The following is a 115,343-nucleotide window of genomic DNA, read 5'->3' on the forward strand; positions in this document are numbered from 1 at the left end:
ATTGACGAACTCGCGGGCCACCGCCAGCAGGTCGTCGGTGGGCAGCAGCAGCGTGGTGCGCAACTCCACGACGATCAATTCCCGCGCAGGCGTGAGCGTGGTGTGCATGGTCCGTGGCCGGTGCGAAATATCCTCGGCGCTGTCGCGGTTCTGCCACTTGCGGATCGTCAGACGACTGACGTTGTAGCGTTCAGCCAGTTCCCGTTGAGAGAGCGTCGATTTGCGGATTTCGTCACGAATCAGATGAGTGGTGCGGGCTTGGCTGTGAAGGGCTTGGCTCATGGCGCTGGTAGTTGGGTGACAGGATTCAACAGTGTACTCAAAAGCAACCTGGCCCTGAAAAATGGCAGGCTGCGAGTTGGAATATGATCACCCATATCTAAACAGCTACGAGTCATGGCCGTTCCGCAGCCTTGAGCCAATCGGATATGCCATTTAGTCCCATAGAAAGCAGCGTATCTTGGGCCATTACTACACGACTCAACATAACGCCGTTGTCAGATTCCTCTCGTTCTTCCGCTTCAGAAAACAGGCGGGTTAGAAGCTGCGCAAGGCTATTATCATAGTCATATAGATATGGCTTATTGCGACTGAGATAGTTCAGATAGATTTCGGTCGCAGCCAATGCTTGTTCTGGTTGAGTCTGTGATGTCCCATTTAGCCAATCGTGGAATCCGAAAAGCCGATTATTTTTATTGTCCGAATCGTTTTCATATATAGAGAAGCAACGCTGAATTAGCTCAATAGGGACGGGAATCAACACGTTCGTTTCTCGGAAAATGGTGTCCATTCGCGCCGCAACCTTATCGGCATGACGAGAATCTAATCTTAACCCGGACTCAATACCAGCTATGCACTGCTCTTGATATAGTTGGATGTTCGTGGTGTTTGTCCAAACACTTGTTGCGCCAATCCATGCTTCACTACTATCCAAAGCAGTTAGATTGTGAATGAGCTGAGCAAAGTCGATATTTCTAGCCAATGCAGCTAACGCAGAAATTCGTCCCCACGTTTTCAAATCCTTCCCCTTCCCCTCAATTTGAAGACGTGCCAGTAGTGGTTCTACAACTTCAAAGTGATCATGATAGGCGTAGTATAAACAAGGCTCTGAAATTCTCCAAAGTCCATCTGCATCCTGCATGACGACGTGGAACAAATCCCAGCCCAGATCAAACATCTTACTTTGCAAATACGGTAAACGGCGAAGAATTAAGGCACTAAGTGCTGGAGATTTTATTCTGGAAAAACGGTGTAGAGTAGCGACCAGTATTTCGGGAAGATATTTTTCGTTCTCAGCAAAGTTGGTTGCGAGAATCATCAACGCTTCAACAACCTTTCCTCTGGACATATTGATGCCTTGAGAAAGAAGATCAACTCGATCCCCCGTCAATGGGTCAGCCTCAAGCTGAGTTCCGAAACCGATGGCTAAGAATGCCAGTCGTTCAGCATCTTGTGGTTCATCGATTACATTAGCGCATGCCTCCAGCGCATGTGCCGCTGTCCGGTTGTGATACCAAAAAATCGGATGCGTTTCGAGTTCATCGAGTATCTGCCTAGCTAATAAGATAGCATTAGGCTCTTCAACAGGCTGCCATTGTCCACTTACCTGCAAATTCCCATGTTTATATGCCAAATATATGGATATCCCGTACAACATATCTTCCCGAAATTTATCCGGTATGTCCTTCCAGTGACTTGACAGCAATCTGAGAAATCGGGAAGGCTGGCGCGAGCAGGCTTCTTGTAATTGAGTGCCGACTTGACGTTCCCCGCCAATCAAAAAATCGGCACCGATTCCATGCCAATCTGTGTACCTATGATAATGTCCAAGTAAGGCTAGTATTCCGGAATCGCTCGTGCCAAGAAATAACTCAAATGAAAATGGTGCGCCTACCATCCCACCATGCGAATGGATAGCCGGCTCACGGATCAATGCTCCAGCCTTTTCTTCGTAATCATCTACTACGGCCTGCGCGTTTGGTGATCGTAAATAACATGGAATAGCAGCTATCAATTCAGCACGTGCCTTGATTACCCAGTAAGAACTGTCTCGAAATCTATCACTCCATATATTGAAAATTGTTTTTATGGAATCGTCCTGTGCTGCCGGACTGAGGTACCTAAATGCCGATGCTATTAATCCACCTAATTCGTAGTCGAGTTCAGATTCCATTAATCTTAGGTTGCTCAGCATCCTGCCAATTAGCTCCATGTTGGCCTCAGGTGATGCAGTGCAGGCGAGAACTGCGAAGTATTGCAATGCACCTTCTTGATTGAAGCATAGCCGCTCACGATTACTCAACCACCAGTCTGAGTGCGTTTCTGCATGGTGAAGAATGGCAGCTTCGACAGCATTAAGCAGAACATTTAAACTCTCTATTTGATGTATTCCCCTTTTGCTGTGCACTGCATCGAATGAGGTATCGCTCAAGAAACCGTGCCGAAATTCTCTGTGGGCTTCATCATAGCGCGATGCGCGGACGTCGCTCCATTGCTCAATTGACGCCAATACTAAATCCAATAGAGCCGAGGACTGCAGCATTCGTTGACACAGAAAATCTTCATTTCTATCACCGAATTCATGAGGCTGACAACGTAGCTTGCTATCGAAACTATACTGAATTAAATCTTCGGCGGCGAGATTTCCGGTTATGTAGCGCCAGAGTATTGCGTCGTCCACAATGCCTAAATTTACGCAACTCGCAATAACGCGTCCTAGATAACTATGGCTGGTAAGCGATAAATCAAGCAGATATTCAAGTAGTGGGGCGATCTGCGTTAAATTTTCTGGTTTGATTTCAGATAAATGAATTCCCAGGCGGTCTGCGATTCGATGCTCCTTTAGATAGTCAAGGTTAAGAATTTCTGCCCAAAATAACAGAACGCCTGCGCTATCATCGTTACTCCATTGAGCAATACGATGGGCGTGTGTTGCCAATCCTTCGGCGTCCCTAGTCAATTTCAAGATGGGAACCAAGTGTTTCAGCCAGAAATGGTGCCACTCGGTAGTGCTTGCTGAGATGTAGATTACGAGAAAAACGTCACGGTGTTTTTCTCGCAAGTCTCGTAGCAATGGCCAATCTTCATCTAGAGGTAGCTGCTCCGCAAATGATTCGGCGACCAAGCGACGAATGTGGAAGGCGACATTACCAGTGAGTATCGTTCTGATCTGCTTTCGGAATTCTCGGCGCTCGCCCAATGCCAACTGTGCCAAGAAGCTACGGATACTTGGACGCACGAAAGGTACAGCAGGTAAGGTCTGTATAAATTCGTTTAAGGTGACGCCGTTGCGCAGAACTCCACTTATAACTAGTACGTCCAAGAGGGTTTGATGCCCAAAGGTAAGGCCTCCATTTTGAGTTTCTTGTAATACATTTAAACTAAAAAGCTCTCTCAGAATGTTCTGCGAAGAATTGAATCGTTGTTTCGGCAAAACCAATGTTCGCAATTTGAGCATTTCTGCTGCGAGAGCTTCAATCATTTTTACAGCTTCATCGCCTAATGCACTGTTCGCACGAACAATAACATCAAGATAGCGTTGCGCTAAGGCTTGGCTGGTCACCACGTTGAAACTTTCATCTTGCATGGCTAAATCAACAAACAAAGCAAGCTCACGAGGATTGGTAATTATATTACGGGTGATATCATCAATATTGACAATTGATATTCCCGACTGCATCAGCAGTGGCGCTATCTCGGAATCCCAATTCAAGAGTTGACATTTAAATTCGCGATCCCATCGGCGATCGCTAATTCGCCGGTCGTAATGTCTATCGAAATCTCGGCAAGCAGTAACCACAGTGATGTTAGGAATCAATAGAAGTCGGTCTATTTGTGCCAAAAAGTATGATAGAACTCGATGATCGCGTGCGATGGATAGTACGTCTAACGAATCTACAATCACAACCACAGTGGCTCCATCAGCCATGCGAGCGGCTTTCTCAACCCACTGTCTGGACAGGCCTTGAGCTTGTCGATCATCCACTGTAGCTAAATCGGCGAATTCGCGCGACTGAATAAAGAGCGGAACGACATTTGAATCTGTTCTAGCGCGTTCCTCTAACGCCTCTTGTAAATCAAGCATCGCACAGGTCTTCCCTGAGCCGGGAACACCTGTAAGTAAGATGGACCTATTCGCAGAATCGATAGCTGCAAGCATTTCGTTGACGATTGATGTAGAAATACGTTGGTTCGCGATATCCCGCCGCCACGATCTTCCGATAGCAGAAGTACTCGAAAAAGATGCTCGTATTTCTGTCAAATTCATGGGAGGAACCAACAGCGCTCCAGCCTGACGAATTATTGATTCCAAATCAGTCCGGGTTAAACGATGCTGTACGGCGGTAGATATGCCGTTTCCAGTTATGCGTGCACCCAAGTGATCAAGACGTGTCCACAGTACGCTAAATACAAGATCAGGATTACTCACCATACTACGTAACCGCTCACGCAGAACTGTATGCATGCGATCCAATTCATCCGTGGTAACAAAAGTTGTCCGGCGCAAGAAATCAAAAACAGAAATACTGGGAGTGGATCTGCTCAACACGGACGCTAACGCCAAATCTACCACTTCAAGCCTGGTGCTTAGACTCGCTTGGTAGCTAGATCCATCGGGTTGAGTCGAACAATGTTCCTTCAGCTTTGCGAGATCACCAAAATTACTGCGAGAATAGAAGCGAACTTCAGTGTTCGGGTCACTGATCAGTAGACAGGCCGCTTTGTCCAACTCGTCACCGAGTTCGGCGGTTGTCCATGCTTTGAAATCGACTTGGTTTTTTTTGCATTGAGAAGCAATTTTTTTACCATTAGTCTTGCAAACCACCACGTCGTCGACCGAATAATTTATTGAATCGATTTCAAGCCACTCATAGTCTTGATCCGACAAGATCGTCAGCGCCCAATCAAATGCCACCAAAGTTTGGTAAGCATCGCCGCGATTCGAACGGATGCCTGCGACGCTCATTTTCCACTCCTATAGATGTAGGGATGTACGATTATATAGTAGTGACATCGACTGGTCTTGCCTTCATATAATAAGGCACGGGCTATTTTTTTTATGGTTATATCGCATTAGCAACCCGTCGGATATCGATCAGGTAGACTGCAACGTCCGCACATTAGACCCACTTTGCTCGACCTCAAAGGGACGCGCTTTTCGATCGATGTGATCTTGGTTTGCATCCGCTGGTATGCGGCCTATTCGTTGAGCTACCGGCACATCGAGGAAATGATGGAAGAGCGTGGCGTGTCGGTTGAATCGCCACAAGTCTGCTAGACACTCGCCAGTCGCTTGAAATGCGGCTTTTTGTAGATTAGGGGCAGCTTGTTGTTGAAGCTGTGGCGTACGCGCCGTTACCGCCCCTCCTATCCCCTCGTCCAGGCACGCCTGGCTGGTGTGGTACGGTGGCGTGGCCAGCAACGTACCACCGTCCCATTCCATCATGTAGGAGAGTTGCCGCCTGAATTAGCCCCAACCATGGTCGAGAATGGCACGGTGCAGCCCCGACTTCTGCCAGGCCTACTTACCCGGCTGCCGGCATCAACCAACTGACGAACCAGGTCGCCTAAATCGGGACCATTTGCGCCGTTGCTAGTCGACCTTGCGGCGACGCCGGCAAATGGTCGATCAGGTCCACTGCGCTGGCGTGGCCGGCTGTTGGCTATTCCCCTGAGACTGCTTCGGTGACTGTCGGCAACGCTGCACGGCATTGCCGGGCAAGGCTTGATCAACAACTATGTCCAGCGTCATAGCTGGACCGACCACCTCAGCCTGCAGCCATACGAATCGTTTGCTATCGCTTATATGTGTGAGGCGGGGCGCGGGTAAAGCGTTGTTGTGCAATCACATCGAGTCGCGCGAACGCCTGAGTAAATGGCGCAGGGTGGTCGAACGCACGCTGGGCTCGCTGCACCGCCTCCGCCGATTACGCATCTGCTAAGAACGCCGAGCCGATATACACCAGGCATTCCTCTCGCTTGCCTGCATACTCATCTGCTGGAGATACGCTCAGCGGTTTTGCTAGGCGTGCTTAAATATCTTATCGATTCTCGGTGTTGTACTCCTATTACGACGCTTTTGCAGGGGCAAAGCATTGACGACTATTTCTTGCCTCCTAGGATAACCTCGCCGTTTTTATCCAATATGATGAATAATTCGTGACGTAAACGTCCGAAGCGTTGCCCGGCAGCCGGATCAATGCGACGGCCGCGCAATTTGAGATAGTCGAGCTCTCCCAGATTTTCTGCATCATGTGGAATTCGTAGCAAGCCTTGCCGCCTCGCCTCAGCCACGGCATCCCCCCACCCACTGCGGTCTATACGAATACTCGCAATCACCATGCGTAACGCACCACGTCCGCTCACTCCTACCAAAAGTCCGGGACTGAAGGTGGGGGCTTTTACCCATTCGCGGATAGCAAATCCTTTAAGTTGCCAGTAGCGGTCGACGCGATTGGCAATTTCAATGTCGCTGCGAATATTCGCAAGCAAGTCGCCGGCGCGTCCATCCTTCAGGTCACAGTCGTTGATGTTGACAACTATAATGCCGCCAGCGCGCTTAGCAAGTTTTACCCACTCCTCCCGATTCAATGGCAAGGAGTCGACGCGGTGCACGAAGGCGTTAGGTACGCCCAGAGAACGAAAACGCCAAGCGTCATGACCCTTGTTGATGTTACATAGAGTGGATTCCAACTGATACGCAGAAATCAAGGCGGTTTCAACCGCCCTGGCGCGTTGTTCATCACCGAACGGACCGGCAATCTCAAGGGTATAGTTGCCATCTAAAAGGGCGTCGGTCAACTTTTTGTTGTGAGCCCTGTCGGTCAGATGTGCTGCTGAGCGTACAGCGCGGAGACCATAACCGATATAAAGCGGCTTGCCCGCCTTGGTGCGATAGAAGTAGACGTAGTGTTGATTGGTGTTATCCATTAGCCTGCTCAGGATTTTCAATGTGAATTAGACAGCAGAAAGAGGGGTAAATATTTAAATTGCCATCCGTAGCCTAGACTCTCCTGATCCATAATTCTTGAAGGATGAAAAACCGATGGATCATGCTGCGGCATGGGTGTCTTGCCGGGCACCTGGTGTGCGAACTCGTAGCCGCCCGATCCACCGACGAGATCGGGTCTGGCCTGTCTATTTCCCCTGCCCTGCAGAGCCTTCTGCCGCGATTAAGCAAAAGCTGCTTGACCTTCGGCTACCGGCACTACCGGGACTACCGGCCGCCCAAGCCATCTGTACGCAGGCGGCGACAGTGGCGGCGAGCGCGCCGGCGTGATCTACTCGTTGTTCGGGACGGCCAAGTTCAATGGCGTCAATCCTGAGGCCTGGCTACGCCATGTGCTCATGCGCAGCGCTGACCACCGGGCCAGCCGGGTCGAAGAATTCCTGCCGTGGAACTACCTCCAGCAGATCAACCCTGCCTAAACAACACGCCGCTTCCCAGCGGTGTGACGCTATCATCGGTCCGATTGAATACCCGTTCAAGACGGTAGTGGCCGGACGCTTACTAATGGCGCACTGTTGCGGAAAGCGCTATCGGAGTATGCCGGACTAGACATCATAGGAGACGGCAGACATGAGTTTGAAATGCTTAACCTTTCAAGGCGGGCTAGCCTGGTACTGGCGGTATGGTGGCTCATGGAGAAATGGCCAACGAGGTTCGTTCGCGCATGCTCGGCGAGCGGTTTCACGCGCTCTAGACTTTGCGAATCCTCCTCTGCGCTTCCGTTTTGGCTTGCATCAGTTGCTGACGAATTTTTGGATCGAAGGACCTTCCTGCCCTGTGATCAGGAGATCCTTGCTGCGTGTGAAGTCTTAAAGCGGCGCCCCGGGCGTGTTACCGCCCGTAGGCTTGCAGCATTCATGGGTATTTCCATCGGATACGCGTCATACGCACGACAGCTATGGGAAAAGCAGAGCCAAGCCTGCAACATCGCCGTCACAGGCCATGCGGGGGCCGAGACTGATTAAGTGCGGCGAATTAGCGTTGTTGACTCAGTTTGTACACTAAGCGAAACAGCTCGGCCTGGTAGCGTGCGTCATGAAGGGCGTCATGGTCGCCCTTCAGCGTTGGGTGGACACGCTTGTCAATGGAACTGGACTTGGTATCGTGCCAGCTGCAGCCCGTTGCACCCATGAACAGTGCCTTGATATCCAAGGCGGTGAACCCGAAAGGATTCTCACCCAGGTACTTCAGGAAATAATAGTTTACGAACGCCCAATCGAAGGGCGCATTCAGGCCCACGAAGACGGGGATGCTATCTTCGGGCAGGTTCTTGGCTACCCAGGCGGCAAAAGCAGCCATTGCCTCCGTCGGCTCCAGGCCGTCCTTCCTGGCCTGCTCCAGTGAAAGGCCGCTCACTTCCAGCGCTTCCTTCACCGCCTGGTCAGTAGTGGGCTTGAGCATTACAGAGAACTCCACCTCTGGGGTGTACGCCAGGCAGGCACCTATTGTCAGCAAACTGTGTTCGCCGACAATAGGGCCTGCGGTTTCGATGTCTATCGAGATAAAGACTTCCTGCTTTTTGCTCATTGGATTTCTCCGATTAGATTATTTAATAAATCAGCCGTGCATGACCGGCGACGGGGCCATCTCGTTCGCAGCTTCCAGGAAATGCTCGAACTTCAGCGGCGAGTCCGGAAATGCCTTAGCAACTGCGGCGGGATACAGACGCGTGCGAATGTCAGAGTAGGTCCATGAAGGTTTTGCACCCACAGCAGCCGTCGCCTTCACCAATTTATCAAGGTCCAGCGACGGCAGGCTCAAATCAGCCAGGTCCTTTTTGAAGAGGTCGAGCCGTTCTGCTTCAGATGGGCGTTTGAATTCCTCCACAATCGAGGCGCGACGGATCACTGCTGCATCCAGCGCATCAAGACGATTCGTGCAAAGGATCGCGAAAATGCGGCCACCCTGCTTGCGCAGTCCATCGATGGCTTGAATGAGCGTGTTTACGCCTACCTTGTCTTCATGGTGGCTGTGCTCCTGGCTACGAGAGGCACCCAGCGAGTCACCCTCATCGATTATAAGGAAGGCGCGGCCCTTGCCGCGCCCAATAGCACGGCCAATGTCCTCGAACGCTTGGGCAATCAGGGTGCCCATTTCGCCTACCTTGCCAGTGCCGCGAACCTTGTTGCTGAGCTTAAAGAGAATCGCGTCTTCAATCCTCGCTTCGCGCGCTAGCCGGTTAGCGATAGCTTCAGCATTTGCCGTCTTTCCTGTGCCGACGTCGCCGTAGAAGATGGCCAGCGGATACTGGTCGTTCAGCAGGCCAATCACGGCCAACTGCTTTCTATGGTGGGTCTGGCTCCAGCGTTCGAGTTCGCTCGTCTGCATCATGAGCTGAAGACGCTTTTGCACACGCGTGTAGCGCTCATCGAAGCCCAGCAGCTTTTGCTCCTGTATCTGGAGTTCTTGTGTCGGCAAGCTGGTTTTCAGTTCGAAGACGTTTGGATTTGCCAAATTGCTCATGTAAAGTCCTTACGGTTGGTGCCGAAACCGTTGCTGCTGTACCCGCGACCGGTCGTTGACGAAAGCTGTTGATGGCTGATGTTGTCGGTCGACGGGACCCAGCCTATCTTCAACGACAACTTCGCACGCGCATCCGCCGTACCCTCTTTGGTATAGCGCAAAGTAATACGGATGTGACCACCTTCAGATTTCGGAGCGTGAGGCCACAGAACGCCGCCCGGGCGGGACGTGCCGGACGCCCCGTCGGTCAGGAAGTCATAGCGGACTGCCTTCAGCTCGTCGCCGTTTTTCATCAGGGTCACATCAACGAATTGGAGATAACCCTTCTTGGCCAGCAACTCGATATCGTGTGCGTAGCTGGCTGCATCCTCCTCCGTCATGGCACTGGTAGAGCCTGCAATCATAATCATGTCGGCCTTCACGCTGCGCATGACGCTCTCGATATCCGCCACCGTATAGGTGCTGGTGCTGGTGCTGGTGCTTGTGTTGGTGCTCATTCTTTTTCCTTGGTCTTGAAACGAATGCCAAAAATTTCTTGCCATACGGCCTCGCTGTTCTCGACCGATGCAAAATTTGCTGCTTCCCATGCTTCCAACGCGTACTCTGCGATCGTGTCCTTCTCCTCGGGCGTGATACGGGATGCGACGTTGTTTTCGGGGCTAACCGGGTCAATAATCACCACTGGGTCGGAAAAGACCTTCTTGACCTTGCCGTCGTTTTCCGGGAAGTCGATGCGTTCGCCCAGCTTGCTTTGTGCGAGGTAAAGAAGGAAATCCCTGAAGCGTTTTTCGATAGTCTCAGCTGGGCCACGCGTATCAACCAGATACGCCAGGATGAGTTCGATGTGAAACGACTTCAGACCAGGTACATCATGGTGATGCTTCCAGCGCTTCGCGAGTCGCACCAAGGTACGGAAGTGCTTGTCCTTGTCTTTTCGATCCTTGATGAACTTGATGTGGCAAGGGGCGCAAGTCAAGTTCTTAAGGCCGGTCTGGATGTCGAATTGCCAGCCGTGGTCGGGGGCATTCGGGAGCTGGAGAACAGGAACGACATCTACGGTCAGGCCGCTACCAACAAAGGTCACGGTAGCAGCGCGACGACCAATTTCGAAATCCTCAACCTTTTTGGTCGGGTAGATTTCAATTAGGAGTTCGTAAATCTTATTGCAAAGTTCCTCATAGGACTTGCTGTCAAAGTCGGCGCCAGTGATGTAAAAGACAACGTCAATATCGGTCGGATAATCATCAATCTTGCGCAGGATGGTGAATTTCGCAAAAGACCCCGCCTTGACTACCTTGGCGACCTTCAGCTGGGACTGCTCGGTGATCCCCTTTTTTAGTTCAGATACGAGATTGTCAACTTGAGCGTGATACTGCTTACGCTTTTCCGCTGGAAGACGCAATACGTTATGGTCGAAATACTCAAGTGCGGCGTTGGAGAGTGGCATAGTTTCTCTATTTTCTATACAGCTATGAAGGAAATGGCTTAGTTCTGCAACGTCATGCCATACGCGATGTAATCGGCAGTCACTGCCGCTGCAGCCTTCGCTGCCAGAAGATGGAACCTGTTGTCTTTCTTCGAATCGCCGAAGTCACTGATGCCGCGCACCATGAGGACGGGCTTACCGTAGCTGTTGCATGCAGCGAACAGGCCTGCAGCTTCCATCTCGGCGACTTCGACCTTGCCGTGCAGCTCACGCATACCCTTAAAGACCTCCGGGTTACGCAGGAGCTTCTCGCCGCTGGCAACGGTAGACTGCTTGGGCATAACAGACTTGGCAACTGGGCCAGCTTCGACATCCTTTGGGAACTTAATGCCGAGGGTATTGTATCGGCTCGTCAGGCGCGTCTCGAGCGATGCGCGGTTCGACAAGTAATCTCCGACGTCTTGGCGCACGCGGAAGTTTAAGCGGGTAATCTCGGGGCGTGCCTCAACCTTGCCGCCCTCGAGGACTGCTTCACCTTCATAGCTCACTATGCGCTCAGCCAGCACCACTTCACCCAAGGCGCATTTGTCGCGCATACCGGCAGCGATCCCCAGCATCATTACGTTGGCGGGGTTCAGTTCACTCAGCAACATCGAAGTGACCACTGCAGCATCGACGTTGCCGGCCGCAGCGAAGCACGCAACCACACAGCTGGCGGTCTTGCCGTTACGCTGGGTAACTGGCGCCTTATAAATGTGGAGCCCGTTTTGGGTAGTCGTATGCTCTGCATCTTCCGCAATACCGAAGGCGTGTTTTGCCGCTGCCAGCTCAACATCCAGGGCGGTCAACACCAAAACGTCGGGCGGGAGCGCTTCAATGCGGGCCTGCTCTTCCTGGTAGAAGATTTTGGCGATGCGCGTGCTGATTTCGGCCATCGTCAAGACTGGCTCTTGAAGCGAAAGCGCGGGCAACTGCTTGACCACCTTGTTTCCACTGTTTGGCATATAGGTAAGCGGAAACGCTTTGAAGTTTTTCAAGACAGACAGAGCGCCCGTTCCATCCTCACTATTCGCACCAATTTGCAGGTCAAGTGGCAGCACCGGCAGCTGGCGCTTAGTCATCTTACGCGCGCGGTCCGACACACCCTTTCCGCCACCTAGTGCGACCATGACCGTGGCGTGCTCTACCTGTTCGTCGCCCACGTTGCCACCGGTAAGCACCTCCTCCTCGACGTATTCCAGTTCAGCTACACCGCGCGCGGTCAGCATAGCGATCAGACGGCGCTGTTCCACATTGCAATTAGTAGTCAGGCGCTCTTCGGAAGCCACAATCTTGAGGCGCGGCTTATCAACGTGCCCAGTGATGAGCCTGTCTACGGCCTTGGTGACAGTCCAGTCGAACACCAGTGGCTTGCCAGCGTCATTGATCGGTTCCGATGACAAGTAGACGACGAAGCCAGCACCTTCTTTGAGAGATTCGTCAACGAAGGCGTTGACGAATTCGTGCGCCCGGTCAACCAACGCATTTTCAGTGGAAGTGGAAATACTACCAGCAAGCAAAATGTGGCTTGAAGCCAGCAAGGAAGGATTGGTCATCTACAGGCCTCTTATTGGATCGGTTACCTCGTGCGCCATCACTACCGCACTTTATTAAGTTTCTTATTTGTTATTCGCGGCTGGTTGTTGCAAAACGGCACCGTATCCTAACTTGTCGTTAGATGGGAATAAACATTTGCATTTCAAGTAGCTTTGTTGAAAAGAATCATGCCGTCAACGGTTTGGCTTGTGAGGGCAACTTTCAGCCTGACCGCAGGCAGCTCAAGCGACCAGCCGTGATGGGAGGCCTTTGCCGTGGGCACGCGGTGCTTCCGCGTCGGTCTAGTGTTTACCCTGGCTGACCGTTAAAGCGAGCGTAACGAGCGTGCGTCGGAGGCGATTGTCCAAGTAGGAGAAACAATGTCCGCATGAGAACGCAACATGGTGTCCGGTTTGATGAGAATACTCAAGATATTTCTAGGCGCCAAATATTGTCTGCCATGGTGGAGCCGATACATTTCAGTAACCTAAGGAAGCGCTGATTAATTCAGTTTCTAAAAATCCGCCACCTTACAAATCAAGAACTTACATACATGGTTTGGACGAAAAGTCGAATTAATCAGCGGCTCCCTAAGTAGGAATTCGAGGGAGAACCTCATGCTCTAGGGCCGCCATTAGTTCCTTTGCCCAGCCAGAGGCTTTCACGGGAATCTTCATCTTCGTTTTTTTATCGACCGTCTCGGCAGGGTGGTGTATCCGTGTAATCCCGTGGTCGATGAAGAAGCGTTCCTGTCGGTCGAAGTCAGCTTTCTTTTCCCATGTCTTTCCCGCTTCTGGCCAGCGATTTCTTAGAGCAGTAAGAATCAAAAGCTCACGAAACTCGTCGTCTTCTACAATCGAGAAATCCTGTCTAAACAAGACGATAGTGCATTGTGCTTCTTTATTTTTCAACTCCATCTCACAAATATAGAAACGTGCTTTGTCAAGCTTTATTTCTATGAGCATGACTTGGCGTGGCCGAGTGTCTCCAGACGGTAGTTCGACAATATGCCAACTACGTACACGTTTGATGTGCTCTGGGAAGTAGGCCAAACGCTCGCCTTTCAACGTCAAATTTTGCTGGCCCGTGAGATTGTGTGATTGAATTTGCCATCCCGAAGCTCCCGGAAGTTTTCGAAGGTGATTAATTGCTTCGATAAATTGCGTCAAGGCTGTTTCAGTCTCGTATGCAAAGCTGTCAAATCCACTTACCCCAACGTTATTGGATGCGTCAGCGGAGTATTCACCGTCGTTTATCGTTAAATTTCTGACGGGTACTTCACCAGGGATAGGTGGACGCCCGTAGCTCGGATCTGCAATTGGTCGTTTGTGCTCGAATTTCATTCGAGCGAATGCTGGAAATTGATTGGTGAATGTTTTTGATACGACTCGCTTAATCTTCGCATCAGCTGGTACGTCATCAAATTCATATTTTTCCTCATCTTCAATCTGCGGCTCTAGCTGAGGGCGACCGCTGCTTGATCTGTCACCCGGTGCACTGACATCGCGAGGAATATCACTTTCTTGAATTACTCTAGAAAAGCCGAGGGAGTGATTACATTGATCTATGAACATCGCGAAGATTGCCCACTCTTTCGAGTCACCGGGTTTTGAGATGACAATACGCTTTCCTGAAACCCGTAAGCGTGTTCGACCTAAAAAGGGGAACTCAGTGCGAAGTACGAAAGGCAATGGAGCATGCTCCTGATCAAGTCGAGTTTTATTCTTTATACTTATCCCGGCCAAATACTGTTGTACCCCTGTCAGCGCTCGAAATGCTTGTTTGTTTTCAAGTGCTCTACCTAAGACAAATGCTTCCAGACGGGACAGATTTTTTTCGACGTGTAAAACTGGTTCGTAGTTATCAATGCGGGATCTTTCCCAATCCACGAACTTGCTCAAACTTCCGTTGATGATTGAATGTAGAAGCCGCTCAGAAGTTCCAAAATAGAACCTCAGTACTTCTGATGCTGGAACAATCATCCATTTAAAGGGGGCGCCAGGCTGGACCGGAACAACAAAATATCCAGTGGGGAGTAGGCCTTGGTAACTTTCACGCGCCATCTTAAAGTAGGCTGGCGGCAAAAAGTCCTTTAAGTGAATCTCATTGATTTCAACTCCTTCTCGCAGCCTTCTGTAACTGGCAAGGTTTGTATCGATAAAAAAATCGGACTTTTCTTGAGGGGGGAGGTAAATGCGGGAACCATCTCGCCATAAAGAGCCGACCAAAAAATGTCGAGCACTGGCTGGGTGAATAGAGAGTGCAAGGTACTGGCCGTTCAGTGCCTCCTTCACATAGGGTGACTCTCTAAATTCTTCTTGGATACCTGACAGGTGGAGCATCAGTCGGCTACTGCCACGTTGACTGTAACTGACTACCCCGATGCCGTCCACGCGCCAGATTCCATGCTTCTTTGCTAATCGTTTGTAAACAAATCTTTTCGCCATTTCCACACGTCAACATATATATAATTGTGGATATTCGCATTTAATGATGGCCATTTGCAAGTATTTTAAGATGTTACATAGCCAGCCGATCGCGCGACTCGATGCCATAGCCGGCTATGTGTGGAGCGATGCCATGCCTACGCAACCAGGTCCTATCGGCAAGCGAAGCATAGACCTCGTCGGCATGCCGTTTGGCAGGACGTTTGCGGTGCCGGCCCGCAAGGCCTGCTACTGAGGGGATGGCCTCAAGCAGGGGAATGAGCATGCGGAATCATGTAACTGAGCCCCTGATATGCTCGCCACCAGAGGCAGTCCGCGTTGATCGACGAGCAGATGGTGCTTGCATCCGGGCTTGCTGCGGTCGGTGGGATTGGGGCCGGTATGCTGTCCGCCAAGAGGGGGATGGCACGCTGGCCGAGTCGACACTGGCGCGTTCCCACTGAATCTGCTCGTATTCTTGCAAGTGCTGCAGCATGGCGTCATGGATGAGTTGCCATACACCGGTCTGTTGCCAGGCATGTAGACGCCGCGAGCAACTCATGCCGCGGTCACAACCCAGTTCATTAGGAAGGTATTCCCAGAGCAAGCCGGTCTTGACGTCGAACAAGATGCCGGTCAACGCGGCGCGGTCGTCAATGCGAGGGCGCCCGCCTTTGGGAGATGGACGATGTGCTGGTAGCAATGGCTGAATAAGCACTCACAGGTCGTCAGGAAGAAGTGCTTTGGCCATGGCACGGCCCCGAAAATGATGTCAGATGAGCTCGCGCACACAACATTCAGCAAACGATTCAACTAGTTATCGAAAAAGGACCTAGGTAATGCAAATGAGCAACTTGTACATTTTGGTGTTCCGCGACGGAGATTACATCAAGATTGGTAAAGCAGACGATATTCACGCCAGAATCGCTGTTCTTCAGCGTATATGGGGGCCAGTTGATTACGGTGCTTCGTATTACTTACAAGCTCCTTTGCCCGTGGTACGTCAGGTGGAAGGGGCTTTGTTGTCGTTGCTGGCGCAGTTTGCTGTATCTGTCATGGAGGGCGATGGCAAAACTGAGCTTCGCGCAAAGCCTGCACTCCCGATTGCTTTGCAGTACTTAGAAATCTATTGTGCGAACAAGCCAGAGCTGGGTGGCCTAAAAATGGGAGTGGTACTGCCCCCGTCACCGCAGGGCAATGTACGGCGGAGGGGCCGACGAGACAGACTGCTGCGAAAATCTATTTGCATGACTCGTAGCATCAGTGATATGGCCAAGAAGTTTGGCATGATCAACCGCTTGCTAACAGTATTGCACCGCCGTCAGACGCGGATACCGTTCGAATACGAACGAAGTGGCGACCAGATTTGTTTTCGGGTGCGGCGACCGATTAGCGTTTCGTCTTTGGATTCTGAATCGAGTGCCGTCATGGCCTATTTCCGGTTCCAAATCGAAGATCAATATGGTTGGGGCGGATTCAATTTCTGCTCTGTGGCCGGATCTGCGGACGTTGTGCAATTCAACGTGAATTTTTCGAGCAGTGGGGTAAAAGAATGGGAAGCAGTGATTAGTTATTTCGTTGCTCAAAGTATGACCTTCTTAGATAGGCTGCCCACACGATCGGCTGCAACGAAGGAACCGATTCCCCCTTTGAATTGGTAGCGAAAGCTATCCGCACGGGACCGCTAGCAGACAAGAGTGAAGGAAGGATCTCCGCTCCTCCACTCTTAGGGTTATTCGAGGTGTGACACCTTTGCATTGTGAATCGATGTCAACAGTGACGCAAGAACTTACAACTCGGCTGAATTGTAAACACAGACCAGCTCCACCCTTTCATTTGTGACCTTTGCTGCCTTAGAGGGTGTAGACAAAATCAACAACGAAATTGTGGCATGCTATCTCGATGTGGAGGGAGCATGTCATGGCAACCAAACATTCACTCGGCAGCACTGCGCCGTCAAGTAGTGCCGGTGGCAGACCACCAGCGTTGAAGCCTGAGCATATCGCAGTTTTGCACGAAATATTGGTGGTGCGCGCCCAAGCCAGGTTGCAGAAGATCGCCGACGAGTTGCATATCCGCCATCACGACCGCAAACTCACTGTTTCGGAAGCCTGGGTGTGGTTGGTTGATGCACGTATGCTACTCAACAGACTCGCTTTCAGGAGTTTTGTTTTTGCACCCCTCTTAATCTGTCGGACTGACGCTGTTTTGGTTTTCTTTTTCGTGATCCCAGCGCCCTAGCATAAATCCATCAATGCAAGATGCGCGCCCGCGCCATAGCGACGGGCCTGTAGTATTTGATATTCTATTTTCTGGGTGGAACTTAGCATCTCGAATATGTAGAACTGTAAAAATATTGGATGTTGATTTATTTTCTTGAGAGTAATACACAATAGATTTTCTTATATAATCATCTACTGAGCAGGAAGTGATCGTGTCTTTTTTTGAGTTGTGCAATTGCTTCATTATCTCTTTGTAGTATTCATGTCCTCCAATTAGAGTTCCTGAGATCATGAGGCTTCCAACTTGAAACGTAATCTCAAATGTTTCACCTTGAACTGTATTGACTGCTTTATTTAATTCCAAAATAAATTGATCTTGCAATTCCGAAGTTTGTTCATTTTTAATGAATGTTTGACTAAGATTGACGTAGTTTGACATATATGCCTATAAAATGAGGTAGTCTGGGCAATGTTGAATTTCATGTCATGTTACTACTTTTTTACGTTGATACCAGTAGCTTCAGTGTTTAGTGGTTTTGAATCGCCACAGGTAGATCAGCCTCTCCTGATCCATGGTTCTTGAAAGATGAAGAACCGATAGATCGTGTTGGAGGCTCGGTGTCCTGCTAGGTGCTTGGCGTGCGATCTCGTAGCTGCCTGGTCCAACGCCGAGACCGGGGCTGGCCTGTCTATCTCCCCTGCCCTGTAGAGTCTCCTACAGCGCGCTAGCAAAAGCAGGCCTCCCTTAGCCATAATCGCCGGCAAAGGATGGCTTATCCGATCGAGGTAGCACCAGAGCGCCTGCTTCTGCGCGCGATAGCGGCACAGTTGCCTACGATAAACTAGCCCGTCAACTGCTTCGTGCGCTCGGCCACGCTCCGGTGGTGGACTGGTCATCATGTGCCTCCCAGCCCGCCCAATTGCGAAAAGCAGTATTTGGAGCGTCTGAAGAGCGTCTAGCGAACTCGTGACGATTCAATGTAATCGATGACAATCGGCCACTTTTACCAATCGCTTACCTAAAGTCATCTTTATCTCCTTGGCAATTCTAGTAAAATCTTTTTTAGTAAAAGCTTCTCGCGCTGACTTTTTCCACTCCTGGGAGACTACCACTTGCTGCTCACTGAAAATTTACTCGATGACTGGGTCCGAGGCAATGCCCGGGACGCACAAGGTGTCATCGTGGAACTGGTTTGGCGTCTAGTTGCTGCATCTGTGCCAAAACCACGGGAGCGCCGTTTCCCGCTGGGCGACAGTATCGGGCAGCACGGCCCCGATGGAAAACTACGTGTTGATCTGGGTTTCGATCCCTTCGTGCCAGACGGTGATTCTTACTGGGAAATCGGTACCAATCTTGATGCTGGAGCGAAGGCTACGTCAGATTACAAAAGCCTGAAAGAAGCGACGCCTGAAGATGTTCGCAAGGCGGCGACCTTTGTATTTGTCACGCCATTTTCTGGACGACGAGGATGGGAGGTTTCGTGGAAACCTGAAGCTCAGCTTGATTGGCTGTCTAAGCGTCGAAATCAAGAGGAGTGGCGCGAGGTACGCGTGATCGATGGAACCGTGCTGCTGGACTGGATTCGCAAGTTTCCAGCGGTAGAAAAATGGTTGCTTCAAACGATGCGCGGCATGCCAATGCACGACATTGAAACTGCGGAAGAGCGCTGGGATCTAACGCGCTCAATTGGCGAGCCTCCGGCCCTGGTCGGCGAGCTATTTCTCGCCAACAGGGGAGATGCCTGCGTTAAATTGCAAGAAGTAATCGATGATAAGCTGACGCAGCTGAAGCTGGAGACCCATTATCCCGATCAAGTTGTCGACTTCATCTCGGCATATATCTCGACATTTGATGCAGAAACCAAGGCCGATGCAATGGGGCGGTGCTTGATCTTATCAAGCCCTGCAGCATGGGAAGCGCTTGTTCTTTACGACGAAAAGCACATTCTGATTGCTGACGCGCAACTCGACCTGAATAATGACATGGGGTTGCGTTTAATCCAGAAGGCACGACGCAAAGGGCATGCTGTGATATTCGGCGGCCCCCGAGGCGGCATTCCAGACCCGGCCAGTATTCCCTTGTCCATGCCCAAAATGCAGCATATCCAAGATGGGCTGGAGAAAGGCGGCTACAACGACGAGCGCGCCCGATCGCTTGCCCAGAAAAGTGGAGGGAATCTGGGATCGCTTTTACGCTGTATTCAAAACCTTTCTTTGATGCCCCAATGGGCGGAGAACTCGGCTTCGGCAGAACTGGCCATCGCGATGCTTTTGGGATCTTGGAACGAGCGCTCCGACGCGGATACTCAGGCAGTAGGAATCGCCGCGGGAAAGACCTACGGGGAGTGGATCGCGGCAATCCGTCAGGCAGCGTTGCGCCCGGGCACTCCCCTTAAACAATGGGAAAGCGAATGGCGCTTCGCCGCACGCTACGAGGGCTGGTTCGCACTTGGCCCAATGCTATTCAATGATCAGGTTGAGCGCGTCGGCCAAGTTGCCGTCACAGTTCTCCGTGAGGTGCATCCTGAACTTGATTTGCCGCCCGACCAGCGCCATTTTGCCAATTTTAGAGGAAAGTCAAATCGGCATTCGTCGACGCTGCGGCTAGGGGTGTCTGAATTCCTTGCATTGCTTGGCAGCGAACCGACTGCCTTAACATCCTGTTCAACTGGAAAAGCACCCTATATTGCCACTCGTGCGGTGCGCGACATCCTGGATGATGCCACTTGGCAGCACTGGGCAACACTCAACGATGTCGTGCCATTGCTGGCTGAGGCGTCGCCTAGTGCTTTTCTAGCGGCGGTAGAGGACTCGCTCCAGGCCACTGATTGCCCATTTGATGAACTGTTTAAACAAGAAGGCGACGACGCGCTCACTGGGGGAACATACATCAGCGGGTTATTGTGGGCACTGGAAACCCTTGCGTGGGCCCCAGATCTGTTCATTCGGTCAATTCATTGCTTGGCCCAGTTGGCCGACCGGGATCCTGGCGGGAAGTGGTCGAACCGCCCAATAAATTCGCTTCGCACTATTTTGCTGCCGTGGCTTCCTTTAACGTGCGCTGATGTGCCCAAGCGAATTTCTGCGGTCGAAATATTGATCAAGGACCTACCCAGGGTTGCATGGTCACTGCTGTTGAAGCTTTTTCCCGAGTCTCATTCCACATCAAATGGGACGCGGCGTCCTGCATGGCGCTCTTGGATACCAGAGGACTGGAAGAAGGGAGTGTCCGAGGAGGAATACTGGCATCAGACTGGGGCATATGCGCGACTAGCGACTGAAATGGCGCGTTCCGACACTGATCGCCTGATCGAGCTTACTGGCCGAATCGGCGTGTTGCCACCAGATGTGCAAGAATTGCTGTTTCAAAGTATTGAAGAGGGTGTGTCGAAGGACACTTCCGGCGAAACTGGCTTTGCCATTTGGTCCGCATTGGACCACGTTGTACGGAAGCACCGACGTTTCGCCGACGCGGCATGGGCCATGCCGGAGAAACAAGTGGAGCGGATTGCCCGGTTGGCGGATAAGCTCACGCCGACGGATCCGCTTATCTTTTTCCGTCAGCTATTTAATAGTAACGATTTTGATCTCTATAGTTCGGAGAACGACTGGGAGACCGCCAGTCAGGCTTTGGAGCAAAGCCGCCGGAATGCGGTGGCAGAGATCCACTCATCTGGTGGCTTTGAATCGGTTGTCCGGCTTGCGAAATCTACAAGGTCGCCTCGGCAGGTCGGCCTAGCTTATGGAGCTGAGGCGGGCGAGCATCTGGACGCGCGCGTATTTCCTGCTTTCTTGAGCAACAGACATAGCGCCGAATACCAGTTTGCGGTTGGCTATGCCTGGTCACGCTTCACACTGGCTAAATGGGAATGGATCGACAAACAGGGATTTGCGCAATGGCCGAAACCAGATGCGGCCGAATTCCTTTCCCTTTTCCCATTCACTCTGCCAACTTGGCAAAGGGCCGACGTGGTCTTGGGGGAAGACCAAGAACTGTATTGGCGCATCGCTGATGCCAACATGTACGAAGCGGACGAAGGAAGCCATGATGCGATTGATAAATTAATCCAATATGACAGGCCCCGCACGGCTATCAGCTGCCTGTATCAGCTTCATCACCAGCACAAGAAGATCGACCATGCCCAAGTGGCCAAGGCTCTTCTCGCGGCGGTGAATTCGTCAGAGCCACAACATCAGTTGGAGGAGCATTCGTCCATTAAGTTGATAGCACTTCTTCAAGAAACCAAGGGCACTGACCAAAGCGAACTGGCGCGCATTGAATGGGTGTATCTACCGCTCCTTGAGCATCATCTAGGTGTTTCGCCGAAAACAATCGAATCGGAGATGGCAGAGAACTCCAATACATTCTGTGACATGATTCGCCTGGTTTTCGGGCCGGAGGAGGAAGAAAAACCCGTTGAGGAGACTTCCCCTTCACAGCAAAATATTGCCACCAACGCATATCGTTTGCTGAGTAACTGGAAGGTGGTCCCAGGATCACGTGATGGAAGATTTAGCGGTGCAGCGTTAATCGAATGGTCACGGGCCATGCGGGAGAATGCCACTAGAACGGGACATCTCGGCATTTCATTGGATATGTTCGGCCGTGTCTTGACCCATGCACCAGAGGATCCATCTGGGCTGTGGATTCATAAGGTTGTGGCTGCTATCCTGGATGCACCTGACGCAGAGACTTTGCGTGACGGTTTTCGGATTCAGTTGTATAACTCGCGTGGTGCCCACTGGGTTGACCCCACCGGTGCCCCTGAGCGTAGATTAGCCGAAAAATACCGGACACGTGCGGAAGCTGTGGAGAACGCTGGCTTTATGCGGTTCGCGTCCACTCTAAGAGATCTCGCCGCTGAGTATGACCATGAAGCCGAGCGCGTTATTGCACGCAGCAAACGGGACGAATAGTTGTGGACAGTCACAATGTTCTAGACAATCGTAATAACTATTTAAGGCCGGTCCTGGCCCTCCCTCCCGATGACATACGTCGAAGGGCGGCATATCTGAGCGAGTCAGCAACTTAGCTCCAGCTTCTAAGAGCTATAACGGCATAGTTGCATACGACGCCTGGCCCTTCATCTGCTTGAGGTGCTCGATGATATCCGGGATCTTGCGCACTGGCGGTGGCGTCGCCATCATGATCGGCCCTGCATGATGTTCAAGAGCACCTTGCCAAAGTAGGGGCTTGCCTGGGACGCTTATGAATCACCACCAGTAGCTTGACCTCCTTGCCTGATAATACGGATTATCAGGCAAGGTGGTTCCCACAAAAAAACGGCCAAAGGCCGTTTTTCCATGCGCTCGGAGCTTCTATCATTGGATCACACGTTGATGCCCAGCCGGCGCATCGATTCAAACACCGCGGGCCCCGCTTGGGATTGCTCCAGGCGACGTCGCATTATCTCAACATTGTGCATGGCTTTGGCCGCCGCTTGATTGCTAAGTTCCGCTACCGCAGCCTGAACAGCCGCCATCTTTGGTTCATCTTGCACGCCGGTCAAACTGGAAATCGCCGCACGTGCCATGTCCACGGCCTGAGGATGAACTGGCGCCGCTGCCGCAACCCTACCCATGCGTCTAAACATGGCTGCACCAGGTGGCTTACCGTATTTCTTGGCAACCACTTGCGCCGCGTGATGTGCCGTCGCAACAACCGGCGCTTCCTCGGTAAACGGCTTCCGGCTGCCGGAATGCACAATGAGGCGGAGGTCAAGAGGTTGACCCTTTGGCGCGGCTGGTTGCGGAGCAACAGCTTTCGCTGCCGCTCTGGCCCGACGCGTTCTGCTAATTTTTTTGTTTTGAGTGTTGGCCATAATAAGTCCAGTCTATAACCAATTAGGTACATCAGCAAGAAAAAGTGGCACGACCGTGCGCAACGTCAGCTGTCGTGACAAGGAATTATCGGACCGGTTATCTAGCGTATTTTGGTGCTTCTTCTTCGACTGCAAGGTCAGTACCACGCCAAGACTCCCAGCGGCTAAACCAATCTCCTGTGTCCGGCCTGCGCCATCCCGCCACAAACCCACGGCCCTCGCCGGCTTTGCTTCAAGCCAGTTAGAACGATCCACCATCGCGGCGCAGGTAAAGGATAAGACTGCTGAACCGGGGTCTTCGGCGAGCACGGTCGCGTAGCGGCCAGGCCAGCGCACTGCCAACTGTGGCCCATCCATGAGCAATGCTACCACTAAGTTGGGGCCGACCGCACGGATGGCCGTCATGGCGGGATCGGTGCGCGCGAGATCTTCACAAATGAGGGTCGCCAGCGACATGTCCTTGCGTAGCGCCAAAAAAGGTAATTTGCGCTGACTCACGTCGATGTCTTCCCACCACTTATCGTTGTTCGGGTCAGGGTCGAAGTGCAAGGCGTACCGCTCGGTTTGCCCGCGATCGAGGCGCCAGCGATGATGTTTGTTCTGCTCGGCAACGGTGGCCTCCTTACCTTCCTGGAAGGCGAACGTCAGCGCGCGGTTATAGTGCGTTCCGTCCTCAATGGTATCAAGCACGCCAGTGATGAGAAAGTCGATACCGCTGTCTTTGAGCGCATCCACAAGCTCTCCAGCCAGTGCTGTCGTTAACGCACATTCTGGGAGAATGATTCCATTGGGGGCGGCGCCCGTTTCCGCAATCGCCTGTTGAATGAGTGGGATGATCAGTTCGCGGGCTAAGAGCTCGCCCGTCAGCTGATTGCCATTCCGTTTGAGCCAACTCGCCGCCAGTTCGAAATAGGCAGGGACATGGTTGTCGCCCAGGGTCATGCGGGGGGAACTGAGTTTGAAGCTGTCTGCATGAATCGTAAAAGGAAACGGGATCAGCAACAAGCGCATGTCATAGGGCGCTGTGGGATCAGCCGCTGCGGCAGCCGGCGACTTCTTACTCGTGAGTATCCAGGAAGCATTTAGGACCGAGCTTGGAGGCAGCAAGGCCAAATAATGCGAGAGACTGCGGATCGTGCAACCCACGGCCGAATTAATCGACTTGGGCAGGACCACTGCACTATCAGGCGATACCATCACGCAAAGTGAATGCGGGAGGTGGGGTAATGCCAGCGCCTGATCCGCTTTGGTGAGCGCAGCAAAAGTGATCGAGGAAAACTGGTGTTGGGGCGCGTTAGCGGGATCCACGTCCCAGCCCATACCAATACATGCTTCGTCGGCAATGGCGAAAAGACCCAAAAGGAGTTTGACCAAATCAGGCACGACGGCTATCTGGTGCATGTGTACATTACCGAAGATCGCCGTGAGCATCCACCACATATTTTCTACCGTCTCCGGCACTTCACTACTAGTGGCATTCCACCGTAGTGCCTCACCAGCGATCTCGTCAAGGTAGTCTTCGTGTTCATCAAGCTTATCGCGGTTTGGACTTGCCAATGTATAGCAGCCAGACCTCTCGATGATGGAGCCGACGACCGCGAACAGATCGATGGGCCAGGTTGGGCATTTTGTCCAGTCGGTTGCCGGCAGCTCTGCGAGCTCTTTCTGCATCGAATCAAAAGCGTCGGTACCTTCAGGCAAGAGGTGTGTAATTAATTCAATGATCGTCATTCAGTCCCCTGGGTCGGAAAAGGAGGGGCGCCCTCCTCTTCCGCATTTTCGTTGATGCATGACTATAGACGAATTACTAGCAATAATGGCATTGTTGAACAATTCTGTTAACGGTAGATCAATGAATGTGCCTTGGCGGAACTAGAAACGCGCAAAGAAAGCTCGGCGCGGTACCTGGTCCGTATAGTAGGGAAGAATTCAATGACAACCGTTTACCTAAAGGCTCGACTGAAACAAAGGCTGCACCTACTATATCCGCGCGGGGAATCGAACGAGCCGATCCTAGAACTTCACCGTGAGCTTGCGCGGAAGGCAACCATCGCCGGAATTAAATTGGCTTTGAATCGCCGCGATCTCACAAGACACTCGCCAGTCGTTTGAAAGTGCGGCTTTTTGTAGGATTGCTAGCAGCTTGTTGTTGAAGCGGCGACGTACGCGCCGTTCCCGTCCCGCCGCCCCCAAAGCCGGACACGTCTGGCTGGTGTGGTACGGTGGCGCGGCCAGCAACACGCCGCCGTTCCATTCCATCTTGTAGGCGAGTTGCTGCCTGAACTCGTCCCAGCCCTGGTCTAGAATGGCACGGTTCAGCCCCGAATTCTGGCGCACCTTCTTGCCTGGCTGTGAAACCGATCCCTTTGGCGATTTGGACATATTCCGTACCTGCAAATCCTCAATGCAAACAAGCGCGTGATGTTGGCTATTGACATCCTCCCCGCCTAAAGGACGGGGATTTCTACGGCGCGGCGCGATGAGTTGCGAAGCGCTTCGATGGGTTCCTGCTTCTGCGAGCGCCCTGACTGCGCCATCGCTCCACAGGCGAACAAGCGGTGCCCACGCTCTAAAACATTTACGGCTCCAACTACATCGGCGTGATTTGCGTAGCCGCAATTGACGCATAGGAATTTCGCCTGGGTCTGCCGATTGTCTTTTGATACGTGCCTGCAAGTCGGGCACGTCAGGCTAGTGTGGTGCGGCGGCACGGCAAGCAGCATGCCGCCACTCCATTGCATCTTGTAGTTCAGCTGCCGTCTAAACTGGCCCCATCCCTGGTCGAGAATGGCGCGGTTCAGCCCCGACTTTTGACTGACCTTCTTGCCCGGCTGTTCGACAGTGCCTTTGGCGGACCTGGACATATTCCCTACCTGCAAATCCTCCATGCAGACGAACGCATTATTTTGGCTTATCGCTGTGGTTGTCTTGTGCAGGAAATCGTTTCGGGCATTGGCGATGCGTGTGTGAATCCGTTGAACTTTGGCGACTACCTTTTTCCAGTTGCTACTGAATTTGACCTTTCGGTTCATGCGGCGTTGGTAGCGCGCCAGACACTGCTGGTGTTTCTTGAAGCTGTTCAGCGGCGCTATGAAGCGACCATCGCTCAGGGTGGCAAAGCGAGCGATGCCGACATCTATTCCAACTGCACTAGTAGCGATAGGAGCCACCGGATCTACCTCGCGCCGGGTCTGTATTGAAATGAACCACTTACCAGCAGCCTGGCTTATGGTTGCACTCACAGGTTCACCAACAAAGTCCCGGCTCTTGCGGTACCGTAGCCATCCTAATTTGGGAAAACGCAGGCGGCTGTTGGTTTGTTCGAATCTAATTGCCCCTTTTGCTGCCACGCGGAAGGAGTTTCTGTCGCCCTTGCGCTTAAATTTTGGAAATTTTGCACGACCAGCAAAGAAATTCGCGTAAGCTTTCTCTAAATCCTTCAGCGCATATTGATGTGCTGAACAAGGTGCGGCAGCAAGCCAAGGGGTTTCGCAACCGTTGCGCCATACTGTCAGATGTTTCGCCATAGCCACATAGCCGATGAATTTGTTGCCGGCTGCGTGATTTTCTTTTTGCAGAGCTAAGGCTTTGTTGTACACGAACCGGCACGAGCCGGCGAAGCGGCGCATGGCGCGCTCCTGTTCGCCGGTTGGTCTCAACTCGAACCTGTAGGCTTGATATCTTTCCATGATTCTTCAAGCTTACTCGTGTGAAGGCAGTATCGGCCACAAGAAAGCTAGCCAATTTGCGCCGTATTTTGGCTTGACATGGGTCGCATACCGTACGAAATTGCAGCTCCGCTCTCCCTCCTCTACCTGAGCTGAAACCTCTGCCTCGCGATGATGTCGTCGAGCGAAGAAATGAGCGATGTTGAGATCAGGGCACCCATTTGGCCAAATCCACCAGGGTGTGGTCCAAAGTTGAATGCAGCCCCCTCCTTTTGAGCATCCACGAAGTCATCCACCGTGCCGATGGCATCGATCAGGCCAATTTCCTTTGCCTCTAACCCGCTCCAGATTTCCCCGCTGGCGTAGTTGACGTCGTGCCTCAGGGCGCGACCGCGCCGTTCCTCTAGCTCGCGCAAAAATGTCCGCCCTACCCTGTCCACCAAATCCTGCGCCTTGGCTTGCGCGTCCTGGCTAGGCGGTGTGAACGGATTCAAGAATGCTTTCAGGTGACCGGATGCATATACCTGCTGCGAGATTTCCATCCGATCCAGCGCACGCGACAGCTGCCATGGCGCGATAATGGCGCCGATCGATCCCACCAGACTGTATTTCCCGGCGATGATCTTGTCGGCGTGCAAGGCAATCATGTAGGCAGCCGATGCGCCGACGTTGCTGATCGCCGCCACTACCGGTTTCGGGTGCTTTTTCCTGAAAGAGTGAATCGCGTTTCCGATACGCTCGGCCTCGACCGGCGCGCCGCCGGGACTGTCTATCGCCAGAACTATCTGCGTAACGTTGCCGGACTCAAACGCCCGCTTCAGGGCCGGCACAACCTTGTCTGCGGACGCAAGTGAGGTTGCAGCGATCTCGCCTTCGATGTGCACTATGCCTATGACCGGGCCGAAGGGACCTATTTTAAACTGCAACATTTGCATGAAAAAGTACAGGCCGAACAGGAGTGGCATGAGAACGAGCAACGACTTCAGCGTCAAGGTGAGGCGGCGAGCAAATTTTCGATCCCGTTCAAGCGCCAGGCGTTCTTCCCTGAATCCCGCGCGTTGTTCGCGTATCTCAGCCAACATTAGTAGTGCGAGATTAGTGGCCTGCAGTTCAGCTTGACTCTTATCGTCTTTGTTTTCCATGGCGTTTCCTTGGGGGCTAGGCGCGATAAGTTAGCGACAACTGCCCCCCCAACCCAGTACGACAGTTTCCCAGGTCATCTTGTCACCGCACGTTTTTTTTTCTTCTTCTCTCCGGTTTGGCTGTGCACTTCGCATCGGCGCGCCTTCGGCAATCATGGCTTCCGTCGGTTTTGCTTTTTCCATTTCGGCTAATGCGGCGGTGGCTTCTTTGAGCTTTGAGATTGGGCAGCGAACCATAAAACCTTGAGGATAATCTTCGGTTCCAGCAGGTTGTCGCTGAACTTCTACAGGTTTGCACACTTGGTAACTTACCTTACGGAAATAGCCATCATCGAATGACGTTCCCATCTCCGAATGCAAAAGCAGAGTCTGGTTATTAGTGCATTTTTCCGTGATGAACTTCATTGCTATACGAAAATAGATTTCCGACTCGTCGCGGGTTCCGGCAGGCACAAAGGGTTTCAGCCCTAGTCGGTATGTAGTTAGCGGTGAAAGATCGCAGACACTATCATCTGTCTCACGGTTCGCCAAAGATACCGAGTACGCTACCTCTTGGTGAAGCCCTGAAGCGAGAAAAATAATAAAGATAACTTTTTTCATTTCGAAACCCTCAGTAGTCGATATTAACAGTCATGAATATTTGACAATATTCAACAATTAAGTTGATGAAAATAAATTATTGCAACAACCTTGAAAAATTTAAAATATTTTGTATTATTATTTAACTATCCACATCTATTTCGAGGTTGGCGATGAAAACACTGAAGCAATTTTTGGCATGTGGTTTTGCTGGTGCAATTTTCGGATGTATTTTTTTAAGATTTGAAGATTCTTTATTAGGTATAGCAATTGGCTCTTCTATGGGCATTATATTTATATGGATACTTTATATCATAGCTTTTTTGTTGGTTTTCGTTGGAAAAAGAATTTTTAATGATTGGGTATTTGTTTTTCCTGTTGGATTTAGTGGATGGCATGGTTTTTTGTTCCTTCGCGATAGCAATTCTAAAACAAGAATTTTTAAGATCGATATGGACGAGAATTGTGGCATCGAGGTAACGAAAAATGTTGCAGACGGAAAGTGAAATTATTTTTTTAAAATATCCTTTACTTTTTCTTTTGCTTGATCGCTTAACTCTTTTAGACGTTCCGCTATAAGGTCAGGATCTTCTCTCACTTGTTCATTTGCCTTAAGAAAAAGAGACTTTTTGGATGAAATATGTCCGGAAGGATTCTCTGTAACCCCTGTATCATTTTTTTCGCTTTGTCGCGCCTGCTCTATTTCCTTATCGGCTTTCTCCCATTTTTGGTTTAGTTCCGAATGCAGGTTAGAAGACGATGTTTCAACGCTATTTATTACTGCCCCATTCCTCGTCCCCCTGTGTGTTGGCTTTAGCGATGCGCCATGATCTGTTGTCCCTTTTTCAGAATCTCTTGAATTTTCTTGACGTACATGTGTCATATTATTCTGGTGTTGTTTGTCAATGTCCGGATGAAGTGACGGATCACCCTTTATTTCTTCGTACTTTTCCTTGATGGATTGGAAGGAGTAAGGAAAATTACTTGTCGCAGTTGGTAATATCGGCGTTTTTGCGATACTACCTAGATACGAATCAATTATTGTTCTGGCTGCAGCACTTGTTTTGTTATTCGATAAGAGGGATTCAAAAAATTGACTATTTTGAGGGTCTTTGGATAGATCGAAATGAAACGACTCGCCGCGCGAGTATGCGGCCGACAGGCTGGCTGCATATTCCGTTTGTTCACGCAACGTCGCCTCCGCCCGGATTGATTTGGCGGTCGATTTGGTGATGCGTGCCGCATTTTCTGTTGCGCTCCTCCTATCTGTCGTAACGGTGGTTAGTAAGCTGGTATTGTTTGTCACCGCATCTGCCCACTCCTTGAACTTTGAAACGTCATCAGTTTTCAAATGGCTGTTAATGTCTGAAATCTTTTTATCTATTCCGGCGGAATAGTTCTTGCTACCTTCGGCAGAGATGCCAAGTTTTGTGCCTGGAATAATACCGAGCGCCGGAGTGCCAACACTCAAAGCGGCTTCTGCACCAAAAGCGACATTTGCGACCTGTTGTTCGGTGGCGCCTATGGCCTTGGCAATTGAACTTGCAATTTGTCGAAGCTCATTAGTGCGTGTACCAAAACTTTCAGTGTTTGCGTGGGTTGTACCATTTGACTTAATGTCCGCCGCGGTAGTTCCGACCGATTGCACCAGGGCAGTGGATAAAGCTGTGGCTCTCTCTCTGGAGGCAACGACGGCGTCTGATTTTGCTGCTGCCAGTAACCGTGTCGCCACGGCGACATGGTTTTCCGTAACCTTGCCCTCGACCGACCGAGAGACTGGTCCTTCATTAGACAATGCCTTAACCGCAGTCAGCCCAGACAACACATTGGTGGTGAAGCTATTTCCTGAAAGATCGTTTTGCCGATTTCTGAAGAACGGTGACGAGCGGACAGGCGTCAAGGTCTTCTGATCCATGGCGATATTGCCCATGGATACATTGCCTGTTGCGGCCGAATTGGTGGCGGTGGTCACATTTCCTTGCAGCAGGCGCGTGCCATCAATGAGCGCGGTGCCAAAGTTCTCCATGCGCTTGAGAGCGGCCCAGGCAATGAAAGGAATACTCAGCGTCATGTAACCGACCACTGCTTCGCCGGAAATCGCTGTGGAAAAAATGTCTGATGACGTTGTCAGCGACAGGGCGTTGACGCCGTTGCCAACATTAGCGGCTGCGGCGAGGTCGCGCATTGCATACATGGTCGCGGCGTAGTTAAGGATGGCATACAACGGCGGCCAAAGCTGGATCCATATAAGCACAGACGCATAGTTCTTGAAACCGGCCACGGTATCTTTGCCGTTAGCCAACATAAGGAGCAGGATCATCAGCGGGAACATTGCGTACGCCACCACTTCGACCACGTTGCGGATGACGGGCAGTGCTTGTTCTGCTACTTTTCCAGCGTTGATCCATGCCGCATTGGTCTGTGCCACCGCCTGCGCGCGGCCGATAGCCAGCATCATGGTGGCCGGATCGTTGACCTTTTGGCTCGCCAGAAGGCTGGTGTCGTTCACCGCATTGATGAGTGCGTTTTGGCGGATGATGTCGGCTGCTGTGGCCGAGGCGTCCGCGATTCTTGCTTTGATATAAGCCTGCTGAACCTGGTCTGCGATCAGCGCCGCTGCGACCGGTCCGGGTAGCGTCGGGTTCATTCGGAATGCCAGTGTGCCCTGGATACGCTGTACTTCGGCAGGCATCTTTGCCGATAGCTTGGTATAAGCTTGCGGACAGGGAAGCAACTCCGCCGTGCCGGCCGCATTCGTGACGCCGGTAAACCTGGCAGGATTGGGATCCCCCATGAGCGCCCAAACGTCACCAGAGGTCGCAAATGCTTCCGGTGAAATGTAGCCAGAGGCCAGATCGTACATCGTGCACTGGTGCAGAAAATTAATCAAATCGTTCCTGAAGTACGGACTTTGGAACACGACCTTGGACGTTTCGCGCACCAGCCGGCTGCCGAACATGAGTCCATTGTTTTGATAGCTCAGCTTATCCGGCATGCCGGCCGGCCCCGGGATCACCTGCATGGCCGCCTCTTCGAGTTCTGTCAGGCTGTTGCCGACCGTACTGGTCAGCGAAGCGAACACCGCCAGACCGAACGGTACGTTGTTAATGAAGACTTCGGCCGAACCTCCTGTCTTGTCGACGATGCCGACGGTCACCTTCGGCACCACGAGTACTGAAAATACCAGGACGACCGAGGCGAGCCACTTCCAGCCCACCATCTTTTCCGGAGCGAAAGCATAGCCGACAAGGGCAGCCACGAAGCCACACACGACCGTGATGCCAAGCGCATTGCGGTAGGTATTGGCGCCGACCATGGCAGCAACCGCGTTCATGAGTCCGTACAAACTATCCGAGTTTTGATAAGCAAAAATTTCCCACATGACATTTCTCCTCGTTTTCCGGTCATCAGTGCATGTAGGCTGCCCGGCGACCTAACATATCAAGCACATGCTGCGGAATATTGGCGCGAATATGCCGTTCCAGGTGTTCCAGGTCGTTGGACACCTCCGTGAGGGAATTCACCTTCTGGTAGACGAGGGTCTTTTCGCGGGACAGCTGGGCCAGCATGTCACTGGTTCGCCGGCGGATGACCTTGGAGCGCTCGATTTGATCTTTGTTCAAATTAAAATCTTTCTCCAGAGCTTGCATTCCCAACCGCAGGTTCTTCTCCAGAAACATGTAGGCGTAATCTGCGGCAATCACATCCCGATACGTGGCAATCAGCTGCTCATTGGCTGTGGCAGAGGGAAACGATGCCCCGATCGACAGCATGCGGTAGACAGGCTCACTGGTCTGGTTCACAAAACCGACCTCCGGCGACATGTTGGGAATCGGTGTGCGCGTCTCGATTTTGTAGGCGATCGAGCGCATCAGCTTTTCGACCTTGACTGTAAACGGGGTATGGACGTACTCGGGGTCGATGGTGACCTGGTCGCAGTTGGTGTAGTTGTTGCAGCGTAGGACCGTTTGGTGGACGTTGCCGCTCCCGGCATCCGACTGGCCATAGAGCAGCTGGGAGATCGATGTGAAAGTCGGTGCGATTGGATTCGGGTCTCGTCCTTCCGGATAGAAAATAACGGTGCCGACCATGCTCATGATCATTTCCCGCTCCTTGTCGTCCAGGTAGTTGCCGGCGAGCTTGAGCGATTCCCAGGTGAGGTTGCCGACGAACGGGGCCTTGTTTTTGACCAGGGGATCGGAAGATTTGCGCGCCGTATCGAGAATGGAACCTTTGTCGGATTTGCAGCGGACGGCTGCGGCGGCATAGTCCGATTCGAGGCCCAGCGAGACGGCGATGTCCTCGCAGGCCTTGCTGGAGCTGAACCCCGTGGCCTCGGCGGCCGACGAGACCAGGGATTTGGCGGTGTTGCAGGAATTGATTTGCGCATTCGTCATCATGGACTCGAGGTTTTTGGTCCACTTGGTGATACCGCCGAGCATCGGGGACACCGATTCGAGCGCGAGCTGAAACGCCACGCCTGGCAGCGCGGAGGTGACGTTTTTGAGCATGTTCTTGAATTCGGCCGCCGAAATGTAGGAGAACGAGCCGCCGAAAAGATCGATGCCGCCGCAGCCAGCTTTGGCCGTCGGGTAATTAATTGCCATTAATTGATACGTCTTGTTCGGCGCGCGCAGCATCAGGCTGCCGCCGCTATAGGTGTTGTAGACCTGGCCACGAAAGGCGCCCGGCGCCGAGTAGTTGCCGATCGCGCCGAGGTCGTTGAACATCTTGTTGACTTCGGCATTCAGGTCGCCGGCGAAGGCCAGATGGCTATAAAGGGTACTGGTGGACAGGGAAAGTGCGATGATGAGTTTGCGCATAGGCATGATGAGCTCCTTAACGAGATGAGTAATTGGTTGTCAGCGGCGCTTCGACGGCTTCTGCGGCGCGCGGCCGCAGGGCGTCGATCCGTTCCACCAGTTGGCCTTCCGACAGCACACCAAAACCGACCGGCATGATCTTGCCGGTGATGGGCTGTGCCAAAAACAGCGCCGGAACCTGCTTGACGTTGAGCGTGGCGGCGGTACCGTTGTCGGTGCGCGCATTGGTAAAGCCCGGCACCGCGCCGCCATCCAGGCTGACTGGCAGCACCTGGATACGGTACTTCGTGGAAAATGCCCGCAATACCGGCCCGTAGGCATGGCAGTACGGACAATCGCCACGGAAGAAGAACATCAGGATGTGGTCGCTCCCGATGTTGGCGAGGGCGGAAGATCTCTCCTGCATTTGTACCTGTTCAAATACCTCCAGCGCCTGGGCATTCACGGGGCGGCCCTGCGTGGTGGGGTCCAGGTCCGGATTGGCCCACGCCACTTTCTGCGACAGGTCGGCGAACAGCGAGGCATTCCTGAGGACCTTCGATTCGAGTTCCATGTAGCGGCGCACATTGGAGATAGTTGGATGCATGACGGCGACGGCCTTGAGCTGTTCCAGCTGCACCTGCAACTCACGCAGCGCCTTGACTTCAGCCGGTGGCTGCGGCATGGCGGGCTTTGGCGGGGCGACTGGCGCAGGCGGTACTGAGTCCTTCTGCGGTTCGTGTATTGCCGGGTCGTCATAGAAATGCCAGCCGCGCCGCACATCGGCCTGCGCGCCAGCAGCGTGGCCGATTGCAGGGACACTGGCGGGAACCTGGGCGTGTACTGCTCCGCAGGCGAGCAGCGCTGCCAGACAATAGGGATACTTTCTCATGGCGCTTTCTCCAGGCGCAGATTGGCGGGCGGCTGGCCATTGCGGCAGTAATTGATGCCGATATCGATCGTTTGCTTGTTTGGTACCTGCCCTGCCGCGAGCCTGACGCCTTCCTGCCAAAATCGGACGTTGAGCCGGCGGCAGCCGTCCTGGGCGTAGCGGGCCAGTGTCGTGACCTCCATGAAGAGCGCAGAGGTGGCAGAGAAGCGCCGGGTGATCGCGTCCGCCAGTTCTCCCGTCAACACGCCGGCTGCACGGCCGTCGGGTGCATCGATGGCCGCCAACATCAGTACTTTCGGATCGTTCACCGCCACGCGTGGCGCGGCTTCCGGGGCCGCGCTGGCTGCGGCGCCGAGCATGGCGGAGCAAAGGGCAAGAGAAACTTTGTACGTCGTGGTTCGATTCAGCATTTCCCTCTCCCCAGATAACAGCTTGGCGCGCGCTGGCCGGCAGCGTCCTTGATTGCCGCCACGTTGGGCAGCGTCGGCACGATCGAGGCATAGAACTCGGTCAGATCCAGTTTTGCGAAGTCGATGCTTTGCAATTGATCCACGCTAAAACCGGAACAGGCAGGATTTTTTGGCGCGCCCCAGCCCATGCCGAGCTGCGCCCTCCCCTGTTCGTTGATCATCCTGGCCAGGCGCGAGTTAAAACAGCATTTAGAGGTCGTGTGCTCGATGCACGCCACGCATTTACCTAATACCCGGATGCAGGAGCTGCACCAGGTGCCGATGGTGTGACATAGCTGGGCGCCCTCCTTCATCGCCAGCTTGCCCTCGCCGGCGTTGCAGGACATCATCGACACCGCGATGTACATCACCGCAGTCATCGCCAGGCTCCAGGGATTGAACGCGATCGCCAGGTGTTCGGTAGTCGCCAGCGTGACCGATCCCGCCGGCAGCGCCGTGCCATTGACGGCCACCGTGACGCCGAACGTCGTATAACTGCCGCTGAAACCGCCACTGGTCAGCAGTGCTTTGGCGCCTTGCGTGATGAACTCGCGGTTGCCGCTGTTCATCAGGATGTCGAATACCAGGCGCGAGCCGATGCCAAACAGGGACTGGTTAGTAAAGTGGGCCCCGGCGCCATCGGTATAGCAGCAGTTTTTGAGGAGCCGGTTGCGGCAGGTATTACCCTCGCCATTGAACAACGTCATGGTCTTCGGATCAAGATAGACGCCGGCCTCGCGCACGGCCTCCATGTAGGTCATGACCTGCGCAAAATCGACGTCATTCGTATAACTCGTCCTGAAACATTGCGTACCGAGACAGAACGTTTTTGGCGCACATGTAGCGCCAGCGGGGCAGCCGGTGGTGTACGCGGCCAGCGTCGTCTCGGCGCTCAGGGGATCGCGGACGATGGCTTGCGCGGCGGCGATAGTCGGATCGGTGGCCAGCACGGGCGGGCGCGGCGTGTTGGCCGAGTTCAGGGCACCTACTTGCGCCGCGCACGCCGGGTCGCCGGGTGTCAAGGCGCAGGCCGCCAGGTGGGTACTGGCATCGCTTTTGAGGTTACTCTTGCCGTGGTAGACGGTTTCGGGTGGCGTGAGCGTATAGCCGGGCACGTGGGCAGTGGCGCTCTGGGTGGTGACGCTGGCCCGGGCCGCCTGGTTGGCAGCCGTGGCGCCGGCCAGATCCTCGTTGACTTGCGCCAAGACAATGGCAGGCTGCATGCTGCTCAGGCAGCAGGCGGTCGTCAGGGCGATCAGGCGGCGCATGGCTATTTCCCCATCTTGTCCAGGAAGCGGCCGGCGCTGTCAGTAAAGCGCGGTGCGCGTTGCTGGATGGTTTTAAGCGCGTATTCAAGCGAGACGTCGCCGGCGACGCGGACATAAGCATCCGGTGCGAAACAACTCCCTGCCCCGCAGGCCTGGGCGGGCGCGCCGGCACTGAGTAAAACGAAGGTCGGTGCCTGGCGTACGGCAAAGCGGTCAAATGCCTGCGGATCGATTTGCCATGCCACCTTGCGCTCGCCCATGATTTTTTGGACATGCACCACGGTCTTGACCAGTGATCCGTCGTCCAGGCCCCGTAGTAACAGGGTCGCCTGCAGCTGCGCGGCTTGCATTGCCAGCTTGTGCAGCGCAGCTTGCGGCATGGCGAAGGTCACAAAGACCAGCAGCCGGTCGCCATTCAACGCGGCAAGCGCGATTGGGTTAGATGCCGCTTCGTAGCCTTTGGCAATGGCGCCCAGATCGACGGGTGGCGTTGGGCGAGGCTGGGGCAAGGCGTCGATCCGCATCCGTGGGGTAGTGGAAATAGGCCCTGGCGGCGGGTCTTGCGGCATGGGATGGGTGTGCATGGCGCGCGCGATATCCTGCTCGGTGATGACCGGCTGCAGCTTTTTGGCGCGTTCGATGTCCGCGTCGGTGATCGTTGGTATCGCCTGCGCCGCCACGGCCTGGGCCAGGAACAGAGCAACGAGCCCTGCCATGGCACGCAGTGCAGCAGGCCCGGGCCTGGCGCCCGCAAGGCGCACTTGAATTGGATTAGTAGCCAACACAGCAGTTCCTTTTTCGAAATAACATAAACGCAAAATCTTCGCCTTTCACGGGGTATTCCTTGCCCGCTCCCCAGGCGATGGTGGTGCGGCCAAAAGGCTGGCAGCATTTGCCCAGTTCCTTGTCGGTGGCCGGAATGGGATACGTCAGCTGGGATTTATAGGCCGTCTTGTCCATTTCCGGCAGGAAGTACGGCCCGCACAGCCCTTTATGGCCATGCATGCCCCACGTCAGCAACTCGCGGTGCATCTTGGCGGTAAGGCGCTGCATCATCAATTCGGCGGTGCGCACACCGCCCACGTGGTAGGCGGCGTGGCCATCGAGCGGGAAAAGACCTCCCTGGCAGCCGGCGCACCAGAATAATTCCGGGCGGCCAAATCCCGCCGTGGCGGCAACGCAGTCGGCAGCGCAGGCGGCGACGGCGCCCGGATTGGCGAAGAGCACCGTTTCCGGATTGATAATGAGTGTCAGCTCGTCGTCGGCCCAGAGAGGGTCGACCTCGGTCATGTAGGCGATATCGAAGGAACCGGCCTCCAGGCAAGGAAAATCGGCGACCGCCTTGAGCCAGTACATGACCGGATTGACATAAAAATGCGCCTGGTAGAAGGCGTCCTGGGCGCCGCCTGCGTCCGTGGCCCGGGCGGCTTCCGGCGCAGGGATGGCCGGATTGAGATCGATGCCACCGAGGGAAACCAGGCAGAACGGTTTGCGCACCACTTCCACGTGGCGCACGGGTTCCCAAAAGCCGATGGACAGGCCGATCACCGGATTGACTTTGCACGAACAAATCGGACTGGACGGATTGGCGGTGTCTTCCTGGCCGCCCAGGTTGCCCAAAGTGAAACTGCCCAGCGAGATCGGCAGGATGCATGACCAGCAGATATCCGTGATCGGGTTCGGAAAGGCGCCAGTGCAGGTACCGACCGGCGCCGCCTGGGCATGGCCTACCCCGATGAGGAGCAGGATTACTGCGACGGTATGTTTGAATGGGCTCATCTGGCCACCACGATTTCGTCGATGCGCAGGCGCATGCCTTCCTGGTAGACCAAGGCCGGGACATGCCGGATGCCAAAGCGCCCTACTAATCTGCCCTGCTGATCGAAGTAAATGCGCGTTTTCCACTGTTTCATCAGCTCCAGATACGAACCGCCGACAAGTACCGGCTTGATCCGCGCACCATCGCGCTGGAGCAGGCTGCGCGCCATCCTTGTCTGTGCCGGATCGCGCGCGTCAAAAAACAGCAGCTTTTTCGACATGGACGTGATCGAGAGCGGGTTGGTACGGGTTCCTGCGGGGAACAGGACGTGACCTTGTGCGTCGAGGATGTTCTTGTCGAGCACGTAGGTGGGGTCAACATAGACGGTTCGTGGAGCCTTCGCCGGCGTCAAACCCGCCACCGGTGCCGGGTTGGCCACGGCCGCCGTACCTTTGGCGATCGCCTGCTCCTGCAGTGCGTGAAGCTGACCGCTCTTTTCCAGCGCGCGCAGGCGCTGGGCAATCATCTCGAGCAGATTTTGCTCGGCAATCGGATACGTCGGCCCGATCGCGGCCAGTTCCTCGGCCTTTGCCAATGCTCCCATGAGGCCACTGGCCAGCACCAGGATCGACAAGGCGCGCATGGCCAGCTCACCGCATGGCAGGCTGTGAAAGCCCCGTGTCGTGGGTGTCGGCTCAAGCAATGCCATCATTTTCTCCTCGCGTCAAAAGATCGGAATGACGACGCCCAGGACCGCGTCGGCGCGTACCAGGCCATTGATGCTGTAGCGTGAATCGAAGCTGTCCGGGCTGGTGCCTTGCACATAAAAATACGATGGCGGAATCACCATCTCGGCGATGGGATCGAGCCGGAGATGTTTGACATTGGTATGGGTCTTGGCAAAACCGACTTCCTCACCATTGACGAACACGTGGCGATCCCGGACGGTCACTTTGTCGCCGGCCACGCCGCGCACGATCTTGAAGAACGGCTGGTGGTGCAGGCCGGGGAAGATGCGGTACGCCGCCCCTTCGAATGCATAGACGACATAATCACCGCGATGGATGCCCTTCGCCCGGTAGTCGACCACTGCGACCGTGTAGGGCAAGCTGGGGGTCACATTAAACAGAATCGGCAAGCGCGGGGTGGTATCGATAAACAGACGCACATAGGCGAGCGTCCAGATCACGACCAGCACCAGGTACAGATACCAGCGTCTGCGCGCATGCTGAAAAAAATCGCGGGTCACAGTTTCACCTTTTTTCTGAGCAATGGAGTGAGATCGATCAGCGTCGCGCGGCTGCCGATCACCGCCGTTTTGTCGACCACCAGGCATGCGCACTCTTGCGGCAATTGCGCCAACGCAGCAGCAAAGCGGGGGACGAATCGTTCAGCGTCAGATATCGCCTGCCGCCGTTCTATGTCGGTACGGCTGCTCGCCATGGCTTTAAAGACCTGTTCCTGCTTTGCATTGAAGACGTTCGCCACGTCGACGACCCCGATGACCAGCATCGGCCGCAGCACCAGCCGGTCATATGCCGCAATGCCGATCGCCACGAAGCAGGCCGATACGAAGATGTTGATCAGCATGATTCTCATTGGATTCCCCTGTCGGCCAGTACCCGGGCGATGGCCTCGTCGATGGAGTAGCCCTGGGCACGCAAGGCATCAATCGGCTTGTTATCGGCGAGTTTGTTCGAGAAAAGCAGCTGTGTGGCGGGATCAATGACCAGGCGTACGACGCCTTCACCGATCGGCGACGAGACATACATTTCCGCAAAGGCGCCGGCCTCGGTGCGTAGCGATTTAAGTAGCCGCTTTTTGGCCGCATCCATGACGATGCGCTTGTTGCTTTCCAGGATTTCAATCGACTCCGGCTTTTGCCGCAGCAAGAAAACCCAGTCGGAGCAGTTGAAAGCGGCTGTCATTTGCACCGAACCGTAATAGTCATCGGCGCCCTGCGTCGCGGTGCCCAGTGCACCACCGTATTTGCGCGCACGCCGGGCTGCTTCTTCCACCACGGCGGCCTTGACCGGGTCGTCTGCACCGATCTCTCCAAGCTGTTGCTTGAGTTCATCGATGATCAGGAGCTTCTTGCGATCGCGGTTCAGGTACATCTCGCCGGTGATCTGGTACATCAACAGGATATTGACGACGGCATGCAGATCTGGCTTGCGTTTGAGTTCTTCGTTTTCGATCACGACGAAGTCATTCGAAAAATCGACGTTATTCTTGCCCTCGAAGAATCGTTCGTATTGCCCGTCTTTCGAATACGGATTGAGCATGATGGCAAGATCGCGGATGCGGTCATCGCCTTTGATTTCGAGTTCAGCAATACTGCCGGTCTTGAATTCGTCGCGCAACGCGGTGATCGTCAGATCATTGCCGTAGGATTTCCATAGCTTCAGGAGGACCGTTGAAATGGCCTTATATTGCACTTCTTGCAATTGCTGACTCATGGAACACATCTTCGCCAGGGCGGGCAACAGCATATCGATGTCTTCGTGAATGTCATTGACCGCCGTAAACGGGTTCAAAATGATCTTCGAGCGGGGGCTGAACTCGACATGCGTGCCATTGGCTTTCTTGCACAGCTTCTCGAATGAGCGCCCGAGATCCAGCAGGCGCACTTGCGCACCGCCGGAACGGTATGACCAGGCTATCTCGTTGAGGGTGACGGACTTGCCGGATCCTGGGGCGCCGACGACGGCAAAATTGTAGTTGCCCAGGTCGTTGTCATACAGGTCCAGCGTCACGAGCTGGCCGCGGCGGCCGGCGAAGATGAGCGTTGGCGTGTCAGTTCCTCGCCATTCCGCCAGCAGGGGCGCGAGATGGATGGCGTTCGCCATGGATTTGCGCGTCACCCGCTTCATCTTCTTCATATCATTGTGGAATGCGGGCGTCAGGGTCATGGGCAAGCTCGCCAGCAGCGCCTGGCGGTGCATGTACACATCGGCGTTGAGTTCAAAGCCGCTGGCACGCCAGATGGCCTTGGCCGCTTCTGCCGCCGCCGTCGCCTCGGCGGGCGGCGAGAAAATGGCCAGCTGGTGGTACATCGAGACGAGGTTGCCGCCGACATCCATGGCATTGGCGACTGCACTCCAGTCTTCCTGCTTCTTCTGCACGTCCGGCATGATGGCCGCCATCTTGCTGCTGGCGTTCTGTGTCGCGCGGATATGGTTCGCCGTAATCAATGTCCGCGTCGTGTTCGTATCGAGGATGTGCACGCCCATGGTGAGCAGGAACGGCGCACGGTACTGCAGTGCCGGTTGCATGGCGTGGCCGATGAGCGCACCCATCTGCCAGAGGGGGAAACGTCCAGGAAACGATTTAATGGAGAAGAAGCGTGCTTCCACCTGCTGCGGCTTGCCTGCCTTCGAAAACCGGATGCCTTCGTTGGTCGGCTCCTGGACGGTATCGAAGTCCACAATCTGATCCCGCAATTCCCTACCCTCATCGTAGTTTATCCGTGGGATGAAACCATCTGTGAGCCGGTGTGGATTGGTGAACAGTGCGCACCAGTTGATTAAGTCGGCCGCTTCGCATACTTTGCTGGGTAAAGAGGCGGCGTCAAGGGTGCTTGCCATTGAGTCACGCAAACTGATGGCCGCTTCGCGCTGGCCGATATCATCGGGGCGTCCATCCGTCGTGACGCTCATCATCAGTCGAAAGTCGCGCAGCGTAAAATGAAATCCCTTCGTCAGGGATTTCTGGCTTCCGGCCAGCAGATGTTGCACGCGCTGGCGCGCCAACTGGCGATATAGATTGCTGTTCCGGGCCGGTCGGCCCCACTGCTGCGAGTTTTCATATTGATCCTCGTCTTCCATGCGCATGTTGGCATATTGGATCAGCGGGGCGCGGATGTCCGGCGAGCCAAACAGGTGAAATTGCACACCCGTGTTGGCGGGACAGTTGGTATACAGGCTTTGCAGCACTTCCACCATGCGCTCATCAGCGCCACCCTGGGGCATGAGTTCGAGCATGAAACCAAGCTGGTGATGGCGATTGATGAACAGCTGCTCGCTGTCGACATAGGGACCGTATGGTAGCCAGCTGGCAAACTGATCCTTGGCAAACTCCTCGCCTCGGCTTAAGCCAAACAGATCCCAGATGCCAGCGCCGATCCCTTCGCCAGCTTTTTCGGGCGTAAAAAATTTGAACATATTTGTCCTCTCTGCATCCAACACCGCTATGGGTTTGTTGCCGGCGCTTGAGACGGCGCGCCTTCTGGAACCGTCGTGACGGCCCCGATGGGAGGATCGGTCAGCGCTCCCGCTGGCGGCGAGGTTGGCCGTGTTTCGGCGCCGGAATTTGCCTGTGCTGAGGGAGACGCCGTCCCCGGAGATGACGCCTGCTGAGGTGTGGGCGGTTTCAGGGGCGCATAGGCATCACGGATCTGCCGCTGGGCATGGGCGATCTGCCACCGGCCTGGGTCTGTCTGTAGGTAGACAAAGGACTGATCGTGGAGATCATGGTCGCTGTCCTCCCACGGCTTGATCCACAGCCGCATGACGCGCGGCGGCGAGCGCAGTGCGGCGGGTTCGAACGCAGGCGGTCCCTGCATGGAACTGGCGCTGGAGGCCGCTTTGGCGATCGTGTACATGCTGCGCGGGGCTGCGCGTGGTGTTCCTTTTGTGGAAACCCCTTTGGCCGCCACGCCGCCGCCCGATGTCAACGAGTTGTAGTAATTGCCGGATACGGAATTGCACTGCACGCCTTCGGGCGCCTTGCAGGCATACTCGGACTTACCGCCCAGACCCGTCATGTCACCGCACCCGGCAAGAAGCGTCAGGCAAACCGCTGCGGCGGACAGGTTGTTGACGCGGAACGAATTCGATGGAATCAGCTGCATGATTACTCCTTGGGGTTCTTGCTGGCTTGGCGGCTGGAGGCGGCCTGCGCCAGACGGGCCTCGATCTCGCTGGCATTGATAAAGCCGGTTTCCCGTGCGCCGTCAGTGAAAAAAATGGTTGGCGTACCCTGCACGCCCAATTTGCTGGCCAGGGCCAGGTTGCGGTCGAGCGGATGGGCGCATTGGGCTGGTGCGCCCTGCCCGTCTAGCGCGCCGCTGACGGCGCTGCGCCAGGCAGCCAGGCGGTCGGCAGCACACCAGATGCGCAGAGGTAAAGCCTGGTCCTGGAATGGCACCATGAAGTTGTAGATGCGCAGGTTGGGGATATTCACCAGTTCAGGTTCGAGCTGGCGGCAATACGGGCAATGTGGATCGGTGAAGAGATACAGGACGCGTTCGCCCTTGCCCTGCGTGGAGACGATCGCATCGACCAACGGCAGCTGGCGTACATTGATCGCCGCTGCCGTCGGTGCTGCCGGGCTGGCGGCGTTGCTTCGCTGCTGCAGTTTCGGTTCGGTCAGGTCGCGCATGGCGCGCAGATCGACCAGGCGTCCAAAAATCATGTAGTCAGGGCGGGTATCGGCGACAAAGCCGACGTTCTCTCCCATCCACACCTCGAAGACGTGGGGGATCGGCGTCGCCGTGACCGTATCAAAGGCCGTGCCGGGATAGGTTCGCTTCAGCGCGGCGAGCAGTGTGTCCTCGGCCGTACTGGCGTGGGAGACAAAAGTGGCCGCGCAGGCAAGTGCGGCGAGGCCCAGTCTAGTCAGCTTCGTCATTGGGAACCTCCATCGTGCGCTCGGCAAGTCCGAGCTGATCCTGCCGGTCCGCGTCGCTGCGTGACATGGGCCGCGCGGGAATACGCACGCCACGGGTCAGCACCACGTCCACTTTGCGGCCCGCATGCACCTCGATGACGGGAAACGTCTGTTCGGCCAGCCGGATGTAATAGTTGGCCAGGTTGTTGAGCGCGCTTCCCATGCCGCTGCCAATGCCACGGCGGAACTGGTCGCCGGTGCCGCCGGTCGTCGTCGACAGGGTGCCAAACGGCGAAGTCGTAAATGAGCTGTTACCTTGTGCAAAACCCTGGCCGATGCCGCTGACGATCCCTGCGCGCAGTCCATTGGCCAGCAGCTGCCCCTGTTTGGAAACAAGCGTGCCGCGCAGCCCCAGGTTGCCATCCTCCCCAAAGATGTTGCCCTCGATCTTGACCTCGACCACCGAGCGATCGTAGCGGATGCAGGAGAGCACGTCGGTGCGCAGGTACGCACGTTCGGAACTGATGTCTCCATAGCCGGAGGCAACCACAAAGCATTCCTTGACGTCCGCACGGAACTGATTCGGCAGGATAGCGGCGGCTGAAATCTTGATGAGTGCCGGCAGCGGATTGCTTTGGGCCTGGCCGCCCGTCGGGGCATCGATCCCGCCGAGCAGTTCTCCCGGCAGGATGCCGACTGGGAGGAAGTCGTCCAGCGTGTTTACTGGTTTCACCACATTGCCCCCGGCCTCCTTGGCGGCCCCGGTGTTCCCGCTGGAGTCTGTCGCGGCGCCCAGAGACACGCGGATCATGGGGGCGGGCGTCTCCGGTGGCTCGTTTGGCCGCAGTACGCCGGTGTTGCCACTGGCTGCGTCGATGGCGGGTGGGCCTGGCGGCGCGTTGCCACCTAGTGGCGTGCCGGGAGGGTACTGCAACGGAGCGGCCACAGGTGGCTGTGGTGTTGGCGGCGTAACTGGCGCAGGCGGCGCTGGCGGGGGCCCTTGTTCTGCCGTGGCGGCGGTTTTTGCTTCCAGATCCGCCAGGCGCTTGAGCAAGGCTGCTTCGACGGCCTTGCGATCGCTGTTAATTTTGTCTTGCGCTTCCTTGTCACTATCATATTGGGCCAGCTTCTTGCCGGCATTGCCAACCCATTGATCTTCTGGCGAGATCTGGCCCGGCACCATCATGCTGGCATCATCCACATTGACGGTGGCGCGTTTGTCGGTCGACTTGGGAAGCTGCCGGGCGGGGCTGCCGGACTCGGAATAGGCCAGTACCGCCCACAAGACGCCAATGCAGGCTGTCACGATACCGGCGGCGGCCAGGTACTGCTGCTGCCTGGGCGTCAACCGTGCCGTGCAGGATTTCAATGTTTGCATGATGCGCATGGCGATTCACTCCCCTGCCCTGATGACATAAACCCGCGTGCTCTCGTTCGGACGCAAGTTAAGGTTGTCGATGGCGACGGCCAGGACATCGCCATCGTCGCGGTCAAATTCCTGTTCTGCGAGCACCAGCGGCGCGCCGCTGACATTGCTGAGTACATAGGTCTCGCCGATGAGGCCACGGCCTTCAAACTGGCGGATGAGCTTCATTTCCGCTTCCGCCCACAGCAGGCGCGCTTCGTCGCGCTCTTCCATCCGAACGTCGTCGGGCACCTGCTCGGAAGCCATGAACATCAGCATCGATTTCAGGGAGCGGATGAATGTGGCGGACCTCGCCGGCGCCGCGCCGACGGCATTGGCTGCCCTGGCCTGGCGCCTGGCCGACTTGTCCGAGATCACGATGGTGTCTGCGGGAACCTCCGCGCGGTTCAGGCGCAAGGTGTAGGTGGCCGTAGCGGAAGAGATAAACAGGTTGATCGGCTTGGCAGCAGTGCCCACCGGCTGAATATAGATCTCGCCTTTTGCCAGATCGCAGGCAAGCGACAGCTGGCCGCCGGGATTGACGGCCGTGCCGGCGCCTGGCGCTACGGGCAGGCTGGCATCGGCAGGTTTGGACGCACAGTTGCTGCTTGAATAAATGTTGCCGACGACGTCGATGATCTTGCTGCCCTCGATGCGGATGCGCGTCGGTTCATGTGCGGCGATGACCGCCTCGATGGTGGCGCCGTCCCTCACCTCTCTGGTCTGGTCGGCCCAAGCGGGAAGCTCAACGAGCCCCAGCAGCAGCCACGCCAATGGCAGTATCCGGTTTTCCATCTTTCAACTCCTTAAAATCTTTCAAATGCACGCGTGCGCCACGGAAGACGAAGTCCGCACGGTAGGTCTTGAGGTTGTCAGAGGTATTGGCCCCGTTCACCTGGGTTTTGAGGTAGCCGGTCATCGTGACCGATTGCGTTTCTTCGTCCGGCACCAGTTGCTGCATCTGGAAGTAGGTGCTGGCATTGAGCTTCTTCAGTCTTGCCGCCTCCAGATCCTGGCGGGTCTTGATGCTGCCGGCGTTCTCCGGCAGGCACCAGCTGAGCAGCATGTCCTTCTTCCATTCGATCGACTTCGGCGTGACGTCCAGCATCAGGTAGGCGATATAGCCGGACATCTGCACCAGATAGTCGTTGCTGGCCTTGCCGTCCTCGATCCAGAATGTTTTATTGATGGCCGGCGGCACAATGACAGTGCGCTCCGTGCCCACGATGCGGACAATGATGGTCAATGCCAGCATCAGGCAAACAGACAGGATGCCAATGGCCAGGCGCTGGTCAAATACGCGGCGCCGCAGGGCGGCCAGGTCATCCTGATAGGTTTCCAGTTTCACGGTGCTCTCCTTGGTCCTACCCGACCATCTTGCGGATATGCGAAGGCGGGGTCGAGCGCATGGACGTCAGCGGACTGACAGGCAGGTACCAGTACGCCCAGTGCAGGACAAAGGCCGGATGCTTGTCCGCTTTTTTGCGGCTGAGCCAGCGCGACACGGCGACGCCGGCGCAGACCGCGAGGAAAAATCCGAGTTTGCTGCTGGCCAGATAGCCGACAAAGATCGAAAGGAGGACGGGAAAGGCGACATCAAAGTCCCATAGGCCAATCTTCCATTGGTCGTCCAGCCGCCGGGGAATATAGGTATCGGCTTCCATGGCGTCCTCCTTTGCTCAATGTGCGGTGTCTGCGCCAGCCTGGTTCAGATCGTGGCGCCCATGATGGAGCCGCCGATGACCAGCCCGACCGCGCCGAAAATCGCCAAGCCGATGTAGAACAGCACCGGACTGAAGTTGCGCAGGGCGGACAGCGAGATCAGGGCCACCACGAAGCCGATGAAGCCGACCAGTGCTTTAACACCCGGGGCCAGTGCGGCCAGTTGCGTCAGTGCTGCCGTCAGCGGGCCGGTGATGCCGGTGAACGTGACGAGGTCGATGGCGGTAGCGGGGATCGCAGCGAGCAGGCCCAGGGTGATCAGGGTCAGCAGTGCCAGGACCTTTGCAGTAGTGGAGACGCGCAGGCCAAGCGGCCGCTTGCCATGTTGTTTGAAGGGGAGAACGGTGATGTATTGCAGGGTGTTCATGTGCATTCCAATCGTGATCGTGAAGAAAATTGCCTAAAACTGTCTGTGCGGGCGGCGAGGTGATGCGGCACGACGGCGTAGGGGGACCACGGACGGGGCATTGCCACACGATCTTGCCCGGCCGGCACGCTCCCCGTGCCGAAGTCAGGTTGATCAGGTGAGTTGGGGTTCTCATCTCTGCACCTGCCGAGGTGCGTCGGCGGTGAGGCTGAGCTCTACCCTCCGGTTGTTCTGGCGGCCCGTTTCGGTCGCATTGGCGGCGGCGTAACAGCAAGCGCCGCTGCTTTCCACCTCAAGTTGAACTGCAGGCACGTGCAGATGGCGGCGCAGATAGCGCTCGACCCTGGCCGCGCGCTGGTGTGCGATGGCATCGTTCAGGGCCGGCGTTCCGGTGTTGTCTGTTCTGCCAGCGATACGAATATGGGACGCTGGCTGCACCAGCGTGAGAAATTGCTGCAGAACGTGTTGGGCCGTTCTATCGAGGCGGGAAGAGCCCGGCGCAAAGTACACCGCAAGTTCGGTGACATCGGGCAAATCATGTTCGTTCGCCGCACCGGTTCCCACGGGTGTCCCAGCCATTGTCCGCTGAGTGCTGGCTGCGGCGATCAGGGCTTGCGGCACCTCTTCAATATGCGCATCCCGTCTTGCCAGCGTCTTGGACGTGCGCGTAGGGCAAGCTGGATCGATACACAGGCCGTAGCGTGCCTGTCTACCGTAGTGAAGCTGGGTGATGTGCTGCATGTGGGACCCAGGCGTGGCTGCGCGGGAAGGCTGTCCTGCAGGTTGTGGCTGGGTATGCACATTTTCGCAAGAGGCCATCAGCAAGCTGGCTGCAATCATTCCTGTGGCGGCTAGTGTGGCCTGAGCAATAGCGCGTCTCATGTCAGCCCCACCGCCACTAGTACTGGCTGCGTTGGGACGACCGATTCAGCTCGCACATTTTTCTGCGTCCGGTACTTACCCTGCGGCGTAGCGCGGCGTGCTGCCTGCGGCTTGGTGTTAGTGAGAAAGCCGTATACGCGCCACGCATAGCGGGTGCGCGTAGCCTGGCATTGGGCCGCATCCAGTTTGGTACACGAGGCGTTGTATGCACCGATCGCCTCCCAGGTATTGCCGTACCTTTGCAGCTTTTCCACGAGAATTCGGGAACCAGCATGAATGTTTTTACAGGGCTCATGCAGTTCTTGCTCGGTCACCCCCAAATTGCGTAGGACCCGTGGATTGGAATTGACGCCCATATAACCGATATCCACGGTACCGGTCTGGCGCAGATGGCGGCGATTGACTGCGTTCGGATCCAGTGACGATTCCGCTTGCGCAATCGCATACAGCAGCGGTGCCGGCACATGGTGGCGCACGGCGGCTTGTTCCCAGCAAGCCCAGGCCGAACCCGGACAAGCAACGAGGATCGCGATGACGCATGAAAGGTGTCGTTCCATGGCAAGGAGCAGGCATAAACCCGAAAGCGTTGATCCACCCGGCGCGCGCAGGCGCCAGACCATCAAAGGTGTACATCGGGTAAGCCTGGCATCAGCCTGGCAAGGTCACTTCGGGTCGCATATCCGTTTGCGATATGCCTTGCGATCTGCCTCTCATGGCAGGTGCGATACTGCCCGCTCGGCGATATTGCGCCGGGCCTGTTCAAATATTTTCTCTTGCGCCCCGTCTTCCTGCAAGGCCAGGGCGATGCACGCGGTCGTAAACTGTCCCAGGTCGAATCGGGGATGGGGATGCCGGTTCATTTCGGACTTCTGCAGCGCCAGCAACAATACATACTGTGCGCGCCAGATTTCCTCTTGTCGACGCGGCATGCATTGGTCGCGCAACACCAGCCTTGTATGCAAAAACGAAAAAATATGCTTCGCCGGTTCCGGCTGTACAAACACTCTTGCAATACAAGCACTAATCAGATCGGGATACCGCAATTTTGGCGAACAATTATGCTGATGGTTGAACAGCTGGTCGAGCTGATGAAATTCCTCCATCCAGACCAGGGTACCGATCGTCTCGTCACACCGCGAGGATGAGGCAGCAGAACGATGCGTAGCGGCCGTTTGAGCGGAAGATGAGGACGGCATCGAACGAAATTCAGTATTCATGGCGACTCGAAATCAGAAATGACTGCGTACGACATCATGCTAGCGCATCGCAACACCAATGTTTGTCCAAAAAGTCGCGCTTTTTGTGGACTATTTGGATTAACTCGGGCGCCCATCGGAGAGTAACGATAGTTGCGGAGCTGTTGCTTGTCGGCTCACGCATAGTGCACTGCTATTTGCCCTGCCAGCCACGCCACCCCACCCAACATAGCGGGCAACAGAAGCGGGGATAATTGAACAGGCAGCACACACGCTACTGCCAACAGACAAATCAGCAAGATCGCTACTCCCATCGCTGCCGCAAACCACTCTGGGTGCGGCCTGGCAAATTCCAGGCGTTTAATTCGCCTGCGCACTATCGCATCCACGATGCAGGCCATCATCAGGACCGCAAACGTCGGCCACCACTCCACAATGCCTGCTAGTCTGTACAGCGCCAGCATGGTCAGCGTATCGAGTGAGCGAAAATAGCTGCTCTGGAACAGCTGTGAGCGTACCCGCCCAAGGCTATTGGCGACAGGTTGTGCTACCGGATCCACCTGCACATCGTGGACGCGAATCGATGCCGGTTGAGCGTCCAATGCAGCTTGATACTCGAACAATCGACTCAACACGCGTCCTGCATATGGATTACCCCAGCAATCCGCACTGGCGATATGCTCCGCGCGGATCTGGGCGACAAATCGCTTCGGTGGAAACGCTGATGGCAGGTATAGCACCAGAATCAGCAGCACGCTCAGCGAGACGATAGCCGTCAACCGAATCAGCATGTCTCCCCCGAATCCTTCTCTTCAAAACAGACATCGTCCGCGCCTGGGTCGACCAGCGTAAACCGCCCCTTGTAGACATGTCCGCCCGAAACTGAAGCGAAGAACTGCAAATTGGGTAATTTACCCAGAAGCGATGGCGGGACTAATTCGTTGACCTCCTCGCTCAATTGGGTCGAATCGACAGCCGTAAAATCCGTGAAGTGGCCGTCTCTGGCCGTGTTATGCCCTACTTTCATGTTATGGATGGTGGTCTGCCCCAGAGTTTCATTGATGAACTCCTGAGTGGGCTGATCCTTGGTCCGGAAAGCGATGAGGTTATTCAGGTTCCCCAATGCCATGCGTGCCGCCTCCTGGCTGCCAAGGCGTTTGGCCAGATCGGCAATCGTCTGCATGGCGGCCGTGGTGTACAGCCCGCCCTCGGCACCTTTGTTCAATATCTCGATCAACGGTTGATTAATCACGTTCGATAACTCGTCCACAAACAGCGAAATGCGCCGCTCTCCTCCCAGGTTGTAGCGAATGCCTGAACGGGCCGCCAGGTCGGCCAGCGCCATGGCGCCGATGGCCGTCGCAACGGAAGGATCCGGTAATGAGTCCAGACACAGCAGCAGTATATGTCCCGCGCGCTCGATCTTTTCCAGATTCATGATCGGGCGCTGGTCATCGGCATCAAACGGATCCGGCGACAGGCTTTTGCCCAGGTCTCCGGAGGTCAGCATGGACAAGATCGGTAAAAGATTGGCGGTTATTTTCTGATAGTGCTCGCGGTTATGCTGAAACACCCGGACCTGTGAACTAACCACCGGATCACGCCGAGCTTCATGCACATGATGATCGTAATAAGTCACGTACGCCAACAGCTCCTGGCTCGCGGCTGGCGTTGGCGACTTGATCTGGCCTCTCCGCGCTTTATCAAGCAAGCGCACCATCTCGGGTGTACTACGCCACTGCATACCAAGAAGCTGTTCGTAAAAACGCTCGAGCGCCTGTTCCAGGATCGGCTCGACGCCTCCCTCAATATACTGCTTTAGTTTTTCCAAATTCGGGCGCTTCTCCAGTTGCACCATCCCTTGCACGACCACATTCACCGCGTCCCAACCAAATGCGCTGAACGTTCCGGCTGTGTCCGGTGGCATGATTGACTGAATCCGCGAAGCGACTTCAGTCGGCTTTTGCCAGTTGAACGTGAAGTCAAGACGCACACCCGTTTCCGGAAAAGCAGGATGAAACCACAGAAAACTGTCTGGCTCACGATACAGTTGACACGCCTTCATGACCAGTCGCTTGAGGCGACGTGAGTTTTTCGGATCAATAATAATGACGACATCGCCACGGCGGATGGCTTGAAAAATCAACCAACCAAGGCATACCCCTTTGCCGGACTGCGTCGTTCCGACCACCAAGGTTCCCCCTTCAAAGTTTTGCAGCGGCCGTATCAACAAGCGCTCTTCCGACTCGACGCCATGGATCCAGGGCAAGCCAATCTCTGCGTCGGATTGTGGGTTCGGCTGATATCCCAGAGCGCGTATGAGCCAGGGAGAAATGGTCATCGCGCGGTAATCGATCTTGATCAGCTCGTAAAGCCGCTGAGAGTGCAGTGGCAGCCAGATAAAACCCAGGCCAAATACGACCTGTTCAGGATCGCCTGTCCATTTGGCGAGCCGGGAAATGGGAACTATTTCCATGGCGCGGCCAGACAACGCGGCGCGAATACGCACAACACGCAGGGCTTGCTGGCAGCGAATCAAGGCAATGAGAATTGAAACAACAATGAGCGGAACGCCCGCACGCGGTGGTAAATGATCAGGTATTAGACAGTAAAAAATGGCGGCGGTGAGCATCCATGCCAGGGCGACGGCCCCCTCAACGGGACTACGCCATGGCATTTCATAATGTCGCAGCAACATGATCAACCTGCGTTCGAATTGATTGAGGTCTCCCCTGCTCCATCCAAGCCCTTGATGAATTGGCGAGCGATGACCATTCCTACCAGTTGCTTGCCGTGCAGGTTGTGATACTCAACAGGCTCGGTTCCTGCTGGCCCTGTGACCAGCATGTTGGCATCGGCAAGGGCGCGTAGCGCCATCTTCCCATCCGCCTGTCGCGCCGCGAAGACATCCAAGGGGACAAACAGGCCTGACGCCATGGGATAGCATGCCGGAGGCAAGGTCGTATCATTGAGAGTCTGCACGATCGCTTGCAGTATCTTGGCAACACCTGGATTCAATCGAATCGGTGCGCGTAACGAGTAGTTCCCGATTGCCGACTGAATTGGTTCAGTATGTTTGACCTTCTTTGCCTTTCCTTGGCGGCCATCTGTACGTGGTTCGATACCGGCACTCCCCGCAACTGCAGGGATGGGTGGGATGGTTGGCAGCGACAACTGACGATCGCTAACATCGGGCGGAGTCTCTGGGGCAACACATTCGCCCTGAACCTGGGAGGATGCCGCCTTCGCCTTATGTGGTTTAGTATCATTCTCCGTAGCTCGCACCTCGTCATGAGTGCAGTAGACAGCAATATCTTTGTCCAGCGCCACTGGTGACGGGTGCAATACAGCAAGGACACAACCTGGCGTCACCAACTTCAACGCCTCCAAGGGTTCGGGGGCACTTGGTGGCCGGATCGACCAAACACTCTCGTCCGAACTCATTGGCAGGATGATCCCGGCATCGCTCAAAATTTCCATGGCATCGACTGGCGAGGCCGGCAAGCCATACAATCCCTCGTCTTGCAGCAAGCTGAGTACGTCGCTGATACCGTTCGGCCACACCAGAAACAAACCATCCCGCCCAAGCCACATGCGGGACCGATCCGCATTGGGCACCCATCCCTGATGAGACTGCACCAACTCGCGCATCGCGTTCAGGAGAAACCTCGCAAGATAGGCTCTCGCCCGCGCCCGACATGCGGGCGCATCTGCGTCGCGCAAATCGCGGTGTATCACCAAAGTCGATGCGCGATTGACGAGATGATCAATGACATTATGATCTTGATACCTCACTTCACCACTGATCGCCGCAAACATGTGGGCGACGATCGTCGATCCGTCCTGGGTCAGGTAGGCCAACGTGTCGGTCGGCAGGATCATCGGTAGCGCGAACAACGACAGGGAGCGGCATTCCTGCCTGGCCTCCCCCCATTTGACAAACAGACGGCCAACCTCGTGTTTGTGGATCCATTCCCCGAGGGATGTCAGGTATGGTTGCCACACGGTTCCATGCGCGTCACTCACGACAACAGTGTCCAACGCGCGGTAGAGGTATGCGCATAGGCCTGCGGCGAAGGTGCCGAAGCGCCAGCGTGGCTCCAACTGTCGACGAGTAGAAATCGTCGCTCTGCCAGCAAAAATCTGCGAATCGGTCGCTTGTAATGCAAAGAACGCCGTCTCCAGCCCCAAGCGTGCTAAACCTCCTGGGCGAGCAAAGAAACTGTCCTGCGTCGCAGGCAATACGTTCACGTACGCGATGTACTTCCTGATGAGTGGAAGCATTTCCTTGGCAAAGGCATTCGCATCGCCGCCATAAGCCAATTTAATGCGCCCCAGGATATCCCGATTATCGTCCAAGATCGCATCGACACTACGGGGACGCATCCCGCCGTCACGCGTTTGAGCGGGTTGGGGCAGTAAACGTTGCGGACAGATGGGCGCGGCCTGCCGGCCGCGATCACATTGGCGATCGTGGCCAAGCCAACCCAGGTACTTGAGGATATTCACACCGGCCATAAGGATCACTCACTTGGCTAGGTGAACATTATGGCTATGCAGATCGACGTACGTCCAAGTGAAAGCCTGCCTTTCACTGCGATCATTCATCGACTGAATGACGAGGAATTCTAAGGTGCCCCCCTGCCAGCACTTGGCTGCCATCCATTCGTGTAGTCGATGCTAAGAGATCATGCCGGTCGCAGGTCCAGTAAATACTCCCAAAGTATTTCAGCTCTCAGCACGAACAAGACACCACTTACATGGCGAGGTCGCCGATAACCAGGCCCCCTCCTTTTAGCGAAGCTAAATGAACAGGAAGTTGAGCCGAGATAATAGATCAGAGCAGTTCGATCGGCATTACTGTAGCCACAATGACGCTGGCCGAGCGCGACGACGTATAGCAAATAAAGCCCGGTCTCATGTCAGGTAGTAAAAGCTTTTGAAATCATTTACAGCCAAGCAGTCGATTTCCCCAGGCAGGGCTTGGGTGCAGTAAGAACCGTTGTCGCTTGCCCGGTGTTCCATTTGGCAGTGCCGTTCTCCACTGGCCCCGCCTTCATTCCCGCGCCACGCATCTTGGCAACAATGTTTTTCTCGAAAGGCTGCGAGACGAATTGTTGCCTGCAACGGTCAGACCACTTTTCATGTTGACTAGGCACAGTGCCCGGCCCTCTCACCCAAAAAGCCGGCTCGTGGCCGGGGTTCGTGTTTCCTCGCTGGCCAGCATGGCGCTGGCCTTCGCAATGCACCAAGCCGTGTCGTGCGTGGCCGTAGGTGCTGCTGGACGTTTTCCGATCAGGGCGCGTTCACATCACCAGCGGCAAGCTGCTGGGCGTCCTGCACAATCTCGGACATCAAGTGCCGAGCACCTTCACCGGGTTCCAGCAAAGCGTATCCAGTGCCGCCGCACTCCGTGCATTTCGGTTCCTCTCCAATACAGCAGGGGCAAGGCGTTACGCCAGTCTGGTCCAACTGTTGCTTGACGAAGGTGGCCGCTGTGTGCGCCGCCGAGCTTGGCCCGGACAAATCGCCAAGCAGCTTGCTCGTGATGCCCCCCTTGCCGTCATCCGTCACCTCAATCATTACTGTCGCCATCTTCATATCCGCTCTTGAGGCGGCCTTTCAATTCGCCGGCTGCCGGCCGGTGCAGGCGCCACCAAGGCGCGATTTCCTACCCGTTCTTGGTGAAACTGACCGATGCTGGTTTCGACTCAAATCGACGCACTTGGTTAGCGCGCCAGTCCGGATCTATTGTGTTGAAGAATTCGAACAGCAACCATTTCGGGAGGTCTCGGAACTCCAAGCAGTCGGTGATCGTTCAACAGCGGCGGTTCTAGCCAGTCTAGGCTGGCAGAAATTCTATCTAAATGTCAACGTACCCGCATTTTTCAACACAATAGGCCGATAGCGGACGTGCTGAATGGCGCAGTGTGCGAGATTATTGCATTAATGACCAGCACACGGGATTGGGATGGGCATCAAACCCAATAGTAGATAGCCATGCATAACCATTAATACAGAACTACAAGAAAACTCTGAACAATCCATTCAACGACTAATTTTGCTTTACGGCCAGGCTCAGGTCAGGTTTGCCAGCAAAGCTCGATTGAATACGGGAATCAGTAGCATAGCGTTTGACGAGCTTGCAAAACACACACCCGGAGTAATCCGCCGACGTGTCCCCGAGTGCGATCAGATAACGACAACGGCACCGCGCACAGGTATGCAGAGCTAACTGCGCTGAATGTTGGGTCCAAATGCCCTCCACGCTCGCGATCAGCTCGAAAGCGCGGTCAAACGAGATGCTGGAACGGCCACTCCACCGCTCTCGATACATCTTGTAGGCGCAGACCATGGCCTTGCGTGCCGAGCAGGCATGTTCTGTGCGCAAGAACTGAAAAATACTGGCAATCAGTGACGCCTCAGCACGTTGCACCAGCGTCGCCATATGGTACCAATCCTGCGAACTGGGCCATCGGCCGCCGGTGGCCGCCCGGTCATTGTAGAAATACTCCCGCAGCAGTGATGCACTCAATCCGGTCAAGTAGGCGACGGTTTTCATCCGCGCACCGTGTTCGACGCAGGATTTAGCGAGCTGCAGGGCCTGAATGTGCCGCTCAGCATGTTCGTACGCCATACGTCACCTACGCCAAGCGCGCACGGGCCGCAGTGGCCTGGCCGGCACGCGATGGTCCGCGTGCTGCATCCTGATCCACAGCGCCGACCCTGCACAACGTCATGGCCAAAACGGGCGGTGTTTCAAGGAGAGTTTTAAAATTACCTATTGGCTTAAACAGGCTTTCATGCGACATGCTCGCGGCCAGCAGCTGCAATGAGTCCACGCTCATTGCAGCGAGCGTCTCGGCTGAGGCTGTGTCGAGGTGAAAGGTACAGCAAGTGGCCAGGGGATCATGCTTCAGACCCACCTGGATAGTGAGTAAGTAATTCAAGTTGAGGTACTGCACTTCCGTATATCGAATCGCGTCTTCCATGGTCCACCCCGCTTTGCCCCGCGACGGCGGGGCGTGGTCATTCATCCGGTTTCCGCTGTGCACATCTGCCAAGTCGGTCAACTGAATAGCGAAGTCATGGGTAAGAGGACTACGCACGAAGGCAATAGCACATTAAAAAAAGACTACTCCGCAAAATTTCAAAGGTCAATAGCAACTGCTAATCAAATCAAAATATTTATATGTACTTCGGCAAACTTTCACTGGAGGAAATCCGATTCTCGCTCTAAAATCAAGCTCAGCCCCATAAAAATACGCCTGTAACAACTGCTACAAATAATCTACAAACAAACAAAGGTCTCTCACTTTACCCCGGCCTGGAGACAAAAATCGTGACAATAAGCAATAACATCCCGCTTACCAGAGAGGCCGTGCGCGAACTTGACATTGATATCGTCCCTGGTGTGCGGCAACGGCTCATTGCAGAACTCGACAGACGGGGAATACATCCCGGTCAACGCGAGCACTTTCTGAGCCAGATTACCGGCCGAGCGCTGCAAACAGTGGCGCGCTGGATCGATGAAGAAAAACCTGGTCTGCCCGACCTGAAATCCCTCGCCATTGTCTGCCTGCAGTTCGACATGGATGCGAACTGGATCCTGGGATTGACATCGAATCGTCTCCCGTTCCCCAAGCAACAACTATCGCCGCGGGTTCAGGAACAGGTGTACGGTCATGAAGAACCCAGCTTTGACTGGATCGGTCACATGCTCGGGCAAACCGCATCGTTCACCGGCACCAATCAAGTAGGAGTAATGAAGGGAGATGACATGGCTCCGCTCATCCATGATGGCGCCCCATTTTTTTTTGATGCGACAGTCAATGAGGTGGAGGTCAACGGAATCTATGTATTGGATTACCAAGGAAGGCGCCTTGTGCGCCACATTGAAATCATCGTGGGAGAAGGCTTATTACTGCGTTGCGAAAACCAACGCTACAACTCAACTCTCGTAAAATTATCCAAAGCAATGCTTACCCTGACAATTTTAGGACGTGTAAAAGCAGCCATTAACATCAATCGTTTTTGACGAATCAAGACTCGCATCACGCTTCATTGAACAGAATTCCCCGGCAGCCAAGCTACCGGGGACCGCAATCGTCGTGGTGTTAGATTTCACGCCACGCTACTGTGCTTCAGCGACCTCGCTCCACTCCTTGAGCGAAAATTCGAGCATTTTTCCACCAAACTCCTCAAATTCAGTGGCGCGATCGTAGTTTTCCACTTCCTGCGAATACCCTGTCACCGCATTGAGCAATCCGTAACCATTGAGCTGCTGTTCGGCAATCAGGTGACGTAACACGCCGGCACGCTCCGCTTCGTTCAATACGAAGCGATTCGCCAACACCTCCACCGCCTTCACCGGATCGCCCGTCAATGTGATGCCCATGGTCTTGCGCATCTTGTCCGAGATCAGTTGAAAGGTGGTCTCCGACACCGCAGTCTGCACCATGTCCCGCGCCTTCAAAAAGATCGCGCGATCTTCGGCCTCCACGGTGTCATCTTGCAGAATAACGTCATCGCCGCACTCCAGCAAACGCCCAGCATGGTTTTTCCGCATCGAGCGCTCACAAGCGATCAACCCATTGCTGCATTTCAGGCGATAAATCAATGGGTCCACCCGCAGCCGCCCCACCCCGATCTCCGAGTTGCTGACCACGACGCCGGCCTGCAACACGTCTCCAGGCACGACCTCATGCGTCACCTCGGCAGTGACCACCTTCACATACATCTTGTTTTCTGTCAGCTCCACCGACTCAAAACGGGCACCCGGCAGTTTAAGCAAGATCGGTAAAATGCTGTGGGCCAAATCGATATTGTCGAGCCGACGGAAGCGCGACGACAAGAAGGCTCTGGCCCGCCCCGCCAAGGTGCGCACCATATAGCTATCTGTGGCATTAATTCTGAGCCACGCATTGATGTTTTCATCAAGCAGTTCGGTATCGAACGAACGCATACGCTTAAAATACGGCAACGGTATATCCAGTTTCTTTGCCAGCTGCGCGCAGGTGAAGTCGTTCATCCGGTATCGCTTCTTGCCAAAGGGTTCATCAATGACGAGATTGCACTGCCCTGCCGCTGTCGTCTCGCTCACCAGCTTCGTTGCCGGCACAATCATGTCTTTCTTAAGTGCAGCCTGCCGCTCTAGTTCGACGACGAGCTGTTCCAAAGGACGTCCTGTTTTCATCACAACCTCCATGAAAAAAGCGGGCGATGCAGCTCCCTGTCGGGAACGCATCCCCGCAGGGTCAAGCACGCGGAATGTACGCGATTCCACGTGGGCGCAGCATTGCGCCATCATGCGGCGACCAACCGGCCACCGCGCCAGATTCACTGTTTTGCTCTCTGCACCTCACGCCGCACGACAAGTGCGGTGTGAAATTTTCAATAACACTTCAGCCCAATCGGCGCCAGCCGACTTCGGCACAAACACCTCGGCCGATCGCCCTGTCCGCCGTGCATGGGATTTCAGGTAGCGACGCGCGAGGCTATAGGCTGCAGCCTGGCCATCAAAAAATGCATGCGCATCGTTGTCAGCGTAAATGCGCAGGCGTTTGACTGTTTCCGGAATCCATAGCTTTTCCAGGTTCCCGGCACTTACCCCCGCCCACACCGGCTGATGCGAACGTTTCATGACCGCCAGCGCTGTCTCGATGCCCTCACACACAGCCAATTCATCTGTGGATGGCGCCAGACGAATGGCAGCGCCATCGATGCCAGCGCAGAGTAACTTCTTGACTGCGCATTCGCGAGCCTTTTCGCCATTGCTTAAATAAGTCCGATGCAACGATACCGTGTGGCCACTCTTATCCTGCACACAGGCCACCATGGCCGGGTAGCGTCGCACCACAACGGGTTTACCCGTAACCAAATGACGCTCGTAGTAACCCAACGCAGGATGCATGCGCAGCGTCGACGGGTAGCGTTCCAGGTTCACGCCCCGGTTCCGCAGATACCTGTCCACCTCATCTCCGGGCATCACTGGCACCGTTTCTGCCAGAATCTTCCGAATCAGACCATCGCGTTCGGCACGTGAATCCTGTGCGAGCGAGATCGGTGGCCTTGGAGCACTCATACCCAGGTAGCTGTCTACCTTGCCAAGTGCATCAACAGCACTCAGTCCTAGGCAACCCATCAACAATTTGAATCCGCCACCGGCGCCGCAGCCACGGCAAACATAGTTGCCGTGGCCAAACTTATCCGTGTACTGAAACCGGTCGGTGCCGCCGCAATCACCCAAGGGACACGGCTGATTACGTTGGTTGAGCACTTTCGCATCCACGCCCAGCGCCAGCAGAATTTCCGTCCATCTTCCAAACGCACGCTGCTTGACTTGCTGAAAATGCGCGTTGAATTCTTCCTTATCTCTGCTCATGTCGCCCTCCCTATGTCAGTCCCTGAGAGGATTGCCTCGGCTCGAGGCATGCCACACGGCGTGTAAACAGCCACCCGTGATCCATGGCAACGCCAATCTCCCCAGACAGCAGTTCGTTTACGGTGAAGGACGTCGCTCTTCTCTCCGGACGCCCACGCTGTGGATCGACTTGAAAACCGCCCGGCACCAAGGACAAGCGTATTGACCGCAGCTCTTGACCGAGGTAAAAAACACGACCTGCCTTCCCCAGAACAATCTCGCTTTCCTTGATTCTGAAAGTCAACTCGTCGATGTCCCGCACCCGACAGAAGCGAACGGAAGGGAATGCAGCGGCAATGAATGCATCAAGCATGGCGCCCTCCTTTCGTACGTACCTGCCGTCCGGACTTACCGACATGCCCACGCAAGCAATCCTCATCTTTTGCTGCACCCAGCGATGTAAAAAGGTCGGATTGATGGAGCTTGATCTGCTCATTCATCCACTGCGGATTCTTGAATAAATTGTCGGAAATCCAGTCTGGCTTTGCCAGTACCGCCTGGCGGACCCACGCTGGGTAGTCCTGCAGCGAACTTAGAAACCAGCGGTACAACTGGGAACCAATCCAATCGCGCACTTCCTGCGCATCAACGGCACCAATGAACGGTAGATGCGACAACGGACTGCCACTCACCGCCTTCATGCAATTGACGAAGGAAAACGGCTGCGTATCCCGAACCGGATCCGTAAACACCCAACGGACCAGTTCAAACTTCTCATCCAATGGCGTGCGTGGATCGCTGAGCAAACTCACCTTGCGTAACAGCCACCAGTGCAATGCCACCAACTCCTCTTCTGAAAATTCAATCGCGTCATCATTCGTCGCGCTCGCGGATATCCTTTTTACGGGTTCGCGCGGCACGCCAGGATGGAAAGAAGTGTCCCTATCCTGGGGGACGCGACAATAGTTGATCTGATATCTGCTCATGATTGCCTCGCACAAGAAAATGGGACGAGGCAACTCCCTCTCGGGCCGCATCGTCCCGAAGGGGGAAATAGATCTTCCGGTTGCTACGACGCACCGGAACTTCAATTGACTGGCTTGATACTGTCGGCTGATGCCGTTTCGGCGGGATGCCAGCTACCGTCCTGAAAACGTATGTAAAATGTTTTGACGTGACTGCGCGGCACGCATGGCGCGTCAAAACACTCTCTTTACTCAGAAACACGGACGTCGGGCCTGGAAACAGGAGACTGTCCAATCGGTGCTGCGGCGCGCTGGGCGCAATTGAAAGGCTTGCCGGACGATGCAGGGCTAGCTACTGCGATGATGTAGTGACTTTAGGCCGCCCTCACCTGCCTGTCAACACAGGTTCGACGAAAAATGCCATCAGCAAATTGACCTGCGGTGGGAACCGCGGTTGTGTGCGAATCAATGCGGTTATCAGCCGCCCACACTCGCGAGCGCAGTACCCGCAAATACGCTTCCAAAGCTCCGTGCATTCCTCTTGAATCAGCATGATGGCGAGTACACCATGTCATGTAGCCCCATGGGCATTTTCGAGGACATCATCATGAACCACCCAGCTCCCACCCATTTGATCGTCACGCGTGATCACGGCGAAACCAACAGGAAGTTGCTGGCCAAGGAGGGCCCCGCCGATCTGACGCGTGTCGAATCTGCGAGCCGCAAGGTCAATATCACGCTCGCCAGCCCGGAGGGCAAGCGTTTGTACTTGCGATGCTTCTACGTCTCACAAGCGAATTTCCATTTTATTTCCGTCTTTGGCAGGATGAAACTACCAGCCGAGGATGTCGATAAAGTGGAACAGGAATTGCGCACCATGCTCGACGCGCGCATTGCCTTGGCCAACCAGCGTATCGTCGCTTTCGAGAAACTGTGCCATCAACATGGCATCACCGAACTGGCCAGCTATGACATCGAACCTCTCGCCGTTGAGGCCAAAGTCTTTTCCATGTTCGGCCGGCGATTACTGGAATTGATCAGCAAAGTCGACCAGCTCATGCCCATGCTCGAAACCTTGTGCATTGACGAGGCGCTCTCGACAAGCCAGCTCATCGCCGAAAAATCGCAGATCAAGAAAACCGTACGTGCAGTGACCGCAGCCACGCGCGCGCTGTCCCTGGGCCTGCTCAAACGTATCAATGCCCTGCCCGTATCCGATCGCAAATCCACCACAACGAACAGCCATCCATCCCCTGGAGAGGGATCCGCCATGCACACATCGTTCGACGGCGAACCTCAACAATCAGGCGCCCCAACGCCCAATACGCCCCCTGAGAGCGTTTTGAGTGATCCCGCTACGAAGGTGAGCGAAGAGGCGTCCGCGAGCCCCTGACAGGCTTTATAAGCCTTGCTGCCCGCATCGAGGATAGGAAGACGACAAACCACTGAGCCGGCACGGAGGAAGCCATGTGCATAAAAATGATGCTCTGCAGTGAACTGCCTGTGACCCAGGCATGGTGTATCGCTGCGATGGAAACCGCGTTTGGGCCAGCCTATCGCGTGGCCCCAGGGACCGACTGTATGTCTCCCCTGGACACGCCCCTGGTACAAAACGGCATTGCAATGATCGTGATCGAGCAGGTATCGAGGTTCGCCCCGAAGGATGTCCAGCAACTGATCAAGTGGTGCCATGCCCATGACAAGGCTCTGCTGGTGTGCGGAGCGTTGTCTGAGGAAGAGCGGGAAATCTACGGATTAAGCCATTGCATCGCGATTGACATCACTGCCCTACACGCGCCGGTGTGTATTCACTGGACATCCTGCGCCGGCACGCTCCAGCTGTTCGAAGAAATGTTCATACCTACGCTGAAAACCGTCCAGCGGACCGCCCATCTCTACTGTTCCGGGCTACGCTGCCAGCACCATCGTCGTAGAGAGGCAACAGGTACTCAGCGGATACAGACACCTCACAAGGGACCGGAGCGCAGGAAAAGTCCCATAGGCCATTCGCATGCCAACGCTTTCCCACATGACCGCTACCAATCGGCTATACGCCACTGACGGCCGCCACGACAGCATCGCTCAATTGCCGTGAAATACCACCAAAATATGCCGGCTTTCAACTTGATGCCCACGATCAGCGCAGCCACCATGGCTCAGGATCATCCGTCATCGGTCATGGAGACAGTTCATCATGAAATACAATCACCCTTCGAACCAATCGCCCTTTGCCCCCTCGGTGTATCCAGCCTTTGGTCAGCGGGCAATTATCGGCGGCATCAAGCGCCAGCGTCAGGCTGCTCAGAAAGCCAGCCGATCAACCCGCGCAGCACGGACGCTTACCGAGAGCGACCTCAGGATACCTGGCCGGGTCCTCATTAAACGCCGCCAGCTTTTACAAAAAGTGCCGCTGTGCGAGCGCACCATCCTAAACCTCGAAAAACGAGGAAAATTTCCCCGGCGCTTTTGTATTACCTCGCGCCTGGTCGCGTGGGATCTCAAGGAAGTGGATGCCTGGATCGCAGAACAGCAAACGGCAGCACGCCTGCCCGGTACTCCGCAGGCACAGCCACTGTCGCGCAGCCCGTCTAAATGATCTTTTAATCTTTCCGCTTTGCCCAGACGTCGATCATGTCTGCCCACTCCTGCAGCATGGTTCGGCGCTGCACCGAATACTCAGCCTTGTTGTACACGGCTCGCACGCCCCTCTGCTCGTGGGCAAGACATTTTTCGATCCAATCGGTGTTGTAGCCGGCTTCGTGCAGCAGGGTCGATGCTGTTCGCCGCAAATCGTGCGGCGAAAAATCGGCCAGTTGTTTCCCACAGTCTCGTGCCGTGGCGCAGACTGACACCAGGATGCGATTGAGCGAAGCACCATTCATCGGCACATCAGGGTCATATCGCGATGGCAAAATATAATCGGATGTGCCAGCACAGGTACGCAACGCAACGAACATATCCAGCGCTTGGCGCGACAGATAGACATTGTGGGGGTTGCGGCGTTTCATACGTCGGGCCGGAATAGTCCATAGAGCATCGGTAAAGTTCACCTCACTCCATGTTGCGTCCGTCAGTTCGGATTTGCGCACCATGGTGAGCAATAATAATTTGCAAGCCAGACGCAAGGTCGGCGCGCACTGCACGTATTCGATATGTTCGTAGAACAGCGCGATCTCTTCGGCCCCCAACGCGCGGTCGCGCGGCTCAAATACGGCAATGGATGAGGGAGCGACCAGATCCGCAGGGTTGATGATCTGTTGTCCTTGTTGTTCCGCATACTTGAAGACCAGTTTGACGATATCGCGCGCGTGCACGGCCGTCGCAGGGGCGCCACGTGCGAGGATGGTGTCGCATACGGAACGTAGCTCGTTGTGCGTTATTTCATGCAGCAAGAGACTGCCAAATGGGCGCTTCAGATCGCGTTCATACACCGAGCGCCGCATATCCCGCGTCGATTCTGCCATTTTGTACTTGAGCAGCCATTGTTCAGCCCAGGCACCGAACCGGCCACCAGCTGCGGCCTGCGTCCGCACCTGCGCTTTGAGGCGAGCCGGTGACTTTCCTTCTGACAACTCCTTTTTAGCCTCGCTTAGCCGGGCTCTCGCCTCCTGCAGACTCAAACCCGAAGTGCCATACTGGCCGAGTACCAGCGTTTCCTGTCGGCCATGTACGCGGTAATTATAGCGAAACGACACGGTGCCACTTTTAAGCACAAGAGCGTAAAGTCCATCGCGGTCAGGCACCTTATATGCCTTATCGGCAGGCTTAAGATTTTTCAGCTTGGTGTCAGTGAGCATGATCCACCCTTTCGGTACCATCACGTTAGCAACGTCACTTCATAATATCTCACCAAATCAAATACTTATACAAAAAAAACCTATTCACTCAAGGTGAAATCGAGGGCAAATCGGGGGGAGTAAAAGGGATTTGATACCATCAGCGTGACATCTCTTCACCAAAGAAAAAATATCTTTTACAATCAGTCACTTAGATCAAAAAATACCATCAAAATACCATCTATGGCGACCTGTGCCCATGATGGTACGAGTACCCCTCCGGCAAATGCACGCTTGCGATACCACGAAAACTACCATCAAAAAAAACCGCTTGACGCTGCCATATGATGCTTGCGTTTGCCAGACAAAATAAAAAAAGCCCCTGAAAAATCAGGGGCTTAGCTGCTTCATTGACCCGGCGTTACCTTACGGTGCCGGACGGGAGATTATTCCCACTCGATGGTCGCCGGCGGCTTGCCCGAGATATCGTAGACGACGCGGTTGATGCCGCGCACTTCATTGATGATGCGGTTGGAGACCTTGCCCAGCAAGCTGTGCGGCAGGTGCGCCCAGTGTGCCGTCATGAAGTCCTGCGTCTGCACGGCGCGCAGGGCCACCACGTATTCGTAGGTGCGGCCGTCGCCCATCACGCCTACCGACTTGACGGGCAGGAACACAGCGAACGCCTGGCTCGTCGCTTCGTACCAGTTCGCTGGCAGCGCGTCCGGATCGACGGCCTGGCCGGCGACGAATTCGTACGGCGTGTTGCGCAGTTCTTCGATGAAGATGGCGTCGGCGCGGCGCAGCAGGTCTGCATAGTCCTTCTTGACTTCGCCGAGGATGCGCACGCCCAGGCCCGGACCCGGGAATGGGTGACGGTAGACCATGTCATGCGGCAAGCCCAGGGCCACGCCCAGCTTGCGCACTTCGTCCTTGAACAGTTCGCGCAAGGGTTCGAGCAGCTTGAGCTTCATGGTGTCCGGCAAGCCGCCCACGTTGTGGTGGCTCTTGATCGTCTGACCCTTTTTACCCTTGCCGGCCGATTCGATCACGTCCGGATAGATCGTGCCTTGCGCCAGCCATTTGGCGTTGACCAGCTTGCCCGACTCGACCTGGAACACTTCAACGAATTCGCGGCCGATGATCTTGCGCTTCTGCTCCGGGTCGGTGACGCCGGCCAGGTGGCCCATGAACTGCTCTTCCGCATCGATGCGGATGACTTTCACGCCCAGGTTCTTGGCGAACATGTCCATCACCATCTTGCCCTCGTCCAGGCGCAGCAGGCCGTGGTCGACGAAGACGCAGGTCAGCTGGTCGCCGATGGCGCGGTGGATCAGGGCTGCGGCGACGGAGGAATCGACGCCGCCGGACAGGCCCAGGATGACCTCATCCGTGCCCACTTGCGCGCGGATCTTTTCCACCGCTTCGCTGATGTAGTCGGGCATGTTCCAGTCCGACTTGCAGCCGCAGATTTCATGCACGAAACGGCCGATGATGGCCTTGCCCTGCACCGTGTGCGTCACTTCCGGATGGAATTGCACGCCGTAGAACTGGCGCTCTTCGTCGGCCATGGCGGCGATCGGGCAGCTCGGGGTGTTGCCCATCAATTTGAAGCCTGGCGGCATTTCCAGCACCTTGTCGCCATGGCTCATCCACACTTTCAGCATGCCGTGGCCTTCGTCGGTGACGAAGTCGGCGATGCCGTTGAGCAACTTGGTGTGGCTGCGGGCGCGCACTTCGGCGTAGCCGAATTCGCGCACCAGGCCGTTTTCCACCTTGCCGCCCAGCTGGGCCGCCATGGTTTGCATGCCGTAGCAGATGCCCAGCACGGGCACGCCCAGCTCGAACACGGCTTGCGGCGCGCGCGGCGAATCGCCGTCCAGGGTGGAATTGTGGCTGCCCGACAGGATCACGCCGGCGGCGCCATAGTTGCGCACGAATTCGTCGCTGACGTCATACGGGAAGACTTCGGAAAACACGCCGGAATCGCGCACGCGGCGGGCGATCAACTGGGTGACTTGGGAACCGAAATCGAGAATGAGGATTTTAGAATGCATGATGGGGACTTTATCTGTGGTCATTACAAAACCGGCGCACTGGGCGCCGGTCTGGTCTGTCGCTACTTACTCGGAACGGTAATTCGGCGCTTCCTTGGTAATCTGCACATCATGGACATGCGATTCGCGCATGCCGGCCGAGGTGATTTCCACGAATTCCGCTTTTTCACGCAATTCGTCGATGGTGGCGCAACCGCAGTAACCCATCGATTGACGCACGCCGCCCACCAGCTGGAAGATGATCGCCAGCACGCTGCCCTTGTAGGCGACGCGGCCTTCGATACCTTCAGGCACGAACTTGTCGGCCTTCATGGTGGCATCCTGGAAGTAACGGTCAGCCGAACCATCGGACATCGCGCCCAGCGAACCCATGCCGCGGTACGATTTGTAGCTGCGGCCCTGGTACAGGATCACTTCGCCCGGTGCTTCTTCCGTACCGGCAAACATGGAACCCATCATGACGGTCGAGGCGCCAGCGGCCAGTGCCTTGGAAATATCGCCCGAGAAGCGGATACCGCCGTCGGCGATACATGGCACGCCCGTGCCGGCCAAAGCTTCGGCCACGTTCGAGATGGCCGTGATTTGCGGCACGCCCACACCGGCGACGATGCGCGTGGTGCAGATCGAGCCAGGACCGATGCCGACCTTGACGGCATCGGCGCCGTATTCCACCAGCGCCTTGGCGGCGGCGGCGGTGGCGATGTTGCCGCCAATCACTTCCACTTGCGGGTACTTGGTCTTGATCCAGCGTACGCGGTCGAGGATGCCTTGCGAGTGGCCGTGGGCCGTATCGACCACCAGCACGTCGACACCGGCGGCGACCAGCAGGTCGATGCGCTCTTCATCCTTGGCGCCGACGCCGACGGCGGCGCCGACCAGCAGCTTGCCCTGGCTGTCTTTCGACGCGAACGGGTGGGAAGTCGACTTCTGGATATCCTTGACGGTGATCAGGCCGCGCAATTCGAAGGCGTCGTTGACGACCAGCACGCGCTCGAGGCGGTGCTTGTTCATCAGGCGCTTGGCTTCGGCCGTATCGGCATCTTCCTTGACGACCACGAGTTTTTCGCGCGGGGTCATCTTGGCGGAGGCTTCCGCGTCGAGTTCCTTTTCAAAGCGCAAATCGCGGTTGGTGATGATGCCGACCACTTCCTTGCCCTTGACGACAGGGAAGCCGCTGATACCGTATTGTTCCGTCAGCGCGATCACATCGCGGATTTTCATTTCCGGCGGAATCGTGATCGGATCACGCAGCACGCCAGCTTCGAAACGCTTCACGCGGGCCACTTCACGCGCCTGGTCCTTCGGATTCAAATTCTTGTGGATGATGCCGATGCCGCCTTCCTGGGCCATCGCGATCGCCAGACGGGCTTCCGTCACCGTATCCATGGCTGCGGACAGCAAGGGAATATTCAGGGTGATATTGCGGGTCAGGCGAGTTTTGAGGGACGTGTCGGCGGGCAGAACGTTGGAGTAGGCTGGGACGAGCAGCACGTCATCGAATGTGAGTGCTTTTTGAAGTAGACGCATAGCATTTCCTATTGGCGCAAAAGCAGATTATACAGAAATTCTTGATTCTTGTCTTAAACATTCTCCCCCCTGTAGACATAGAGTGCAGGCCATTCTTGTTTCTATGGAATGGTCTGGAAAAGTCTGCGTTTTCGCCCAAATTTCGCCCGGACATTTGCCCACATAGCTGCCCCTCATGACCTTAAATGAAACTGCACAAGATCAACGGAGACGAGGCCCAACATACTGGAAAGCACACCCCGCCTATGAGCATATTACCAAAGGAAAAATTACAATGAAGCATGTGCTGGGCGCCCTCCTCTTGCAGATACTGCTCAGCTGTGCCGCGGGCGGGATTGCCGAAAGCCGCGGCAGTGATCTGATGGGGCTGGACAGCTTCACCCTCGCTGCACGTTACGGCACCCCCGCCACCTACCAGCATCGGGGCGAGTACTCGCAGCTAATATACAGGAGCGAGGCAACTGGCCGCAAAGTCATCGTGTTGGTCGATCAGGCCGGGCACGTGGTCGGCTGGGCATCGTCAGGTGCCCCCCCTGCTGCAGCGCCGGGAAAAATGGACACGCAGAGCCAGAACTTGAAGCAGTGACGGACCGATTAACAGTCTTTGGCGTTGCCGGAAAGACTTTCAGGTACTGGACTGCACAAGTTGCCCCAACCCCGAAAAGCGATCAGTGGGGGCTATGCCTTGGATCACTTCAACGCCATGCTCAGGACTTGGGATTCGGCTGCCCCGCAATCGCAGCGATGAAGGATGCTACGGCCGGGCGCGCCACGAACACATCGACCGGGTAGGATGCGCCATACACCGGCGAGTGGTCGCCTTCCAGCGCGGTCTTAGGTGTGCCATTCGCGGGAAAAGTGTAGATCCCGAACTCGACTTCCGACGACCCCGAGGCTCCTTTCCAAAGCTCGTCGGAATATTCGAAACAGCAGGCGCCCAAGAACGTACTGCCGGCTGCCTTCGCCAATGGAAGAATCGTCGAGAACTGATCGTAGAGATTGTCGGCCTGGGTGCTTTTGCCACCGTTGGCGTTGCTCCACCCAAGTTCGCCGTAGAACCAGTACATGCCGGGGAATGCCGCTGCAAACGCCGAGTTGTAGGTCGTCAGTTGGGCACCAGTCTGGTAGGAGTTGACCGACGCGATGAAACGCGTCGCTGGAATCCCTGCCGTGCTGAAGGCATCGCTAAGCGCCTGGATTGCATACTGCCCCATTATCGCATTGGTGGCCGGGTTAGCCTGCGAAATACTGGTGTTGACCGGGTAGATCGCAGTTGTGACCGGGCTGGTGAACGGCAACACATTTGCAATGGGAATGCCGAGGCTCGCCTCCGCAGCAATAATAAGACTTGCGATCATCGCGATATCCTGCGCCTCGCAATAGCCATAGGCACCGTTATTGCTATTATCGTATTCATTGCCGATTGCCCACATCACCACCGGTCCGGCGGTAATATTGTTCGCATAGACTTCGGTGACGATCCAGGTGATCCAAGACGCCAGCTGCGTGCTGGGCAATGGTCCCGCCGGATTAGGGTTTTGGGTCCGGTTGCTGTAGGCGGTGCCTGTAAAGAAATTGCTAATCGGGACGATGACGGTCAGGCCGGCGTTCGCCGCGGCGGTGAGAAACGACTTGTGATCGCGCATCCAATACCCGTTCGGCGCCGGCACACTCCAGTTATACATTTTGATCGTATTGCAACCGAAGCCCGCGATCGTTCCAAGATCATGGCGTGCATCCGAGCTCCAAAGCTCCTGGAAATCCGCATTGGCGAAATCGGTATCTCCATACTTGGTCGGCGCCGGCAAGCCATTGTAGTCCGAAGGCGCAGGTTCCCAGTTCATGCCGATCATCGGTTGCGGGAGTGTGCTGATGACGATCAGATTCCATTGACTCTGCGCAGAGGTCGACGCCGTTGAAACGTAGACGAGGGGGCCCGCCGGGCCACCGGAGGCATTGGACAAAAGATAGCTGGAGTGTTTCTGGAGCGATAGCTGGGAGCTGGTGGCGTCGTAGTTCCACTGCTGAAAGTATCCACTCGCGCCCTTTTCTGCAAGAGTCACGGCGGCGCCATTCTGGAGTTGGTCGTTTGCAATGCTCAGACAGAGGTCTGCCGAAGAAGAGCTCAGGATGAGATGGCCATCTTTCGTCAGCTCCCAGCCTTGTAGATCGGACGCCCCCGGATTCAGCAGCGCGATCGTTGAACCTACAGCTTCCTGTGCGGCCGTCACGACGCCACCGGCGATGTTGCCTATGTAGAAGTTAAACATATGCGGCTCCATGTTGTTGATACATCCGATATGGACTGAAAGGCAATTCAGGCGCATGAGCAGGACGGTATCGTTTCATCGCGCCACGAAAACTGGTCATGACTAGTCGCCTGGCCACCAACTGCCCTTGAGCATAACGAATTACCCAGTGAGGAAAATCACGCATTGTCACATGTTGATGCGAAAGTCCAATTCAGGGCGAAAGAAGACGGTCGAAGCTTATTGGCGGCCCGAAATAGCCGCCTCGAACGCCCCCTTCATATTTCCGCCCTCGAAGCAAGTCTCGCGCCAGCGCGAAGACTATCTCACTCTTCTTAAGCGCTGGCACCTGTCTACCGAACTCTTTGGAACAGTCCGGCCGGCTCAGCCGCCCTATCCCAGCTGTAATGATCAATTCTTTTCGTTCAACCGCCCTGCCAGCGCCGCCCACGCTGTACTGGATACCGGTTGTATCCATCTGGAAACGCCCGAACACGCGGCGGATGTCAGGGTGGCCATTCAGGCTCAAGATGGCCTTGCCCTTCAGCCTGGCCATCAGCTCAGCCATCTTCTCGTATTGCTCGAACTCAAAGTCCACACCATAGCCAGCCGTCTCCCAGTACGGCAGGTCCAGGTAAAACAACGTGTGCGGCGGTCGTAGCGCTCCATGCACTTGTGCCAGTCCAGGTTCTCGATGTAAGGGCCAAAGAGGCGCAGGTGCGCGGCCGACAGGCTCTCCTTGATGCGCAGCAGGTTGAGCGGCGGTGCCGTGGTCGCCGTGCCCCGGCTCTGCCCGTCGACCTTGCCGCCGAAGGCATGCTGCTGCAGGTAGAGGAAACGGGCGACACGCTGCAGGTCCGTCAGGGTATGCGGAGGCGTGTCCTGCAGCCACCTGAACACCTAGTGGCTCGACAGCGCCCATTTGAACTGACGCACGAAAAAAATGGCGCGCCAGGCAGCGTCGCGCAACCGCCCCGCCCGCTCAGCCCTTCGCCGGCTTGCCGCCGGCACGGCGCCGGCGCGCCTCCTTCGGGTCCGCTTGCAAGGGACGGTAGACTTCCACCCGGTCATGCTCGCGCAATACGGTATCGAGCGGCTTGCGCTTGCCATAGATGCCGACCATGCTGATGGCCAGGTCGATGCCGGGGATTTTCTGCAGCAAGCCGCTCCGCATCACCGCCTGCTCGATGGTCGTGCCCGCAGGCACGCGCAGGGACCGCAGGAACGCGCTGTCCGGCAGCGCGTAGCAAACCTGTACCGCGATGTCCGCTTCAGCCATACACCGTCTCCGCGCGCTTGCAGAAGGAATCGACCATGCTGTTGGCGATCATGCCGAAGACGGGGCCGATGATCTGTTCGAGCACGCGGCTGGAAAACTCATAGTGCAGGTCCAGTTCGATCTTGCACGCATCTTCGCGCAGGGCCTTGAAGGTCCACACGCCGTCGAGGGTCTTGAAAGGGCCGTCCACCAGCTTCATCTTGATGGAAGTCGGCGGCACGTTCTCGTTGGACGTGGTGAAGCTTTGGCGCACGCCGTGGTAATGTATGCCCACGCTGGCGACAACCGTATCCTCGCCCCGCTCGCGAACCTCGACCGCACCGCACCAGGGCAGGAATTTGGGATAATCCTCCACCGCCGCCACCAGCGCGAACATCTGTTCGGCGCTGTAGCCGAGAAAAACTGATTTATGTACTACTGCCATTGAAGAACCATTTGCTATGATGTTGGATACATTTGATTTTATCGCGCTTGCGCGAGACAGTAGTTTAACCGACCCGCGCACATTTACCATCTCATGACCATAGCAGACAACAGAAAAGCCTTCCACGACTACTTTATCGAGGATCGCTACGAAGCCGGCATCGTGCTGGAAGGCTGGGAAGTCAAAGCCATCCGCGACGCCCGCGTACAAATCAAGGAAGCCTACGTCGTCGTCCGCGGCGATGAACTCTTCCTGTTCGGCGCGCATATCAGCGCCCTGCCGACCGCCTCCACCCATATCCATCCGGAAGCCGTGCGCACGCGCAAGCTGCTGCTGCACCGCGCGGAAATGGATAAACTGATCGGCAAGGTGGAACGCTCCGGCTATACGCTGGTGCCGCTCAACCTGCACTACAAGGGCGGCCGCGTGAAATGCGAAATCGGCCTGGCCAAGGGCAAGAAGCAGCACGACAAGCGGGCGGCGGAACGCGACCGCGACGGCGCGCGCGAAGTGCAGGCGGCAATGAAGTCGCACCGCCGCTGATCCGGCACCACGCGCAGCATGCTGCGCCGATACCTTCCAGCCCGGCTATATGCCGGGTTTTATTTTGCCGGCGCCGGCGGCAAATGGAAAAGCACGGCGCGACGGAATAAAACAGGGAAAAGAAGAGAGGCTGCGGAAATAAGACGGGTATTGGTGAAAATACCGTGGAGATAAGCGAATGAATCAGCTTTGCCTGTCTGGCCAAAGACGATAATGCAGGAAAGTTCCGGATGCTTGCATGCTGCCTTGTACTACACCTGTACCACTCCACAGGACAAGCATCCGAATGAACGGTTATTTAAACCTTCAGGATCATACCTTCAGCAGATCACGCGACTTGCCCGAATCGGTCCACTCTTTGACCCATTTCGGTTGACGGCCACGGCCAGTCCATTGCTGCGTCGCATCATCCGGATTGCGATAGCGTACCGCGACGGTGCCGGTTTTAGCGCGGATACCCGTACCAACCAGGTCTTTGACGGAAACGCCCACGCTCTGGGCGATGGCCAGGATTTGCTCGCGCGCCTTGGACAGATCGTCCTGTTCGCGTTTCTTCATTTGCTTCTTGATGTCGTCCTGCAAGGTGCGCAGTTCGGACAGGGATAAGCTGGACAGATCCATGATATTTCCTTGTGTGAGTTGAAAAATATAACTGAACAGTTAAATTCTATCCAATTGTAACGCGACTGAGGTGATTTTTCTTGAGATTTGATTGTTTTTTACAATTCTTTTACCAAAAAACCCGCCCCCCCCGGCTTTCAAGCACTGCAATCCTTCAACCACGAGGAACGGACATCGCGCATGAACTGCCTGTGCAAGCGCCTCTGCTTTGTGCGGCTGCGATTCAATACAGCACCATTGGAAGTATTTATTTTGCAGTATTTTTTGTTTCATTGCAATTTATAGTAATTACAAATGGCAATTCGAAACATACATGGGAGCAATACTATCGCCAATTATGCAGCTGCTCCCCAAACATCATGCAAGTATAGGGCGCGGATATCGGTACAATCATCGCCACGCATCCGCAGCAGATGCCACTTCATTCAAATAGATAAACGTCACACGACGGCATATAATCCAGAAAGTTCGCACAGCATAGCATAAAGAAAAGATTTTCAACGTTACCGATTCACGCGCGGATACGCGAGCCCTGCCGCCGGTATATATTCGGGCAGCGCAAATGAAAACTGCCCGCGTTACGGCGGGCAGTATTGACGACAAACTTGCTATGCGTTTGCTATTCACCAGGCAATCAAGGAATCGCCACGCCGCCTTTCGGCTTCTGCGTTTTCACCACCTGCATTGCCGTGGCGATCAAACCACTCATATCACCCAGATTGGCCGGCACGATAATCGAGTTATTTGTTTTCGCCAATTGCGCGAACGCGCCCACATATTGCTCGGCCACTTTCAGGTTGACGGCATCTTCTCCGCCCGGTTCGCGAATGGCGGCGCCCACCTGGCGCAGCGCTTCCGCACTGGCCTGCGCCAGCGCGACGATGGCCGTGGCCTGGCCTTCTGCACGGTTGATCGATGCCTGCTTCTCGCCCTCCGAGCGGGCGATGGCCGCTTCGCGCTCGCCGCTGGCGATATTGATCTGCTCCTGCTTGCGCCCTTCCGAGGCGGCAATCAGCGCGCGCTTTTCGCGCTCGGCCGTAATCTGTGCCTGCATCGCATGCAGGATTTCCTTGGGCGGCGTCAAATCCTTGATTTCATAGCGCAATACCTTGACGCCCCAATTCGCCGCTGATTCATCGATGGCATTCACGATCGCCGTATTGATATGGTCGCGTTCTTCAAATGTCTTGTCGAGTTCCATTTTACCGATCACCGAACGCAAAGTCGTTTGCGCCAGTTGCGTAATGGCGGCAATATAATTCGACGAGCCATACGATGCACGCATGGCGTCGGTAATCTGGAAATACAGAATGCCATCGACCTGCAATTGCGTATTGTCGCGCGTAATGCATACCTGCGGCGGCACGTCGAGCGGAATCTCCTTGAGCACGTGCTTGTAGGCGATGCGGTCGACAAAAGGCACGACAATATTCAGGCCCGGACCCAGTACCGCATGGAATTTACCCAGACGCTCCACCACCCAGGCATGCTGCTGCGGCACCACATTGACCGTCTTGAAGACAAATACCAATGCCAGCAACAACAAGATCAGCGACACGCTTCCAATGCTTACTTCCATAATCTACTCTCCAGGTTATCCAACGATCAAACGGCTGCCACGCACGGCACGAATGGTGTAATGACCGGCCTGCGTATCGCTGCCGGGAATCAGTTCCACATCCCACAAGGCGCCACGGTACATGACGCGCGCCGCGCCATCGACCCAATGCGCGACCGCCACGCTTTGGCCGATATCGAGATTCACATTCGGATCCTGCGCCGCATCGCGCCGCGCCGCCTTGCCAAAACGGCTGCGCCGCAATAACAGCGTGGCCGCCACGCCGACAATGGCCGCCGTCAGGGCTTGCCAACCGCCATTGCCGCCCGCCAGCGCCACCAATCCTCCGGCACTGATGCCGATGGCGATCATCAGCAAATAGAACGTGCCTGTAAACAATTCCAGGATCAATACCGCACCAGCCGCCACAAACCAGCCTACCCATTCAGCCATGATGCCTCCATCTTTGCGAATCCGAAAATAAAAAACCCCGCAGCCTATATAAGCGACGGGGTTTAATGTGCTGTACTGCCTGATATTATTCTTGCCAAACACCTATATACAGCCAGTCTAACGCAATTCCTGATGGCGTCAATAGCCGGGGGCGAATTAACGCCGCCAGTTTATTCTTCCAGCAGGCTGCGCAGCATCCACGCCGTCTTTTCATGCAAATCCAGGCGCTGCGTGATCAGGTCGGCCGTCGGCTGGTCATTGGCTTTTTCCAGCAGCGGGAACAAGCGGCGCGCCGTGCGCGCGGTCGCTTCCTGTGCCGACACCAGATGGCTGACCATGTCCAGCGCCGGCGGTACGCCGTCGATTTCCTTGATCGAGGCCAGCTTGACGAATTCCTTGTAGGTGCCCGGCGCCGGATAGCCGAGGGCGCGGATGCGCTCGGCGATCAGGTCCAGCGCGGCCCACTGCTCCGTGTATTGCGTCATGAACATCAGGTGCAGGGTGTTGAACATCGGGCCCTTGACGTTCCAGTGAAAATTGTGGGTCATCAAGTACAAGGTGTAGCTGTCGGCCAGCAGGCCGGACAGGCCTTCCGCGATCTTCGCGCGGTCCGCCTCGGAAATGCCGATGTCGATCTTTGCCACTTTGCTCGGTTTCTTGCTTGCCATGAGAACTCCCGTTTCAATGTATTGGTGGAATCATTTTAGCTGATCTGGCGCAAGCCCACCCAATGCAGCCGTGCGCGCCATGGCAAGCATAAAAAAAACCCGCTGCCGGGTGAGCGGCAGCGGGTTTTCAGAGGGCGATACAGCTGCTTACGCTTTCAGCGCGGCGAGCTTCTGCCAGGTGTCGATCACCGAGTCAGGATTGAGGGACATCGATTCGATGCCCTGCTCCATCAACCAGACGGCGAAGTCCGGATGGTCGGAAGGCCCCTGGCCGCAGATGCCGATGTACTTGCCGCGCGCCAGGCAAGCCTTGATGGCCAGGGCCAGCAGGGCTTTCACGGCAGGATCGCGCTCGTCGAAGTCGGCGGCCAGCAATTCCATGCCGGAATCGCGGTCCAGACCCAGGGTCAGCTGGGTCAGATCGTTCGAACCGATCGAGAAACCGTCGAAATGGTCGAGGAACTGGTCGGCCAGGATGGCGTTCGACGGCACTTCGCACATCATGATGACGCGCAGGTCGTTCTCGCCGCGCTTCAAGCCGTTTTTCGCCAGCAAGTCGATGACTTTCTCGGCCTGGCCCAGGGTGCGCACGAATGGCACCATGATTTCCACGTTCGTCAGGCCCATGTCATTGCGCACGCGCTTCATCGCTTCGCATTCCATGTTGAACGCTTCGGAGAAGTCGGCCGACAGGTAGCGCGCCGCGCCGCGGAAGCCCAGCATCGGGTTTTCCTCGTCCGGCTCGTAGCGCGAACCGCCGATCAGCTTCTTGTACTCGTTCGACTTGAAGTCGGACAGGCGCACGATGACTTTTTTCGGCCAGAACGCGGCGGCGATGGTGGCGATGCCTTCGGCCAGCTTGTCGATGTAGAACGCCTTCGGCGAGGCATGACCGCGCGCCACCGATTCCACGGCCTTCTTCAGGTCGGCGTCGATGTTCGGGTATTCCAGGATCGCGCGCGGATGCACGCCAATATTGTTATTGATGATGAATTCCAGGCGCGCCAGACCCACGCCCGCATTCGGCACGGACTGGAAGTCGAACGCCAGCTGCGGATTGCCCACGTTGAGCATGATCTTGGTGTCGAGCTTAGGCAATTCGCCGCGCGACACTTCCGACACTTCCGTTTCCAGCAGGCCATCGTAGATCTTGCCTTCATCGCCTTCGGAGCACACCACGGTGACGAAGGTGCCGTCTTTCAGCACGTCGGTCGCGTCGCCGCAGCCGACGACGGCCGGCACGCCCAGTTCACGCGCGATAATTGCCGCGTGGCAGGTACGGCCGCCACGGTTGGTGACGATGGCCGACGCGCGCTTCATGACCGGTTCCCAGTTCGGGTCCGTCATGTCGGCAACGAGCACGTCGCCTGGCTGCACGCGTTCCATGTCGGCCGGGTCGTGGATCACGCGCACGGGGCCGGCGCCGATCTTCTGGCCGATGGCGCGGCCGGACGTCAGCACGGTGCCCGTGCTTTTCAGCTTGAAGCGTTCCTGCACGTCGGTCGCCTTTTGCTGCGACTTGACGGTTTCAGGACGCGCCTGCAGGATGTACAGCTTGCCGTCGCGGCCATCCTTGCCCCACTCGATGTCCATCGGACGGCCGTAGTGGCTTTCGATGATGACGGCGTATTTGGCCAGTTCCACCACTTCGCTGTCGTTCAGCGAGTAGCGGTTGCGCATTTCGACGGGCACGTCGACGGTTTTCACGGAACGGCCGGCTTTCGCTTCGTTCGTGAATTCCATCTTCAGCAGCTTCGAGCCGATATTGCGGCGGATCACGGGCGACTTGCCCTTTTCCAGCATCGGCTTGTGCACGTAGAATTCGTCGGGATTGACGGCGCCCTGCACCACGGTTTCGCCCAGGCCATAGCTGGAAGTGACGAAGACCACGTCCTTGAAGCCCGATTCCGTATCGATGGTGAACATCACGCCGGCCGCGCCCAGGTCGGAACGCACCATGCGCTGCACGCCGGCCGACAAGGCCACTTCAGCGTGCGTAAAGCCCTTGTGCACGCGATACGAGATGGCGCGGTCGTTGTACAGCGACGCGAATACCTGTTTCATGGCCTCGAGCACGTTGTCGATGCCGACCACGTTCAGGAAAGTTTCTTGCTGACCAGCAAAAGACGCATCCGGCAAGTCTTCCGCCGTGGCGGAGGAACGCACGGCAAACGACATTTCGGTGTCGGAATCGGCCACCAGCCTGGCGTAGAACTGGTCGATTTCAGCGGCCAGGCGCGGCTGGAATGGGGTTTCCACGATCCATTGACGGATCTCGGCACCGGCTTGCGCCAGCGCGCGCACGTCATCGATGTTCAGCCCTTCGAGGCGCTGGGCGATGCGTTCGGCCAGCGGCAGGCCGCCGTTGGCGCTATACGACAGGAAGTCGCGGAAAGCCTGCGCCGTGGTGGCAAAGCCACCGGGCACGCGCACGCCGGCTTCCGCCAGCTGGCTGATCATTTCGCCCAGGGAGGCGTTCTTGCCGCCGACGGATTCGACATCCGTCATGCGCAAATGCTCGAACGAGGCGACATACACCGCGTCCTTGTCTTCCTGCTGTTGCGATACTGCGTTGGTCATAATGACACCCTTACTGATGATAGAAATCTTTACGCGCGGCGCACAGACTGTCTTCTTGTTATTCTTGGCGTCGTGCAGCACAATCATACCGTTGCAGCCATTTTACCTTGTGCGGCGCAAATTGACGACGCACAATCTTGATCCGAAAACCCATGACACAAGAACCACGCCCTCCTCTGCCGTCCGCGGCCCGCACCGTCTTCTTCGTTTCCGACGGCACCGGCATCACCGCCGAGACGTTCGGCCACTCGGTGCTGACGCAGTTCGATCTGCGCTTCCGGCAGATCCGCCTGCCCTTCATCGACACCATGGACAAGGCCTATGAGGCGGCGCGCAAGATCAACGAAGCCTTCGCCAGCGACGGCCAGCGCCCGATCATTTTCTCCACCCTGGTGAAGAACGACCTGTCGGCCGTGATCCGCAAGTCCAGCGGCATGCACATGGACCTGATCCAGACCTTCGTCGCCCCGCTGGAACAGGAGCTGGGCGTGATGTCGACCCATACCATCGGGCGCTCGCACAACATCGTCGACAGCGAGGAATACAAGAACCGCATCGAGGCGATCAACTATTCGCTGGCGCACGACGATGGCCAGTCGCACAAGAACCTGTCCTCGGCCGATGTCATTCTGGTGGGTGTTTCGCGCTCTGGCAAGACCCCGACCAGCCTGTATCTGGCCATGCAATACGGCATCAAGGCGGCCAATTATCCGCTGATTCCCGACGATTTCGAGCGCGACAAGCTGCCCTCGGCCCTGCTGGAATTTAAGAATAAAATTTTTGGATTAAGCATTACGCCCGAACGTTTGTCGGAAATACGCAACGAAAGACGCGCTGGAAGCAAGTATGCGGCCATCGAAAATTGCCGTTACGAGGTCAACGAGGCGGAAAAAATGATGAAACGCGAAGGTATCCGCTGGCTCTCGTCGACCACCAAGTCGATCGAAGAGATCTCCACGACGATCCTCCAGGAAATCAAGCCGAACCGCCGCGAATACTAGAACGCTGGACCAAACCTGCCGCGCCTCGGTTTTGTCAGGCGTTCGTTTCGCTCGAAAGCACCGTCAGCGCGGCGACCAGCTGATCGAGTTCGCTGGTCTGGGTCGTGATGGCCAGCGTGGCGCGCACGACGTCGGTATCGCCGATATTGCGCTCCACCGTGAAGATGCCAAAGCGCTGCAGCAAGGCTTGCTGCAGCGCGCGTGCGTCCATGCCGTCGACGGCAAAGGCCACCAGCGCCGTGCCGCGCCTGGCGTCGAGCGGGGACAACATGCGCACGCCGGGCAGTTGCGCGGCGCGGCTGACCCAGTAATCGCGCAGCCAGGCCAGGCGCTCCCGCTTGGCCGGCGTGCCGCCCAGGCGGTCATGGAAGTCCAGCGCGGCAGGCGCGGCCAGGATGGCGCCGATCGGCGGCATGCCCATGTGCAGGCGGCCGCGGATATCATCCACGGCATAATCCTCGTCGCCCAAATGCGGCTCGATCTTGTGCAGCTGCGAGGCGCGGATATACACGACACCGAGTCCGGCCGGCGCCCCCAGCCATTTGTGCAGATTGAAACCGGCGAAATCGACGCCCATGGCCTGCACGTCCACGTCGACCTGCCCCAGCGCATGGGCGCTGTCGAGCAGCACGTCGATGCCGTGTGCGCGCGCCAGCGCCATGATCTCCCGCACCGGCAGTTGCTGGCCGTTGGCCGGCGTCACCTGCGACAGCAGCAGCAATTTGGGGTGGACGGCCTGGCGCATGGCTTGCGCGTAACGGGCGACGATCTCGTCATCGCTGATGGGCAGGCCCAATGTGACTTGCGTACTGGTGACGCCACGGCGTTGCGCCAGCCAGCGCATGGCCGTGCGCATGGCCGGATAGTCGAGATTACTCCACAGCACGGTATCACCGGGCACCAGGCCGTGGTATTGCGCGATCAGCAGCTGCATGGACTCGGTGCCGCTGCGGGTCAGCAATATCTCGTGCGGCTGCGCCTGGATCAGCGCGGCGACGCGCTGGCGCAGGATGTCCACATGCGTGCGCGTGAATTCGCCGCGCACGAAAGGACTCAGCTGTTCATTCGTGTAGCGCACGGCCTGCTCGAAGGCCGCTTGCACGGGCGCGGCCATGGCGCCGAAATAGCCATGCTCGAGATTGACGATGGCGTCCGGCGGCGCGGGATACAAGGCGGCCACCTGGCGCCACCAGGCTTCGTCACGTGCGGCGCCGTCGGCCAGCGGAGGGATGGACATGGCTACCCTGTTCAAGCCTGGCCCTGGCGCAGCTGCTCGAAGAAGCAGACGGCGGCGCAGGCGGCCACGTTCAGCGATTCGATCTGGCCCAGGTGGGGAATGACCACCTGGTGCGTCGCCATCGACAGCAGGTCGTCGGCCACGCCCTGCCCTTCATGGCCGAACAGCCAGGCGACCGGTTGGCGCAGGTCGACGTCATACAGCTGCTGCGTGGCGTAGCCGCTGGTGGCGAGCGTCGCCACTTTCGCGTCGGCGACCAGCGCCGCGAGGTCGACGTTTTCAAAGATGTCGAGCACGAAGTGCGCGCCCATCGCCGCGCGCAGCACTTTCGGCGACCAGCAGAATGCCGTGCCGGCGCTGCAGTACACCTGCGTGATGCCTGCGGCCGCCGCGCTGCGCAGGATGGAGCCCACGTTGCCCGGGTCTTGCAGGTTATCGAGCAGCACGGCCGACACGCTCAGCGGCTGCGTGACGGCCCGTTCCGGCGTCTCGATGAGGAACATCACGCCCACGCCGTGCTCGACCTGGCTGACCGCGTTGTACAGCGCGTCGGGCAAGCCCAGTACGTGCGCGCGCTGGCTTTCCAGCTGGCCGACGATGTCCGCCACTTCCGGATTGCGCAAGGCGCTTTCGCTGACGATGCACTGCTCCGGCATGCCGCGCAGCTGCAGGTAGGATTGGCACAGGTGCACGCCATCGAGCAGGGTGCGGCCCGACTTGCGGCGCGCCTGCGAACTGCCCGCCAGTTTCAGCAGCTCCTTGTATTGCGCATTGTCGCGCGAGGTGATCGTCTTCATGCCACCACCTCCTGTCCGCCAAACAGGGCGATCACCTTGCGCACGGGGGCGAACGAGCGGCGGTGCACGGGCGAGGCGCCGTGCAGGTGCAGGCGCTCCAGGTGCAATTTGGTGCCATAGCCCTTGTGCTGGTCGAAGCAGTATTCGGGATAGGCCGCATGCAGGTGCACCAGGGCCGCGTCGCGCGCCGTCTTGGCCAGGATCGAGGCGGCGGAAATCGCATCGACCTTGTCGTCGCCGCCGATGATGGCCATGCCGCGTATCGGCATCACGGGACAGCGGTTGCCGTCTATCAGGGCCAGGGTCGGCACGGTCGCCAGCGCCTCGACGGCGCGGCGCATGGCCAGCATCGACGCCTGCAGAATGTTCAGGCGGTCGATTTCCTCTTCCGACGCTTCGGCGATGGCCCAGGCCAGGGCCTTGGCCTTGATCTGCGGCGCCAGCAGGTCGCGCCTGGCTTCGGTGAGTTTCTTCGAATCGCGCAAGCCGTCGATGGGCTGGTTCGGGTCGAGGATCACGGCGGCGGCGAACACGGGGCCGGCCAGCGGACCGCGGCCTGCCTCGTCGACGCCGCAGACGATTTCATCGAGCGAGAATGGCAAGTCGTCAAACAGGCCGGGATAGATATTTTTCACGTTGAATCTTTGGTTGGTACTGCGGTTGTAGCGGTGAGCGGGAGTTACTTGCGGTTCGCGGCGATGACTTGCATGACGGCGTTGGCGCTGTCGCGCGCGCTGTCGCGCAGCAGGCTGTGGTGCATGTCCGTGAAGCGCTGCACCAGGCGCAGGCGGCCGGGCACGTCGCTCAGCTGCTGCCACATGGCCTCGGCCAGCGCTTGCGGGCTGGCCGCGTTTTGCAGCAGCTCGGGCACCAGGTAGTCGCGCGCCAGGATGTTCGGCAAACCGATCCACGGCTGGTAGCCCATGTGGCGCATGATTTCCCACGAGGCGCGCATCATCTTGTAGGCGATGACCATGGGCTTCTTGTACAGCGCCACTTCCAGCGAGGCCGTGCCCGACGCCACCAGCACCGCGTCGGCGGCGCAGATGGCCGTGTGCGAGCCGCCATCGGTGAGCATGATCTCGACGTCCTGCAAGCCCGCTTCGCGGATCAGCTGCAGGAAGTACTGGCGCTGCTTTTCGCCGGCCATGGGCGCGACGAAGCGCAAGGAGCGGTCGCGCGCCAGCAGCAATTTGCAGGCGGCCACGAACGCCACCGCATTGTATTTGAGTTCCCCCATGCGGCTGCCCGGCATCAGGGTCACGACGTTGGCGTCTTCGGGCAGGCCGAGGGTGCGGCGCGCGGCCGCTTCGTCGGGCTGCAGGGGGATCATTTCGGCCAGCGGATGGCCGACATAGGTGACGGGCACGCCCGCCTTGCGGTAGATCTCTTCCTCGAACGGGAAGATCACCAGCATGTGCGAGACGGCCTTGATGATTTTCTTGATGCGGCCACCGCGCCAGGCCCAGATCTGCGGCCCGATGTAATGCACGGTGGGGATGCCGCCTTCCTTGAGCTGCCGCTCCAGTCCCAGATTGAAGCCCGGATAGTCGGCGCCGATGAAGACGGCGGGACGCTCCGCCAGCAGCTGGTCGCGCAGCGCGTTCTGGATGCCCTTGATCTCGCGGTAGCGGGGAATGATCTCGAACAGGCCGCGCACGGTCAGCTTGTCGAGCGGCCAGTCGGATACAAACCCCTGCTTGGCCATGTGCTCGCCGCCGATGCCGTGGAAGCGCGTGCCGGGCAGCTGCGGCACGAGGCCGGACAGCAGCCGGCTGGCCAGCAGGTCGCCCGACACCTCGCCGGCGACAATGGCGACGTTGGCGACCGGCAGGCCGCTGGCGTGGTCAGCGGACGATGCCACGCGACGCCACGCCCAAAAATTCACGCATGGCGCGAATGTGCTGCGCCACCTCGGGCGACGACGCCGCCTCTTCCTCGAACAGGGCCGCCTTGGATTCCTCCAGGGTCAGTCCCGAGCGGTAGATGAGTTTATACGCGGTGCGGATGCCGTTGATCTGCTCGCGCGTAAAGCCGCGGCGTTTCAAGCCCTCGATATTGACGCCGTGTGCCTGCGCCGGATTGCCGTTCAGGAGCACGAAGGGCGGCACGTCCTGCGTCAGGCTGGTGCTCATGCCGACGAAGGCGTGCGCGCCGATCTTGCAAAACTGGTGCACGTTGGCGAAACCGCTCATGATGACCCAGTCGCCGATCTCCACGTGGCCCGCCAGCTGGGCGTTGTTCGAGAAGATGGTGTTGTTGCCCACCAGGCAGTCGTGCGCCAGGTGCACATACGCCGAAATCCAGTTGTCGTTGCCCAGGCGCGTCACGCCGCCACCTTGCACGGTGCCCGTGTTGAAGGTGCAGAACTCGCGGATGGTGTTGCGGTCGCCGATTTCCAGGCGCGTCGCCTCGCCCGCCCATTTCTTGTCCTGCGGCTGCGCGCCGATGGAGGAAAACTGGAACAGGTGGTTGTCGCTGCCGATCGTCGTATGGCCGTCGATGACCACGTGCGGGCCGACCTTGGTGCCGGCGCCAATGCGCACGTGCGGACCGATGATGGTGTACGGACCCACCTCGACCGAACTGTCGAGCTCGGCCTTCGGGTCGATCACCGCCGTTGAGTGGATGGCCGCCATCACTGCCCCGCTGGCTGGCTCGCAGACTGGCTCGCATCCTGCGCGCTGCGGATGGTGCACATCAGTTCGGCTTCCACCGCCAGCTTGCCGTCGACCGTACCGACGGCCTTGTATTTCCAGATGCCGCGCGAGACGCGCAGGATTTCCACGTCCATCTTCAGCTGGTCGCCCGGTTCGACGGGACGCTTGAAGCGCGCATTGTCGATGCCGACGAAGTACACCACAGAATTCTCGTCCGGTTTCACGCCCATCGACAGGAACGACAGCAAGGCCGCCGTCTGCGCCAGCGCTTCGATCATCAGCACGCCGGGCATGACCGGCTTGTGCGGGAAATGGCCCTGGAAGAACTCTTCATTGACCGTCACGTTCTTGATGGCGGTGATGGTCTTGTCCGCTTCCCAGTCCAGCACGCGGTCAACCAGCAGCAGCGGGTAGCGGTGCGGCAGCAGCGATTTGATGGCGAGGATGTCGAGGGTCTTTTTTTCAGTAGTCATTTTTCGTCTTGCGTGGTCAGTGTTTTAATTGTTTTTTCAAGCGCGCGGATCTTCTCGCGCATGCTTGACAGGTTGCGCACGATGGCGGCGCTCTTTTCCCAGTCGGCGTTCTTGGCCAGCGGATAAAAGCCCGTGTACTGGCCAGGCTCCGCGATCGAACGCGAAACCATGCTGCCCGAGCCAACGTGGACGCGGTCGGCGATGGTCAGGTGGCCCAGCACCATGGCGGCGCCGCCAAAGGTGCAGTACTTGCCGATGACGGCGCTGCCGGCCACGCCGACGCAGCCGGCCATGGCCGTGTGCGCGCCGATGTGGCAGTTGTGGCCGATCTGGATCTGGTTATCGAGCTTGACGCCATCTTCGATGATGGTGTCGGCCAGCGCGCCGCGGTCGATGGTGGTGTTGGCGCCGATATCGACATCGTCACCGATCACCACCCTGCCCGTCTGCGGAATCTTGATGTACACGCCGCCTTCGTTGGCGAAGCCGAATCCGTCGGTGCCGATCACGGCGCCCGAATGGATGATGCCGCGCTGGCCGATCACGCAGCGCGCGTGGAACGTCACGTTGGCGAACAGCTGGGTGCCGGCGCCGATGACGGCGTCGCGCCCCACCACGCAGCCGGCGCCGATCACGCAGCCGGCGCCAATCACGGCGCCCGCTTCGATCACCGCATGCACGCCGACGGAGGCGCTGGCGTCGACCTGCGCGCTGGCGTCGACGAAGGCGCCCGGATGGATGCCGAGCGGCGCCTTGATCTCGTGCAGGGCGGCGAAATACTGCGCCGCGCGCGCGAAATACACATAGGGGTTCGGAGTGACGATGCGCGCGCCGGCGTAGTCGCCGCCGATCAGCGCATCGTCGGCCGGCGTGAGGATCAGCGCGGCGGCGCCGCTCTGCGCGGCCTGCGCGCGGAACTTGCTATTGCTGAGAAAGCTGATGTGCGAAGCGCCGGCGTCGGCCAGCGGTGCGATGCCTGTGACTTCCAGGTTGGGATCGCCCGCCAACTGCCCGCCGAAGCGTTCGACCAATTCTCCTAGTCGAGTGCCCATCTATTTAACCTTTATTTTGTTGCTGTTACTTATCCAGCGCCTTCAGAACCTTGTCGGTAATGTCGATGCGCGGGCTGGCCCACAAGGCTTCCTGCAGCACGATGTCATAGCCTTCGATATGCGCCATCTGCTGGATGATGGTGTTGGCTTTTTCCGCGATGGCGCTGCGCTCTTCGTTCGTGCGCTGGCTCAGGTCTTCGCGGAACTCGCGCTGGCGGCGCTGCAGTTCCTTGTCCAGCTCGAAAAATTCGCGCTGGCGCTTGGCGCGCTCCGCCTCGCTCAGGGTCGGCATGTCCTTTTCCAGGGCTTCGTTGGCGACCTTGAAACGGGCCGCCAGTTCCTGCACGGCTTTTTCGCGCGAGCGGAACTCCTCGGCCAGCTTGGCGCTGGCCAGCTTGGCCAGCCTCGATTCGTTATAAATACGTTCGCTGCTGATCCAGGCGATCTTCGACTCCTGAGCCTGCGCCTGCACCGGCAACAGCGAACTCCAGCACAATGCGATCACGGCAAGGGTCTTGGGCAGGGTAGCGGATGCGGTGTTCATGATACTCCATGGTCAAAAAGTAAAAGCAGTCGCCCCGATTCAGATGGCCGGTCAGAAACCGGTGCCCATCTGGAACTGGAAGCGCTCCAGGCGGTCCGTCGGCTTGGCGTTCAACGGCTTGGCATAGCTCAGCTTGAGCGGGCCCACCGGTGAAATCCAGCTGATGCCCAAGCCAGCAGAATAGCGCAATTGCGAGATCCGCATTTTTTCGCCTTCCTGGTAGACCTGGCCGCCGTCAAGGAAACCGAACCAGCGCAAGCTGCGGTCATTGCCCGAACCGGGGAATGGCATCTGCAGTTCCGCGTTACCGATCAGGCGCGAGGCGCCGCCCAGGGCATCGTTGGTGCTCGGTTCGACCGCGCCCAGCGAGGAACTCAGGTAGCCGCGCACCGAACCGATGCCGCCGCCGTAGAAGTTCTTGAAGACCGGATACACGTGCTTGCCGATGCCATGGCCGTAATCGATCTCGCCTTTCAGCGCCAGGGTGACCTTGCTGAACAGCGGACGGAAATACTGGTGCTCATAGATGGCACGGAAGTATTTCTGGTCGCCGATCAGGTCCGCCTCCAGGTTGACGCGCTGGTAACGGCCGATCGATGGCGTCAGGGCGCTGTCGCGGCTGTCGCGCTGCCATGCCGCCGTCAGCGGGATGGAATTGGTGGTGGCCGAACCGATACCGTCGGACGGGCCGCCATTGTCGATCACGTACTGCTTGAAGCGGATCGGGCTGGTGATGTCGGTCTCGATGCGCGAACGCTCGGCGCCGATGCCGAAGAAGACGGTGTCGACTTCCGAGAACGGCACGCCGAAACTGACGCGGCCGCCGGTCTGCTTGATCTTGTAGCTGCCGATGTTCAGCGCCGGCGGTTCCGTCGTGCGCAGGTAGACTTCAAAGCTGCGCGAAATGCCGTCGTCCGTGTAGTACGGATTGGTTTGCGAAAACGCGATCGTGCGGCTGTAATGGCTGGTATTGAGTTCAATGCCGACCGTGTTGCCGCTACCGGCAAAGTTGGCCTGCGAAATCGAGGCCGACAGGGTGAATTTTTCCGATTGCGAGAAGGCGCCGCCGATCAGGAAGTTGCCGGTCGGTTTTTCCACCACCGTCACGTTGACGTCGACCTGGTCGGTCGTGCCCTGCGCTTCCGGCGTGTCGATGGTCACGTCCTTGAAATAGCCCAGGCGGTCGACACGGTCGCGCGACAGCTTGATCTTGTTGCTGTCGTACCAGGACGATTCAAACTGGCGGAATTCGCGGCGGATGACTTCATCGCGCGTGGTGGTATTGCCGGCGATATTCATGTGGCGCACGTACACGCGCTTGCCCGGATCGATGAAGAAGGTGAAACCGACTTCATGCTTTTCACGGTTGATTTCCGGATTGGCGTTGACGTTGGCAAAGGCGTAGCCGAACGTGGCCAGGCGGTCCTGGATGCGCTTGTTCGTCGCCGTCAGGCGCGCGCCCGAATAGATCTCGCCTTCGCGCATCAGGTTCAGCGCTTTCAGCTCCTCTTCGCGGCCAAACATCTCGCCTTCGAACTTGGTGCCGGCGATCTTGTACTTCTCGCCTTCGGTGATATTGATCGTCAGGTAAATGTCTTTTTTATCGGGCGTGATCGACACTTGCGTCGAGTCGACCTGCATCTCGATATAGCCGCGGTCCAGGTAGTAGGACTTGAGCGCCTCGATGTCGCCCGTCAGCTTGGTCTTCGAATACTGGTCGGCCTTGGTATACCAGCTGAACCAGCCGCCCGTGTTCAGGGCCAGCTGCTCGCGCAGTTCCTTGTCGGTGAAGGCCTTGTTGCCGACGATGTTGATCTGCTTGATGCGGGCCACGTCGCCCTCGTCGACGGCGAACACCACGTTGACGCGGTTGCGCTCGATCGGCGTGACGGTGGTCGTGATCTTCACGCCGTACAGGCCATGCGACAGGTACTGGCGCTTGAGTTCCTGTTCCGCGCGGTCAACGGATGCCTTGTCGAAAATCTTGGCTTCACCCACGCCGATTTCCTTCAATGCCTTGACCAGCACATCCTTCTCAAATTCCTTGGTGCCCGTGAATTGCACGCTCGCGATGGCCGGACGTTCCTCGACCAGCACCACCAGCACGTCGCCATCGGCTTCCAGGCGCACATCCTTGAACATGCCCGTCGCATACAGGGCCTTGATGGCGGCAACGCTCTTCTCGTCGGAGAACGTCTCGCCGACGCGCACCGGCAGGTAGGCAAAGACGGTGCCCGCTTCGGTACGCTGGATCCCTTCGACCCGGATGTCCTTGACAGTAAATGGCTGGACGGCCAGCGCATGGCCGGAACAGATGGCCATGACGGCGGCGCCGATCAGGCTGCGGCGAAAGGAAGGCAAGGCAAAACGAGCAGAATGTAATTTCATTGGGGTTATTCAATGGGTAAATCAATGGACAACATACACAAAAGATTGCTTGTGCGACTCACGCAATGGCATCAACCACCGCCCTAATTCAGCAATCGCAACACGTCATTAAAGACGGCAAGCACCATCAAGGTCAGCAACAAACCGATCCCCAGGCGCTGGGCAATCTCGCCTACGCGCTCCGGCAAGGGGCGTCCGGTCAAAACTTCCAGCGAATAATACAGCAAATGCCCGCCATCCAGAACAGGAATGGGTAGCAAATTCATCACGCCCAGACTGATACTGATGAAGGCGATGAAGCTCAGGTAGCTTACCAGGCCGATGCGCGCCGTCTGGCCCGCGTAATCGGCGATGGTAATGGGTCCCGTCACATTCTTCAGCGAAACCTGGCCGGTGATCATCTTGCCCAGCATTTTCAGGCTCATGACGCTGGTATCCCAGACCTTGGCGGACGCCTTGCCCACGGCGGAGAACGGTCCGGAGGCCACGGTGATCATATCCGGCACCTGTCCCAGCTTTGCCTGTATCTTACCAACTGTTACAGCTCCCTGCGGCCCGGCGCCCGCTACGGCTTCCGGCGTAATCGCCAGGGTCAGATCCTGGCCCTGGCGCAACAGCTGCAACTGCAAGGTCCGGCCCGGCGCCTGGCTCAGGGTGGCGATGACGGCCGCCACGTCGTGCACGGGCCGTTCGTCGATGGCGAGGATTTCATCGCCCTTTTGCAGGCCCGCGCGCGCGGCGGTGCCATCGGGCATGATTTCCATCAAGGTGGGCGCGGAACGGGCCAGGGTCAGGCCCAGCTTGCCCAGCACGTCGCCTTCCAGGTCCGCCTCCGTCAGGCTGGCCGTCGGCAAGGTCGCTTCCTGCTGGCCGCGGTCGGGACGGCGCACTTCGATGCGGGCCGGCTGCTTGTCGAGGGTGGCCTGGATCAGCTCCCAGCGCAGCTCGGACCAGCTGGCGACGGCCTTGCCATTGACCGCTTCAACGGTATCGCCGCTGCGCAAGCCGGCCGCATGGGCGGCCGTCTGCTCGGCCACGGGACCGAGCTTGCTCGACGGCTCTTCGATGCCGTGCATGAACAGGCCCGCGTACAGCACGATGGCGACGAGGAAATTGGCCAGCGGACCGGCGGCCACGATGGCGATGCGGCGCCAGACGCTCTGGCGCGTGAATTCGCGGCGCAATTCGCTTTCCGGCAAATCACTGAGGTCTTGCGCGCGGCCGTCGAGCATGCTCACATAGCCGCCCAGCGGCAGCGCGGAAATCGCCCATTCCGTCTGGTCCTTGCCAAACTTGCGCGAATACACCACTTTTCCCATGCCGATCGAGAAACGCAGCACTTTCACGCCGCACCAGCGCGCCACCAGATAGTGGCCCAGCTCGTGCAGGGTGATCAGCGAGCCCAGCGCGACGATAAACGCCAGCAAGGTGGTAATCAGGGTCATGCGGCCAGCCTGTGGGCGATGTACGCGTGCGCGGCCACCCGGGCCAGGCGGTCCTGCTCCATCACGGCTTCGATGCTCGACGCGGCGCCGTGCGGCACCGTCTCGATCACGTGGGCGATGACGCGGTCGATCTGGCGGAAGCCGATCTGCCCGTCGAGGAAGGCTTGCACGGCCACTTCATTGGCCGCGTTCAGCAAGGCCGGCGCCGTGCCACCCGCGCGCAGGGCGTCGAAGGCCAGCGCCAGGCAGGGGAAACGGCGGAAATCGGGACGTTCGAACTGCAGCGTGGCCACTTGCGCCAGATCCAGTTGCGCCACGCCGGAAGCGATGCGCCGCGGATAAGCCAGCGCATGCGCGATCGGCGTGCGCATGTCCGGATTGCCCAGCTGGGCCAGCACGGAACCGTCGATGTACGACACCATCGAATGGATCACGCTTTGCGGGTGGATCAGCACTTCGATCTGCTCCGCCGGCGCGCCGAACAGCCAGTGCGCCTCGATCACTTCCAGGCCCTTGTTCATCATGGTGGCCGAATCGACGGAAATCTTGCGCCCCATGGCCCAGGTCGGATGCTTGCAGGCCTGGTCCGGCGTGACCGTGTCGAGCGTCTCGACGTCGCGCGTGAGGAAGGGACCGCCCGACGCCGTCAGCACGATCTTTGCCACGCCGGCGGCGCCCGGCGCGCGGCCATGGGCGTGCGGCATGCATTGGAAGATGGCGTTGTGTTCGCTATCGATGGGCAACAGCACGGCGCCGTTGTCATGCACGGCGTCGATGAACAGCTGGCCGGACATGACCAGCGCCTCTTTATTGGCCAGCAATACTTTCTTGCCAGCGCGTGCCGCCGCCAGAGTGGGCGCCAGGCCGGCCGCGCCGACGATGGCCGCCATCACGCCCGTCACCTGCGGCGCGCTGGCGATGGCGCACAGGGCTTCGACGCCGTACTCGACCTGCGTATCGACGCCCTGCCCGCGCAGCAAGCGCGTCAGCTCAAGGGCGGCGTCCGCCGTGCCGACGACGGCGCGCTGGGGACGGAATTGCAGGCACTGGGCGGCCAGTTCGGCCACACGGCTGTGTGCGCTCAGCGCATACACGCTGTAGTGCTCCGGATGACGCGCGAGCACGTCCAGGGTGGACACGCCGATCGAGCCGGTCGCGCCAAGGATGGTGATGTATTGCATGAGTTTCCTTAAAGCCAGCCGGCCACGAGGGCGGCAAATGGCAGGACCGGGATCAACGCGTCGATACGGTCGAGTACACCGCCATGACCAGGCAGCAGCTTGCTGCTGTCCTTGATGCCGGCGCGGCGCTTCAATTGGGATTCGAACAGGTCGCCGACGATGCTGGCGGCGACGATCAGCAGCAGCACCAGCAAGGCCACCAGCCACCCGCGGCGCAATTGCAGCTGCACGGCAAAGGTGTCTTGCAGGACCGGCAGCGATGGCGCGGCCACGATGGTGATGGCGGCGACGACGAGCACGGCGATGCCGCCGCCGATGGCGCCTTCCCAGGATTTACCTGGGGAAATACTTGGCGCCAGCTTGCGCTTGCCGAAAGCCTTGCCCGAGAAATAGGCGCCGATATCGGCGATCCACACGAGGGCCATGACGGACAGCAGGTACAAGGGACTATGCAGGAACAGGGCGATGATGGCGACGAAGCAGCCGACGATGGTCACCGGATACACCAGGCTGAGCAAGGTATTGCCCAGGCCTTCGGTCGGTGGCAAGCCCGTCGCCAGCGAAGGCACGAAGCGGATCAGCCAGATGGCCACGCACAGGGCGAACCAGAAATTGAGCTGCGCCATGCCGTTACCGACAAAAAACGTATACGCGAAGGCGGCAGTCCAGACGGCGGCAATCAGGAGCGCGTGGCGATTTTTGAAAATGCGGAAGCTTTCCCAGACGGCGGCGCCGAAGAACGCCGTGGCGATCACGGCGAAAGCGGGGAAATAATTCAGATACAGAACCGGCAGCAAGACCGCCAACAAGACCAGGGCGGTGATTATCCGTGTTTTCAGCATCAGTTTGTCTTTTCAGTTAATTGCGCGCTGGTACGGCCAAAGCGCCGTTCGCGCTGCTGGTAAGACGCGATTGCCGCGTCGAGGCACTCGGCATTGAAGTCGGGCCAGAAAGTCTCGGTAAAAAACAACTCAGTGTACGCCAGTTGCCACAGGAGGAAATTGGAAATGCGTTGCTCGCCGCCCGTGCGGATGAACAGGTCGGGCTCGGGTGCGTAGGCCATAGCCAGGTAAGGCGCCAGTTGCTCTTCCGTGTAGGCGTGCGCGGCGCTCTGGCCGTCGACTGCCGCCGCGGCCGTCATTTTATTGACTGCCTGCATGATGTCCCAGCGGCCGCCATAGTTGGCGCAGATGGACACCGTCAGGCGCGTGTTGTTCGCCGTCTTGCGCTCCGCATTGGCGATCAGGCTCTGCAGCTGCTCATTGAAGCGCGACAGGTCGCCCACCACCTTCAGGCGGATGTCATTCGCATGCATCTTGACCACTTCGCGTTCCAGCATGGTAACGAACAGGCGCATCAGCATCGACACCTCTTCTTCCGGGCGGCGCCAGTTTTCCGAACTGAAGGCAAACAGGGTCAGGTATTCGACGCCCCGGTCGAGGCAAGTCTCGACGACGCCGCGCACGGCGTCAGCGCCCTTGACGTGGCCAGCCACGCGGGGCAGGAAGCGCTTGGTTGCCCAGCGGCCATTGCCATCCATAATGATTGCCACATGGCGCGGCACCGTGCCCACCTCAGGTACTGCCGTTGTCGAACTCGAATAGATCATGAAAACACGAATGCCAAAAATAAAAGATAGCTATTATGCGCCAAATAGCACTGCCCGGAAAAGCCATGCTCTCCCGGGCAGCGTCAAAAGAACTGGGAACTAGACCGTCAGCACTTCTTTTTCTTTGTCGACCACCATCTTGTCGATGTCGGCGATGAACTTGTCCGTCAGCTTCTGCACTTCTTCCGACGAGCGGCGCTCATCGTCCTCGGAGCAGGCTTTTTCCTTGACCAGCTTCTTCAGCGACTCGTTCGCATCGCGGCGAATGTTACGCACGGCAATCTTCGCGTCTTCCGCTTCGCTCTTGACCAGCTTGACCATTTCCTTGCGGCGCTCTTCCGTCAGCGGCGGCGTCGGAACGCGGATCAGGTCGCCCTGTGCCGATGGGTTCAGGCCCAGGTCGGCGTCGCGGATGGCTTTTTCGATGGTGTTGGCCATCTTCTTTTCGTACGGCTGCACACCGATGGTGCGCGCGTCGATCAGGGTCACGTTGGCGACCTGGGTCAGCGCCGTCGGCGAACCGTAGTACTCGACCATCACGTGGTCCAGGATACCCGTATGGGCGCGGCCGGTACGCACTTTAGCCAGGTCGGCCCGCAGTGTTTCCAGCGACTTCGTCATGCGTTCCTGGGTATTCTTTTTAACGTCAGCTAAGGACATACGCCCTCCTATATCTTGATAATAAATGGATATTACAATTCAATTGCAGTGCAAATGTTCGCGCTGCCGGGAGAATTGAAAGCCGCCCGGGGTATCCTGGATGGCCTCCACCTCTCCTTAAACGTGTACTAACGTGCCTTCGTCTTCACCGAGAATCACGCGCATCAGCGCGCCTGGCTTGGTGATCGAAAACACTTTGATTGGCAGTTTCTGGTCGCGGCACAGGGCGAATGCGGTGGCATCCATCACCTGCAGGTGCTTGGCGATGGCGTCGTCGAACGTAATCGTGTGGAACAGGGTCGCGTTCGGATCCTTCTTCGGATCGGCCGTGTAGACGCCGTCGACCTTGGTGGCCTTCAGGACGATCTCGGCGCTGATCTCGGAACCACGCAGGGCGGCTGCCGTGTCGGTGGTGAAGAACGGATTGCCGGTGCCGGCGGCGAAGACGACCACTTTACCTTCTTCCAGGTATTGCAGGGCTTTCGGGCGGACGTAGGGCTCGACCACTTGCTCGATGCCGATGGCCGACATGACGCGCGCGGTAATGCCAACGTGGCGCATGGCGTCGGCCAGGGCCAGTGCATTCATCACCGTGGCGAGCATGCCCATGTAGTCGGCGGTGGCACGGTCCATGCCTTGCGCGCCGGGCGCGACGCCGCGGAAAATATTGCCGCCGCCAATCACGATTGCCAGTTCCACACCCAACTTCGCCACCTCGGCCACATCGGCCACCATGCGCTCGATCGTGGCGCGGTTGATGCCGTAGGGATCATCACCCATCAGGGCTTCGCCGGACAACTTGAGGAGGACGCGCTTGTAGGCTGGTTTTGACATGAGCTGGGGCTCCATAAATGAGGTTATTCGAGTATGACATGGCGCAGCGCCTTGCAGCGCCGGACAGGCGGGAGGAAGCTGCCCATGCCGCCGCCCGGCACGACAGGTGCGGGCGGGCCAAAAAAACGGGCCTCTCGGCCCGCTTTACTTACGCTCCCTGGGAGGCAGCCATCTGTGCTGCGACTTCTGCTGCGAAGTCGTCCTGCTTCTTCTCGATGCCCTCGCCTACTACGTACATGGCGAAGCCTTTGACGGTGGTGTTAGCCGCCTTCAGCATTTGCTCAACCGACAGCTTGTCGTTTTTCACGAAAGCCTGGTTCAGCAGGGAAACTTCTTTCAGGAACTTCTGTACGGAACCTTCCAGGCGCTTGGCCAGGATTTCCGGCGATTGCGCTGGCTTGCCTTCGGCGGCCGCTTTGGCTGCGTCTTCTTCGGCTTTCAGTTGTGCAACCGAACGCTCTTTTTCGATCAGTTCCGCCGGAACTTGCTCCGACGACAGCGACACTGGCTTCATGGCAGCGATGTGCATGGCCACGTCTTTGCCCACTTGCTCATCGGCGCCGTCGAATTCGACGATCACGCCAATGCGCGAGCCGTGCAGGTACGAAGCCAGCTTGGCGCTGGTTTCGAAACGCTGGAAGCGGCGGATGGTCATGTTTTCGCCGATTTTGCCGATCAGGGCAGCGCGCACGTCTTCCAGGGTCTTGCCATCGAGTGGCAGGGCCAGCAAGGCAGCGACGTCAGCCGGGTTGTGTTCTGCCACCAGACGGGCAGCGTTGTTGGCCAGTGCCAGGAAATCGTCGTTTTTCGCAACGAAGTCGGTTTCCGAGTTTACTTCGACCAGCGCGCCTACGCCATTGGCGATGTAGGTTGCCACGACGCCTTCTGCGGTAATGCGTGCCGATGCTTTCGATGCCTTGCCGCCCAGTTTGACGCGCAGGATCTCTTCCGCACGCGCCATGTCGCCTTCGGCTTCGGTCAGTGCTTTTTTGCATTCCATCATTGGTGCGTCGGTTTTGCCGCGCAATTCGCCTACCATCGCTGCTGTAATCGCTGCCATGTGTTTCTCCTGATTCGGTGAGTCGATAGTCGCGGCCGGGCATGCATGCCTCGCCAGCGGTCTCTATCGTTTTTTTGTTAAAAAAAAGGGGGAGCTGCTGCCACCCCTTTTCCCTTACTGCTGTGCTTACAAACGGCTATCCTGCGATAGCCTGGCCATTAAGCCTGTTCGTTTACTTCGACGAATTCGTCGCCAGCGGCTGCTTTAACCATTTCAACAACTTCGTTACCGGCAGCTGCACGGCCTTCGATGATTGCGTCAGCAACACCGCGAGCGTACAACATGATGGCTTTCGAGGAGTCATCGTTACCTGGGATCACGAAGTTCACGCCTTCCGGGGAGTGGTTGGTATCGACAACGCCGATGACCGGGATACCCAGTTTGGCCGCTTCGGTGATCGCGCCTTTGTGGTAACCGACGTCCACAACGAAGATTGCGTCAGGAATGCCGCCCATGTCCTTGATGCCGCCGATCGATTTTTGCAGCTTGATCATTTCGCGGGAGAACATCAGCGCTTCTTTTTTCGACAGCTTCTCGATCGAACCGTCTTCGATCATCACTTCCATGTCTTTCAGACGCTTGATCGAGGTTTTGATCGTTTTGAAGTTGGTCAGCATGCCGCCCAACCAACGTTGATCAACGAAAGGCACGCCAGCGCGTTGTGCTTCAGCAGCGATGATTTCGCGCGCTTGACGCTTGGTGCCAACCATCAGGATGGTGCCACGGTTTGCAGCCAGTTGACGCACGTGCTTCATTGCGTCCTGGTACATCGCCATGGTTTTTTCCAGGTTGATGATGTGGATCTTGTTGCGATGGCCGAAGATGAACGGTGCCATTTTTGGATTCCAAAAACGGGTTTGGTGACCAAAGTGGACACCGGCTTCCAGCATTTCGCGCATTGTTACGGACATTATTAACTCCAGGGTTGGGTCTGGAATCCGATCAGTCACCATACAGGCACCCTTGTCGACCGGATTCGCGTGTTTATATAAATTAAAGACACTGTTTTACTGCATTGCTTAAAAGAGAATTCAAGCAACCCGGGATTCTACACCGAAATACCCATTCCATCAAGTCCACGGCGCAAATCGCGCGCGCGGTGACGGCAAGCGTTGCACCATACTGGTGCAACGCATATCGGCCATGGGTTTTCCCGCAAAAATCGCCTGCCTGCCATAGGATGGGGGCGGCGGATACAGGGCGCCTCGTTTATAATTTCGACATATTTGCAGACTTTTCCTCCGACACTGGGATTTGTCTGTGCTTTTTACCCGAACATCCTGCAGATTGCGAATTACACCATGTCCACCATCCGTATCAATACCGCCGCCGACATCGAAGGCATGCGCATTGCCGGCAAACTCGGCGCCGAAGTGCTCGACTACATCACCCCCTTCGTCAAGGTCGGCGTCACGACCGGCGAACTGGACCGCCTGTGCCACGAATACATGGTCAACGTGCAAGGCACCATCCCTGCCCCGCTGAACTATTGCCCGCCCGGCTACACGCCCTACCCGAAAGCCATCTGCACCTCCGTCAACGACGTCATCTGCCATGGCATCCCCGGCGACAAGGTCCTCAAGAGCGGCGACTCCGTCAACCTCGACATCACCGTCATCAAGGATGGCTACCACGGCGACAACAGCCGCATGTTCCTCGTCGGCACGCCGACCATCCTGGCCAAGCGCCTGTCGGAAATCACCTATGAATGCATGTGGCTGGGGATCGACCAGATCAAGCCTGGCGCCCACCTGGGCGACATCGGCCACGCCATCCAGCAGCACGCGGAAAAGGCCGGCTACAGCGTGGTGCGCGAATTCTGCGGCCACGGCATCGGCAAGGTCTTCCATGAAGAACCGCAGGTATTGCATTACGGCAAACCTGGCACCCTGGAACGCCTGGAAGCGGGCATGATCTTCACCGTCGAGCCGATGATCAATTCGGGCCGCCGCGAAATCCGCGAAATGAACGATGGCTGGACCATCAAGACCAAGGACCGCAGCCTGTCGGCGCAATGGGAACACACGGTGCTGGTGACGGAAACGGGCTATGAAGTGCTGACCGTCTCGCCCGGCATGCCGCCACCGCCCGCCTTCATCGGCAATAAAGCCTGATAAGCCTGGGCGATCAAGCCCGCCCCCACCCGACCCACCGCCACCCAGGGCCCAGATGAAAAAGCAAGTTCGGGAACAGCTGAAGCAGCAACTGAAAGCCGACCGCCAGGTCGTCATTGCGGCCTTCCAGGCCGACGGCAAGCCTGAAAAACTGTTGCGCAGCCTGCGCCACAGCGTCGACGGCGTGCTGGCGCGCGCCTGGCAGGAAGCGGGCTTGCCGCCCGGCACGGCCCTGGTGGGCGTGGGCGGCTATGGCCGCGGCGAACTGTTTCCGTATTCCGACGTCGACCTGCTGATCCTGCTGCAACAGGCGCCGGATGCGGCGACGCAGGAAAAACTCGAGGAACTGGTGCAACTGCTGTGGGACCTGGGCCTGGAAATCGGCCACAGCATCCGCACGGTCGATGAGTGCCTGGTCGAATCGAAGGCCGACATCACCGTGCAAACGAGCTTGCTCGAAGCGCGCCTCGTGTGCGGCAACGCCGACCTGTTCGCGCAATTGCAGCAGCGCTATGACGCGGCCATGGACCCGCAGGCGTTTTTCCAGGCGAAAACGGCGGAAATGCGCCAGAGACACGCCAAATACGAAGACACGGCCTTCAGCCTGGAACCGAATTGCAAGGAAAGCCCGGGCGGCCTGCGCGACTTGCAGGTCATTTTGTGGGTGGCCAAGGCGGCCGGCCTGGCGAACTCGTGGCGCACCCTGGCCACGGGCGGCCTGATCACCTTGACGGAAGCGCGCCAGCTGATGGAAAAAGAGCGCGCCTTCAAGGATATCCGCGTGCGCCTGCACCTGCATGCGGGACGGCGCGAAGACCGCCTCGTGTTCGACGTGCAGACGGCCATCGCCGAATCGCTGGGCCTGCAAGCGACGGGCAGCGGGCCGCACATGCGCCGCGCCAGCGAATTCCTCATGCAGCGTTATTACTGGGCCGCCAAGACGGTGACCCAGCTCAACACGATTCTGCTGCAAAACATCGAGGCGCGACTGTTTCCGCAAGACGACGTGGCCTTGCCCATCAACGAACGCTTCAATGAAGTCAACAGCCTGATCGACATCAGCGCCGACGACACGTTCGAGCAATACCCGTCGGCCATGCTGGAAATTTTCGTCCTGATGACGGAGCGCCCGGCCCTGAAGGGCATGACTTCGCGCGCCACGCGGGCCCTGTGGCACGCGCGCTTCAAGATCGACGCCGCCTTCCGCCAGGACCCCGTCAACCGCGCCCTGTTCCTGCGCATCATGCAAGCGCCCGTGGGCATCATCCATGCGCTGCGGCGCATGAACGAGATGAGCATCCTGGGGCGCTACCTGCCGAATTTCCGCCGCATCGTGGGCCAGATGCAGCACGACCTGTTCCACGTATACACGGTCGACCAGCACATTCTGATGGTGGTGCGCAACATGCGCCGCTTCACGATGAGCGAGCACGCGCACGAATACCCGTTCTGCAGCCAGCTGATGGCCGATTTCTCGCAATCGTGGCTGCTGTACGTGGCGGCCCTGTTCCACGACATCGCCAAGGGCCGCGGCGGCGACCACTCGAAGCTGGGCGTGGCCGACGCCACCCAGTTCTGCCAGGACCACGGCCTGTCGGAAGAAGACACGGAACTGGTGGCTTTCTTGGTGGAAAATCACCTGACCATGTCGCAAGTGGCGCAAAAGCAAGATTTGTCCGATCCCGACGTCGTCGCCGCCTTTGCGAAAGTGGTCAAGGACGAGCGCCACCTGACGGGCTTGTACCTGCTGACGGTGGCCGACATCCGCGGCACCAGCCCGAAGGTGTGGAATGCCTGGAAGGGCAAGTTGCTGGAAGACTTGTACAAGATCACCCTGCGCGTGCTGGGCGGCGAGCCGCACACGGCCGACCGCGAGCTGAAGAACCGCCAGCAGGAAGCGCTGGCCACCCTGCGCCTGTACGGCTTGCCGCCGGACGCGCATCTGAAGCTGTGGCAGCAGCTGGACGTGGCGTATTTCCTGCGCCACGACGCTTCCGACATCGCTTGGCAGACGCGCTCGCTGTATGACAAGCTCGACAGCAAGTTGCCGGTGGTAAAATGCCGGCTGGCGCCCATCGGCGAAGGCTTGCAGGTGGCCGTGTACATTCCCGACCAGCCCGACCTGTTCGCGCGCATCTGCAGCTATTTCGACCGCAAGAATTTCAGCATCCTCGACGCGAAGATCCACACGACGAAAAATGGCTATGCGCTCGACACCTTCCTCGTCACGGAGCAGAACTTCGCCAAGAGCTATCGCGACATCATCAGCCTGATCGAGCATGAGCTGGGCGAGCTGCTGCAGTCGCAAACGCCGCTGCCGCCGCCGGGCAAGGGGCGGCTGTCGCGCCTGTCGCGCACCTTCCCCTTCCAGCCGACCGTGGATTTGCGGCCCGATGAAAAGGGCCAGTACTATTTGCTGTCGGTGGCCGCCAACGACCGCACGGGCCTGCTGTATGCGATCGCCAACGTGCTGACCAAGTACCGCATCAACTTGCACACGGCCAAGATCATGACCCTGGGCGAGCGGGTCGAAGACGTCTTCCTCGTCGACGGCCCCGCGCTCAACAACGCCCGCAACCAGATATTGCTGGAAACCGATTTACTCGATGCGCTGAAAGTGTAAGCTTTGCGCGCAGCGCCTACCCCTACTGAAACTGAAACAACATGACCGAAGAATTATTACGCTTGTCCAAACGCATGTCCGAACTGGGCCTGTGCTCCCGCCGCGAAGCCGATGAATGGATCGCGCGCGGCTGGGTCCGTGTGGATGGCAAGGTGGTGTCCGAACTGGGCAGCAAGGTCACCCCCAGCCAGCGCGTCACCGTGGAGCGCCAGGCGGCGGCCGAGCAATCGAAGCGCGTCACCGTGCTGATCAACAAACCCGTCGGCTACGTCAGCGGCCAGGCCGAAGACGGCTACACGCCCGCCGTGGCCCTCATCAAGGCGGAAAACCGCTGGGCGGAAGACCGCAGCCCGGAACAGTTCCACCCCACGCAGCTGCGCAGCCTGGTGGCGGCCGGCCGCCTGGACATCGATTCCGTCGGCTTGCTGGTGCTGACCCAGGATGGCCGCGTGGCCAAGCAGCTGATCGGCCACGATACCGATATCGACAAGGAATACCTGGTGCGCGTCAGCTACACCAAGGGCGGCACCTTGCCCGACAGCGAGCTGAAAAAGCTCAACCACGGCCTGTGGCTCGACGGCAAGCCGCTGCTGCCGGCCAAGGTGCGCTGGCAAAATGAAGACCAGCTGAGCTTTACCCTGCGCGAAGGCAAGAAACGCCAGATCCGCCGCATGTGCGAAGCCGTGGGCCTGAAAGTGCTGGGTCTGAAACGCGTGCGCATCGGCAAGGTCAAGCTGGGTGACTTGCCGACCGGTCAATGGCGTTACCTGAGCGCGGACGAACAATTTTAAGCGACGGCATCAAGGTGGCATGCCGCGCGGCGTGCCATTCCGCATAAGCAACAGGAATATAGTGATACAAAAACAATTATTGTGATTTACTTAGTAAATATTGCTTTAAACCTATACACTATTCCCCATCAGAATAAAAGAGATACGCTGTCGTGAACGATCCCATCCCCAATCCCCTGCGCAAAGGCGCGCCCAGCCTGGCTGACGTGGCCGAGCCGATGGCCCCCGGCACCAAGCCGCACCATATGAGCGATCCGTGGGATATCGGCGAAACCCTGTGCAGCCTGGCTGACAACGGCGACGCCATCTCCATCTACCCGGCGGGCGGCGAAGAGGTCATCCTGGGGCGCATCCTGTCCGTCGACGATGACTTGCCGCAATTCGTGCTGGAACTCAATGAAGGCGCGACCCTGCCGCCTGGTGGCGCCACGTTTGTGTCCTGGGTGCAAAGTGCCAAACTGCAATTTACCATCAATGGCGAATGGGAAGCGTATCCCGAACGGCCGAACGTTTACCTGACCAACTTCCCCAGCCATTGCCTGGTGCTGGAACGGCGCGAATCGGCACGCCTGGAAACGCCGCTGGGCGTGTACTACCTGGCCGCCTTCGTGCTCGAGGGGCGTCCGTATGAATTGCAACTGTATGATTTCTCGGCCGGCGGCATCGGCATGCGCGCCCATCCGCGCGACACGGTCGGCCTGTACGTCGGACGCAAACTGTCGCGCGTGCGCCTGGAACTGGGGCCAAACAAGGTCATGATCGCCGACCTGGAAATCCGCCTGTCGCGCACCTTCCGCTCCTTCCTGCTGGGCGAGCAAGTGCAGATCGGCTGCCGCTTCCTGAACCTGACGGAAGCCATGCAGGATGAGCTGAAGGCCTTGCTCGATAACCTGGGCAGCAGCCGCAAGGTGCGCTAGGTTCGCAGCTTTGCCTCAGGCATAAAAAATGGCCGCCCAGCTGATGCTGCGCGGCCATTTTTTGTACTCATTCACTGCTACCGCCAGCAACATTTGGGGTCTGACCCGCCGGGTCTGACCCCAGGTGAAGCAGCAATTAATCGTCGTCGTTTGGGTCGAGATCGGGAAACATGACTTCCGTGTAGCCGAACTGCGTAAAATCAACGATACGCATCGGATACAAAATGCCGTGCAAATGGTCGACTTCATGCTGCACCACGCGGGCGTGGAAACCGTCGCAGTCGCGGCTGATGGGCTGGCCGAACTGGTCCACGCCTTCATAGTGCAGCTCGCTCCAGCGCGGCACGCTGCCACGCAGGCCGGGCACGGACAGGCAGCCTTCGAAACCCTCTTCCTTGCGTTCCGACAAAGGCGTCAGCACCGGGTTGATCAGCACGGTTTCCGGCACTTGCGGCGCATCGGGATAGCGCAGGTTCTGCTTGAAGCCGTAGATCACCAGCTGCAGGTTGACGCCGATCTGCGGCGCCGCCAGGCCAGCGCCGTTGGCGGCGTGCATGGTGTCGAACATGTCGGCGATCAAGGCATGCAATTCGGGCGTATCGAATTCATGCACGGGCTCTGCCATGCGCAGCAGGCGCGGATCGCCCATCTTGAGGATTTCACGTACCGTCATTTTGTGTCCAGTGCCGATTGCAGTTCTTGCAGGTAAGTACGGAAGGCCGCCCCCGTTTCCGGATGTTTCATGCCCATCGCCGTCGTTGCCTTCAGATAACCAAGCTTGGAGCCGCAGTCATAACGCTGCCCCTGATAGCGGTAAGCCAGCACGCGCTCTTCGCGCATCAGGGCGGCGATGCCGTCCGTCAACTGGATTTCGCCGCCGGCGCCCGTACCGATATTTTCCAGGTGGCCGAAGATGCGGCTGGTCAGCACATAGCGGCCCACCACGGCCAGGGTCGACGGCGCCTCTTCGGGCGCGGGCTTTTCCACGATGGCCGAGACCAGTTCCAGGTCGGGCTGATAATTCCTTGCCGACACGATACCGTACTGCTTGGTTTCCGCGCGCGGCACGTCCTGCACCGCCAGCAGCGAGCAATTTTCATACTGGAAGACATCGGTCATCTGCGCCAGCACGGGGCGCACGCCCTCTTCCACATCCATGAAATCGTCGGCCAGCAGCACGGCGAACGGCTCGTCGCCGATCACGGGACGGGCGCACAGCACGGCGTGGCCCAGGCCCAGCGGCGACGACTGGCGAATGTAGATGCAATTAATGTGCTTGGGAATCACGTTTTGCACCATGTCGAGCAACTGGCGCTTGCCGGCCGCCTCCAGTTCCGACTCCAGCTCGTAGGCCGTATCGAAATGGTCTTCGATGGCGCGCTTGTTGCGCCCCGTGATGAAGATCATTTCCGTGATGCCCGCCGCCACGGCTTCTTCCACCGCGTACTGGATCAGCGGCTTGTCGACGATGGGCAACATTTCCTTCGGTTGCGCCTTGGTCGCTGGCAAGAAACGGCTGCCCAGGCCGGCGACGGGAAAGACTGCTTTTCTGATTTTTTTCATGGGTCTTCTGTAATGTGTTGAATGATTAGTCTTGCGCGAGCAAGGCCAGCAAACCGGCCTCGTCAAGGATGGCCACGCCCAGTTCCTGCGCCTTGGCCAGCTTGCTGCCGGCGTCCGCACCGGCCACGACATAAGCTGTCTTCTTCGACACGGAGCCGCTGACCTTGCCACCGGCCGCCTCGATCAGCTCCGCGGCCTCGTCGCGGCTCATGTTGGGCAAGGTACCAGTCAAGACGAAGGTCTTGCCGTCCAGCGTACCGCCAGTGGCTGGCATTTCAGGCAATTGTGACAGTAATTCATTTCGCAGGGCATCCAGTTGAGCAAGCAGCAGGACATTGTTCTCATCGGCCAGCCATTGCGCCAGCGCTTCAGCGACGGCGGCGGGCAAGCCCGCGTGGAAACTGGCGCCTTGCGCCGCCAGGCTGGCCAGGGTCACGCCCCGCTCCACCAGCTGCTTGCTGCGCGGTTCCGTCAGCTTCGGAATGCCGATGGCCGCCAGCAGCGTCGCTTGCTCCAGCTGCGCGCGCAGCTTGGCGCTGGGCGCATGTTCGCCCTGGGGCGCGACACCCGCGTCCAGCAAAGCCTGCAACGCCTGCTGGTTCTTTTCTTCGGCAAAGAAATCGGCAATCGAGTCCGCCACCGTGCCGCCGATATCGGGCAGCACGCGCAGCAGGGCCGCCGGCGCGCGGCGCACGTAGTCGAGGCTGCCGAGCCACTCGGCCAGGGTCTTGGCCGTCGACTCGCCCACGTGGCGGATGCCCAGCGCAAACAGGAAACGTTCGAGCGGCGGACGCTTGCTGGCCGCTATGCCGGCCAGCAGATTTTCCGCCCATTTGGTGGGAATCTTGCCTTGTTGCACTGTCTCCGGCGTCGAACCGTCGCGCTCGTCGGCTCGCACTTTCATTTCCAGCAATTTGTCCAGGGTCAGGCTGTACAGGTCAGCCAGGCCATGCACGTATTCCAGTTCGACCAGGGTATCAATATAACGTTCCCCCAGGCCTTCGATATCCATCATGCGGCGGCCCGCGAAATGGCGGAGCGCTTCCTTGCGCTGCGCCGAGCAGAACAGGCCACCCGAGCAGCGGGCGATCGCCTCGCCCTCTTCGCGCACCACGTGGGAATCGCAGACGGGACAGCGCTCCAGCATCTTGAACGGCGGCGGCGCCGGTTCCGGGCGCCGCTCCAGCACCACGGACAGCACTTCGGGAATCACGTCGCCGGCGCGGCGCACGACGACCGTATCGCCCACGCGCACATCCTTGCGCAGCACTTCGTCCGCATTGTGCAAGGTGGCGTTGGTGACCGTCACGCCGCCCACGGACACGGGCGCCAGGCGCGCCACGGGTGTCATGGCGCCCGTGCGGCCGACCTGGATGTCGATGCCCAGCACCTGGGTCAGCGCCTCTTCGGCGGGAAACTTGTGCGCCAGCGCAAAACGCGGCGCGCGCGAGACAAAGCCCAGCTCCTGCTGGTCTTGCGTCGCGTTCACCTTGTAGACGACGCCGTCGATTTCATACGGCAAGGCGGGGCGGCGCGCGCCGATATCGGCGTAGTAGGCCAGCAAGCCCTGCGCGCCCTGCACCACACGGCGTTCCTTCGACACGGGGATGCCCAGGGTGTCGTACCAGTCCAGCAGGGCCGAATGCGACACCGGCATGGCCGCGCCATCGAGGGCGCCGATGCCGTACGCATAGAAACGCAGCTTGCGCTGGGCCGTGATGCGCGAATCGAGCTGGCGCAGGCTGCCGGCCGCCGCGTTGCGCGGGTTGGCGAATTCCTTCTGGCCCGCCTCGCGCTGGCGTTCGTTCAAACGGGCAAAATCGGCCTTGAACATCATCACTTCGCCGCGCACGTCGAGCACGGCCGGAATCCTCTCGCCCTGCAGGCGCAAAGGGATGCCGGCAATGGTGCGGATATTCGCCGTCACGTCCTCGCCCGTGGCGCCGTCGCCGCGCGTGGCCGCCTGCACGAACAGGCCGTGTTCGTAGCGCAGGTTGATGGCCAGGCCGTCGAATTTCACTTCGGCGGCGTAATCGACTTCGGCACCGTCAAGGTCCAGGCCTTCGCGTACGCGGCGGTCGAAGTTGACGATATCGTCATCGGTGAAACCATTGTTCAGCGACAGCATCGGCACCGTGTGCGTGACTTGCTCGAATTGCGGCAGCGGCGCCGCGCCCACGCGCAAGGTGGGCGAATCGGGCTGCAGTAACTCGGGATGGGCCGCTTCCAGCGCCTGCAGTTCGACGAACAGCTTGTCGTATTCGGCGTCGGGGATGGTGGGATTGTCGAGCACGTGGTAGGCGTGCAGATGCCGATTGAGTTCGGCCGTGAGTGCCAGGACGCGCTGGGCGGCATTCCGCTGGGCGGCGTCCTGGTGGATCGGATCAGTCATTGTTGCGGGATTCTTCAGCTAAATAAACGCAGGGCGCGGGTGGATCCGGCCGGAATGTCGGCCGCGTCCATTTCCTGGTAAAACTCTTGCACCTGGCCGGCGATCTCGGCCAGCGCCGCGTCCGACAGGGCCTGGTTGTAATCGTCGACGATGGTGGCGTCGAGGCGGCCCACCAGTGCCTTGGCGCAAGCGACCATGGCGCCGAAACCGTCGCGCGCCGGCGCCACGCACGGCACGTCCAGCAGCAGGGTCAGGCGCGGCGTCGTTTCCTCGGCCAGGGTGACATTCGTCGACAGCGAGAACAGATGGCCGCCTTCGCCGTCAGGCATGACGAAACGGCCGTCCGGACGCACGTCGAAGCCCTGCTTTTCCAGCGCGAACAGCAAGGTGGAAATGGCCCATGGCGCGCCATTCGTGTGCAGGTTCACGCCCAGCTGGGCGTCGTGGCCGGCAACGAAGCGGTGCAGATTGCGCGCTTCGGCCATCACTTCCATCATGTCGGGCACTTCCGGCTCGGCGCCGATCTCGTCGGCGACGCCGCGCAGGCGCGTGACCAGTTCCGAGTATTCCAGTTCGTTCAAGGCCGTGCTGCGACTGGCCAGCTGCACCCCGCCCTGCATCTTGGTGTAAACACCGCCATGCGTGATCGGTTCCCAGTCGCCATTCACGTGCAAGCCGATGAAGTGGACGGGCTTGTTGCCCACCAGGCGCAGGGTTTGCAGCACGGGCAGGATCTTGTCGCCGCGCACGGGCGCTTCCAGCGACAGGGGCAGCAGGCAATCGATCAGCGGGTCGACCAGGCTGGTCGCCTGTTCGCTGGCCGCGCTGACTTCCGGCTGCGCCGGCGCTGCAGGAGCGGCAGGAACGGCGGGAGCCGCTTCCACAGCGGCATCACCCAATGACGGTTCCGCATGCACGGGCGCGTCCGGCACCACGGCCGCGGGCGGTGCGCCGAACGACGGTTCGGCCTTGGCGGCGGGCGCCGCATCGAAGCGCGGTTCCTGGCGCAGCACGGGTTCCTGGGCTTCCATCGCGGGGGCGTCGCCCTCGCGCATCAGCACGTCATCGTGGTCGGTGGAAAAGGCGCGCTCGACGCTTTTCTTGGCCTTGTATTCCTGCCATTTGTTGTACGAAAAAACGCCGACGATAAAGACGCCGCCGGCGCCGAACAAGGTAATTTGAAGGTCTGTCATGCTGCTTGTGCCTCGGTTGCAAAATTTGCGGCGGACTCCATGTCCACCGCCACGATGCGCGATACGCCCTGCTCCTGCATCGTCACACCGATCAATTGATGGGCCATTTCCATCGCAATCTTGTTATGCGAAATGAAAAGGAATTGGGTCTGGTCGGACATGCGCTTGACCATGCGGCAGAAGCGTTCCGTGTTCGAATCGTCCAGCGGCGCATCGACTTCGTCGAGCAGGCAGAACGGCGCCGGGTTCAGGCGGAACATGGAAAACACCAATGCGGTCGCGGTCAGCGCCTTCTCTCCACCGGACAACAGGTGGATGGTGGCATTTTTCTTGCCGGGAGGCTGCGCCATGACTTGTACACCGGAATCGAGAATCTCGTCGCCCGTCATGGTCAGTTTCGCCTGGCCGCCGCCGAACAGGATCGGGAACAGCTCGGAAAAGTGATGGTTGACCTTGTCGAACGTATCTTGCAGCAAGTCGCGCGTTTCCTTGTCGATCTTGTGGATCGCGTCTTCCAGGGTGTTGATCGCCTCCGTCAGGTCGGCATTCTGGGCGTCGAGGAAATTCTTGCGCTCGGAAGCCTGCGCCAGTTCGTCCAGCGCGGCCAGGTTGACGGCGCCCAGCGCGGTGATGGCATTCGTCAGGCGCGTCACTTCGCCCTGCAGATACGAGGGGCGCATGTCCGGATGCAATTTCTCCGTCAAGGCGGCCTCGTCGGCGCCCGATTCCAGCAATTGCTGGGCGAATTGCTCCTGGTTCAGGCGCGCGGCCTGTTCCTTGAGCTGCATTTCCATGATCTTGTCGCGCTGCGGCTGCAAGCTGCGTTCCGATTGCGTGCGCGCATCTTCCGACAGGCGCAGCTGCTGCGTAATCTGATCGAGTTCGTGGCGCGCATCGGCCAGCGCCCGCTCCTGCGTCGTGCGGCGCTCGAGCAAGTCCTGCAAGCCGTCGGCGGCCGCGCCGCTTTCCAGGTTGGCCAGTTCCAGTTCGCCCGCCTGCAGGCTGGCCGTCACTTGCTGCGCCTGCGTGCTGGCCGTGGCGATATTGCGGCGCAATTCCTCGATCTTCGCGCGGTGGGCTTTTTCCGCGTATTCCGTATCCTTGGCGGCCCGCTCCAGGTCGCGCAAGGCTTCGCGCGCCTCGGCCAGGCGCTGTTCCTTCTGCAGGAAGTCCGTGTGGCCGTCTTCGTGCGCTTCCTGCAGGTTGCCCAGTTCCATGTCCAGCTGTTCGAATTTCTCTTCCGATTCCAGCTTGGTCTGCATCTGTTCCGCTTCCTGGGCGGCAATTTCCGCCAGGTCGGCGCCGATCTGCGTGCTGCGCTGGTTGAAGCGCGCTTCGACCTCGGACAGTTTCACCACGTCCAGTTGCAGAGTATGCACGGACGACGTCAGCTGCTGTATGCGCAGGCGCAAGTCCGACAGGTTGCGCGTCAAGGTAGCGACAGCCGCGTCGGCCCGCACGGAACGGGCGCGCGCCTCTTCGGCCAGCAATTGCTGTGCGCGCAACTGCTTGCCGATATTCTCGATTTCCTGCTGACGGCCCAGCATGCCTTCCTGCTCGGAGTCGGCCGCATAGAAGCGCACGCTGGTGGCCGTGACCACGTGACCAAGCCGCGTGACGAAATAGCCGCCCGGCGGCAATTTGCCGCGTTCGGCCAGCGCCTCGGCCGCGTCTTCCACGGCATAGGCGTTGTACAGCCAATCCTGCAGCAAGCCGCGCAAGCCAGGATCATTCAGTTTGAGCAAGTTCAAGAACGGCTTCAAGCCAGCCACTTCCGGCTGCGGCAGCGGCGCCGCGGTGGACGGCGCGTACAGGGCCAGCTTGGCCGGCGGAGAGTCGGCAAAGAAGGCCTTGGCCCAGTCGATATTCGACAGTTGCAGGGCCGACGTGCGCTCGCGCAAGATCGATTCCATGGCCGCTTCCCAGCCCGCTTCGATCTGCAGCTTTTGCCACAGGCGCGGCAAGGTGTCGAGCTCGTGCTTTTTCAGCCACGGCTGGACCTTGCCTTGCGTCTGCACGCGTTCCTGTAATTGTTTTAAAGCGGAAAGACGCGCTTCCAGCTGGGCATTCGCCGCCGTCTCGGCATTGACCTGCGCCTGGGCCTCCCTCCGTTCCTGCTCCAGCTTCGGTTGCTGTTCCAGCGCTTCTTCCAGGTAAAAACCCTGCTCTTCCAGCGCTTGCTGCTTTTCTTCCAGCTGCAGTTTCAGGTTTTCCAGGTGGCTGCTGTCGGGCAGACTGAGGTTGTTCTTTTCCTGCTGCAGGCGCTCGCGGCGCGTCAACAGGCTGGCCAGGATGTTCGAGGCGTTGCGCTGGTGCGCCGATTCCAGTTCCAGCTGCTGCTGCGCCTGCATGATGCGGGCGCGCGATTCCGTGCTCTTGTTCTGCGCGGCGCGCCAGGCGGCGTCCAGCTCGGGCAATTGCTCGCCCTTCTGCTCGGCCATCATTTGCGATTGTTCCACCTTGGCGGCCAATTCCTCGAGGTGGAATTCCGCCTCTTCGATCTGTTCCTGGTATTCGCCGCCCTGGCTGGTCCACTGGTCGCGCTGGGCCGTCAGGCTCGCCAGCTGCGCCTGCAGGCGGGCGCGCGATTCGATGACGAACTTGATCTGCGCTTCCAGGCTGCCGATTTCCGCATTCGTCTGGTACAGATGGCCTTGCGCCGTATGCAGGCGGTCGCCCACGGCAAAGTGCGCCTGGCGCATCTGTTCGAGCGTCAATTCCACGTTGCGCAGCTTGGCCGTCTGCTCTTCCAGGTCCGTCTGCGCCTGTTCCACTTCGCGGAAATAGCGCGTCTGCTCGTTTTGCGCCTCGTTCTTGCGCAGCAGCCACAGCAGTTTCTGTTTTTCTTCCTGGTCCGCCTGCAAGGCGTGGAAACGGGTGGCCACGGCCGCCTGCGCTTCCAGCTTTTCCAGGTTGGCATTGAGTTCGCGCAAGATGTCTTCCACGCGCAGCAAGTTCTCGCGCGTGTCCTGCAGGCGGTTTTCCGTCTCGCGGCGGCGTTCCTTGTATTTGGAGACACCGGCCGCCTCTTCCAGGAAGACGCGCAATTCTTCGGGACGCGATTCGATGATGCGCGAAATCATGCCCTGGCCGATGATGGCGTAGGCGCGCGGCCCCAGGCCGGTGCCAAGGAAAATATCCTGGATGTCGCGCCGGCGCACGGGCTGGCCATTGATGTAATAGGTGGACGTGCCGTCGCGCGTCAGGGTGCGCTTGACGGCGATCTCGGCGTACTGGCCCCACTGGCCGGACGCCTTGCCATCGTTATTGTCGAACACCAGTTCCACGGAAGCGCGCCCGGCGGGCTTGCGGTGCGTGGAACCGTTGAAAATGACGTCCTGCATCGACTCGCCGCGCAATTCCGACGCTTTCGATTCGCCCAGCACCCAGCGCACGGCGTCGATGATGTTCGACTTGCCGCAGCCATTCGGCCCGACCACGCCCACGAGCTGGCCTGGCACCTGAAAATTGGTGGGATCGACGAAAGACTTAAATCCCGACAACTTGATGGAAGAGAGACGCACGTGTTTTAGAGTTCCTGGCCTATGCTGGCGTTGTGTTGTGGGTGAACCCGGCTCATATTCAGTTCAGATGCACCATCGCGACGGCTGTCTGGTCACTCACTGCAAAAAAGTGGTTCATCATACCATTTCCTGATGCTTTTCTGGCCAAAAAACAGCAGCGTCAAGTGCCGGCTGGCAGCAGCTTAACGGGCTGGACGGCCATCCTGCGCCAGTTTCCAGTCGGCGCGGGAAAAAACACGCTCATGACCGGACAGGACCAGCGCCAGTTTTTGCAGCCACTGCTCGGTCGGCATGGGTTCGGCCTTGAAGCTGAGCACGACCATCAGCATGAGGCTGGCCAGGGCCAGCGCATGGCTGACGGCAAAGTTGACGGCGCCGCGGGCAGTCCACATGAAACCCAGCGCCAGCGCCAGGCCCAGCACGCAACCGCTGACGGCTTCCGACACGCTGTGCGCATGCACGACCACGCGGGAAATGGCCACCAGCACGGCAAAGGCCACGCCCACGAGCACGCCCGCATGGCGCCAGCGCGGCGCGGCCCGCTGCAACAGCACATACATCAGCACGGGGAACACGGCGCCGGCGCGCATGGCGTGGCCGCTGAAACCCGTAAAGTCGAGCGCGCTGCTGCCCACGCCCCAGCTCATGAAGGCCAGCTTCGACAGCACCACGAGGAGCAGGCCGCCGCCGTACCACAAGCTCCAGCTGAGCACCAGGCGCCACTGGCGCGACACCAACAGCCACAGGGCAATCGCCACGCCAGCCGGCCCCATCACGGACATGTCGGCCGCAAAAGAAATCCCATTCCACCAAGTCATCGTACATGCGCTTATTTCATGATCAGTGTGCACTATGCCACGACTGCGCCCTGTTCCGCGCGGCTTTTGCTGTGCTGCAGCGAAGAATTACATTCGATTACAAAATTTCCGCGCAAACCATCCACCCCACCGGCGCCTGAGCGTCAGATATTCGTCAGGCGCTGGCCCTTGGGCAGCGCAAAATCGCGGATCGATTCGATCAGGCCCACTTCCAGCGCCTGGTCGGCCGTCAGGTGCAGGTCGGAATACGCGTGCACCTGCCACTGCTCTTCCGTCAGGCTGACATGGCCGCGCAGGATGCGCTCGGTGCGCATGTCGTCGGCGCGCAAGCCTTCGACGATGATGCTGAGCGCATCGGGACGCGAGCCGGGCGACGCTGTCGCATGCGACTTGTGCACCATGAAGCGGGCCGTATCGCTGGCATGGCGGTGCCGCCCCGCCAGGAACAGGGTGACGGCGATGGACGCCACGGCGCCCGCGTTATAGGTGATGATGTCGAGCGGCAACTTGCTGAGGAAGTTGTACAGACAGATGCCATCGCTGACATAGCCGCCGTTGGACTGGATCAGGATGTGCGCGGTGGTGAGCTTGTCTGCCGTGATATCGGCCGCGGCATTGAAGACGCGCCGCACCATGTCACTGTTGACGTCGCCCGAGAGGGTAAAGTAGCCGTGCCGCCCGCCGTTGTTTTGTGTCTCGTGCTGTGTCTCGCTCTGAGTCTCGTTTTGTGTCGTGTTCATGGCAGCCACCCGCAAGAAAGCCAGGACTTCATCATAGCGCATTCCCGCACGGCGGGGCGCCCACTTGCGCCGTGCCAGCCCTGCTCCCAGCCCCGCAAAACGGGGCGTTTGCGGCGATTTGGCAACGTCTTTACAGATTGACAGAAACACCCCGCTGGCATATATTCCTCCCACTTGATCGGGAGAGGGCAACCCAGCGTTGCCGCCGAAGGGGCACTACCCAAAAACTCTCAGGCAAAAGGACCGATCGGGCGGACTGAAGCTGTTGCTTTGGCGACAACTCAGCTCAACTCTGGAGAGCGGCCGCGGCTATTGCCGGCGGCCCACCGAAGGGGCGCACGGGGCAAGCCCCCGTAATCTCTCAGGTACAAAGGACAGGGGGGTCAGTGATCACGCTGGAAAGCCGTGTTTGGCTATTCTATGTTTTGTTAACTCCCCCTTACCTTCGTCCCGAGGAATCCATGACGCTCAAAGCGACCCCACTCAACACCGCCCACCGTGCCCTCGGCGCCCGCATGGTCGATTTCGGCGGCTGGGACATGCCCGTCAACTACGGCTCGCAAATTGAAGAACACAACGCCGTGCGCGGCGACGCCGGCATGTTCGACGTGTCGCATATGTGCGTGGTCGATATCGAAGGCCCGAATGTGCGCGCCTTCCTGCGCGGCCTGCTGGCCAATAACGTCGACAAGCTGCAAGTGTCGGGCAAGGCGCTGTACTCGTGCATGCTCAATGCCGAAGGCACCGTCATCGATGACCTGATCGTCTACTTCTTCAATGAAAACTGGTTCCGCCTCGTCGTCAACGCCGGCACGGCGGAAAAAGACGTGGCCTGGATGCAGCAGCAAAACACGGCCAGCAACAGCGGCCTGACGATCACCCAGCGCCGCGACGGCAACGGCGCCATGGCCCTGGTGGCCGTGCAAGGCCCGAACGCGCGCGCCAAGGTCTGGCAAGTGCTGCCGGAAACACAGGCCGCCTCCGAAGCCATCAAGCCATTCAACGTCGTCATCGTCAAGGACACGCCATTCGGCGAAGTCATGCTGGCGCGCACCGGCTACACGGGCGAGGACGGCTTTGAAATCGGCGTGGCCGCCACCCAGGTGGAAGCGCTGTGGAACGCATTGATCGCCGCGGGCGTCAAGCCGGCCGGCCTGGGCGCGCGCGACACCCTGCGCCTGGAAGCGGGCATGAATCTGTACGGCCAGGACATGGACGAAAGCGTCAACCCGCTCGACGCGGGCCTGGCGTGGACCATCGACCTGGTCAGCGAACGCGATTTCATCGGCAAGGCGGCCCTGCTGGCCAAGGGCCAGAACGCGCAATTCGTGGGACTGATCCTGCGCGAAAAAGGCGGCGTGCTGCGCGCCCATCAAAAAGTCATCATCGCCGGCAGCGACGCCACGGGCGAAATCACCAGCGGCACCTTCAGCCCGACCATGCAGGAAGCAATCGCCCTGGCGCGCGTGCCGAACGGCGTGGCCGTGGGCGACACCGTGCACGTGGAAATCCGCGGCAAACAGCTGGCCGCTTCCGTCGTCAAGCTGCCTTTCGTGCGTAACGGTAAAATCCTGGCTGCGTAAGCGTTTAGCGATAGAGAGCCACCGCCCGCAAGACCGTACAACCATAATCAATAACGAACACTTACCATCTGGAGCCACACATGAACATTCCTGCAGACCTGAAGTACACCACCTCCCACGAATGGGTACGCCTTGAAGGCGACGGCACGATCACCGTCGGCATCACCGAATACGCGCAGGACGCGCTGGGCGACATCGTCTTCGTCGAACTGCCAAGCGTGGGCAATACCTATGGCGCCGGCGACGACGCCGCCGTGGTGGAATCGGTCAAGGCAGCGAGCGACATCTACGCGCCGATCGGCGGCGAAGTCGTGGCCGTCAACGACGACGTGGTCAACGCGCCGGAATCGATCAACGCCGACGCCTACGCCAACTGGCTGTTCAAGATCAAGCCAGCCGACGTGTCGGCCCTGGACGGCTTGCTCGACGCCGCCGCCTATGGCGCGACCACCAGCGCCTGATCGCGTTTGACTCACGGGCCGCGCTTGCGGCCCGTTTGCTTTTTTCCAGCAGCGCCCGCGCGCCGCCTCCCGGTTTTTCAGTCTTTTTTGGCCTCTATATCATGACCCGCACCAGCCTGACCCAACTCGAAGCACGCGATGCCTTCATCGCCCGCCACATCGGCCCTTCCGCCACCGAACAGCAAGCCATGCTGGCGACCCTCGGCTATCCATCGCGCGCCGCGCTGATCGACGCCCTGGTCCCGGCCAACATCCGCAACAAGGGCGCCCTGCCCCTGGGCGCGTATTCGCAGCCGATGCCGGAACAGGAAGCGCTGTCGCGCCTGAAAGCCATCGCCGGCAAGAACCAGGTGCTCAAATCCCTGATCGGCCAGGGCTACTACAACACGTTTACGCCTGGCGTCGTGCTGCGCAACATCTTTGAAAACCCGGCCTGGTACACGGCGTACACGCCTTACCAGCCAGAGATTTCGCAAGGCCGCCTGGAAGCGATCCTGAACTTCCAGCAAGTGATCACCGACCTGACTGGCATGGGTATCTCGAACGCCTCGATGCTGGACGAAGGCACGGCCGCCGCCGAGGCGATGACATTGATCCAGCGCGTGGGCAAGTCGAAATCGAACGTGCTGTATGTCGCCAACGACGTGCTGCCGCAAACCCTGGAAGTGGTGCAGACGCGCGCCCAGCCGATCGGCATCGAGGTACGCACGTTCGATCCGGCTGAAATCGAATCGCTGGACGCCTGCTTCGGCGTGCTGCTGCAGTACCCTGGCGTGAACGGTGTCGTGCGCGACTACCGCGCCGGCGTGGAAAAACTGCACGCGAACGGCGCCATGGTCATCGTCGCGGCCGACCTGCTGGCCCTGACCATGCTCACGCCACCGGGCGAATGGGGCGCCGACGTCGTCGTCGGCAACAGCCAGCGCTTCGGCGTGCCGCTCGGTTTCGGCGGCCCGCACGCGGGCTATCTGTCCACGCGCGATGAATTCAAGCGCAATATGTCGGGCCGCCTGGTGGGCGTCACCGTCGATGCGCAAGGCAACAAGGCCTATCGTTTGGCCCTGCAAACGCGCGAACAGCATATCCGCCGCGAAAAAGCCACCTCGAACATCTGCACGGCGCAAGTGCTGCTGGCCGTGATGGCCTCGATGTACGCCGTCTACCACGGCCCGGCCGGCCTGCTGCAGATCGCCCGGCGCGTGCACCGTTTCACGGGCGTGCTGGCCGCCAACCTGAAGACCCTCGGCTATGGCGTCGTCAATGCGACTTACTTCGACACCCTGACCATCAACGTCGCCGATGCGGCGCAGCTGCACGCGACGGCCATGCACCACGGCGTCAACCTGCGCAAGATCGACAACACCCACGTCGGCGTGTCGCTCGACGAAACCACCACGCGCGACGATATCGCGCTGCTGTGGAAGGTGTTCGCGCACGGACTGGCCAACGCGCCTGCCGCGCCGGACCTGGACGCCGTCGAAGCCAATGTGACCAGCGCGCTGCCGGCCAGCCTGGCGCGCGAAAGCGCCTACCTGACCCACCCCGTCTTCAACAGCTACCACTCGGAACACGAAATGCTGCGCTACCTGCGCAGCCTGGCCGACAAGGACCTGGCGCTGGACCGCACCATGATCCCGCTCGGTTCGTGCACCATGAAGCTGAACGCGACGTCCGAGATGATCCCCGTCACCTGGCCCGAGTTCTCGAACATCCACCCGTTCGCGCCGGACGCGCAAACGGTGGGCTACCGCGAAATGATCGCGCAGCTGGAAGAGATGCTGTGCGCATTGACGGGCTACGCGGCCGTCTCGCTGCAGCCGAACGCCGGCTCGCAGGGCGAATACGCGGGTCTGCTGGTGATCAAGGCCTACCACGAGTCGCGCGGCGAAGGCCACCGCAACATCTGCCTGATTCCATCGTCGGCGCACGGCACCAA

At 57.8% G+C, this 115,343-nt stretch carries 100 protein-coding genes, 5 pseudogenes and 2 riboswitches (1 of these 107 running past the window's edge); of the genes and pseudogenes, 20 read left to right on the forward strand and 85 right to left on the reverse strand.

The genetic code is table 11. The features are described from left to right. Together J0O65_RS22525 and J0O65_RS22530 are read right to left on the reverse strand one after the other, a co-directional pair. A pseudogene (locus J0O65_RS22525) lies at positions 1 to 282 on the reverse strand (IS481 family transposase); the annotation flags it as partial. Between the two features lie 112 nt (positions 283 to 394). Beyond that, positions 395 to 4,966 carry an AAA family ATPase gene (locus J0O65_RS22530; RefSeq protein ID WP_215409441.1) on the reverse strand — a complete coding sequence of 1,524 codons (4,572 nt, stop codon included), beginning with the start codon at positions 4,964 to 4,966 and terminating at the stop codon, positions 395 to 397. 165 nt (positions 4,967 to 5,131) lie between these two features. On the opposite strand from J0O65_RS22530, the pseudogene J0O65_RS28010 reads away from it, so the two are divergent. Both J0O65_RS28010 and J0O65_RS28015 read left to right on the forward strand, forming a co-directional pair. After that, a pseudogene (locus J0O65_RS28010) lies at positions 5,132 to 5,272 on the forward strand (IS6 family transposase); the annotation flags it as partial. Positions 5,273 to 5,867: 595 nt separating this feature from the next. Continuing rightward, positions 5,868 to 6,026 (forward strand): annotated as a pseudogene (locus J0O65_RS28015) (IS5/IS1182 family transposase); the annotation flags it as partial. Positions 6,027 to 6,102: 76 nt separating this feature from the next. On the opposite strand, the gene J0O65_RS22535 reads toward J0O65_RS28015, so the two are convergent. Next, positions 6,103 to 6,930, reverse strand: coding sequence for a hypothetical protein (locus tag J0O65_RS22535; RefSeq protein ID WP_215409442.1), 828 nt, complete (start codon positions 6,928 to 6,930; stop codon positions 6,103 to 6,105). A 291-nt stretch (positions 6,931 to 7,221) separates the two neighbouring features. Here J0O65_RS22535 and J0O65_RS22540 point away from each other — a divergent pair. Then, positions 7,222 to 7,428, forward strand: a pseudogene (locus J0O65_RS22540) (transposase domain-containing protein); the annotation flags it as partial. A 556-nt stretch (positions 7,429 to 7,984) separates the two neighbouring features. On the opposite strand, the gene J0O65_RS22545 reads toward J0O65_RS22540, so the two are convergent. The 7 genes from J0O65_RS22545 to J0O65_RS28290 all read right to left on the reverse strand — a co-directional run bounded on the left by J0O65_RS22545 (position 7,985) and on the right by J0O65_RS28290 (position 15,617). After that, on the reverse strand, positions 7,985 to 8,536 hold the full coding sequence (locus J0O65_RS22545) for a 3'-5' exonuclease (protein ID WP_215409444.1): 552 nt from the start codon (positions 8,534 to 8,536) through the stop codon (positions 7,985 to 7,987). 30 nt (positions 8,537 to 8,566) lie between these two features. Then, positions 8,567 to 9,472, reverse strand: coding sequence for an AAA family ATPase (locus J0O65_RS22550; protein WP_215409445.1), 906 nt, complete (start codon positions 9,470 to 9,472; stop codon positions 8,567 to 8,569). Then, positions 9,469 to 9,969 carry an HORMA-1 domain-containing protein gene (locus tag J0O65_RS22555; RefSeq protein WP_215409446.1) on the reverse strand — a complete coding sequence of 167 codons (501 nt, stop codon included), beginning with the start codon at positions 9,967 to 9,969 and terminating at the stop codon, positions 9,469 to 9,471. Before J0O65_RS22555 ends, J0O65_RS22550 begins: the two co-directional genes overlap by 4 nt. Next, the gene (locus J0O65_RS22560) at positions 9,966 to 10,919 is read right to left on the reverse strand and encodes a CBASS oligonucleotide cyclase (protein WP_215409447.1); all 954 of its coding nucleotides are present in this window, start codon (positions 10,917 to 10,919) and stop codon (positions 9,966 to 9,968) included. Before J0O65_RS22560 ends, J0O65_RS22555 begins: the two co-directional genes overlap by 4 nt. A gap of 38 nt (positions 10,920 to 10,957) precedes the next feature. Continuing rightward, entirely contained in the window at positions 10,958 to 12,493 is a 1,536-nt protein-coding gene (locus tag J0O65_RS22565; protein ID WP_215409448.1) for a phosphorylase family protein, read from the reverse strand. Between the two features lie 570 nt (positions 12,494 to 13,063). Further along, the gene (locus J0O65_RS22570; protein ID WP_215409449.1) at positions 13,064 to 14,926 is read right to left on the reverse strand and encodes a hypothetical protein; all 1,863 of its coding nucleotides are present in this window, start codon (positions 14,924 to 14,926) and stop codon (positions 13,064 to 13,066) included. A gap of 265 nt (positions 14,927 to 15,191) precedes the next feature. Continuing rightward, complete coding sequence (locus J0O65_RS28290) at positions 15,192 to 15,617, reverse strand: transposase (RefSeq protein WP_215409450.1); 426 nt, start codon at positions 15,615 to 15,617, stop codon at positions 15,192 to 15,194. Positions 15,618 to 15,738: 121 nt separating this feature from the next. Between J0O65_RS28290 and J0O65_RS22580 the strand changes: the two genes are divergently transcribed. Beyond that, positions 15,739 to 16,560 (forward strand): GIY-YIG nuclease family protein, encoded by an 822-nt coding sequence (locus tag J0O65_RS22580; RefSeq protein WP_215409451.1) that lies wholly within the window; start codon positions 15,739 to 15,741, stop codon positions 16,558 to 16,560. A 523-nt stretch (positions 16,561 to 17,083) separates the two neighbouring features. Here the strand turns inward: J0O65_RS22580 and J0O65_RS22585 are convergent. Further along, entirely contained in the window at positions 17,084 to 17,560 is a 477-nt protein-coding gene (locus J0O65_RS22585) for a GvpU-like protein (RefSeq protein WP_215409452.1), read from the reverse strand. A 674-nt stretch (positions 17,561 to 18,234) separates the two neighbouring features. On the opposite strand from J0O65_RS22585, the gene J0O65_RS22590 reads away from it, so the two are divergent. Beyond that, complete coding sequence (locus J0O65_RS22590; RefSeq protein WP_215409453.1) at positions 18,235 to 22,038, forward strand: hypothetical protein; 3,804 nt, start codon at positions 18,235 to 18,237, stop codon at positions 22,036 to 22,038. Positions 22,039 to 22,451: 413 nt separating this feature from the next. Here J0O65_RS22590 and J0O65_RS22595 read toward each other — a convergent pair whose 3' ends face one another. The 6 genes from J0O65_RS22595 to J0O65_RS22620 all read right to left on the reverse strand — a co-directional run bounded on the left by J0O65_RS22595 (position 22,452) and on the right by J0O65_RS22620 (position 28,353). Then, positions 22,452 to 22,943, reverse strand: coding sequence for a hypothetical protein (locus J0O65_RS22595; RefSeq protein ID WP_215409454.1), 492 nt, complete (start codon positions 22,941 to 22,943; stop codon positions 22,452 to 22,454). 12 nt (positions 22,944 to 22,955) lie between these two features. Continuing rightward, positions 22,956 to 24,674, reverse strand: coding sequence for a hypothetical protein (locus J0O65_RS22600; RefSeq protein WP_215409455.1), 1,719 nt, complete (start codon positions 24,672 to 24,674; stop codon positions 22,956 to 22,958). Positions 24,675 to 24,956: 282 nt separating this feature from the next. Then, entirely contained in the window at positions 24,957 to 25,325 is a 369-nt protein-coding gene (locus J0O65_RS28395; RefSeq protein ID WP_502793586.1) for a zinc ribbon domain-containing protein, read from the reverse strand. 65 nt (positions 25,326 to 25,390) lie between these two features. Continuing rightward, a complete protein-coding gene (locus J0O65_RS22610) occupies positions 25,391 to 26,632 on the reverse strand; it encodes an RNA-guided endonuclease InsQ/TnpB family protein (RefSeq protein ID WP_215409456.1) in 1,242 nt (413 codons plus the stop codon). A gap of 122 nt (positions 26,633 to 26,754) precedes the next feature. Next, positions 26,755 to 27,753: a S49 family peptidase gene (locus tag J0O65_RS22615; RefSeq protein WP_215409457.1), complete on the reverse strand. Its 999-nt coding sequence runs from the start codon at positions 27,751 to 27,753 to the stop codon at positions 26,755 to 26,757. 30 nt (positions 27,754 to 27,783) lie between these two features. Beyond that, entirely contained in the window at positions 27,784 to 28,353 is a 570-nt protein-coding gene (locus J0O65_RS22620; RefSeq protein ID WP_215409458.1) for a hypothetical protein, read from the reverse strand. Between the two features lie 152 nt (positions 28,354 to 28,505). Between J0O65_RS22620 and J0O65_RS22625 the strand changes: the two genes are divergently transcribed. Beyond that, a complete protein-coding gene (locus tag J0O65_RS22625; RefSeq protein WP_215409459.1) occupies positions 28,506 to 28,838 on the forward strand; it encodes a hypothetical protein in 333 nt (110 codons plus the stop codon). Between the two features lie 2 nt (positions 28,839 to 28,840). On the opposite strand, the gene J0O65_RS22630 is transcribed toward J0O65_RS22625, so the two are convergent. The 27 genes from J0O65_RS22630 to J0O65_RS22760 form a co-directional block, all read right to left on the reverse strand. Next, positions 28,841 to 31,714: a conjugal transfer protein TraG N-terminal domain-containing protein gene (locus J0O65_RS22630; RefSeq protein ID WP_215409460.1), complete on the reverse strand. Its 2,874-nt coding sequence runs from the start codon at positions 31,712 to 31,714 to the stop codon at positions 28,841 to 28,843. Between the two features lie 25 nt (positions 31,715 to 31,739). Then, on the reverse strand, positions 31,740 to 33,161 hold the full coding sequence (locus J0O65_RS22635) for a conjugal transfer protein TraH (RefSeq protein WP_215409461.1): 1,422 nt from the start codon (positions 33,159 to 33,161) through the stop codon (positions 31,740 to 31,742). Positions 33,162 to 33,171: 10 nt separating this feature from the next. Then, the gene (gene traF / locus J0O65_RS22640) at positions 33,172 to 34,026 is read right to left on the reverse strand and encodes a conjugal transfer protein TraF (protein ID WP_215409462.1); all 855 of its coding nucleotides are present in this window, start codon (positions 34,024 to 34,026) and stop codon (positions 33,172 to 33,174) included. Then, on the reverse strand, positions 34,023 to 34,436 hold the full coding sequence (locus tag J0O65_RS22645; RefSeq protein WP_215409463.1) for a hypothetical protein: 414 nt from the start codon (positions 34,434 to 34,436) through the stop codon (positions 34,023 to 34,025). The genes traF (J0O65_RS22640) and J0O65_RS22645 overlap by 4 nt, the downstream gene beginning before the upstream one ends. Further along, positions 34,430 to 35,743 carry a conjugal transfer protein TraN gene (gene traN, locus J0O65_RS22650; protein WP_215409464.1) on the reverse strand — a complete coding sequence of 438 codons (1,314 nt, stop codon included), beginning with the start codon at positions 35,741 to 35,743 and terminating at the stop codon, positions 34,430 to 34,432. The genes J0O65_RS22645 and traN overlap by 7 nt, the downstream gene beginning before the upstream one ends. 2 nt (positions 35,744 to 35,745) lie before the next feature. Beyond that, entirely contained in the window at positions 35,746 to 36,459 is a 714-nt protein-coding gene (gene trbC, locus J0O65_RS22655; protein ID WP_215409465.1) for a type-F conjugative transfer system pilin assembly protein TrbC, read from the reverse strand. Positions 36,460 to 36,514: 55 nt separating this feature from the next. Further along, positions 36,515 to 37,522, reverse strand: a complete 1,008-nt coding sequence (locus J0O65_RS22660; protein WP_215409466.1) for a TraU family protein — start codon at positions 37,520 to 37,522, stop codon at positions 36,515 to 36,517. Beyond that, complete coding sequence (gene traW / locus J0O65_RS22665; protein WP_251373922.1) at positions 37,519 to 38,214, reverse strand: type-F conjugative transfer system protein TraW; 696 nt, start codon at positions 38,212 to 38,214, stop codon at positions 37,519 to 37,521. Before traW ends, J0O65_RS22660 begins: the two co-directional genes overlap by 4 nt. 12 nt (positions 38,215 to 38,226) lie before the next feature. Next, positions 38,227 to 38,751 (reverse strand): conjugative transfer signal peptidase TraF, encoded by a 525-nt coding sequence (gene traF / locus J0O65_RS22670; RefSeq protein WP_353056232.1) that lies wholly within the window; start codon positions 38,749 to 38,751, stop codon positions 38,227 to 38,229. After that, positions 38,748 to 39,092, reverse strand: a complete 345-nt coding sequence (locus J0O65_RS22675) for a hypothetical protein (RefSeq protein WP_251373923.1) — start codon at positions 39,090 to 39,092, stop codon at positions 38,748 to 38,750. Before J0O65_RS22675 ends, traF (J0O65_RS22670) begins: the two co-directional genes overlap by 4 nt. A 5-nt stretch (positions 39,093 to 39,097) precedes the next feature. Then, positions 39,098 to 41,665, reverse strand: coding sequence for a type IV secretion system protein TraC (traC, locus tag J0O65_RS22680; protein WP_215409469.1), 2,568 nt, complete (start codon positions 41,663 to 41,665; stop codon positions 39,098 to 39,100). 26 nt (positions 41,666 to 41,691) lie between these two features. Then, positions 41,692 to 42,354 carry a TraV family lipoprotein gene (locus tag J0O65_RS22685; protein WP_215409470.1) on the reverse strand — a complete coding sequence of 221 codons (663 nt, stop codon included), beginning with the start codon at positions 42,352 to 42,354 and terminating at the stop codon, positions 41,692 to 41,694. Between the two features lie 2 nt (positions 42,355 to 42,356). Continuing rightward, the gene (locus tag J0O65_RS22690) at positions 42,357 to 43,133 is read right to left on the reverse strand and encodes a DsbC family protein (RefSeq protein ID WP_215409471.1); all 777 of its coding nucleotides are present in this window, start codon (positions 43,131 to 43,133) and stop codon (positions 42,357 to 42,359) included. Further along, positions 43,117 to 44,499 carry a TraB/TrbI/VirB10 family type IV secretion system protein gene (locus tag J0O65_RS22695; protein WP_215409472.1) on the reverse strand — a complete coding sequence of 461 codons (1,383 nt, stop codon included), beginning with the start codon at positions 44,497 to 44,499 and terminating at the stop codon, positions 43,117 to 43,119. Before J0O65_RS22695 ends, J0O65_RS22690 begins: the two co-directional genes overlap by 17 nt. 6 nt (positions 44,500 to 44,505) lie before the next feature. Next, entirely contained in the window at positions 44,506 to 45,312 is an 807-nt protein-coding gene (locus tag J0O65_RS22700; RefSeq protein WP_152252700.1) for a type-F conjugative transfer system secretin TraK, read from the reverse strand. Continuing rightward, positions 45,263 to 45,865: a type IV conjugative transfer system protein TraE gene (gene traE, locus J0O65_RS22705; RefSeq protein WP_215409473.1), complete on the reverse strand. Its 603-nt coding sequence runs from the start codon at positions 45,863 to 45,865 to the stop codon at positions 45,263 to 45,265. Before traE ends, J0O65_RS22700 begins: the two co-directional genes overlap by 50 nt. A gap of 16 nt (positions 45,866 to 45,881) precedes the next feature. After that, the gene (traL, locus tag J0O65_RS22710; protein ID WP_092804423.1) at positions 45,882 to 46,181 is read right to left on the reverse strand and encodes a type IV conjugative transfer system protein TraL; all 300 of its coding nucleotides are present in this window, start codon (positions 46,179 to 46,181) and stop codon (positions 45,882 to 45,884) included. Between the two features lie 44 nt (positions 46,182 to 46,225). Continuing rightward, positions 46,226 to 46,606: a hypothetical protein gene (locus tag J0O65_RS22715; protein ID WP_251373924.1), complete on the reverse strand. Its 381-nt coding sequence runs from the start codon at positions 46,604 to 46,606 to the stop codon at positions 46,226 to 46,228. A 171-nt stretch (positions 46,607 to 46,777) separates the two neighbouring features. Next, positions 46,778 to 47,347: an OmpA family protein gene (locus J0O65_RS22720; protein ID WP_215409474.1), complete on the reverse strand. Its 570-nt coding sequence runs from the start codon at positions 47,345 to 47,347 to the stop codon at positions 46,778 to 46,780. A 137-nt stretch (positions 47,348 to 47,484) separates the two neighbouring features. Beyond that, positions 47,485 to 48,108 (reverse strand): lytic transglycosylase domain-containing protein, encoded by a 624-nt coding sequence (locus tag J0O65_RS22725; protein ID WP_215409475.1) that lies wholly within the window; start codon positions 48,106 to 48,108, stop codon positions 47,485 to 47,487. A 90-nt stretch (positions 48,109 to 48,198) separates the two neighbouring features. Then, positions 48,199 to 48,705 carry a hypothetical protein gene (locus J0O65_RS22730; RefSeq protein ID WP_215409476.1) on the reverse strand — a complete coding sequence of 169 codons (507 nt, stop codon included), beginning with the start codon at positions 48,703 to 48,705 and terminating at the stop codon, positions 48,199 to 48,201. Between the two features lie 155 nt (positions 48,706 to 48,860). Next, positions 48,861 to 49,475: an IncC plasmid conjugative DNA transfer DtrJ family protein gene (locus tag J0O65_RS22735; protein ID WP_215409477.1), complete on the reverse strand. Its 615-nt coding sequence runs from the start codon at positions 49,473 to 49,475 to the stop codon at positions 48,861 to 48,863. Beyond that, positions 49,469 to 51,382, reverse strand: coding sequence for a conjugative transfer system coupling protein TraD (traD, locus tag J0O65_RS22740; protein WP_215409478.1), 1,914 nt, complete (start codon positions 51,380 to 51,382; stop codon positions 49,469 to 49,471). Before traD ends, J0O65_RS22735 begins: the two co-directional genes overlap by 7 nt. 2 nt (positions 51,383 to 51,384) lie before the next feature. Next, on the reverse strand, positions 51,385 to 53,202 hold the full coding sequence (gene mobH / locus J0O65_RS22745) for a MobH family relaxase (RefSeq protein WP_215409479.1): 1,818 nt from the start codon (positions 53,200 to 53,202) through the stop codon (positions 51,385 to 51,387). 777 nt (positions 53,203 to 53,979) lie between these two features. Continuing rightward, complete coding sequence (locus J0O65_RS22750) at positions 53,980 to 54,285, reverse strand: hypothetical protein (RefSeq protein WP_215409480.1); 306 nt, start codon at positions 54,283 to 54,285, stop codon at positions 53,980 to 53,982. 454 nt (positions 54,286 to 54,739) lie between these two features. Continuing rightward, complete coding sequence (locus J0O65_RS22755) at positions 54,740 to 55,321, reverse strand: FlhC family transcriptional regulator (RefSeq protein ID WP_215409481.1); 582 nt, start codon at positions 55,319 to 55,321, stop codon at positions 54,740 to 54,742. A 7-nt stretch (positions 55,322 to 55,328) separates the two neighbouring features. Further along, on the reverse strand, positions 55,329 to 55,676 hold the full coding sequence (locus J0O65_RS22760) for a flagellar transcriptional regulator FlhD (protein ID WP_152252688.1): 348 nt from the start codon (positions 55,674 to 55,676) through the stop codon (positions 55,329 to 55,331). Between the two features lie 389 nt (positions 55,677 to 56,065). Here J0O65_RS22760 and J0O65_RS28295 point away from each other — a divergent pair, with 389 nt between their 5' ends. Next, entirely contained in the window at positions 56,066 to 56,722 is a 657-nt protein-coding gene (locus J0O65_RS28295; RefSeq protein WP_215409482.1) for a S24 family peptidase, read from the forward strand. A gap of 96 nt (positions 56,723 to 56,818) precedes the next feature. Here J0O65_RS28295 and J0O65_RS22770 read toward each other — a convergent pair whose 3' ends face one another. From J0O65_RS22770 to J0O65_RS22785, 4 genes are all read right to left on the reverse strand, one after another. Then, positions 56,819 to 57,880, reverse strand: a complete 1,062-nt coding sequence (locus J0O65_RS22770; protein ID WP_215409484.1) for a DUF932 domain-containing protein — start codon at positions 57,878 to 57,880, stop codon at positions 56,819 to 56,821. Positions 57,881 to 58,045: 165 nt separating this feature from the next. Further along, positions 58,046 to 59,068 carry a DUF7146 domain-containing protein gene (locus J0O65_RS22775; protein ID WP_215409486.1) on the reverse strand — a complete coding sequence of 341 codons (1,023 nt, stop codon included), beginning with the start codon at positions 59,066 to 59,068 and terminating at the stop codon, positions 58,046 to 58,048. A 10-nt stretch (positions 59,069 to 59,078) separates the two neighbouring features. Then, positions 59,079 to 59,420 (reverse strand): hypothetical protein, encoded by a 342-nt coding sequence (locus J0O65_RS22780; protein WP_215409488.1) that lies wholly within the window; start codon positions 59,418 to 59,420, stop codon positions 59,079 to 59,081. Next, positions 59,413 to 60,033, reverse strand: a complete 621-nt coding sequence (locus J0O65_RS22785; protein WP_215409489.1) for a hypothetical protein — start codon at positions 60,031 to 60,033, stop codon at positions 59,413 to 59,415. Before J0O65_RS22785 ends, J0O65_RS22780 begins: the two co-directional genes overlap by 8 nt. Before the next feature lie 586 nt (positions 60,034 to 60,619). Between J0O65_RS22785 and J0O65_RS22790 the strand changes: the two genes are divergently transcribed. The 3 genes from J0O65_RS22790 to J0O65_RS28400 all read left to right on the forward strand — a co-directional run bounded on the left by J0O65_RS22790 (position 60,620) and on the right by J0O65_RS28400 (position 62,608). Continuing rightward, a complete protein-coding gene (locus J0O65_RS22790) occupies positions 60,620 to 61,405 on the forward strand; it encodes a DUF1845 domain-containing protein (protein ID WP_215409490.1) in 786 nt (261 codons plus the stop codon). 188 nt (positions 61,406 to 61,593) lie between these two features. Further along, the gene (locus J0O65_RS22795; protein ID WP_215409492.1) at positions 61,594 to 62,073 is read left to right on the forward strand and encodes a hypothetical protein; all 480 of its coding nucleotides are present in this window, start codon (positions 61,594 to 61,596) and stop codon (positions 62,071 to 62,073) included. Positions 62,074 to 62,206: 133 nt separating this feature from the next. Then, a complete protein-coding gene (locus J0O65_RS28400) occupies positions 62,207 to 62,608 on the forward strand; it encodes a helix-turn-helix transcriptional regulator (protein WP_215409493.1) in 402 nt (133 codons plus the stop codon). A gap of 4 nt (positions 62,609 to 62,612) precedes the next feature. Here the strand turns inward: J0O65_RS28400 and J0O65_RS22805 are convergent, their stop codons facing one another. The 3 genes from J0O65_RS22805 to guaB form a co-directional block, all read right to left on the reverse strand. Continuing rightward, a complete protein-coding gene (locus J0O65_RS22805; protein WP_215409499.1) occupies positions 62,613 to 63,809 on the reverse strand; it encodes a tyrosine-type recombinase/integrase in 1,197 nt (398 codons plus the stop codon). 425 nt (positions 63,810 to 64,234) lie between these two features. Further along, positions 64,235 to 65,845 (reverse strand): glutamine-hydrolyzing GMP synthase, encoded by a 1,611-nt coding sequence (gene guaA, locus J0O65_RS22810; RefSeq protein WP_215409500.1) that lies wholly within the window; start codon positions 65,843 to 65,845, stop codon positions 64,235 to 64,237. A 66-nt stretch (positions 65,846 to 65,911) separates the two neighbouring features. Further along, complete coding sequence (gene guaB, locus J0O65_RS22815) at positions 65,912 to 67,372, reverse strand: IMP dehydrogenase (protein WP_215409501.1); 1,461 nt, start codon at positions 67,370 to 67,372, stop codon at positions 65,912 to 65,914. Positions 67,373 to 67,646: 274 nt separating this feature from the next. Here guaB and J0O65_RS22820 point away from each other — a divergent pair, with 274 nt between their 5' ends. After that, positions 67,647 to 67,958, forward strand: a complete 312-nt coding sequence (locus tag J0O65_RS22820) for a hypothetical protein (RefSeq protein WP_215409502.1) — start codon at positions 67,647 to 67,649, stop codon at positions 67,956 to 67,958. A gap of 121 nt (positions 67,959 to 68,079) precedes the next feature. Here J0O65_RS22820 and J0O65_RS22825 read toward each other — a convergent pair whose 3' ends face one another. From J0O65_RS22825 to J0O65_RS22840, 4 genes and pseudogenes are all read right to left on the reverse strand, one after another. Then, positions 68,080 to 69,642 carry a DNA-directed RNA polymerase subunit beta family protein gene (locus J0O65_RS22825; protein ID WP_215409503.1) on the reverse strand — a complete coding sequence of 521 codons (1,563 nt, stop codon included), beginning with the start codon at positions 69,640 to 69,642 and terminating at the stop codon, positions 68,080 to 68,082. A 332-nt stretch (positions 69,643 to 69,974) separates the two neighbouring features. Beyond that, positions 69,975 to 70,560, reverse strand: a pseudogene (locus tag J0O65_RS22830) (DNA adenine methylase); the annotation flags it as partial. A gap of 43 nt (positions 70,561 to 70,603) precedes the next feature. Continuing rightward, on the reverse strand, positions 70,604 to 70,900 hold the full coding sequence (locus J0O65_RS22835) for an RnfH family protein (protein ID WP_215409504.1): 297 nt from the start codon (positions 70,898 to 70,900) through the stop codon (positions 70,604 to 70,606). Beyond that, the gene (locus J0O65_RS22840; RefSeq protein WP_215409505.1) at positions 70,893 to 71,324 is read right to left on the reverse strand and encodes a type II toxin-antitoxin system RatA family toxin; all 432 of its coding nucleotides are present in this window, start codon (positions 71,322 to 71,324) and stop codon (positions 70,893 to 70,895) included. The genes J0O65_RS22835 and J0O65_RS22840 overlap by 8 nt, the downstream gene beginning before the upstream one ends. Before the next feature lie 93 nt (positions 71,325 to 71,417). Here J0O65_RS22840 and smpB point away from each other — a divergent pair, with 93 nt between their 5' ends. Then, a complete protein-coding gene (gene smpB / locus J0O65_RS22845; RefSeq protein WP_034784131.1) occupies positions 71,418 to 71,867 on the forward strand; it encodes an SsrA-binding protein SmpB in 450 nt (149 codons plus the stop codon). A gap of 312 nt (positions 71,868 to 72,179) precedes the next feature. Here smpB and J0O65_RS22850 read toward each other — a convergent pair whose 3' ends face one another. From J0O65_RS22850 to ppsA, 6 genes are all read right to left on the reverse strand, one after another. After that, on the reverse strand, positions 72,180 to 72,488 hold the full coding sequence (locus J0O65_RS22850) for an H-NS histone family protein (RefSeq protein ID WP_010397665.1): 309 nt from the start codon (positions 72,486 to 72,488) through the stop codon (positions 72,180 to 72,182). Positions 72,489 to 72,527: 39 nt separating this feature from the next. Continuing rightward, positions 72,528 to 72,761, reverse strand: coding sequence for a hypothetical protein (locus tag J0O65_RS22855; protein ID WP_215409506.1), 234 nt, complete (start codon positions 72,759 to 72,761; stop codon positions 72,528 to 72,530). Positions 72,762 to 73,122: 361 nt separating this feature from the next. Next, complete coding sequence (locus J0O65_RS22860; RefSeq protein ID WP_034752220.1) at positions 73,123 to 74,067, reverse strand: SPFH domain-containing protein; 945 nt, start codon at positions 74,065 to 74,067, stop codon at positions 73,123 to 73,125. Positions 74,068 to 74,082: 15 nt separating this feature from the next. Then, positions 74,083 to 74,499, reverse strand: a complete 417-nt coding sequence (locus J0O65_RS22865; RefSeq protein ID WP_099664321.1) for an NfeD family protein — start codon at positions 74,497 to 74,499, stop codon at positions 74,083 to 74,085. Positions 74,500 to 74,669: 170 nt separating this feature from the next. After that, positions 74,670 to 75,167 carry a Dps family protein gene (locus J0O65_RS22870; protein ID WP_034752224.1) on the reverse strand — a complete coding sequence of 166 codons (498 nt, stop codon included), beginning with the start codon at positions 75,165 to 75,167 and terminating at the stop codon, positions 74,670 to 74,672. 147 nt (positions 75,168 to 75,314) lie between these two features. Beyond that, entirely contained in the window at positions 75,315 to 77,747 is a 2,433-nt protein-coding gene (gene ppsA, locus J0O65_RS22875) for a phosphoenolpyruvate synthase (RefSeq protein ID WP_215409507.1), read from the reverse strand. 152 nt (positions 77,748 to 77,899) lie between these two features. On the opposite strand from ppsA, the gene ppsR reads away from it, so the two are divergent. Continuing rightward, positions 77,900 to 78,748: a posphoenolpyruvate synthetase regulatory kinase/phosphorylase PpsR gene (gene ppsR, locus J0O65_RS22880; RefSeq protein WP_131686007.1), complete on the forward strand. Its 849-nt coding sequence runs from the start codon at positions 77,900 to 77,902 to the stop codon at positions 78,746 to 78,748. A 34-nt stretch (positions 78,749 to 78,782) separates the two neighbouring features. Here ppsR and J0O65_RS22885 read toward each other — a convergent pair whose 3' ends face one another. The 17 genes from J0O65_RS22885 to rpsB all read right to left on the reverse strand — a co-directional run bounded on the left by J0O65_RS22885 (position 78,783) and on the right by rpsB (position 95,599). Next, positions 78,783 to 79,985, reverse strand: coding sequence for an aminotransferase class V-fold PLP-dependent enzyme (locus J0O65_RS22885; RefSeq protein ID WP_215409508.1), 1,203 nt, complete (start codon positions 79,983 to 79,985; stop codon positions 78,783 to 78,785). Between the two features lie 11 nt (positions 79,986 to 79,996). Further along, complete coding sequence (locus J0O65_RS22890; RefSeq protein WP_215409509.1) at positions 79,997 to 80,782, reverse strand: TrmH family RNA methyltransferase; 786 nt, start codon at positions 80,780 to 80,782, stop codon at positions 79,997 to 79,999. Next, the gene (gene rnhB, locus J0O65_RS22895; RefSeq protein ID WP_215409510.1) at positions 80,779 to 81,417 is read right to left on the reverse strand and encodes a ribonuclease HII; all 639 of its coding nucleotides are present in this window, start codon (positions 81,415 to 81,417) and stop codon (positions 80,779 to 80,781) included. Before rnhB ends, J0O65_RS22890 begins: the two co-directional genes overlap by 4 nt. Positions 81,418 to 81,461: 44 nt before the next feature. Then, a complete protein-coding gene (gene lpxB / locus J0O65_RS22900) occupies positions 81,462 to 82,646 on the reverse strand; it encodes a lipid-A-disaccharide synthase (protein WP_215409511.1) in 1,185 nt (394 codons plus the stop codon). Next, on the reverse strand, positions 82,630 to 83,421 hold the full coding sequence (gene lpxA / locus J0O65_RS22905; protein ID WP_034784140.1) for an acyl-ACP--UDP-N-acetylglucosamine O-acyltransferase: 792 nt from the start codon (positions 83,419 to 83,421) through the stop codon (positions 82,630 to 82,632). Before lpxA ends, lpxB begins: the two co-directional genes overlap by 17 nt. Beyond that, positions 83,421 to 83,915, reverse strand: coding sequence for a 3-hydroxyacyl-ACP dehydratase FabZ (gene fabZ / locus J0O65_RS22910; protein ID WP_034752234.1), 495 nt, complete (start codon positions 83,913 to 83,915; stop codon positions 83,421 to 83,423). Before fabZ ends, lpxA begins: the two co-directional genes overlap by 1 nt. Further along, a complete protein-coding gene (gene lpxD / locus J0O65_RS22915; RefSeq protein ID WP_215409512.1) occupies positions 83,912 to 84,967 on the reverse strand; it encodes a UDP-3-O-(3-hydroxymyristoyl)glucosamine N-acyltransferase in 1,056 nt (351 codons plus the stop codon). Before lpxD ends, fabZ begins: the two co-directional genes overlap by 4 nt. Before the next feature lie 25 nt (positions 84,968 to 84,992). Continuing rightward, positions 84,993 to 85,511, reverse strand: coding sequence for an OmpH/Skp family outer membrane protein (locus tag J0O65_RS22920; protein WP_046684967.1), 519 nt, complete (start codon positions 85,509 to 85,511; stop codon positions 84,993 to 84,995). A gap of 51 nt (positions 85,512 to 85,562) precedes the next feature. Beyond that, entirely contained in the window at positions 85,563 to 87,899 is a 2,337-nt protein-coding gene (bamA, locus tag J0O65_RS22925; RefSeq protein ID WP_215409513.1) for an outer membrane protein assembly factor BamA, read from the reverse strand. A gap of 83 nt (positions 87,900 to 87,982) precedes the next feature. Beyond that, positions 87,983 to 89,344, reverse strand: coding sequence for an RIP metalloprotease RseP (gene rseP, locus J0O65_RS22930; RefSeq protein WP_215409514.1), 1,362 nt, complete (start codon positions 89,342 to 89,344; stop codon positions 87,983 to 87,985). Beyond that, the gene (gene ispC / locus J0O65_RS22935; protein ID WP_215409515.1) at positions 89,341 to 90,525 is read right to left on the reverse strand and encodes a 1-deoxy-D-xylulose-5-phosphate reductoisomerase; all 1,185 of its coding nucleotides are present in this window, start codon (positions 90,523 to 90,525) and stop codon (positions 89,341 to 89,343) included. Before ispC ends, rseP begins: the two co-directional genes overlap by 4 nt. Positions 90,526 to 90,533: 8 nt before the next feature. Next, on the reverse strand, positions 90,534 to 91,367 hold the full coding sequence (locus J0O65_RS22940) for a phosphatidate cytidylyltransferase (RefSeq protein WP_215409516.1): 834 nt from the start codon (positions 91,365 to 91,367) through the stop codon (positions 90,534 to 90,536). Further along, positions 91,367 to 92,134, reverse strand: coding sequence for a polyprenyl diphosphate synthase (gene uppS / locus J0O65_RS22945; protein WP_215409517.1), 768 nt, complete (start codon positions 92,132 to 92,134; stop codon positions 91,367 to 91,369). The genes J0O65_RS22940 and uppS overlap by 1 nt, the downstream gene beginning before the upstream one ends. 99 nt (positions 92,135 to 92,233) lie before the next feature. Beyond that, on the reverse strand, positions 92,234 to 92,794 hold the full coding sequence (gene frr / locus J0O65_RS22950) for a ribosome recycling factor (RefSeq protein ID WP_070221522.1): 561 nt from the start codon (positions 92,792 to 92,794) through the stop codon (positions 92,234 to 92,236). A 117-nt stretch (positions 92,795 to 92,911) separates the two neighbouring features. Then, on the reverse strand, positions 92,912 to 93,628 hold the full coding sequence (gene pyrH, locus J0O65_RS22955) for a UMP kinase (protein WP_076569768.1): 717 nt from the start codon (positions 93,626 to 93,628) through the stop codon (positions 92,912 to 92,914). A 148-nt stretch (positions 93,629 to 93,776) separates the two neighbouring features. After that, positions 93,777 to 94,688, reverse strand: coding sequence for a translation elongation factor Ts (gene tsf / locus J0O65_RS22960; RefSeq protein WP_215409518.1), 912 nt, complete (start codon positions 94,686 to 94,688; stop codon positions 93,777 to 93,779). Positions 94,689 to 94,846: 158 nt separating this feature from the next. Then, positions 94,847 to 95,599 (reverse strand): 30S ribosomal protein S2, encoded by a 753-nt coding sequence (rpsB, locus tag J0O65_RS22965; RefSeq protein WP_010397614.1) that lies wholly within the window; start codon positions 95,597 to 95,599, stop codon positions 94,847 to 94,849. Positions 95,600 to 95,989: 390 nt separating this feature from the next. On the opposite strand from rpsB, the gene map reads away from it, so the two are divergent. The 4 genes from map to J0O65_RS22985 all read left to right on the forward strand — a co-directional run bounded on the left by map (position 95,990) and on the right by J0O65_RS22985 (position 101,133). Further along, complete coding sequence (gene map, locus J0O65_RS22970) at positions 95,990 to 96,802, forward strand: type I methionyl aminopeptidase (protein ID WP_070221576.1); 813 nt, start codon at positions 95,990 to 95,992, stop codon at positions 96,800 to 96,802. A 55-nt stretch (positions 96,803 to 96,857) separates the two neighbouring features. Then, complete coding sequence (locus J0O65_RS22975; protein WP_215409519.1) at positions 96,858 to 99,425, forward strand: [protein-PII] uridylyltransferase; 2,568 nt, start codon at positions 96,858 to 96,860, stop codon at positions 99,423 to 99,425. A gap of 41 nt (positions 99,426 to 99,466) precedes the next feature. After that, positions 99,467 to 100,216: a pseudouridine synthase gene (locus J0O65_RS22980; protein WP_152252659.1), complete on the forward strand. Its 750-nt coding sequence runs from the start codon at positions 99,467 to 99,469 to the stop codon at positions 100,214 to 100,216. A gap of 152 nt (positions 100,217 to 100,368) precedes the next feature. Continuing rightward, positions 100,369 to 101,133, forward strand: a complete 765-nt coding sequence (locus J0O65_RS22985) for a flagellar brake protein (RefSeq protein WP_215409520.1) — start codon at positions 100,369 to 100,371, stop codon at positions 101,131 to 101,133. Between the two features lie 136 nt (positions 101,134 to 101,269). On the opposite strand, the gene def is transcribed toward J0O65_RS22985, so the two are convergent. The 7 genes from def to J0O65_RS23020 all read right to left on the reverse strand — a co-directional run bounded on the left by def (position 101,270) and on the right by J0O65_RS23020 (position 111,363). Beyond that, positions 101,270 to 101,806, reverse strand: coding sequence for a peptide deformylase (gene def, locus J0O65_RS22990; protein WP_215409521.1), 537 nt, complete (start codon positions 101,804 to 101,806; stop codon positions 101,270 to 101,272). Continuing rightward, the gene (gene galU, locus J0O65_RS22995; RefSeq protein ID WP_215409522.1) at positions 101,803 to 102,696 is read right to left on the reverse strand and encodes a UTP--glucose-1-phosphate uridylyltransferase GalU; all 894 of its coding nucleotides are present in this window, start codon (positions 102,694 to 102,696) and stop codon (positions 101,803 to 101,805) included. Before galU ends, def begins: the two co-directional genes overlap by 4 nt. 25 nt (positions 102,697 to 102,721) lie before the next feature. Beyond that, entirely contained in the window at positions 102,722 to 105,088 is a 2,367-nt protein-coding gene (gene ligA / locus J0O65_RS23000; protein WP_215409523.1) for an NAD-dependent DNA ligase LigA, read from the reverse strand. 14 nt (positions 105,089 to 105,102) lie between these two features. Further along, positions 105,103 to 106,281: a cell division protein ZipA C-terminal FtsZ-binding domain-containing protein gene (locus J0O65_RS23005; RefSeq protein WP_215409524.1), complete on the reverse strand. Its 1,179-nt coding sequence runs from the start codon at positions 106,279 to 106,281 to the stop codon at positions 105,103 to 105,105. Further along, positions 106,278 to 109,805 carry a chromosome segregation protein SMC gene (gene smc / locus J0O65_RS23010; protein WP_215409525.1) on the reverse strand — a complete coding sequence of 1,176 codons (3,528 nt, stop codon included), beginning with the start codon at positions 109,803 to 109,805 and terminating at the stop codon, positions 106,278 to 106,280. Before smc ends, J0O65_RS23005 begins: the two co-directional genes overlap by 4 nt. A 182-nt stretch (positions 109,806 to 109,987) precedes the next feature. Continuing rightward, entirely contained in the window at positions 109,988 to 110,623 is a 636-nt protein-coding gene (locus tag J0O65_RS23015; RefSeq protein WP_251373925.1) for a phosphatase PAP2 family protein, read from the reverse strand. A gap of 143 nt (positions 110,624 to 110,766) precedes the next feature. Further along, positions 110,767 to 111,363: an ATP-dependent Clp protease proteolytic subunit gene (locus J0O65_RS23020; RefSeq protein ID WP_251373926.1), complete on the reverse strand. Its 597-nt coding sequence runs from the start codon at positions 111,361 to 111,363 to the stop codon at positions 110,767 to 110,769. 169 nt (positions 111,364 to 111,532) lie between these two features. After that, positions 111,533 to 111,619, forward strand: a riboswitch (glycine riboswitch). A gap of 26 nt (positions 111,620 to 111,645) precedes the next feature. Next, positions 111,646 to 111,751, forward strand: a riboswitch (glycine riboswitch). A gap of 73 nt (positions 111,752 to 111,824) precedes the next feature. Here J0O65_RS23020 and gcvT point away from each other — a divergent pair. From gcvT to gcvP, 3 genes are all read left to right on the forward strand, one after another. Next, complete coding sequence (gcvT, locus tag J0O65_RS23025) at positions 111,825 to 112,946, forward strand: glycine cleavage system aminomethyltransferase GcvT (protein ID WP_215409527.1); 1,122 nt, start codon at positions 111,825 to 111,827, stop codon at positions 112,944 to 112,946. Between the two features lie 80 nt (positions 112,947 to 113,026). Further along, positions 113,027 to 113,407 carry a glycine cleavage system protein GcvH gene (gcvH, locus tag J0O65_RS23030; RefSeq protein WP_215409528.1) on the forward strand — a complete coding sequence of 127 codons (381 nt, stop codon included), beginning with the start codon at positions 113,027 to 113,029 and terminating at the stop codon, positions 113,405 to 113,407. Positions 113,408 to 113,508: 101 nt separating this feature from the next. Continuing rightward, positions 113,509 to 115,343, forward strand: the 5' portion of a protein-coding gene (gene gcvP, locus J0O65_RS23035) for an aminomethyl-transferring glycine dehydrogenase (protein WP_215409529.1). 1,066 nt of this gene lie beyond the right edge of the window; only the first 1,835 of its 2,901 coding nucleotides appear in the window; its start codon is at positions 113,509 to 113,511; the stop codon falls past the right edge of the window.

The sequence above is a fragment of the Janthinobacterium sp. JC611 genome (assembly GCF_018682595.1).
Lineage (GTDB): Bacteria > Pseudomonadota > Gammaproteobacteria > Burkholderiales > Burkholderiaceae_D > Janthinobacterium.

Excerpts from the sequence above, each read along its gene's own strand:
- J0O65_RS22980 (WP_152252659.1), top strand. The coding sequence starts at position 99,467 with ATGACCGAAGAATTATTACGCTTGTCCAAACGCATGTCCGAACTGGGC.
- J0O65_RS22720 (WP_215409474.1), bottom strand. The coding sequence starts at position 47,347 with ATGCAGCACATCACCCAGCTTCACTACGGTAGACAGGCACGCTACGGC.
- J0O65_RS23015 (WP_251373925.1), bottom strand. The coding sequence starts at position 110,623 with ATGACTTGGTGGAATGGGATTTCTTTTGCGGCCGACATGTCCGTGATG.
- J0O65_RS23020 (WP_251373926.1), bottom strand. The coding sequence starts at position 111,363 with ATGAACACGACACAAAACGAGACTCAGAGCGAGACACAGCACGAGACA.
- J0O65_RS22805 (WP_215409499.1), bottom strand. The coding sequence starts at position 63,809 with ATGCTCACTGACACCAAGCTGAAAAATCTTAAGCCTGCCGATAAGGCA.
- ligA (WP_215409523.1), bottom strand. The coding sequence starts at position 105,088 with ATGACTGATCCGATCCACCAGGACGCCGCCCAGCGGAATGCCGCCCAG.
- traW (WP_251373922.1), bottom strand. The coding sequence starts at position 38,214 with ATGATGGCATTGCTTGAGCCGACACCCACGACACGGGGCTTTCACAGC.
- J0O65_RS22560 (WP_215409447.1), bottom strand. The coding sequence starts at position 10,919 with ATGCCACTCTCCAACGCCGCACTTGAGTATTTCGACCATAACGTATTG.
- traL (WP_092804423.1), bottom strand. The coding sequence starts at position 46,181 with ATGGAAGCCGATACCTATATTCCCCGGCGGCTGGACGACCAATGGAAG.
- J0O65_RS22660 (WP_215409466.1), bottom strand. The coding sequence starts at position 37,522 with ATGAGCCCATTCAAACATACCGTCGCAGTAATCCTGCTCCTCATCGGG.
- J0O65_RS22835 (WP_215409504.1), bottom strand. The coding sequence starts at position 70,900 with ATGGCTGAAGCGGACATCGCGGTACAGGTTTGCTACGCGCTGCCGGAC.
- J0O65_RS22785 (WP_215409489.1), bottom strand. The coding sequence starts at position 60,033 with ATGAGCAGATATCAGATCAACTATTGTCGCGTCCCCCAGGATAGGGAC.
- J0O65_RS22595 (WP_215409454.1), bottom strand. The coding sequence starts at position 22,943 with ATGGCCAACACTCAAAACAAAAAAATTAGCAGAACGCGTCGGGCCAGA.
- lpxA (WP_034784140.1), bottom strand. The coding sequence starts at position 83,421 with ATGGCGGCCATCCACTCAACGGCGGTGATCGACCCGAAGGCCGAGCTC.
- rpsB (WP_010397614.1), bottom strand. The coding sequence starts at position 95,599 with ATGTCCGTAACAATGCGCGAAATGCTGGAAGCCGGTGTCCACTTTGGT.
- J0O65_RS22975 (WP_215409519.1), top strand. The coding sequence starts at position 96,858 with ATGAAAAAGCAAGTTCGGGAACAGCTGAAGCAGCAACTGAAAGCCGAC.
- fabZ (WP_034752234.1), bottom strand. The coding sequence starts at position 83,915 with ATGACTACTGAAAAAAAGACCCTCGACATCCTCGCCATCAAATCGCTG.
- J0O65_RS28395 (WP_502793586.1), bottom strand. The coding sequence starts at position 25,325 with ATGTCCAAATCGCCAAAGGGATCGGTTTCACAGCCAGGCAAGAAGGTG.
- galU (WP_215409522.1), bottom strand. The coding sequence starts at position 102,696 with ATGAAAAAAATCAGAAAAGCAGTCTTTCCCGTCGCCGGCCTGGGCAGC.
- J0O65_RS22545 (WP_215409444.1), bottom strand. The coding sequence starts at position 8,536 with ATGAGCAAAAAGCAGGAAGTCTTTATCTCGATAGACATCGAAACCGCA.
- guaB (WP_215409501.1), bottom strand. The coding sequence starts at position 67,372 with ATGCGTCTACTTCAAAAAGCACTCACATTCGATGACGTGCTGCTCGTC.
- J0O65_RS22870 (WP_034752224.1), bottom strand. The coding sequence starts at position 75,167 with ATGGCAAGCAAGAAACCGAGCAAAGTGGCAAAGATCGACATCGGCATT.
- J0O65_RS28400 (WP_215409493.1), top strand. The coding sequence starts at position 62,207 with ATGAAATACAATCACCCTTCGAACCAATCGCCCTTTGCCCCCTCGGTG.
- J0O65_RS22695 (WP_215409472.1), bottom strand. The coding sequence starts at position 44,499 with ATGCGCATCATGCAAACATTGAAATCCTGCACGGCACGGTTGACGCCC.
- map (WP_070221576.1), top strand. The coding sequence starts at position 95,990 with ATGTCCACCATCCGTATCAATACCGCCGCCGACATCGAAGGCATGCGC.
- J0O65_RS22675 (WP_251373923.1), bottom strand. The coding sequence starts at position 39,092 with ATGCTGATCAACATCTTCGTATCGGCCTGCTTCGTGGCGATCGGCATT.
- mobH (WP_215409479.1), bottom strand. The coding sequence starts at position 53,202 with ATGGCCGGTGTGAATATCCTCAAGTACCTGGGTTGGCTTGGCCACGAT.
- J0O65_RS22565 (WP_215409448.1), bottom strand. The coding sequence starts at position 12,493 with ATGACCAATCCTTCCTTGCTGGCTTCAAGCCACATTTTGCTTGCTGGT.
- J0O65_RS22850 (WP_010397665.1), bottom strand. The coding sequence starts at position 72,488 with ATGGATCTGTCCAGCTTATCCCTGTCCGAACTGCGCACCTTGCAGGAC.
- J0O65_RS22620 (WP_215409458.1), bottom strand. The coding sequence starts at position 28,353 with ATGAAAAAAGTTATCTTTATTATTTTTCTCGCTTCAGGGCTTCACCAA.
- J0O65_RS22820 (WP_215409502.1), top strand. The coding sequence starts at position 67,647 with ATGAAGCATGTGCTGGGCGCCCTCCTCTTGCAGATACTGCTCAGCTGT.
- J0O65_RS22555 (WP_215409446.1), bottom strand. The coding sequence starts at position 9,969 with ATGAGCACCAACACAAGCACCAGCACCAGCACCAGCACCTATACGGTG.
- J0O65_RS22585 (WP_215409452.1), bottom strand. The coding sequence starts at position 17,560 with ATGTCAAACTACGTCAATCTTAGTCAAACATTCATTAAAAATGAACAA.
- J0O65_RS22645 (WP_215409463.1), bottom strand. The coding sequence starts at position 34,436 with ATGCTGAATCGAACCACGACGTACAAAGTTTCTCTTGCCCTTTGCTCC.
- J0O65_RS22690 (WP_215409471.1), bottom strand. The coding sequence starts at position 43,133 with ATGACGAAGCTGACTAGACTGGGCCTCGCCGCACTTGCCTGCGCGGCC.
- J0O65_RS22840 (WP_215409505.1), bottom strand. The coding sequence starts at position 71,324 with ATGGCAGTAGTACATAAATCAGTTTTTCTCGGCTACAGCGCCGAACAG.
- J0O65_RS22795 (WP_215409492.1), top strand. The coding sequence starts at position 61,594 with ATGTCTCCCCTGGACACGCCCCTGGTACAAAACGGCATTGCAATGATC.
- J0O65_RS22920 (WP_046684967.1), bottom strand. The coding sequence starts at position 85,511 with ATGAACACCGCATCCGCTACCCTGCCCAAGACCCTTGCCGTGATCGCA.
- traC (WP_215409469.1), bottom strand. The coding sequence starts at position 41,665 with ATGTTCAAATTTTTTACGCCCGAAAAAGCTGGCGAAGGGATCGGCGCT.
- J0O65_RS22630 (WP_215409460.1), bottom strand. The coding sequence starts at position 31,714 with ATGTGGGAAATTTTTGCTTATCAAAACTCGGATAGTTTGTACGGACTC.
- ppsR (WP_131686007.1), top strand. The coding sequence starts at position 77,900 with ATGACACAAGAACCACGCCCTCCTCTGCCGTCCGCGGCCCGCACCGTC.
- J0O65_RS22610 (WP_215409456.1), bottom strand. The coding sequence starts at position 26,632 with ATGGAAAGATATCAAGCCTACAGGTTCGAGTTGAGACCAACCGGCGAA.
- J0O65_RS22600 (WP_215409455.1), bottom strand. The coding sequence starts at position 24,674 with ATGACGATCATTGAATTAATTACACACCTCTTGCCTGAAGGTACCGAC.
- J0O65_RS22735 (WP_215409477.1), bottom strand. The coding sequence starts at position 49,475 with ATGCTGATTCGGTTGACGGCTATCGTCTCGCTGAGCGTGCTGCTGATT.
- pyrH (WP_076569768.1), bottom strand. The coding sequence starts at position 93,628 with ATGTCAAAACCAGCCTACAAGCGCGTCCTCCTCAAGTTGTCCGGCGAA.
- lpxD (WP_215409512.1), bottom strand. The coding sequence starts at position 84,967 with ATGGGCACTCGACTAGGAGAATTGGTCGAACGCTTCGGCGGGCAGTTG.
- traF (WP_215409462.1), bottom strand. The coding sequence starts at position 34,026 with ATGAGAAAGTATCCCTATTGTCTGGCAGCGCTGCTCGCCTGCGGAGCA.
- traN (WP_215409464.1), bottom strand. The coding sequence starts at position 35,743 with ATGCGCCGCCTGATCGCCCTGACGACCGCCTGCTGCCTGAGCAGCATG.
- guaA (WP_215409500.1), bottom strand. The coding sequence starts at position 65,845 with ATGCATTCTAAAATCCTCATTCTCGATTTCGGTTCCCAAGTCACCCAG.
- J0O65_RS22700 (WP_152252700.1), bottom strand. The coding sequence starts at position 45,312 with ATGGAAAACCGGATACTGCCATTGGCGTGGCTGCTGCTGGGGCTCGTT.
- J0O65_RS22730 (WP_215409476.1), bottom strand. The coding sequence starts at position 48,705 with ATGAATACTGAATTTCGTTCGATGCCGTCCTCATCTTCCGCTCAAACG.
- J0O65_RS22535 (WP_215409442.1), bottom strand. The coding sequence starts at position 6,930 with ATGGATAACACCAATCAACACTACGTCTACTTCTATCGCACCAAGGCG.
- J0O65_RS22725 (WP_215409475.1), bottom strand. The coding sequence starts at position 48,108 with ATGGTCTGGCGCCTGCGCGCGCCGGGTGGATCAACGCTTTCGGGTTTA.
- ppsA (WP_215409507.1), bottom strand. The coding sequence starts at position 77,747 with ATGACCAACGCAGTATCGCAACAGCAGGAAGACAAGGACGCGGTGTAT.
- J0O65_RS22715 (WP_251373924.1), bottom strand. The coding sequence starts at position 46,606 with ATGAACACCCTGCAATACATCACCGTTCTCCCCTTCAAACAACATGGC.
- J0O65_RS22860 (WP_034752220.1), bottom strand. The coding sequence starts at position 74,067 with ATGGAAGTAAGCATTGGAAGCGTGTCGCTGATCTTGTTGTTGCTGGCA.
- J0O65_RS22550 (WP_215409445.1), bottom strand. The coding sequence starts at position 9,472 with ATGAGCAATTTGGCAAATCCAAACGTCTTCGAACTGAAAACCAGCTTG.
- def (WP_215409521.1), bottom strand. The coding sequence starts at position 101,806 with ATGACGGTACGTGAAATCCTCAAGATGGGCGATCCGCGCCTGCTGCGC.
- bamA (WP_215409513.1), bottom strand. The coding sequence starts at position 87,899 with ATGAAATTACATTCTGCTCGTTTTGCCTTGCCTTCCTTTCGCCGCAGC.
- tsf (WP_215409518.1), bottom strand. The coding sequence starts at position 94,688 with ATGGCAGCGATTACAGCAGCGATGGTAGGCGAATTGCGCGGCAAAACC.
- J0O65_RS22635 (WP_215409461.1), bottom strand. The coding sequence starts at position 33,161 with ATGCCTATGCGCAAACTCATCATCGCACTTTCCCTGTCCACCAGTACC.
- J0O65_RS22865 (WP_099664321.1), bottom strand. The coding sequence starts at position 74,499 with ATGGCTGAATGGGTAGGCTGGTTTGTGGCGGCTGGTGCGGTATTGATC.
- J0O65_RS22580 (WP_215409451.1), top strand. The coding sequence starts at position 15,739 with ATGCAAATGAGCAACTTGTACATTTTGGTGTTCCGCGACGGAGATTAC.
- J0O65_RS23005 (WP_215409524.1), bottom strand. The coding sequence starts at position 106,281 with ATGACAGACCTTCAAATTACCTTGTTCGGCGCCGGCGGCGTCTTTATC.
- gcvH (WP_215409528.1), top strand. The coding sequence starts at position 113,027 with ATGAACATTCCTGCAGACCTGAAGTACACCACCTCCCACGAATGGGTA.
- rseP (WP_215409514.1), bottom strand. The coding sequence starts at position 89,344 with ATGACCCTGATTACCACCTTGCTGGCGTTTATCGTCGCGCTGGGCTCG.
- J0O65_RS22770 (WP_215409484.1), bottom strand. The coding sequence starts at position 57,880 with ATGAAAACAGGACGTCCTTTGGAACAGCTCGTCGTCGAACTAGAGCGG.
- J0O65_RS22885 (WP_215409508.1), bottom strand. The coding sequence starts at position 79,985 with ATGTCCATCCCTCCGCTGGCCGACGGCGCCGCACGTGACGAAGCCTGG.
- J0O65_RS22790 (WP_215409490.1), top strand. The coding sequence starts at position 60,620 with ATGAACCACCCAGCTCCCACCCATTTGATCGTCACGCGTGATCACGGC.
- J0O65_RS22615 (WP_215409457.1), bottom strand. The coding sequence starts at position 27,753 with ATGGAAAACAAAGACGATAAGAGTCAAGCTGAACTGCAGGCCACTAAT.
- J0O65_RS22940 (WP_215409516.1), bottom strand. The coding sequence starts at position 91,367 with ATGCTGAAAACACGGATAATCACCGCCCTGGTCTTGTTGGCGGTCTTG.
- uppS (WP_215409517.1), bottom strand. The coding sequence starts at position 92,134 with ATGATCTATTCGAGTTCGACAACGGCAGTACCTGAGGTGGGCACGGTG.
- J0O65_RS22855 (WP_215409506.1), bottom strand. The coding sequence starts at position 72,761 with ATGAAACAAAAAATACTGCAAAATAAATACTTCCAATGGTGCTGTATT.
- J0O65_RS22750 (WP_215409480.1), bottom strand. The coding sequence starts at position 54,285 with ATGAAGATGGCGACAGTAATGATTGAGGTGACGGATGACGGCAAGGGG.
- J0O65_RS22760 (WP_152252688.1), bottom strand. The coding sequence starts at position 55,676 with ATGGAAGACGCGATTCGATATACGGAAGTGCAGTACCTCAACTTGAAT.
- J0O65_RS22825 (WP_215409503.1), bottom strand. The coding sequence starts at position 69,642 with ATGTTTAACTTCTACATAGGCAACATCGCCGGTGGCGTCGTGACGGCC.
- gcvT (WP_215409527.1), top strand. The coding sequence starts at position 111,825 with ATGACGCTCAAAGCGACCCCACTCAACACCGCCCACCGTGCCCTCGGC.
- traD (WP_215409478.1), bottom strand. The coding sequence starts at position 51,382 with ATGTTGCTGCGACATTATGAAATGCCATGGCGTAGTCCCGTTGAGGGG.
- J0O65_RS22755 (WP_215409481.1), bottom strand. The coding sequence starts at position 55,321 with ATGGCGTACGAACATGCTGAGCGGCACATTCAGGCCCTGCAGCTCGCT.
- J0O65_RS22625 (WP_215409459.1), top strand. The coding sequence starts at position 28,506 with ATGAAAACACTGAAGCAATTTTTGGCATGTGGTTTTGCTGGTGCAATT.
- J0O65_RS22685 (WP_215409470.1), bottom strand. The coding sequence starts at position 42,354 with ATGCAGCTGATTCCATCGAATTCGTTCCGCGTCAACAACCTGTCCGCC.
- frr (WP_070221522.1), bottom strand. The coding sequence starts at position 92,794 with ATGTCCTTAGCTGACGTTAAAAAGAATACCCAGGAACGCATGACGAAG.
- J0O65_RS22775 (WP_215409486.1), bottom strand. The coding sequence starts at position 59,068 with ATGAGCAGAGATAAGGAAGAATTCAACGCGCATTTTCAGCAAGTCAAG.
- trbC (WP_215409465.1), bottom strand. The coding sequence starts at position 36,459 with ATGGCAGGGCTCGTTGCTCTGTTCCTGGCCCAGGCCGTGGCGGCGCAG.
- smpB (WP_034784131.1), top strand. The coding sequence starts at position 71,418 with ATGACCATAGCAGACAACAGAAAAGCCTTCCACGACTACTTTATCGAG.
- J0O65_RS22890 (WP_215409509.1), bottom strand. The coding sequence starts at position 80,782 with ATGAAGACGATCACCTCGCGCGACAATGCGCAATACAAGGAGCTGCTG.
- J0O65_RS22780 (WP_215409488.1), bottom strand. The coding sequence starts at position 59,420 with ATGCTTGATGCATTCATTGCCGCTGCATTCCCTTCCGTTCGCTTCTGT.
- ispC (WP_215409515.1), bottom strand. The coding sequence starts at position 90,525 with ATGCAATACATCACCATCCTTGGCGCGACCGGCTCGATCGGCGTGTCC.
- J0O65_RS22530 (WP_215409441.1), bottom strand. The coding sequence starts at position 4,966 with ATGAGCGTCGCAGGCATCCGTTCGAATCGCGGCGATGCTTACCAAACT.